Here is a 115,343-nt window from a genome sequence, read left to right on the forward strand (position 1 = left end):
ACAACCGACGCAACCTTGTTAGCCCTCGGCGGCGGCAGTTGGTCGCGCCTCGGTTCGGACGGCGCCTGGATGCTGCCACTTGAACAGCACGGCGTAGGACTGGCGCCGTTGCAACCGAGCAATTGCGGCTTCGAGGTGCAGGCCTGGAGCGAATTGATGGTCAGCAAATTCGCCGGCGCGCCGCTGAAAAATATCGCCATCGGCCTCAATGACGACATCCCGCGCCTCGGCGAGTGCGTGATCACCGCCACGGGCATTGAGGGCAGTTTGATCTACGCCCTGTCGGCACCGATCCGTGAAGCCATCAATCTGCATGGCTCGGCGACTGTTCATATCGACCTATTGCCGGGCCGACCTGTGGATAAAGTTGAGGCTGCGCTGAGCAAACCGCGCGGTTCACGCTCGATGTCCAAACACTTGCACAGTCAGTTGGGTCTTGATGGCGTCAAAGCGGCGCTGTTGCGCGAACTGACCGGCGCAGAATCCTTTGCCGATCCGGCATTGCTGGCAAAAGCGATCAAGGCATTGCCACTGACGCTGGTGAAAACCCGTCCATTGGACGAAGCCATCAGCAGTGCGGGCGGCGTGAAGTTCGAGTCGATGGATGAGCGCTTGATGCTCAAGCAGCTGCCTGGGGTGTTCTGCGCGGGCGAAATGCTGGACTGGGAAGCGCCGACGGGCGGCTATTTGCTGACGGGGTGTTTTGCCAGTGGGCGGGCGGCGGGGTTGGGGATGGTGGAGTGGTTGAAGCGTGAGGGTTGAGGACCGCAGCGCACCCTTCGCGAGCAAGCCCGCTCCCACATGGGATCTCGAGTGTTCACAAATAATGTGTTCACAGCAGATCCCATGTGGGAGCGAGCTTGCTCGCGATGGCGGCCTAACAGACGCCGCGTGTAATCAAGGCTTCTTCTTACGCGGCCCAGTGTTAAACACCGGCACTTTTCGCACAGGCTTGAGCGAAGGTTCCACCGCCGAAGCATCCCCGCTCTCAACCCATTTACCGAGGTTGCGCTTGCTGCCACCGGAGGTCTTTGGCTTCTTCGGTTTTTTCGGTTTCTTCACCACCTGACCACTGGAATCAGTATCCGGCACCCGATGTTCAGGCTCGAAATCCTGCTCCATCTGGCGCGTCAGGGTCTGACGGGTCAGCATCTCAATGGCGGACAGCTGATTCACTTCATCCGCGCACACCAGGGAAATTGCCTCACCGGTGGCACCCGCACGACCGGTGCGGCCGATACGGTGGATGTAGTCCTCAGCCACGATCGGCAGGTCGAAGTTGACCACCATCGGCAGATCTTCGATATCCAGACCACGGGCCGCAACGTCGGTCGCCACCAGAATCTGTATTTCACTGGCCTTGAAACGATCCAGCGCGCGCTGACGGGTCGCCTGGGGTTTGTCGCCGTGAATGCCGTCGGCATTGATGCCCAGGCCCTGAAGTTTTTCCACCAGCGCGTCCACGCCATTGCGGGTTTTGGCGAACACCAGCACCTGTTTCCACTTGCCCTTGCGCAGCAAGTGAATGAACAGCTCCGGCTTACGCTTCTTGTCCACCACCACAACCCATTGCTTGACGGTGTTGGCCGCCACGTTGCGCGGGCTGACTTCGATGCTCAGCGGGTCGTTGAGCATTTGCCCGGCCAGCAAGCGGATCGCGTCGGAGAAGGTCGCGGAGAACAACAGCGTTTGACGTTGCTTCGGCAGCACGCGGTAAATGTTCCCCAGCTCTTCGGAGAAGCCCAGATCGAGCATGCGATCGGCTTCGTCCAGGATCAGCGTTTGCAGCTGATTGAACTTGAGGGCCTTCTGGCGATACAGGTCGAGCAAACGACCCGGAGTCGCCACCAGCACATCAACCCCTTTGCGCAGCTTCATCATCTGCGGGTTGATGCTGACGCCGCCGTACACCGCGTAAGTACTCAACGGCAGGTTCTCGGCGTACTGGCGCACGGCTTCGTGAACCTGTTCGGCCAGTTCGCGGGTCGGCACCAGGATCAGTGCACGCACCGAGTTGGAGGCCACTTTCGGCCCTTCCATGGCCAGCAACTGCAGCAGCGGCAGCGCGAAACCGAGCGGTCTTGCCGGTGCCGGTCTTGGCCGCAGCCATCAGGTCGCGACCGGCCAGCACCGCCGGAATGGCTTGCGCCTGGACCGGCGTAGGTGTCTGGTAGCCGAGCGTCTCGAGAGAGCGCAGCAAGGGTTCGATCAGGCCAAGGGAGGCGAAAGTCATGGGATTACCGTAGGAAAATTCAGCGCGGTTGTGCAAAACGAGTGTGCAATGGCGCGCAGTTTACCCTAATTCACACGGGATTCTGTCGGTGCCACCACCGCAGGTCGTTCCGGGCGCCGACGCCATTGTGGCAAGCCGATCAAGACTACGGCGCTGATGATCACCGCCATGGCAATCGCTTCCTCGATACCGATGGTCTCGCCAACAAACACGATGCCCAGCAACACCGCCACCGCCGGGTTGACGTAGGCATAACTGGTGGCCGCCGCTGGACGTACGTGCTTCAACAAATACATGTAGGCGTTGAAGGCAATGATCGAACCGAAACCGATCAAGTAGGCCAGCGCCAACCAGCCTTCGACCGGCGGCACACTGTCCAGACGCTCACCACTCAGCGCACTGCCGATCAACAACACCACGCCACCCACCAGCATTTCCGCAGCACTGGCCATCGCGCCCTGGGGCAACGGCAAGTGTTTGCTCCACACCGAGCCGAAAGCCCAGGCTGCGGCGGCGAACACCGCAACATCGCGCCCAACGGGCTCGATTGCAGGTTGGAGCCGAGGTTGAGCATGGCGATGCCGACCAACCCGAGCACAATCCCGGCCCATTCGAGACGGGTATTACGTGCGCCCCAGAAATAGCCGCACAGCAGCGTAAACAAAGGCACCGTCGCCACCGCCAGCGCGGCAACACCGGAGGCCACCCCGCTATGCTCGGCCATGCTCACCGCACCGTTACCGAAACTGAGCAGCAAAATGCCGATCATGCCCGCCGCTTTCCACTGCGCCCAGGTCGGTGCCGGGGCCCCGCGCCAGCGCAGGAACGCATACATCAACGATCCGGCAATCACAAAGCGAATACCGCCAAGCATCAACGGCGGCCAGTACTGCACGCCGATGCGAATGACCAGATAGGTCGAGCCCCAAATCACGTACAACGCGAAAAACGCAGCGATCAACGGTAAGGGGAAGCGACGTAAGCCAGGCATTGGGCAGCTCTCAGGCAAGAGAAGGAGAGCAGATATTCTAGAAAGGCCAACGGCTAAAAATAAGCTACAAAACCTGTTTATCGCGCCGGTACACTTTTCAAAACACGGAGATCACCGCTATAAACCGTGTATTCGAAAGTCATGTCATTTTCAGGAATTCCCACGATGGACAAGTACGACCGCATGCTCCTCAGCGCCCTGTTGGAAAACGGTCGGGCGTCCTACGCCGAACTGGCGCGCAAGGTGAACCTCTCAGCCCCGGCTGTGGCCGAGCGCGTGGCCAAACTTGAGTCCTGCGGGGTGATCACCGGTTATCAGGCCAAGGTCGACCTGTCGAAAATCGGCCTGCCGATCCAGTGCGTCATCGAATTGCGGCTAAACCAGCACGGCAATCAGAAAACCTACGACGAACTGATCAAAATCCCGCAACTGACCGAGTGTCACCGGGTGACGGGGGATCCGTGCGTGATCATGCAAGCGGCGGTGGGGTCGATGCCGGAGTTGGAGGCGTTGATTAATCGGGTGGCGAAATTTGGGTTTAGCAAGACGTCGATTGTGTTGTCGAGCGCGATAGAGCGGCGGGTGCCGTTGGGGCAGTTGGACGGAAAGCAGGCCTGAAGTTGCAGGAGACCCAATGTGGGAGCGGGCTTGCTCGCGAAAGCGTCGGCACATCCAACCTCGATGTGACTGACAGGCCGCTTTCGCGAGCAAGCCCGCTCCCACAGGGGATTTGCGGTGTCGTCAGAACCCGCGATGGCGCTTGAGATGTTCGTTGATCTTCGCCGCCGGCACTTTCTGCAAGCTGACCAGCAAATCATGGGACAACTCCCGCAACCCGTGCTGCTGCCGCAGTTGCTCAGCCAAGTGCGTCGTCAGGTTCGCCGCCATCTCGGCATCCGCCATCGCCCGGTGAGCCTTGCCGGTATTAGGCAGGCTGGCGAAAGTGGTGAGCGTCCCGAGTTTGTGATTCGGCGCCGCCGGCATCAGACGCCGGGCCAGTAACAGTGAGCAGGCAAAGTTCTGCAACCGTGTGCGTTTGATCCGCCCCAGTTCAAAGTCCCAGAACTTCTGGTCGAACGCGGCGTTGTGCGCCAGCAGCGGCGTAATGCCGACGAACTCGTTCACCTCGTTCATCACCTGCTCGGCCGACGGTGCGGTGCGCAGCATGGCGTTGCTGATGCCAGTGAGTTGTTCGATGAACGCCGGTACGCGCACGCCGGCGTTCATCAGGCTCTGGTAACGCTCGACGATGCGCCCCTGTTCAAGGATCACCACGGCGATTTCCGTGGCCCGGCAGCTACTGCTTGGGGAGATCCCGGTGGTTTCAAAGTCGATGACTGCTATGCGTTCCAAACCTGTTTCAACTCCGTAAAAATCAATTCTTGAGCAGCAACGCGCCTTCGATTGGCACGTAGCGGCTGGCGGCGCGGATCAGCGAGTTCGCGGTCAGGCCCGGCACGCCGTAAGCCACGGCTTGTACGCCGTGCTTGCTGATGATGCGATCCAGCAGCATGTCGAAATCACCATCGCCGGAAGCCAGCACCACTTCGTCGACATGATCGGCGGCGTCCATGATGTCGAGGGTAATACCTACGTCCCAGTCGCCCTTGGCCGAGCCGTCGCTGCGCTGGATGTAAGGCTTGAGCTTCACGATGAAGCCCAGGTTGCGCAGGATCTGCTGGAACTGCTGCTGCTTGCTGTCACCACGATCGATGGCGTAGGCATACGCCTCGACAATCTCGCCCTGTTTACTGATATCTGCCCACAGCGCGGCATAGTTGAAGTGGCAACCATAAGCCTGACGCACGGTGTAATAGAGGTTTTGGACATCGGCAAACACTGCGATTTTTTTCACCGTGCATCCTCATGAGCGCACAAGCGCGCGGGCAGGATCAGGCCCCAGGCCCGAAAAGTTGCCCAGTATGCCAGCCTGAAGGATTGTTCCGCGAATAATCGGCCCGGGGCGTTTGCGCGCCCCGGACGAATGGTGGGTCAGACGAAGGAGTCGTCGTCATCGCCGCCGAAGAACGATGAGTCGTCATCGTTGTTGTAGTCGGTGTCGCTAAGGTCGCCCTGATCGTTGGAGTCGTTGCCGGCCATGCGCTGGTCATTGCCCCGGTCATTACCGCTTTGATCATTGACCTGGGCCGGTTCTTCCTTGATGACTTCGACGATTTGCTGCGGCTGCTGATTGCTGTGGAACATACTGCTGATGCCTTCTGCCAGCATCACACCACCGGCCACGCCAGCCGCGGTTTTCAGCGCGCCACCGAGGAAGCCGCTACCTACCGGTGCCTGTTGTTGCGGCGCGTAGTTTTGCTGTGGCGCGCCGTAGTTCTGTTGCGGTGCACCGAAGTTCTGCTGTGGCGGCTGCGAATTGAACGATGGCCGCGCCGGTTCACGCCAGCCGCCGGTCGACGGGGGTGCGCTTTGGGTTGGCGCAGGCTGCGGATCGCGGGAGCCGCCGCCGAAGATGCTCGACAGGAAGCCACCACTGGCCGGTGCCGGAGCGCTCGCCTGGGCCTTGGCCTGTTGCAGTTCGTCCTGCAATTGCTGGATTTGCTGGGTCTGTTGCTTGTTCTGTTCGTCGAGGCTCTTGATGGCAGCCTCTTGCACCAGAATCGCCTGGGTCATGAAATAGCCCGCGGCGGGCTGGCGAGTCAGGTGTTCCTTGATCCGCGCCTCGGCTTGAGCGTCGCGCGGGGCTGAATCCGTTTCGGCCTGTTGCAGCCGGGAAAACAGTCCATCGATCAGGGTTTGTTCTTCGCTGTTCATGGCGACCTCGTAGATTGCCGGGAATATCGTCTTCCTCATCCACGATGGACAAGGTGCCTACCAGTTATGGGGCTGATACAGGATGTTTCAATAGCCTTTACCTAACGTTTACGTTTGCGCCCCCCGACGCTTCATCGGTTAAAGTGTGGAACTGCTTTTAACCTGCGATACCGACTGATGAATCCGTTCGATGTGCTGCGTGACTCCTTTTACTTCTTCAAGCGCAATCTGGGCCAGATCGTGCAGCTGTGCCTGCCGCTGGTGATTCTTGAGGCGTTCTTGCAACAATTGGTGGACAACACCGCCAGCCCGGACGGTTTCCCCGGTTACAGCGTGGTCGTCGGTTTACTGGTGTATCCACTGTATACCGCCGCGCTGATCCTGTTTCTCGACGCCCGCAGCCGTGGCGAATCGCCGCGCATCCGCGACCTGCTGGCGATGTCCGCCACGTTGTGGCCACGCTTTGCCCTGCTCACCGCGCTCAACACCTTGTTGATCCTGATCGGCCTGTCGCTGTATTTCCTGCCGGGCCTGTGGCTGATGGTGACGCTGGCCTTCGCCGAATACTTGCTGGTGCTGCGCGGTATGGCGCCGCTGGCGGCGATGAAAGAAAGCCTGCGCCTGACCCGCGGCCATTTCCTGCGCATTCTGGTGTGCATCCTCTGTGTAATGGGGCCGTTGTGGGTGCTCAAGGGCGCCAGCTACGCGGTCTATCCCGAACCACAGAACCCGGCAATCGCCCTGCTGATCGACAGCGTCCACAGCTTCCTGCAACTGTTCACCAGCGTGGTGCTGTTCCGCCTGTTTATGCTGATTGGCGAAGTGCCTGACAAAAACGACAGACCTGCCTGACCGCTCTACCCTTGGGCGCGGCCCTCGCTCTCGGGTATGCTCGGGTCATCTTTGTAACGCTATAAGCCGAGCCATGACCCGTCTACTGCGCTACACCCTGCTGGGCCTGTTTGCTTTCGTTGGCCTGATCGGCCTGCTGATCTACAGCGTGACCTGGCGACCCGACGCCAAGGAAGTGCTGCCGGTCAGTTGCAACGCCAAGGCGCCGACCCTGGTGCCCGGTCAAGCCTTGAAGGTGATGACCTGGAACGTTCAGTACCTGGCGGGTAAACGCTACGTGTTCTGGAACGACCTGGCCCAGGGTGACGACGAAAGCCCCACGCTCGAAGACATGGCCTTCAGCCTCGATGAAGTGGCGCGGGTGATTCGTGACGAGCAACCGGACGTCGTGCTGCTGCAAGAACTCGATGACGGCGCCAAGGCCAGCGACTATCAGAATCAGGTCAAACTCTTGCAGGAACGGGTCGCCGACCTGTACCCCTGCAACGCCCACGCCTTCGACTGGAAGGCCGACTTTGTGCCAGATCCGCATATCTTCGGCAGCGTCGGCCGGCAACTCGCCACCCTGAGCCGCTTCCAGATCGGACATGCCGAGCGCCTGCAATTGCCGGTGGCACCCGCCAACGTCATCAGCCGTCAGTTCAAACCGAAAAACGCTTTGCTGGTGGCGTATCTGCCGTTGAGCGATGGCGGGCAGATCGCGGTGCTCAATACCCACCTGGACCGCGTCCGCCAGCCCGACGACACCTTGCAAGCCCAAGTGACAGCGGTGGCCAAGGTCCTCGACAAATACGAAAGCCGCGGCACACCGTGGCTGATTGGCGGCGACTTCAATCTGTTGCCGCTGGGCCAATACCGACGCCTGCCCGCCGAGCAACGTACGCCCTACTCCGCCGACAGCGCATTGCATGTGCTGTGGGACAAATACCCGATGATCCCGACCAACAACGAAGCCAGCGGTGCTGATCGGGCGCAATGGCTGACCCATTACCCGAACGATCCCGGCTTGAACGGCCCGGACCGGACGGTCGACTACCTGTTTTACAGCCCGCGGATCAAACGGGTCGAGGCAACGGTGCGCCAGGACGATACATTGCGGATCTCCGATCATTTGCCGGTGATCGCAAAGTTCCTGTTGCCGGCCGCCCCGTAGCAGCCAAGGTTGCTTGCGATGGATGCCTGCCCGGCAACATTCATGTCGACTGAACAAGCTCGGTGCCTACAGACTCAATGCTCCTCCAACTCGTCATGCAGCAATCCGAAGATCCTGCGTTTCATGTCGATGAACGAGCGTTCCATCACCATGTCGAGGGTCCGTGGCCGCTCAATCGGCACGTCCAGAATCTGCTTGATCCGCCCGGGCCTGGCGCCCATGACGTAGACCCGGTCGCCGAGCAGAATCGCCTCGTCGATATCATGGGTCACAAACAATACCGTCTTCTTGCTGTTGCCCCACACTCGCAGCAGCAGTTGCTGCATTTGCAGGCGCGTCTGGCTGTCGAGGGCACCGAAAGGTTCGTCCATCAGCAGGATTTGCGGATCGTTGGCCAAGGCCCGGGCAATCGCGACCCGCTGCATCATGCCGCCGGAGAGTTGCTTGGCGTAGTTGTCGGCGAACCCGGCGAGCCCGACTTCATTGACGTAGTAGTCGACAATTTCCTTGCGCTGCGCCGCCGCCATGCCGCGACGCTTGAGGCCGAACTCGACGTTCTGGCGCACGGTCAACCACGGGAACAGCGTATAGCTCTGGAACACCATGCCGCGATCGGCGCCCGGCCCCTCTACTTGCTGGCCACCCACGTAGATTTCGCCCGAGGTCGGTTCGGCGAGGCCGGCGGTGAGGTACAAAAGGCTCGACTTGCCGCAGCCCGACGGCCCCACCAGCACGGCGAATTGTTGGTCCGGAACTTCGAAGGACACCTGCTCCAACGCGGTAAAGACACCGCCATCAGGCTTTTTATAGCGCAGGCTGACCTTGTCCACCTGCAGCCGTGGGGCGCCTTGCGCCGGGGCAGCCTGGGGCGCGACGAAACGTGGGTTGACGGCGGTTACTGAGCCCATGCGGCGATCCTCAGACGTAGGAAGCGGAACAATTGATCGGTGACCAGGCCCAGCAGGCCGATGATCGCGATTGCCAGAAAGATCACATCCACCTGAAAGCCGCGCATGGCCTTGAGGCTCAGATAGCCCAGGCCACTGGAAGCGGCGACCAGTTCGGCGACCACCAGGTAAGTCCAGGCCCAGCCCATGGTGACGCGCAAGGTGTCGAGCACACCCGGCAGCGAGGCCGGGGCGATCACATGCAGCACCGCATCGCGCCGATTTGAACCCAGTGTGTAGGACGCGTTGATCAGGTCCTTGGAGATGCCTTTGGACACGTCCGCAATCATCACCAATTGCTGGAAGAACACACCGAAGATAATCACCGAGACCCGCTGCTCCAGACCGATGCCGATCCACAGGATGAAGAGCGGCACAAACGAGGTCACCGGCAGGTAGCGAATGAAATTGACCATCGGTTCGAGGAACGCCTGGACGATACGAAAGCTGCCCATCAGCAACCCCAGCGGCACGGCCACCAGCGATGACACGATAAAACCGACCATCACCACCTCGACACTGGCCCAAACGTGCACCCCGAGGGTACCGTCGCGGCCCAGGCGCACGGCGGCCTCGACCACCGCGCCTGGTGTCGGCAGAAACATGCCCGGCACTACGCCGCCGTAGGACAACCCGGCCCACAGGCCGACCAACAACACCCAGGCCAGGCCGTTGGCGCTCCAGACCAACTGCACCGGCAAGCTGGTCTTGGGCGTGATGCAGCGGCTCAGCCATGAATTGCGCTTGAACATGCGGACCTCCTAGAGCGGGCTGACGAAGCGGTTGTCGATCAGGTCGTCATTGCTGACGTTGTAGGGCTTGCCCTGCAATTCGCTGGCGGTTTCATTAGCCAGTTTGATCAACGGTGCGCTGTCCCCCGGCTTGCCCGGCGCGCCGAACAGTTTTTCGCTCATGGCTTGATCGTAGAAGCGCACGCCTTGAGCGGCCGCCGCCAATTCCTTCGGATCGGCCAGGTAGCCACCGACGCCCTTGGCCATGATTTTGTAGGCTTCTTCCGGATGCTCACGGGTGTACTTGACCGCTTTGTACAGACCGGCCACCAGCGCTTTCACGTCTTCTGGCTGCTTTTCGATGACCGAACAGTTCAGCGCCACCACATCGACAATCACCCCAGGCGTACTGCTGCTGTCGATCAGCACCTTGCCCTGCTGCTTGCTGCGGACCATCGACAGATGCGGCTCCCACGTCACGGCGGCCGGTACGCGACCGGCGATAAATGCAGTGGCGGCGTCATCGGCGGTCATGTTCTGCACGGTGATGTCGCTCATTTTCATGCCGTTCTTTTTCAGCAGGTAAGACAGCCAAAACTGCGAAGTCGAACCTTCGTTCACGGCCACGGCCTGGCCCTTCAGCTCCTGAAGACTCTTGACGTCCTTGCCGACCAGAACACCATCACCACCATGGCTATCATCCAGCGCGGCGACGGCCTTGAAGCAGAACTGCGGACGGTACTTGAGCACTTCGTCGATGGTCGATGCCGAACCTGACAACTCCCCCGAGGCCTGGGCGGCCATGTACATCGAGGCCTCCTCGACGACGGGCAACTCGACGGTCAGACCGTTTTCCTTGAAGTAGCCCAGGTCTTGGGCGAGGTAGAGGGTGCCGTAGCCGACCCACGTGGTATGGCCGATGGAAAGGGTACCGGCCTGGGCGCTGGTGGCGACCGTCGCGGCGATGGCGGTGACCGCCAGTGGGTGAGCGAAGCGGGTAAGCAAGGACTTGATCATGGAGCACTCCCAAAGCTGTTGATTTAGTTTTGTAATGGGCAGTACGGCCAGTGGCCTTGAAGCGTTAACAACGTGTGGTCTCTGATGGACCCTTCGGTGGTCAGCGTTTGGCTGACTGGCGAGGTCGATGTTGGCTCAGTGCGGGGATAAGGAAAATTAGGAAATATGTCGCTGCGAATGATGAAAAAGCTCTGTAGCGCGCACTGCAAAAGGGCGCTGTAGGCGGGGATGCACAGGGAGGGTGCCAACTGTTAGAAAAGGGGTGAATCGGCTATCGCATTCGCGAGCAAGCCCGCTCCCACACAGGACAGATGTCGATCACAGAAATTGCGTTCGACACCGGCCAAATGTGGGAGCGGGCTTGCTCGCGAAGAGGCCCCAAGGCCATGCGATGGTTTTAGAGCCGGCCGTATTCCTGCGCCGTACGATCCAGCGCGCGCAAGGTTTTGCCGACCAATTCATCAACCTCTTCACGGCTGGCAATCAATGCCGGCGCCATGATCATCCGCCCCAGTGTCGAGCGAATAATCACGCCCTCTTCGAAGCCGATGGTGCGGCAGCGCCAAGCCATGTCGTTTTCATTGGCGAAACGCTTGCGGCTGGCCTTGTCCTCGGCCAATTGCAGCGCCGCGACCATGCCCACGCCCTGGATATCGCCCACCAGCGGATGGTTGCCGAACACCTCGCGCAAGCACTGTTGCAGATAAGGTCCGATGTCATCCTTGACCCTCGCGACCACGCCTTCATCGCGCAGCGCCTTGAGGTTGGCAATCGCCACCGCCGCCGCCACCGGGTGCCCGGAATAGGTCAGGCCGTGGGCAAACACCCCGCCCTGCTCCACCAGTACCGAGGCTATTTTCTTCGACAGGATCAACCCGCCCATCGGGATATAGCCAGAGGTCAGCCCCTTGGCAATAGACAAGGTGTCCGGCTCAAAACCAAAGTGCTCATGAGCGAACCATTCTCCGGTGCGGCCAAAGCCTCCGATCACTTCGTCGGCACACAACAGCACATCGTACTTGCGACAAATGCGCTGGATCTCCGGCCAGTAGCTTTCTGGCGGAAAGATCATGCCGCCGGCGCCCTGGAACGGTTCAGCAATGAACCCTGCGACCTTGTCCGCGCCCAGTTCGAGAATCTTCGTTTCCAGCTGCTGCGCCGCCCGCAGGCCAAATTCGCTCGGGGTCAGGTTGCCCTCGTGGGCGAAATAGTACGGCTCATCGATGTGTTCAATGTCCGGAATCATGCCACCCATTTCGTGCATGAATTTCATTCCGCCCAGCGCCGTCGCGGCCAAGGTCGAGCCGTGGTAACCGTTCCAGCGACCAATCATGATTTTCTTTTCGGGCTTGCCGAGCACCTGCCAGTAGCGGCGCACGGTACGGATCAGCACCTCGTTGGCTTCGGAGCCGGAGTTGGTGTAGATCGCGTGGCTGTAGTGCCCCGGCAGCAGGCTGAACAGCAGCTCCGACAGCTCGATCACCTGCGGGTGGGTGGTGTGGAAAAACATGTTGTAGTACGGCAACTGCTCCAGCTGCCGAGTCGCGGCAGCGGCCAGGTCCTTGCGGCCGTAACCGAGGTTGGTGCACCACAGCCCGGACATGCCGTCGAGGTAACGTCGACCGTCGTTGTCCCACAGGTGCAGGCGCTCGCCACGGACCATCACCCGGGGGCCTTCGTCATTGAGTGCCTTCTGATCGACGAATGCGTGGATGTGGTGCGCAGCGTCGGCGGCCTGGTAGTCGCGGGTTTCACGTGGTGTGGTCATCGCCTGTTCTCCATTTTTATTATGAGCGGCTGTTATGAGCGCAGCTGAAACCAGGTGGTCTTCAACTGGGTGTATTTATCGAATGAATGCAGCGACAAGTCACGGCCGAAACCGGACTGTTTGCCACCACCGAAAGGCACCGTCACATCCAGCGCATCGACGCTGTTGACCGACACCGTGCCAGCGCGCAGTCGGCGCGCCACACGGTGGGCGCGATTGAGGTCGTCGGTCCACAGCGACGCGGCCAAGGCATACACGCTATCGTTCGCCAGTTGCAAGGCGTGGGCCTCGTCATCGAATGCAGTGACGGCCAACACCGGGCCGAATACTTCATCGCGATATAACGGCATATCCGGGCGCACGCCGGTAAAAATGGTCGGCTGGATGAAGTTGTCACTGCCGTTGAAGATCGACTGCCGGCCACCACAGACTTTGGTCGCGCCCAAGTGTTCGGCGCTCTGGATGAACCGCATGATGCGTGCAGTCTGACGGCTATCGACAATGGCCCCGGCGCAGCTCGCCGGGTCCAGCGGATCGCCCGGTTGCCAGCGCTCGGCCTGTACCTTGAGGCGTTCGACGAATTCATCGTGAATCGAACGCTCCACCAACAGTCGCGAGTTGGCCGAGCAGACTTCGCCCTGATTGAAAAAGATACCGAACGCGGCTTTTTGCGCGGCCAGGTCCAGATCCTGGCAATCGGCGAACACCAGGTTGGCACTCTTGCCGCCGCACTCCAGCCATACCTGTTTCAGGTTCGATTGCGCCGAGTACTGCATGAAGTACTTGCCGACTTCAGTGGATCCGGTGAAGACCAGGCAATCAACGTCCGGGTGCAAACCGAGCGCTTTGCCGGTCTGCTCGCCAAGCCCCGGCAGTACGTTCAGCACTCCCGGCGGCAGGCCGGCTTCCAGCGCCAGCGCGGCCAGGCGCAGGGCGGAAAACGGTGATTGCTCGGCGGGCTTGAGAATCACCGAATTGCCGGCGGCGAGGGCCGGCGCGAGTTTCCAGGCGGCCATGTCCAGCGGAAAGTTCCACGGCACCACCGCAGCGACCACGCCCAAGGGTTCGCGAGTGATGGTCGCCAACACGTTTTGCGCACTGGGGGCGATCTGGTCGTAGAGTTTGTCGAGGCTTTCGGCGTACCAGCGAAACACCCCGGCGGCGCCCGGCACGTCGATGTTGTAGGCGTCCATCACCGGTTTACCCATGTTCAGCGAGTCGAGCAGCGCCAGTTCTTCGCGGTGGGTCATGATCAGGTCCGCGAGGCGCAGCAGCACTTGCTTGCGCTCGGCCGGCGAACGCGCCGACCAACTGCCGGCCTCGAACACTTGCCGCGCATTGCCGACGGCTGCGTCCACCTCTTCATCGCCGCAAGCGGCCACGTTGGCCAGGCACTGTTCGGTCGCCGGGTTGATCACCGCGAACGTCTGTCCCGACTGCGCCCAACGGGGTTTACCGTCGATCACAGCCTGGTCGGGAAACTGCAGCGCAGCGGCTTTATTTTGCCAATATGCAAGCTCGAACACGTTCAGATGCTCCATGGGCTTTTCTTGTGTCTGGATGGTGGCCCAGGACTGTGTCCAGTAAAAATAGTAAAAATATCTTCGCAGACGATGAAAAAACTAGGCAGCGAATCTCCCCCAGTCGAACCGCATGTGGTTATTGTTCAAGCATAAAAACACCGTCGTCAGAACGGATGCGGGCGGCGCGCAAATTGCCTGGATGTCGAGTTCATCCAACCCCCGAGGTTTGCCGTGGCTGCCTACAACCTGCGTCAATTGAAGTATTTCATCACCACCGTCGAGTGCGGCAGCGTCGCCGAGGCCTCTCGTAAGCTGTATATCGCCCAGCCGGCGATCTCCACGGCGATCAAAGGCCTGGAAGACAGCTTCGGCGTGCAACTGCTGATCCGTCATCACGCCCAGGGCGTGTCCTTGACCCCCAGCGGCGCGCGCTTCTACCGCAAGGCCCAGGAATTGCTGCGCATGGCCAAGGAGTTCGAACAGAACGCCTTGGCCGACAACGACGTGGTGGCCGGGCAAATCGATATCGGCTGCTTTGAAACTGTCGCACCGCTGTACCTGCCACAGTTGATTGCCGGGTTCTCGGCGCTGTATCCGGGGGTGGGCATCCGCATCCGCGACGGCGAGCAACAAGAGTTGGTGCAAGGCCTGACCTCGGGCACCTTTGACCTGGCGATTCTGTATGAACACGACCTCGATGCGACTATCCAAACCGAACCCTTGATGCCGGCGCAGCGGCCTTATGCATTGCTGCCGGCCGACCATCGCTTTGCTCAGCTCAAGCAAGTATCGCTGCGCGATCTATGTCTGGAACCGATGATTCTGCTGGACGTGCAACCGAGCCGGACTTACTTCGTGAGCCTGTTCGAAGAGCTGGGCCTGACGCCACGGATTGCCTTCAGCTCACCGTCGATCGAGATGGTCCGGGGGATGGTCGGGCAAGGGTTCGGCTTCTCGATCCTGGTCACGCGGCCGCATTCGGAGTGCACCTATGACGGCCAGAAAGTGGTGTGCGTGGACATCGTCGAAGACGTCACCGGCTCCGGGCTGGTGGCGGCGTGGTTGAAGCGCGGGCAGTTGACCAAACCCGCGCAATTGTTTGCCGATTATTGCCGGGAGCAGTTGACTGCCAAGGCTGAAGGATCTGCTTCGGCCTCGTGACTCTTAAGATCAAAAGATCGCAGCCTTCGGCAGCTCCTACATTGGAATGCGATCCCCTGTAGGAGCTGCCGAAGGCTGCGATACTTTGATCTTCAGCTTTTACGCGGTTTGATCCTAGCGGTGGCTTCGGCCACCAACGGATCATCCGGCCAGTAATGCTTCGGATAACGCCCCTTCAAATCCTTCTTCACCTCGGCATAGGTGCTGCGCCAGAAGTTGGCCAGGTCCTGGGTGACCTGCACCGGCCGCCGCGCCGGGGATAACAGATGCAGTTTGACCACCTGCCGGCCGCCAGCGATGCGCGGGGTTTCGGCCAGGCCGAACAGTTCCTGCAAACGCACCGCCAGAATCGGTGGATGCTCGCTGTAATCCAGCCGAATCGATGAACCGGACGGTACGCTCAGATGATGCGGCGCCAGCTCATCGAGCCGTTGCGGCAATGGCCACGGCAATTGGTTATGGACGATGCTCGACAGGTCGAGATTGCCGAAGTGACTGAGCCGCGAGACCTTGCCCAGGTACGGCATCAACCAGCGTTCAAGGTTCTTGAGCAACGCGGCGTCGCTGACATCCGGCCATTCGCTCTCACCTTTACTGCCCAGGTCCAACTGCCGCAACAACGCCACCCGCGCCTGCCACTGACGCAGCTCCGGGGTCCACGGCAACAGTTCCAGACCTTTGCGCCGCACCAGATTGACCAACGCCTGGCTGCGGGCGGTTTCGTCGAGGCCGGTCAAGGGCTCGCGACTGAGGATCAACTCGCCGACCTTGCGCTGACGCTCGGCCCGCAACACGCCTTCGCGCTCGTCCCAATCCAGTTGATCGACGCAGCGTACTTGCTCGGCCAGGACTGAATCGAACAACGCCGGATCGAAATCCGCCGCCAGGTATATTCGCTCTTCACGCTGGCCCTGACGGCTGCCCAGATCGGCGATCACCAGCCAAGGCTGTTTCATCAAACTGTCGGCCTCGGCGAACAACGCCGCCCGGCCATTGGCCAGACGATATTCCGCGCCACCGGGCCGCCGCTGTTGCGCGACTCGATCCGGATAAGCCAGCGCCAACAGCGCACCGAGCCAACGCGGGTGATCGGGATCGCTGACCAGCTCCGACGCTTTGCCGCGCAAGTAGCCGCGATACTGCCGTGCGAGTTGCCGGGCTCGTTGCACACCGCCCTGAGCACCGCGTGCGGCTCGTTCTTCGCCGGATAACAGCACCAATCGGCTGTGCAGATCCGCCCCGGCGCCGCGCAAGATATCCCGCTCGCCGAGCAGGGCCGCGACATCGCAAGCCATGTCGGCCAGCCCTAGCGCCTGACCGCGCAACAGCAAATGCCCGATCCGTGGATGCGCCGGCAGTTCGGCCATGGCCTGGCCGTGTCGGGTCAGCGCTTCGCCGTCGAGTGCGCCGAGGCGCTCCAGCAGATCCTGAGCCTGTGCATAAGCCGCTGCCGGCGGCACGTCGAGCCACACCAATTGCCCAGGCTTTACGCCCCAACGCCCCAATTGCAAGGCCAGGCCGGCAAGGTCTGCCGAGAGAATTTCCGCACTGGCGTAGGCCGCCAGTTGTTCATGCTGATCCTGCGACCACAGGCGATAACACACGCCCGGCTCCAACCGCCCGGCCCGGCCGGCGCGCTGAGTGGCGCTGGCGCGGGAGATGCGCTGGGTGTCGAGGCGAGTCATGCCGCTGCCGGGGTCGAAACGCGGTACTCGTGCCAACCCGGCATCGACGACGACGCGCACGCCGTCGATGGTCAGGCTGGTCTCGGCGATGTTGGTGGCCAGCACCACTTTGCGAAAGCCTGCAGGTGCCGGATCAATCGCGGCGCGTTGCGCGGCCAGATCGAGTTCACCGTGCAACGGGCACAGCAAAATCTGCGTGCTCGCACCCAAGGCATCCGCCAACTGTTGATGCACCCGACGGATTTCCGCCTGCCCCGGCAAGAACACCAGCACGCTGCCGGTTTCGTCATTCAAGGCTTCGAGGATGGTTTGCACCAGACGCGGCTCGATGAATTCACCGGGCTGGAACGGCCGGCCCCAGTGCATCGCCACCGGATACATCCGGCCTTCGCTGCGCAGGATCGGCGCGTCATCGAGCAACCCGGCCAGGCGTTCGCCTTCCAGCGTCGCGGACATCAAGAGGATTTTCAGCGGCTGGTCTTCGCGAAACAGCTCCCGGCCATTAAGACTCAGGGCCAGTGCGAGATCGGCATCAAGACTACGCTCGTGGAATTCATCGAAGATCAGCAAACCGACGCCATCCAGCGCCGGATCATCCTGCAAGCGCCGGGTGAGAATGCCTTCGGTGACCACTTCGATCCGGGTATTGGGGCCGACTTTGCTGTCGAGGCGAATGCGATAGCCAACAGTTTCCCCGACCTTCTCGCCCAACTCACTGGCCAGGCGCTCCGCCGCTGCCCGCGCCGCCAGCCGGCGCGGTTCGAGCATCAGAATGGTCTGCCCGGCCAGCCACGGCTCGTGGAGCAAGGCCAACGGCACGCGGGTGGTTTTACCGGCGCCGGGCGGTGCTTCGAGCACGGCTTCATGGCGTGTCGCCAAGGCTTCACGCAGGGCGGGTAAAACTTCATCAATCGGCAAAGAAATCATGCTGGCTCCCCAGGGCGTGCCCACAGTAAATTGCGAGTCGCGTTGAAACTGTGGGCGTGCCAGGCAAGGCGCGGGATGCAGACATGGGTCGTTTCCTTGCCAAGTCCCGCAACGCAGCATGGCGCGTCCACAATTTCAGCCCGGAGGGCCGAACCCCGATAACATCCATTAGCCGTTACGCGTTGTCGATCTGGAAAAAACAACATCAATCCTCAACTATTCCAGTAGGGGTAAGACGCGGCCGTAATTTACTGTGGGCACGCCCTGCCGGGCCGAGTATAACGGCGAACTGCCAGGCGTTTGTCGCGGTCTTAATTCATAACAACGACGCTTCGTTTCTAGATGACTCAGGAGATTTCATATGCGTATCCCCTTTCGCCTGATTGGCGGTGTACTGGTCGCCACCCTGCTGACCCAGGTGACCGCCTGCGGTTCGATTTTCTACCCTGACCGTCGTGGTCAGATCGACGGCAAAGTCGACCCGGCCATCGCCGTCCTCGATGCCGTGGGTTTGCTGTTCTACATCATCCCCGGCCTGGTCGCGTTTGCCGTGGACTTCGCCACTGGCGCGATTTACTTCGAGCCGGGCAAGACCGCTCAAGTGGCGCCGGAAAAACTCAAGGAAGCGATTGGTGCTGACGGCAAGGTCGATAACCACAAGTTGCAGACCATTCTCGAAACTGAACTGGGCCGCAGCTTCCCGCTGGACGATCCACGCCTGATCCAACACAAGGGCAGCACCCAGCAACTGGCCATGTTCGGCCTGCAACCTGCCGCGTAACCCGTGCACTTAAAGGAAAAGCCGTTCCCATGACCACCAGCCTTGAACATGCTCGCCTGCTGCGGTTGGCGACCCGCGCCTCCGTGGCTGTCGCCTGTACGCTGATTGTTGCCAAAGGCATTGCCTGGTGGCTGAGCGGTTCGGTGAGCATGCTCGCCGGGCTGACCGACTCGGCGCTCGACGGCATCACCTCGCTGCTCAACTTGCTGGCGGTGCATTACGCCCTGCGCCCGGCCGATGACGATCATCGTTACGGCCACGGCAAGGCCGAATCGCTGTCGGGCATGGCCCAGGCGCTGTTTATTGGTGGCAGTGCGGTGTTGATTGCATTGCAGGCGATTGATCGGCTCAAGCATCCGGAACCGGTCGGCGCACCGTGGCTCAGCATCGGGGTGATCGTCTTTTCCCTCGCGCTGACCCTGGCGTTGCTGATGCTGCAACATCGGGTAATCAAGGAAACCGGCTCCAACGCTGTGCGCGCTGACTCCCTGCATTACCGGTCGGACATGATGCTCAACGGCAGCATTCTGGTGGCACTGGTGCTGGCCGAGTTCGGCTGGAATCAACTGGATGCCTGGTTTGGCCTGGGGATTGCCGGGTACATCCTCTGGAGTGCGGTGCAGATCGCCCGGGAAAGTTTTGCGGTGCTGATGGATGAAGAGCTGCCGACGGATGTCAGCCAGCACATGCTTGAACTGGCTTGCGGGGTACCGGGTGTTTTGGGAGCGCATGACCTGCGCACGCGGATTTCCGGCAATCACTGGTTTGTGCAACTGCACCTGGAACTGCCGGGAGAGCTGACCCTGTCAGTCGCCCACGGCATCAGCGATCAAGCCGCCGATGCGATTCACGCCGCTTACCCGCGAGCCGAAGTGCTGGTGCACGCCGACCCGCAGGAAGTGGTAATAGCCGCGAAGGCTTAGAAGCTCACCTGATAACCGCGACTGCTCAAGCAGTTGCCCTCAGCCTGGCGGTAGGCTTGCACCACCGCCGGGTCGGGTTGGTAGGTGGCGGTCTGAGGGTTGAAACGACTCTGCTGCACTGCGTACTGAGCGCACTCGTAACCGTCCTGAGCGACCTGTTGCGGCGACTGGCCGTTGGCGGGATAAGCCGTCACGTCAATGCCACTGCTGGCCGGTTGCGGTTGCGGCTCCGGCGCGCCAACGGGCGGTTCGACCACGACATAATCCTGGGTACTTTCTTCGTAGGCATAGTAAGAACCAGCCGCGAGGAACAGCAGCGCCCCGCCGATCCAGACTTCACGGGCGTAATCGGGCATGTAGTGCACACGAATCCCGCGAGGCGGCTGCACCACCACATAACGCGGACCTTGCGGGCGATACCAGTAGCCGCCAGAGAAGAAGTAATCCTGGCCACGGTAAGGCACGCGGAAGTTACGATCCGGGAAGCGGTCGATCATATGACCAGGACGATACTGCGGTCCTGGGCCCCAACCATTACCGTGCCCATCCGGGCGACCTTCCCAACGATGATCATTGGGATGTGAGCCCTGATTGCCGGCCTGCCAGTGCTGGTTGTTATCGTTGCGTCGCGGGATGTCCTGATTGTAACCACGCTGGGGTTCCTGGGTCTGGCGCACGGTGTCTGGCCGGCCCTGGATCGGCAAGTTATTGGCCGGTGGTGGCGCCGGTCGACCCTGTACGTTTTGAGGCTGGCGGTTTTGCCATTGGCCGCCGTTCTGGTTCTGCCCGTTGTGTTCGAACTGTCGGCTGTTCTCACCCCGAATGACTTCGTTGTTCTGCGGCCGCGGCTGATTCTGCTGCGGAACGTTTTGCGGATGCGGCTGATTATTCTGTTGCGGGGTGTTCTGCGGGCGTGGCTGGTTGTTGCCGCCATGGCCCTGGTCATTTCGCTCATGGTCCCGCCCGTGCGGTACGTTATCGGGACCATGATTTTGCGGCTCATCGGCGAGCGATTGCGCAGTGACACTTACACACAGCAAACCAACACCGGCCAAACGCCAGATGTGCGACTTCATGCTTTTCCTCACTGCGGGTTAGGGCCTGTACGTAAGACTGAAAAACCACAGGCCGGTTCTGCGACAGGTTATCAGTCGCGCAACTTATTTCGCAGGCAATAAAAAAGGGAGACCCGTCGGCCTCCCTTTGAGAACTTCGTCCGTGCTCAACGCTTTTGACGTTGGCTCACCTCACGCCGTCTTCTGGACAGTGTGTAGCTCGGAGGCCGGCACATCCCCGGTGGGGGTGGCGGCCGCGGCAGGCCTGATTGGGCGAGCCGTTGTGGACTGTTTGTCCGAGCAGTGATTCTGGTAATAAGAATAGGCTTGGGCCACCGGCAGGGGATTGCGAAGATTGCTCAAACAAACATCACTTGCGCAATTTTTAACCCTGGATAGATAATCTTCCGCAATAGTTATGACAAAGGCCTGATTGATGAGCAAACTCGACCGATACGACCTGAGCATTTTGGCGGAACTGCAGCGTGACGCGCGCATCTCCAACCAGGAACTGGCCGAACGCATCGGCCTGTCGCCTTCACCGTGCTCGCGCCGGGTCAAACAGCTGGAAGACGACGGCTACATCTCCCGCCAGGTCGCCTTGCTGGACCGCAAGATGCTCGGCTTGAGTCTGACGGCCTATGTGTTGATCGGCATGGACCGCCACACGCCCGAGCGTTTTGAAAATTTCGAAGCGGCGATTCGAACGCTGCCGCAGGTGCTGGAATGCAGCCTGGTGACCGGGATGGATGCCGACTATCAGCTTAAGGTGGTGGTGCCGGACATGGACCACTATCAGAAACTGCTGCTGGGGCATTTGACCCGGATTGAAGGCGTGACCAGTGTGCGGTCGAGTTTTGTGTTGAACCAGGTGTTGAACAGTACCGAGTTGCCGTTGACTCATTTGCGCAGCTGAGGACGCCTTCGCGGGCAAGCCTCGCTCCTACAGGATGACTGATCGTTCCCACGCAGAGCATGGGAACGATCACTATGCGGCGACCAATAACCGCGGCACACCGACGCAGGTCAATGCGGCGTCAATCTGCCATGGCGTATACTCGCCCCGCCCTTTTAGCCCGCCCGCGCTGGAGATGTTCGATGGATCCTGCAGTATTCGAAGAGTGGATGATGACCGGACTGGTCACCATTCTGATCATTTTCATGGGTTTCATCGTCTGGGATCTGGCGAAAAAATCCAAGGCCGGCAAATTCGGCACCTTCATTCTGTTCTTCGTGCTGGGCCTGGGGATTCTCGCGTTCATCATCAAAAGCGTGGTCATCGCCTACATCGAAAGCTCGTCATAAACGCGCTGGCACTTCCTTCCACTGGCCCTGATCGAGCCCTTCGATCGTCCAGTCGCCAATTTTGACTCGCACCAGGCGCAATGTCGGTAAGCCGACCGCAGCAGTCATGCGTCGTACCTGACGGTTGCGACCTTCACGAATCACCAACTCCAGCCAACTGGTCGGCACGCTTTTGCGAAAACGCACCGGCGGGTTGCGCGGCCACAGTGCTGGCTCTTCAAGCTGCCGCGCTTCGGCGGGCAAGGTCATGCCGTCGTTCAGCTCGACGCCATCGCGCAAGCGCTGCAACTGCTCGGCGCTCGGCTCGCCTTCCACTTGCACCCAATAGGTCTTGGCCAGTTTGTGTTTCGGGTCGGCGATCCGCGCTTGAAGCTGGCCGTCGTTGGTCAGCAGCAGCAAACCTTCGCTGTCGCGGTCCAGCCGCCCGGCCGGGTAGATCCCCGGAATCTCGATGAAATCCTTGAGCGTCGCCCGCCCCTCGCCGTCGCTGAATTGCGTCAGCACATCGAACGGTTTATTGAACAGAATCAGTTTCGGCTCGGCCGGCGGCGCTTTGGCGACTCGGCGCGGAGCTGAAGTGGTTGGCGCAGGCTTCACGCCAGGACGGCGGGAAACGGGACGTTGAGGACGAGACATGGGGAAAGGAGCATCTAACGGTCAGGGCTCACTATGCTAGTGGCCTGACCGCCAAATGACCATGACAACTCTCTATCAGCGGAACGGCGGCTCGTCGAAGCTGCGCAGTTTGCGCGAGTGCAACGAGTTGAGTTCGGTGCGCAACAAGTCCACCGCCTCGATGCCGATTTTCAAGTGCTGGCTGACCGCGCGCTCATAGAAGGCGTTGGCCGAACCCGGCAGCTTGATTTCGCTGTGCAAAGGTTTGTCCGAGACACAGAGCAACGTGCCATATGGCACCCGCAAACGATAACCTTGCGCGGCGATGGTGCCGCTTTCCATGTCCACCGCCACGGCGCGGGACAGGTTGATCAACGGACGTTCCTGAGCCCAGCGCAGTTCCCAGTTACGGTCGTCGTAGGTCAGCACGGTGCCGGTGCGCAGGCGTTTTTTCAGCTCATCGCCCTTCTCACCAGTGATGTTGGCCGCCGCTTGCTGCAACGCCATCTGCACTTCAGCCAGGGCCGGAATCGGAATGTTCGGCGGCACAACCCGGTCGAGAATCCCATCGCGGCGCATGTAGGCGTGAGCCAGCACGTAGTCACCAATGGTCTGCGACTGACGCAAACCGCCGCAGTGGCCGATCATCAGCCAGCAATGCGGACGCAGCACCGCCAGGTGATCGGTGATGTTCTTGGCGTTGGACGGGCCGACGCCGATGTTCACCAGGGTCACACCGTGGCCATCGCTGGCGATCAGGTGATAGGCCGGCATTTGGTATCGGTGCCAGACCACGCCCGCCGCAATCGCGGAGGCTTCGCCGTGGTCCATGCTCTTTTCAATGATCACGTTGCCCGGCAAGACCATGCGCACAAAACGCGGGTCGCTGCGCAACTGTTCCAGACCATGGACGATGAACTGATCGACGTAGCGGTGGTAGTTGGTCAGCAGAATCCAAGGCTGCACATGGCGCCAGTCGCTACCGGTGTAATGCACCAGTCGGCGTAGGGAGAAGTCCACCCGTGCCGCATCGAACAAGGCCAGCGGCAGCGGATCGGTGTTTTCCCAGTCGTACAAGCCATCGGCGATGCCGTCGGTGGCGGCGGACAGGTCGGTACTCGGGAATACTCGCGCCAGCGTGGCAGCGGTGACGCCGGAACCGGCCAGCTCATCGCCCTGCTCGACCACGTACGGATACGGAATGTTCTGCTGACTGACGCCGACTTCGACCGTGACGGTGAAGTCGTGCATCAACGGCACCAGCTGTTCCAGCAGGTATTTACGGAACGCCGCAGGATGGGTGACGGTGACGCTGTAAGTCCCCGGCAACTGAACCTTGGCGTAGGCGCGAGTGGTCTGAGGGACTTCACCCTGGCAGAGGTAGGTCAAACGCAGTTCGGGATAACGAAACATCGCACGCTGTTCGGCGTCCGGTTCGACACGATCCTTGAGATAACGCTTGAGCGCCTGGCTCAGCGCAGAAGTAGCCTGCTCATGCAGGGCGGCGAGCCGGTCAACGGCTTGTTCGGCGGTTTGAACAACAATAAACGCTTCGGTCACGATCAGCTTCCTGTGTTCTGACTTGCAGACCTTCATCTTGCCTGCATCGTCGCGTCACGGGAACAGTGGCGTGTTGATACACAAATGCCGTGATCACCGAATATCAAATGTGGGAGCGGGCTTGCTCGCGAAAGCGGTGTGTCAGTCGACATTGATATGACTGACACGGCCCCTTCGCGAGCAAGCCCGTTCCCACATGGGTTCATGTGTGTTGATTACTGGTTAGGGGTCGAGCGCGCGACGATCGCCTCCACATCCAGCCCCCTCGGCAACGCGCCATACACCCGCCCGGCCGAACCCAGCCGACTGGCAATAAACCCATCGCTGACCACCGCATTCCCCGCCTCCAGCAACAACTTGGCCTGAAGCCCCAACGCAATATCTTCGGTCAACTGCCGCGCACGGTATTGAATGTCACTGGTGTCCTTGAATGCTGCCTGCAACTGGCTGATGTGCGCAGCCAAACGTTTGTCGCCATGCCCATCGCCCAACTCGCTGAACAGCACATCCAGCACCCCCGGTTCTTTCGACAAGGCCCGCAGCACGTCGAGACACTGCACGTTGCCGGAACCTTCCCACGTCGAATTCACCGGCGCCTCACGGTACAACCGCGGCAGGATGCTTTCTTCGACATAACCGGCGCCGCCCATGCATTCAGCGGCTTCGTTGATCATTCCGGGTGCGCGTTTGCAGATCCAGTACTTGCCCACCGCCGTCACCAGCCGGGCGAATTTTGCTTCATGGCTGTCATCCAGATGATCCAGCGCCTTGCCCATACGCAGGCTGAGCGCGAGGGCGGCTTCGCTTTCCAGGGCCAGATCCGCCAGCACGTTCTGCATCAACGGTTGTTCGCTGAGCAGTTTTCCGCCGACCGTGCGGTGGGCGCAGTGATGGCTGGCCTGGGTCAGCGCCTGGCGCATCAGCGCGCTGGAACCGACCATGCAATCGAAGCGGGTCATGGCAACCATTTCGATAATGGTCGGAACACCCCGGCCTTCTTCGCCGACCATCCACGCCAGCGCGCCACGGAACTCCACTTCGCTGGAGGCATTGGAGCAATTGCCGAGTTTGTTCTTCAGGCGCTGGATGTAGAACTGATTGCGCGTGTCGTCCGGGCGATGGCGCGGCAACAAGAAACAGGTCAAGCCCTTGTCGGTCTGGGCCAGGGTCAGGAAGGCATCGCACATCGGCGCCGAACAGAACCACTTGTGCCCCACCAGCTCATACGCCTGGCCCGGACCGCTGGCACCAACCGGATAGGCCTTGGTGGTGTTGGCCCGCACGTCGGTACCGCCCTGTTTCTCGGTCATGGCCATGCCGATGGTGACGCCGGCCTTGTGGGCCATGCCAACGTTGCGCGGGTCGTATTCGGTGGCGAGGATTTTCGGCAGCCATTGCTTGGCCAGATCCGGTTGCAGGCGCATCGCCGGCACACTGGCGAACGTCATGGTCAGCGGGCAACCACTGCCGGCCTCGGCCTGGCTGTGCAGGTAACTCATGGCGGCGCGAGCGACGTGGGCGCCGGACTGCGGATCGGTCCAAGGCAACGAGGTCAAACCGTGCTCGATCGCCGTGCGCATCAGTTCGTGATAGGCCGGGTGAAACTCCACCAGGTCGATGCGATGACCGTAGCGATCATGGCTGACAAACACCGGTTTGTTCTGATTGGCCAGGAACCCCGCTTCCATCAGCGGACCGCCGGCCAGCGCACCGTACGCATCGATCCGCGACTCGGCCCAACCGGCCCCAAAACGTCGCGACCACTCCTGTAACGGCAGGTCAATGCGGTACAGGTTGGTGCCGTCCAGCGACGGCGGCTGGTTGGTGACTTCGTGGGTTTCGGCGAACTGATGCAGGTTCATGACGGGGCTCCTTTGGTCAGCCAGGATTTCAGTTAAGCACCGCCCCCCGGCCGAACAAAGTGTCATATCTGCCTAAATGTCGGCGCTTTCACCTTGTTTCGGACAGAGTACCCGACGATAGAGCGCTGCCTGCAAATCCTCGAATTTCACCGGTTTGCTCAGGTAATCGATCACGACGCCACTCGGGCAGCGTTCCCGATCAACGCTCAAGGCGACCATGAACACCGGCAATTCGTCGCAGCCCGGCAAGGCACGGATCTGGCAGCAAAGCGATGCGCCGTCCTGAGCCGGCAACTGGCAATCGAGCACCACGGCATCAAAGGTTTCACGCTGCAAATGGTCGAGTGCGGCCATGCTGCTGTCGGCGGATCGCACCCGGAACCCAAGCTTGAGCAACATGCCGCGCATTACCAATTGATTGATGCTGTTGTCATCGACCAGCAGCACCGTGCAATCCTGAGGCAGGCGCAAACGCGGGAAGTCCCGGGGCATCAAAGGCACAGGCGTGCGCTCCACCACCGGCAACTCGACTTCGACGTCCAACTGGAAGCGACTGCCGCGCCCCGGCTCGGAACGGTGAGTCAGGCGTCCGCCGAGCAATTCGATCAGTTGCCGACAGATCGCCAGGCCAACGCCCAGGCCACCGTATTCGCGGGTCATCGAGCCGTCGAGCTGGAAGAAACGCTGATACATCGTCGCCTCCCCAAAATCGGTAAAGCCAATCCCGGTGTCGATCACCGCAAAGGACAGGGCCAGCCGCCCCTGATCCGTCGTCTTGCCCGTCACCCGCAGCGCAACCCCGCCGACCCGAGTGAATTTGATCGCGTTGTCCAGCAGGCATTCCAGGCACTGCGCCAGTTTGCTGCTGTCGCCAAGCAGGCGATCAGGCAGCCCCGGCGACACATCGACCTTGAAGTCCAGCGACTTGCTCGACGTATTGCCCTCGAACTGCGTACGCAAGGTCTCGATCACGCCGCGCAAGCTGAACGTTTGCGGGTAAACCTTGAGTTTGCCGGCCTGCAACTCGGTCAGGGTGAGGATGCCGTTGACCATGCGCATCATGTCCCGCGCCGAACCGGCGGCGGTTTGCTGGTATTGCTCCAGCTCCGGGTCCATCTCGACGGTTTGCATCAGTTCCAGCGAACCGATCACGCCGTTCATGGGCGTGCGCAACTCGTGGGTCAGGGTCGCCAGGAATTCGTCCTTGAGCTTGTTACTGCGGGCCAGTTGCTGGTTAAGCACTTCGAGCTTCTGTCCGGCATCGAACAGCGTTTGCGCTTGTTGCTCGCGCATGGCGTTGATCCGGTCGGCCAGCGCCAGGGACAGCAGCGCCACTTCGATGGCCGAACCGATCTGGCTGGCGTACATGGTCAGGAATGTATTTGGCAGGTAGCCCAGCACCATCAGCGTATTAATGACGCCACCAAGCAAAAACGCCGACCAGGCGATGATGAAATAGCGCGCTACACGCAGGCCACGTACCCAGGCGAAGATCCCTGCGGCAAAAATCACCACGGTAAACAGCAGCGCCAGGGTAGTCGCCAAGCGCAGGGCCAGGGCGTAACTGGTCATCAGCGACAACCCGACCACCACCGCACCAAACGCAATCAAGCCCAACAGCAGCCGATCCAGCCAGCGACTGTGTTGCGCGGTTTGCAGGAAACTGCGGGCGAACTGGCTGCCGAACAACCCGGCACAGCCGATAAAAAACGGCGTGGCGGCGTTGGCCCACCAGGGATTGTTCGGCCAGAAATACTCCACCGCCGCGCCATTCACTGACAGCTGGTAAAAACCAAACGAGGCTATATAGAAGATGTAATACAGGTAACTGGTGTCGCGCACGCTGAGAAAGATAAACAGGTTGTAGACCACCATCCCCAGCAACACACCGTAGATCAGGCCCAACACATACAGGCGCAAGGGCTGCTCTTCGAGGTACGCGGTGCTCGACCACAACGTCACTGGCGCCTGGATCGAGCCTTCGCTTTGCAGGCGCAGATACGCCGTTTGCTCTTGCTCGGGTTTGAAATCCAGACTGAACAGATAGTTGTTTTGACGGATCTCGCGACTGTCGAACGGAAGTTGATCCCCGGTACGGCGAATCAACTGATACACGCCCGTGGCATCCGGCAGGTACAGATCAAGATGATCGAGGGGTGGATAGGCCAGTTCCAGCAGCCAGGTCCGTTGCGCGTCCGGGTTGGTCGGGCGGTACTGCAGGTCGATTTTCAGCCAGAACACCGAACGCGAGTAGCCGGCGTTGAGGGTGGCTTTATCGTGGGTTTTGAAGTTTCCGGCGGCGGCTTGCGCACGGACGTCGGCAATGGTCGCCTGACCGCCCGCGTCTTCGTACACCTGCATGGTTCGACCCAGGGGAAGGCTCTGGGTGAATTCGTCAAATTCAACGGCGCTCGCCAGGAGGGGCAAGCACAACAGCAACATCAGCAAATAGCGCATTTAAGCCCCAGCGTGGCCTGTCCGGTTGTGTCAGGAAGCCCCCATTCCTTTTGAGTAGACGTAAAACCGGTATTACCTGTTATTGGTTTGGATCCACTCTAGCATAGCCGTTGATGGCCATTGAGCACCATTGAAATTTTTACAGTAGAGGCTCTAGAACGGGCGTTTCAGCGCTATGCATTGAGATAGAGCTGTTTGCCTGGTCAGAATGTGACAAAAAGATCGCAGCCTTCGGCAGCTCCTACAGTTTCTGGCCTGCTCACAACTTGTGCAGGAGCGGGCGAAGCCTGCGATCTTTTGAACTTTCGACAACACACGCCGATGTCCGCACGCACCGAAAAAACATGTTTGGTGGTAAGCTCGCGCACCATGAATATCTACAGCTCTCGCCCCGTTGTCCTCTGTCTCTCCGGCCACGACCCAAGTGGTGGCGCCGGCTTGCAGGCAGATATCGAAGCCCTGCTCGCTCAGGGTTGTCATGCGGCCCCGGCCGTCACTGCCCTGACCGTGCAAGACACAGTCAACGTCACGGACTTCCGCGTCCTCGACCGTGAGTGGGTGTTGGCCCAGGCCAATGCCGTGCTCAACGACTCCGAAGTCGCGGCCGTGAAACTGGGCATGCTCGGTTCCCTGGAAATGGTCGACACCGTGGTCGAACTGCTCTCGGCGCACCCGCACTTGCCGGTGGTCTGTGACCCGGTGCTGCGCGCCGGTGGCGGCGGACGCCTGGGCAAGGACGAAGTCGGCTACGCCATGCGCGAACGGCTGCTGCCGCTCTCGATCATCGCCACCCCTAACCTTCCCGAAGCCCGCATCCTCGCCGAACTGCCCGAAGGCACCGCGGACCAATGCGCTGAAAAACTCCTGCCCTTCGTCAAACACCTGCTGATCACCGGCGGTCATGGCGACGAACACGAAATCCACAATCGCCTGTACAGCCGCGACGGTCGCCGCGAAACCTTCACCTGCCAGCGTTTGCCCGGCAGTTATCACGGTTCCGGCTGCACCCTGGCCAGCGCCTTGGCCGGTCGTCTGGCCCTGGGCGAAAACCTCGCCAGCGCCGTGCAGACCGCACTTAACTACACATGGCGCACCCTGCGTGATGCCGAACAACTGGGCAAAGGCCAGTTCGTGCCGCGTCGCCTGCCGCTGGATTTCTGTTCGTAACTTTCGATGCGTAAAGCGCAGAGGCTTGTCCGATGAAACTACGTGGCCTATACGCCATTACCGACAGCCAGTTGCTGGCCGGTAAATTTCTCGAGTACGTGGAGGCGGCGCTGGAAGGCGGCGTCACCCTGCTGCAGTATCGCGACAAGAGCAGCGACGAGGCCCGCCGTCTGCGCGAGGCCGAAGCCCTGCGCGACTTGTGTGATCGCTACAAAACCCAGCTGATCATCAACGACGACGCCGAATTGGCCGCACGCCTGAACGTCGGCGTGCACCTGGGCCAGACCGATGGCCCGCTGACCCCGGCCCGCGCGTTGCTCGGTCGCCAGGCCATCATCGGCTCGACCTGCCACGCGCAACTCGAACTCGCCGAGCAAGCAGCAAAGGAAGGCGCCAGTTACGTTGCCTTCGGCCGCTTCTTCAACTCCAACACCAAACCCGGCGCACCGACCTGCAGCCTCGACCTGCTCGACCAGGCCCGCAGCAAACTGCACCTGCCAATCTGCGCGATTGGCGGCATCACCCTGGAAAACGCCGCGCCGCTGGTGGCCCACGGGGTCGACCTGCTGGCGGTGGTCCACGGCCTGTTCGGCGCCGAGAGCACGGCTGAAGTGACCCGCCGCGCCCGCGCCTTTAACGAACTGCTTTCTATTTAAGTAGCTTAAAATCTGATTTGAGAGCCCGATCATGTCTCGTTCCGAAAGCCTGTTTGCCAATGCCCAGAAACACATTCCCGGTGGCGTGAACTCGCCGGTTCGCGCGTTCAAGAGCGTTGGCGGCACGCCGTTGTTCTTCAAACACGCCGAAGGCGCCTACGTCACCGACGAAGACGACAAGCGTTATGTGGATTACGTCGGTTCCTGGGGGCCGATGATTCTCGGCCACAGCCACCCGGACGTGCTGGACGCGGTGCGTAAACAGCTGGAACACGGTCTGTCCTACGGCGCCCCGACCGCGATGGAAACCGAGATGGCAGACCTGGTCTGCTCGATCGTACCGTCGATGGAAATGGTGCGTATGGTCAGCTCGGGCACCGAAGCGACCATGAGTGCAATTCGCCTGGCCCGTGGTTTCACCGGCCGCGACGACATCATCAAGTTCGAAGGCTGCTACCACGGTCACTCCGACAGCCTGCTGGTCAAGGCTGGTTCCGGCCTGCTGACCCAAGGCGTACCGAGCTCCGCCGGTGTACCGGCAGACTTTGCCAAACACACCCTGACCCTGCCGTTCAACGACATCGACGCCGTCGAAGCCATGCTCGCCGAAGTAGGCCAGAACGTGGCCTGCATCATCGTCGAGCCAGTGGCCGGCAACATGAACTGCGTGCCACCAGCACCGGGTTTCCTCGAAGGCCTGCGCACGTTGTGCGACAAGCACGGCGTGGTGCTGATCTTCGACGAAGTGATGACCGGGTTCCGTGTAGCACTTGGCGGTGCCCAGGCGCACTTCGGCGTGACGCCGGACCTGAGCACCTTCGGCAAGATCATCGGTGGCGGCATGCCGGTTGGCTGCTTCGGCGGCAAGCGCGAAATCATGTCGCACATCGCGCCACTGGGCCCGGTGTATCAGGCAGGCACCTTGTCGGGTAACCCGCTGGCCATGGCCGCCGGCCTGACCACCCTGCGCCTGATCAGCCGTCCGGGTTTCCACGCAGAACTGAGCGACTACACCAGCCGCCTCCTCGACGGCCTGCAGCAGCGTGCCGATGCCGCGGGCATTCCTTTCGTGACCACTCAGGCGGGCGGGATGTTCGGCCTGTACTTCAGCGGCGCTGACGACATCGTGACCTTCGATGACGTGATGTCCAGCGACGCCAATCTGTTCAAACGCTTCTTCCACTTGATGCTGGAAGGCGGCGTGTACCTGGCGCCGAGCGCTTTCGAAGCCGGTTTCACCTCGATCGCCCACGGCGAAACCGAGTTGAAACTGACGCTGGATGCCGCCGAGCGAGCATTCGCCGCACTGAAATAACGCTGTGCCGCTGACGTTGGCGATTGCCAGCGTCAGCTTTTACCTACATCCCTGCGTCTTTTCCTACTCTTGTGCCAATAATCTCCCGCAAAGTGGGCGATATATTCCCCGCGCAGCAGAAAAACGAGTAAAGACTTTGTAAGGTTGGCCCTGCTTATTTCATAATGCGCGCTTATTGGATCCCTCGACGGGTCCGCGCGCCCTTCAGAGGTAAGTCGATTCTCATGAACCGCACCGGCCGCACCCTTGCATTGGGCTGCCTGTTGCTCCTTCAGCCCCTGCTCGCGCTCGCACAAGCAGGCGGCAACTCGTTGTTGATCCCAGCAATGGGTCGCTGCACCCTCAATACTCAGTCGCAAGACCTGACACAAGCGCTCGCCGCCTGCCAGAAAGCGTCGGATGAGGGGATGCTCAAGCGCAATACGAGTTGGGTGAGTTCTACTACAACGGCAAAAGCGCCCCGCGCGACCTCAATAAAGCCTTGGCCTTTTTCGAGAAAGCCTCGCTGCAAGGCCACGCCCAGGCGCAATTCAAACTCGGCACCATGTTTTTCCACGGCGAAGGCGTGCCGGCCAATAATGTTCAGGCGTATATCGTGCTGAAAATGGCCGCGGTTAATGGCGCAGAAGATGCGTTGGACACCGCCGACGAAGTCGCCGAGAAGATGCCGCGCGAAGATCTGGAAGTGGCTACCCAAGTGCTGGGGCAAATCTTCCGTAAATACCTGATGGAATTGCAAAGCGCCGATGGGCGTACGCCGTTCTCGCCGCTGCCCTGAATCAAAGACGGACACCTGTGGCGAGGGGCTTGCCCCGTTCGACTGCGCAGCAGCCGTAAAGTCAGCAGATGCGGTCTGTCAGGAAGGTAGTAGTGGCTGATTTCAGGGCCGCTCCGCAGCCCAACGGGGCAAGCCCCCTCACCACAACAACCTCCTCTAGCCACTCAACCTGCTTCCTACTTCTCAGGCATCGGCATCGGAAACGGCATCACATTGCCGACCGCGCCGCGGGCTTCGCTGATTTTCGGCGTACCGAGGCGCTCGACTTCGTCGATGCGCACGATCGAATGCATCGGCACAAAACTGCGCACCACGCCCTCGAACTGAGCCTTGAGCTTCTCTTCGCTCGGATCGACGACCACTTGCGTGCGCTCGCCAAAGACGAACTCTTCCACTTCCAGGAAGCCCCACAGATCACTTTGATAGATCTGCTTGGCATACATTTCGTACACCTGGCCCTGGTTGAGGAAAATCACCTTGTAGATTGGGGCTTCACGTTTGGTCATGGTGGGCGGGCAACACATTGGGGGATAAAAATGAGGGCGCGAACTATAGCATAGCCACCGGACGCACAGCGGTAGGAACCTTGGGACATGTTCCCTATAATGCGCGGTTCTTTGAATCACGTGATGACTCTTTCCATGGCCAAGAAGCTTTACATCGAAACCCACGGTTGCCAGATGAACGAGTACGACAGCTCGCGCATGGTCGATCTGCTGGGTGAACATCAGGCCCTGGAAGTCACCGCGCGCGCTGAAGACGCCGACGTCATCCTGCTCAACACCTGCTCGATCCGCGAACGCGCCCAGGACCGGGTGTACTCCCAACTGGGTCGCTGGCGCGAACTGAAACTGGCCAACCCGGACATGGTAATCGCCGTCGGCGGTTGCGTGGCCAGCCAGGAAGGCGCGGCGATCCGTGATCGCGCGCCGTATGTTGACGTGGTATTCGGCCCGCAGACCCTGCACCGCCTGCCGGAAATGATCGACGCCGCCCGCGCCACCAAGCTGCCGCAAGTGGACGTCTCGTTCCCGGAAATCGAAAAATTCGACCACTTGCCCGAGCCGCGCGTTGATGGCCCGAGCGCTTATGTGTCGGTCATGGAAGGCTGCAGCAAGTACTGCACGTTCTGCGTGGTGCCGTACACCCGCGGTGAAGAAGTCAGCCGCCCGTTCGACGACGTCATCGCCGAGATCATTTACCTGGCCGAAAACGGCGTGCGTGAAGTGACCCTGCTGGGGCAGAACGTCAACGGCTATCGCGGCACCACTCACGACGGTCGCCTGGCGGATCTCGCCGAGCTGATCCGCGTAGTGGCCGCCGTCGATGGCATCGACCGGATTCGCTATACCACCTCGCACCCGCTGGAATTCTCCGACAGCCTGATCCAGGCCCACGCCGACGTACCTGAGCTGGTCAAACACCTGCACTTGCCGGTGCAGTCGGGCTCGGACCGGATCCTCTCGGCAATGAAGCGCAACCACACCGCGCTGGAATACAAATCCAAACTGCGCAAGCTGCGGGCCGCCGTGCCGGGCATCTGCATCAGCTCGGACTTCATCGTTGGCTTCCCGGGCGAGACCGAGAAAGACTTCGAACAAACCATGAAGCTGATCGAAGACGTCGGTTTCGACTTCTCCTACTCGTTCGTTTACAGCCAGCGCCCGGGCACTCCGGCGGCAGACCTGGCCGACGAGACGCCGGAAGCGCTGAAAAAGAACGTTTGAACGCGTTGCAACATCGCCTGAACCAGCAGGGTTTCGAGATCAGCCGACAAATGGTTGGCTCGACCCAGCGCATTTTGGTCACCGATTATTCGAAAAAAGACCCTGGCGAGCTGCAAGGCCGGACCGAGAATAACCGTATCGTCAACTTCCGCTGCGACAATCCAACCCTGATTGGCCAGTTCGCCGACGTGCACATTGATGCCGCACAGCCGCACTCGTTGCGGGGCTCGCTAATCCAGTAACACCGCATGACCTGTAGGAGCGAAGCTTGCTCGCGAAGGCGGCATGACAGACAACTCATCTGTTGAATGTCAGTCAGCCTTCGCGGGCAAGTCTCGCTCCGACGAGATCGGTGTTTGGGCCTGGGTTATTTAAGAGCTTTCGCACCCAGCCCACTGGCGTTATCCTTGATTTCATCTTAATTGCCCCAGGGCGGCTAAATACGACCTTGAACGCACCCATCGAACCACATCGCTTTATCCTCGAGCCCTTTGAGGCTCGCCGCTTCGCCAATCTGTGCGGGCAATTCGACGAGCATCTGCGCTTGATCGAACAGCGCCTGACCATCGAGATCCGCAATCGCGGAAACCAGTTCGAACTGATCGGCGAACCCAAGCACACCACCTCCGCGGAAAATCTGATCCGCCGCCTGTACCGGGAAACCAAAGGTTCAGAGCTGTCGCCGGATACGGTTCACCTGTTCCTGCAGGAATCCGCCGTCAAGGAAATGGACAACATCTCCCCCGCCGAACCCTCCGTGGCGCTGCGCACCAAAAAAGGCATGATTCGCCCTCGTGGCTTGAATCAGTTGCGCTACGTGAAGGAAATCCTCGGTAACGACATCAATTTCGGCATCGGCCCGGCCGGTACCGGCAAGACCTATCTGGCCGTTGCCTGCGCGGTAGACGCGCTGGAACGCGAACAGATTCGCCGCATCCTGCTGGTGCGCCCGGCAGTTGAAGCGGGCGAAAAGCTCGGCTTCCTGCCCGGCGACCTGTCGCAGAAGATCGACCCGTACCTGCGTCCGCTGTACGACGCACTCTACGAAATGCTCGGCTTCGAATACGTGGCCAAGCTGATCGAACGTCAGGTGATCGAAGTCGCGCCGCTGGCCTACATGCGCGGCCGTACGCTGAACAACAGCTTCATCATCCTCGACGAAAGCCAGAACACCACCGTCGAGCAGATGAAGATGTTCCTGACCCGCATCGGCTTCGGCTCAACCGCGGTCATTACCGGTGACATCACCCAGGTCGACCTGCCGAAAGGCACCAAGTCCGGGCTGCACCATGTGATCGAAGTGCTCAAAGACGTGCCGGGCATCAGCTTCACCCACTTCAAACCCAAAGACGTCGTGCGCCATCCGCTGGTGCAACGCATTGTCGAAGCCTACGAGCGCTTCGAAAATCGCGTCGCCGAAGAAACACCAAAGGACAAACGCCACGATGCTTGAGCTTGATCTGCAACTGGCCACCGAAGCGCCTGCCCCAAGCGAAGCCGAGTTCCGCCAATGGTGCGAACTGGCCCTGCGCCAGCGTACTGCCGACTCCGAAATGACCATCCGCTTGGTCGATGAAGAAGAAGCCCGCGAACTGAACTTCACCTGGCGGCAGAAAGACTACGCCACCAATGTTTTGTCGTTCCCGGCCGATGTTCCCGACGAGTTTCTCGATATTCCACTGCTGGGCGATCTGGTGATCTGCGTGGCGGTGGTCGAGCGCGAAGCCGCGGAGCAAGGCAAGGAACTGAAAGCCCACTGGGCACATCTGGTCATTCACGGCTGCTTGCATCTGCTTGGTTACGACCATATAGATGATGACGAAGCCGAAGAAATGGAAGCACTGGAACGAACGTTGCTTGCAGAGTTGGGCTATCCCGACCCTTATGCGGACGACGAAACCGAAACATCCCCTATCGTTACAACAAAGGATTCAGAGTAATCGCTATGAGCGAAGATCGATCGAGCAACGGGCAGAAGTCATGGCTGGGTAAGCTCACCCAGGCTTTTGCCCACGAGCCGAAGAACCGCCAGGAGCTGCTGGAGCTGCTGCGCGACGCACACCAAAACAAACTGCTGGACAGCGAAGCGCTGGCCATCGTCGAAGGCGCCATTCAGGTAGCTGACTTGCAAGTACGGGACATCATGGTCCCGCGCTCGCAAATGGTCAGCATCAAGGCGACCCAGACACCCCGCGAGTTCCTGCCCGCCGTGGTCGACTCGGCCCACTCCCGCTACCCGGTGATCGGCGAAAGCCACGATGACGTGATGGGCGTGTTGCTGGCCAAGGACTTGCTGCCGTTGATCCTCAAGGAGAACGGCGACAGCTTCAACATCAAGGACCTGCTGCGCCCGGCCACTTTCGTGCCGGAGTCCAAGCGCCTGAATGTGCTGCTGCGTGAGTTCCGCGCCAACCACAACCACATGGCCATCGTCATTGACGAATACGGCGGCGTGGCCGGTCTGGTGACCATCGAAGACGTGCTGGAACAAATCGTCGGCGACATCGAAGACGAGCATGACGTCGAAGAAGACAGCTACATCAAGCCACTGCCAAGCGGTGACTTCCTGATCAAGGCGCTGACGCCGATCGAGAACTTCAACGAGTTCTTCGACAGCGAGTTCTCCGACGACGAGTTCGATACTGTTGGCGGCCTGGTGATGAGCGCGTTCGGGCATTTGCCAAAACGCAATGAAATCACTGAAATCGGCCCGTATCGCTTCCGCATCTTGAACGCTGACAGCCGTCGGATTCATTTGCTGCGCCTGACACCCATTGCCCGGTAACTCTAAGGATTGAAATGCACCGTCTGACCCGTCCCGGCTGGCCCGGTAATCTGCTGGCCGTGTTGGCCGGTGCAATCACCACCCTGGCGTTGGCGCCGTACGATATCTGGCCGCTAGCCTTGGTTGCGGTCGGGCTCTTCTATGCTGGTTTGCGTGAACTGAGCCCGCGTCAGGCCTTGGGTCGTGGCTGGTGTTTCGGTTTCGGCTTGTTTGGCGCCGGCACTAGCTGGATCTACTACAGCATCCACCACTTCGGCGGCGCTTCGGTGTTGCTGGCCGGTTTCCTGATGCTGATCTTCACCGCGGCGATTGCCTGGTTCTTCGCCCTGCCCGCCTGGCTTTGGGCGCGCTGGCTGCGCCGTAACGAAGCACCGCTGGCCGACGCCTTGGCGTTTGCCGCGTTGTGGGTCGGTCAGGAAGCGTTTCGTGGCTGGTTTCTCACCGGTTTCCCGTGGCTCTATTCCGGTTACAGCCAGCTCAACGGCCCACTGGCCGGGCTCGCGCCAGTGGGCGGAATGTGGCTGGTGTCCTTCGTTCTGGCGCTGACTGCCGCACTGATCTGGAACGCTCCACGCCTGGTTCGCTCGGGTCGCAAGGGCTTCATCGCCGCTGGCGTCGTACTGCTGGCGGGTCCATGGGTGGCGGGTATCGCACTCAAGGAACATGCCTGGACCAGTCCGGCCGGCCCGGCGCTGAGTGTCGCGGCAATCCAGGGCAACATCGAACAAAGCATGAAGTGGGACCCGGCGCAGGTTAATTCGCAATTGGCGCTGTACCGCGACATGAGCTTCAGCTCCAAACGCGTCGACCTGCTGATCTGGCCGGAAACCGCGGTACCGATGCTCAAGGAGTCCGCCGAGGGCTACTTGAACATGATGGGGAATTTCGCCGCCGAGCGTAAAACCGCACTGATTACCGGCGTACCGATCCGCCAGGAAGTCCGTCATGAGAAGCGCTTCTTCAACGGTATCACCGTGGTCGGCGAAGGCGATGGCACTTACCTCAAGCAAAAACTCGTGCCGTTTGGAGAATACGTTCCGCTGCAGGACTTGCTGCGCGGGCTGATCGCGTTCTTCGACCTGCCGATGTCGGACTTTGCCCGTGGCCCGGCCGACCAGCCGCTGCTGCAAGCCAAGGGTTATCAGATCGCGCCGTTCATTTGCTATGAAGTGGTCTATCCAGAATTCGCCGCCAGCCTCGCCGCTCGCAGCGATTTGCTGCTGACCATCAGCAACGACACCTGGTTCGGCACCTCCATCGGCCCGCTGCAACACTTGCAGATGGCGCAGATGCGCGCGCTTGAGGCTGGCCGCTGGATGATCCGGGCCACCAACAACGGCGTGACCGGTTTGATTAACCCTTACGGGCAGATCACCGCACAGATTCCTCAGTTCGAACGCGGGATTCTGTATGGCGAAGTGGTGCCGATGCACAACCTGACGCCCTACCTGGAATGGCGTTCGTGGCCGCTGATTATTCTGTGTGTGTTGTTGTTTGGCTGGGCGCTGTTGGCTAGCCGGATTGCCAAGACTGTCTGAACTGTGGCGAGGGGGCTTGCCCCGTTGGGCTGCGGAGCGGCCCCCGGCATTCGTTCAGTCAGACCGCGCTAGCAGGTTTTACGACTGCTTCGCAGCCGAACGGGGGCAAGCCCCCTCGCCACAGTGGTTTAGCGGTAGAAAATCGAATACCCGATCTGCCCCACCGCCTCATTCAACAACTGCCCGGATTGCCAAATCGACTTGAACTCCGGCATCCAGCCACCCAACGGCCGGGCATTGTCCACGCCTAGAAACCCCACCGGCGCCGGCACCACTTCAAATCCCGCCTGCTTGAAACTCCAGACTGCCCGCGGCATGTGCCAGGCCTGAGTCACCACGACCACGCGTTTGACGCCCTGCGGCAACAGCACCTCGGCACTGAACTGCGCATTTTCCCAAGTCGTGCGACTACGCCCTTCCTGCCAACGCACCGTCACGCCGAAATCATCGAGCAACGAATCGGCCATCAATTTGGCTTCCGTCGGTGGCGTGCCGTAGTGCAATCCGCCGCTGGTCAGGATCGGCAGGCCGGAGGCCTTGGCCAGTCGCGCGGCATACCGCTGACGTTCCAGGCCAACGCCGGTCGGCTGATCGGCGCCCCAGGCCAAATCGCCCCGCTCACGCCCCGAGCCCAGCACCACGATCGCATCGGCGCGCTGAGCCAGGGTTGCCCATTCATTGAGCGCCAGCGCCGGCTCCCGCTCCAAAGCCTTGGCGCTCCATTGCACCACCACCGGCAAGCTCATCAGCCAGAACCCGCCGAGCCCCAGCGCAAAGCACAACCCGGCCAGTCGCGGCCGTGAGCGGCGCAACCACCAGGCAAGCGCCAGCAGCAGCAAAAGAATGCCGGGAGGCAACAGAAGTTGTTTCACGAAATAACGAAAAGGCATCGAGCATCTCCAGAGATGCCCGAAGCCTAAGTGGGTTGACGCAATGCGACAACTAATGCGGAAGGACTATGCTTCAAAAACCATAGGTCATGGCTTCAAGTGCCCTTACTTGAACTGCAGAGACCGAACCTTTACCGCGTCCCTGCCGGGTGTTTTGTCCTTGAGCCAGATGATCTTGGCCGAACGTGGTGCGTCGAGTTGCTTCACTGCTTCTGACAAGCATCCGTGTGTTTCACGTTCACTGCGATCCAGATACGCCTTGACCAATGCAAACTCTGCGGGACTCAGGCCTCGCAACTCCAGCTCCAGGGGACGTTCATCACGCAACCGACCGGCGGTTTTCGCCGCGTCCAGGGCCATTCCCAGACGATCGATCAGTCGTTCATACAGCTCCGGTTTTGTAACTTTACGTTGTGACTCAACCATCCCTCACCTCATTGAAGATAAGACTCACTCCCCAATTAGGAGCTTAGCTTCCATGAACAAACCGGCTGAACCCTGCGACCAACGGCCCTCGCAGCAGGTTTGGAGCCAACTTTTGCATGTAATCAGGGTTTCCCTCGATAGAGTGCGGTCATGTATGCTACGGCGCTTCCTGTAACTCCACTTCCAGCTCGTCTGGACACCGAACCGCCGATTTGGCGAGATCACCGTCCAGCGTTGCATTGAAGAGGATTAGGCCACCCCTATTCAGTTCAAAAGTAGCCATGCACGAACAATATCAGCCCCGTGAAATCGAAGCCGCCGCCCAGTCGTTCTGGGACGAGCAAAAGTCCTTTGAAGTCAGTGAACAGCCAGGCAAGGAGACTTTCTACTGCCTGTCGATGTTCCCTTACCCCAGCGGCAAGCTACACATGGGGCACGTGCGCAACTACACCATCGGCGACGTGATCTCCCGCTACCAGCGCATGCAAGGCAAGAACGTCCTGCAACCCATGGGTTGGGACGCCTTCGGCATGCCGGCAGAAAACGCCGCGATGAAGAACAACGTAGCGCCCGCCAAGTGGACCTACGAAAACATCGCCTACATGAAAACCCAGCTGCGCAGCCTGGGCCTGGCGGTGGACTGGTCCCGCGAGGTGACTACCTGCAAGCCTGATTACTACCGCTGGGAACAATGGCTGTTCACTCGCCTGTTCGAAAAAGGCGTGATCTATCGCAAAAACGGCACCGTGAACTGGGACCCGGTCGATCAGACCGTCCTGGCTAACGAACAGGTGATCGACGGTCGCGGCTGGCGCTCCGGCGCGCTGATCGAAAAGCGCGAAATCCCGATGTACTACTTCAAGATCACCGCTTATGCGGATGAGTTGCTGTCGAGCCTCGACGACTTGCCGGGCTGGCCTGAACAGGTCAAGACCATGCAGCGCAACTGGATCGGCAAATCCCGCGGTATGGAAGTGCAGTTCCCGTACAACGTCGATTCCATCGGCGAAAGCGGCGTACTGAAAGTCTTCACCACCCGTCCGGACACCCTGATGGGCGCGACCTACGTTGCCGTGGCCGCCGAACACCACTTGGCCGCCTTGGCCGCGCAGAACAACCCTGAGCTGCAAGCGTTCATCGCTGAATGCAAGGGCGGCAGCGTTGCTGAAGCCGACGTCGCCACCCAAGAGAAAAAGGCCTGCCGACCTCGCTGTTCGTCGAGCACCCGCTGACCGGTGAGAAGCTCCCGGTGTGGGTCGCCAACTACGTACTCATGCATTACGGCGATGGCGCGGTAATGGCGGTTCCGGCGCACGATGAGCGCGATTTCGAATTCGCCACCAAGTACAACCTGCCGATCAAATCCGTGGTGCGCACCAGCTCCGGCGACACCAACCCGTCGCCATGGCAAGACGCTTACGGCGAACACGGCACGCTGATCAACTCCGGCGAGTTCGACGGCCTCGACTTCGAAGGCGCCTTCGATGCCATGGAAGTCGCGCTGATCAAGAAAGAACTCGGTGCCTCGCGCACCCAGTTCCGGCTGCGCGACTGGCTCATCTCCCGCCAGCGTTACTGGGGCACCCCGATCCCGATCATCCACTGCGACACCTGCGGTGATGTGCCGGTCCCGGAAGATCAACTGCCCGTCGTACTGCCGGAAGACGTCGTTCCGGATGGCGCGGGTTCGCCACTGGCACGCATGCCTGAGTTTTACGAGTGCACTTGCCCGAAATGCGGCCAGCCTGCCAAGCGTGAAACCGACACCATGGACACCTTCGTCGAGTCCTCGTGGTACTACGCCCGTTACGCCTCGCCGCACTATGAAGGCGGTTTGGTCGAGAAATCGGCGGCCGACCACTGGTTGCCGGTGGATCAGTACATCGGCGGTATCGAACACGCGATTCTTCACCTGCTTTATGCGCGCTTCTTCCACAAGCTGATGCGCGACGAAGGCCTGGTGAGCTCCAACGAGCCGTTCAAGAACTTGCTGACCCAAGGCATGGTGATCGCCGAGACTTACTATCGTCGCGAAGCCAATGGTGCCTACACCTGGTTCAACCCGGCGGACGTAGAACTTGAGCGTGACAGCAAGGCCAAGGTCATTAGCGCCAAACTGATCTCCGACGGCCTGCCGGTGGAAATCGGTGGCACCGAGAAGATGGCCAAGTCGAAGAACAACGGCGTCGACCCACAGTCGATGATTGACCAGTTCGGTGCAGACACCTGCCGCCTGTTCATGATGTTCGCTTCGCCACCAGACATGAGCGCGGAATGGTCCGACTCCGGCGTCGAGGGTTCGCACCGCTTCCTCAAGCGCGTCTGGCGTCTGGCTCAAGCGCACGTCACTCAGGGTCTGCCGGGCAAACTTGACGTCGCCAGCCTGAACGACGAGCAGAAAGCCGTTCGCCGCTCGATCCACCTGGCCATCAAACAAGCCAGCCAGGACGTCGGCCAGCACCACAAATTCAACACCGCCATCGCCCAAGTGATGACGCTGATGAACGTGCTGGAAAAAGCCCCGCAAGGCACCGAACAGGATCGCGCGCTGCTTCAAGAAGGCCTGGAAACCGTGACCTTGCTGCTGGCTCCAATCACGCCGCACATCAGCCATGAGTTGTGGAATCAGCTGGGTCACGCCGATCCTGTGATCGACGCCGGCTGGCCGGTGCAAGATGACAGCGCTTTGGTACAGGACAGCCTGATACTGGTCATCCAGGTCAACGGCAAACTGCGCGGCCAGATCGAAATGCCGGCCAGCGCCACCCGCGAAGAAGTCGAAGCCGCCGCACGGGCCAATGAAAACGTGCTGCGCTTCGTCGATGGCCTGACTATTCGTAAAGTGATTGTAGTGCCCGGGAAACTGGTCAATATCGTCGCCAGCTAATTGGATCAGGCGCCAGGTGAGCCTGGCGCCGCGTAAAACCTTTCGGGCCGCACGGTCGGCCCACATGGTTTCAAGGGGAGCAACAAGATGATCAAACGCAACTTGCTGGTGATGGGCCTCGCAGTCCTGTTGAGCGCCTGCGGTTTCCAGCTGCGCGGCACCGGCACTACCGAACTGGCGATCAAGGAACTCGACGTGAGCGCCCGCAACGCTTACGGCGAAACCGTGACGCAACTGCGCCAAGTGCTGCAGAGCAGCGGCGTCAAGGTCTACACCGGAGCACCGTATAAGCTGATTCTGACGGATGAGCAGGAAAACCAGCGCATCCTCAGTTATGCCGGTGCCGGCCGTACAGGTGAGTACCAGGTGACCACGGTGCTGAACTACGAAATCCGTGGTGAGCACGATCTGACACTGAAGAGCGACAAGCTCGAAGTTGAGAAGATCTTCATTCACGACGGCAACAACCTGGTGGGTTCCGACCAGGAAGCCAACACTGCCCGCGTAGAAACCCGTCGCGAACTGGTTCAGCGCATGATCCTGCGCCTGCAACAGATCACCCCGGCTCAGCTGGATCAGTTGCAAGCGACCGCGAATGCACGTGCCAAGGCTGACGCCGATGCACTGCAAGCCGCGCAGAAGGCTGAAGCGGAAACCCCGCGTCAGTCGCCCGTCGAAATCCCGCAGCAGTAAGACTTACGGGGCGCTCAGGCGCCCCGTTTGCCCTCTCTTATGAAACTCGCCCCCGCCCAACTCGCCAAACACCTGCAAGGCGCCCTTGCGCCGGTCTACGTCATCAGTGGCGATGACCCACTGTTGTGCCAGGAGGCAGCCGACGCCATCCGCGCGGCTGCTCGTCAGCAGGGTTTTGATGAACGCCAGGTCTTCGCCGCCGTCGCCAGTTTCGACTGGGGTACGTTGTTGCAGGCCGGTGCCAGCATGTCGTTGTTCGCTGAAAAGCGTCTTCTGGAACTTCGCCTGCCGTCAGGCAAGCCGGGTGACAAAGGCGCCGCCGCGTTTATCGAATACTGTGGGCGCCCGGCCGAAGACACCGTACTGCTGATCAGCTTGCCCAAGCTCGATGGCGCCGCCCAGAAAACCAAGTGGGGCAAGGCGCTGGTTGAAGGTTCACAGACCCAGTTCTTGCAGATTTGGCCGGTGGATGCCAACCAGTTGCCGAGCTGGATTCGCCAGCGGTTGTCCCAGGCCGGGTTGTCTGCCAGCCAGGACGCTGTCGAACTGATCGCCGCACGGGTCGAGGGCAACCTGTTGGCCGCGGCCCAGGAAATCGAAAAGCTCAAGCTGATGGCCGAGGGTGGCCAGATCACCGTCGAAACCGTGCAGGCTGCCGTCGCCGACAGTGCACGCTTTGACGTGTTCGGCCTGACCGACGCGATTCTCAACGGCGAAGCCGCCCACGCCTTGCGCATGCTCGAAGGGCTGCGTGGTGAAGGCGTCGAACCCCCGGTCATTCTCTGGGCCCTGGCCCGTGAACTGCGCTTGCTGGCCAGCCTGGCGCTGCAATACAGCCAGGGCGTGCCGCTGGACAAAGCGTTCAGTTCGGCCCGACCACCGGTCTGGGACAAACGCAAACCACTGATGAGCAAAGCCCTGCAACGCTACTCCGCGCAACGCTGGGCGCAGTTGTTGCTGGAAGCGCAGCGCATTGATGCGCAAATCAAAGGCCAGGCCGCCGGTTCGCCGTGGATGAGTTTGAGTCGGTTGTCGTTGTTGATGGCCGGGCAGAGATTGTCGTTGCCGGCCGAGTAAGATCAAAAGCAAGATCAAGAGATCGCAGCCTTCGGCAGCGCCCACAGGCGCGTAGGAGCTGCCGAAGGCTGCGATCTTTTGATCTTTCTTCCTACAAAACTCACATCCATCTGCCCTATAGACAGAACCCAAACTTCGGCAGATTATTTCCCCCGCAAAACCCACCTACCTGTGAGATTTCATCATGAGCAAAAAGCCATCCAAGCATGGCCCCAACAAGGCCAAATCCATCATCGCCCAGCCACTGTTCCGCAGCCGTCAGGAACCCGCCGGCAAGGGCAAAGGCAGCTACCGCCGCGAAGCCTTCCAGTCTAATAGCTGGGAGGCTTCTTACTTTCTGGCCGCTTAAAGCAGAACACCCCTTCTACATGTTAAGGTCTGCATCTGATTCGTATTCCCTGGACCTGTGCATGCCCCTTCGTCTTTCCCGTCGTTGGCACCTTCGCCAATTGATTGCTGCCTCCAGCCTCATACTGCTTGTCGCCTGCGCGGAAAAACCGACCGCCGCCGACGCCCAACCGCTTCAGACTCTCCCCGTCACAACGGCTCCTGCGGTCATACCGCCAGTCGTGCCGACAGGCGACGACCTCGACATCCAGCCGACGCAGACCTTCGCTGAATGGCAGGCCGGTTTCCGCAAGGACGCCCCTGGCCGCCGGCATCCGCGCCGATCTGTTCGACCGCGTGTTCGCCAATGTCAGCTTCGACGAAAGCGTCATCCGCGCCGACCGCAGCCAACCGGAATTCTCCCGCCCGGTGTGGGAATACCTCGACGGTGCGCTGTCGCCGTTGCGGGTTCGCAAAGGTCAGGCCTTGGTCGGCCAGTACGCCGATATCCTGCAAAGCATCGAACAGCGTTATGGCGTTGATCGCCAGGCACTCGTTGCGGTCTGGGGCATGGAGAGTAACTTCGGGCAGTTCCAGGGCACCAAGTCGGTGATCAACTCCCTGGCGACCCTGGCCTATGAAGGACGACGCCCGGGCTTTGCTCATGCGCAGTTGATTGCGGCCCTGCAAATCCTGCAACAGGGCGATATCACGCCGGAGAAAATGCTTGGTTCCTGGGCCGGCGCCATGGGCCAGACCCAATTCATTCCGACTACTTACAACACCCACGCCGTGGATTTCGATGGCGACGGTCGCCGCGACATCTGGGGCAGCCCGGCCGATGCCCTGGCCTCGACCGCGCACTACCTGCAAAGCTCCGGCTGGCAGAAAGGCCAGCCGTGGGGCTTCGAAGTGCAACTGGCTGGCGGCTTCAACTATGCCTTGGCCGACGGCGCCATCCGCAAAAGCGTCGCCGAATGGCTGCAAATGGGCGTGACCCTGCCCAATGGCGAACAGGTCCCGGCCGGCGCTGAACACCTGTCTGCCGCTCTGTTGTTGCCGGCGGGCTATCGCGGCCCGGCGTTCCTGATCCTCGACAACTTCCGGGCGATCCTGAAGTACAACAACTCGTCGTCGTACGCCTTGGCGGTGAGCCTGTTGTCGGAGCGTTTCCACGGCGCCGGCCTGATCAGCGGCACCTGGCCGAAAGATGATTTGCCGCTGAGTCGAAGCGAGCGGATCGAACTGCAAAACCTGCTGAGCGCCCAGAACTACGAGGCCGGCAACGCCGATGGCATCATTGGCGCCAACACCCGCAAGGCGATCCGTAGCGCCCAACAGTCGTTTGGCTGGCCGGCGGATGGGTATCCGACGCACAAGTTGCTGGAAGGTTTGCGCAGCCGCTAAAAGCTTCGCGGGCAAGCCTCGCTCCTACAGGGTTATGTAACTCCTGTAGGAGCGAGGCTTGCCCGCGAAGACTGACTAACTGGCAACCGCGTTCTAACGCCTGACCACCACATCCTGCTCCAACACCAACACCTTATTCCCCGCATCCAGCCGCACCAACGCCCCCATCGGCAACGTCAGGTTCGGCTCACAATGCCCGCTACGCCAACCGGCCAGTACCGGAATCCGCAGCGGCTCGAAGGTTTGCTTGAGCAGCAATGCCAGCGCAGCGGCGTCAACCCCGCCACATCCCCGACCAGAACCCCGCGCAATTTGTGCAGCGTGCCCGCCAGGCGCAATTGCGTCAGCAGCCGGTCAATGCGGTACAGCGGCTCGTTGACGTCCTCGATGAACAGAATCACACCCTCTGCATCCATTTCGTATGGCGTGCCCATGATCGAGGCAATCATCGACAGATTGCCGCCCAGCAAGCGCCCATGAGCGATGCCAGGCTCGATAGTGGTCAACGGGTAGGCCACCGGGTGGGACAACACGCTACCCGCCTTCACCTGCCCGCGCAGCGTGCTGAAGAACGACGACTCGGTCGGCTGCTGCTTGTCGCCCAGCAGGTCGGCGTTGAGCAGCGGACCATGAAAGGTCACGAAACCTGCGTAACGACTGATCGCCACGTGCAGCGCGGTGATGTCGCTGTAGCCGATAAAGGGCTTGGCATTGGCACGCAACAAGTCGAAGTCGATGCGATCCAGCAAGCGCGGCGTACCGTAACCGCCGCGCAGGCAAATAATCGCGTCGACCTCGGTGTCGGCGAAGGCACCGTGCAGGTCATTGAGCCGCACATCGTCACTGCCAGCCAGGTAGCCGTCTTTCTCGTAAACGCCGGGGAATACCCGCAGCGAATAGCCTCGGGCGCGCATCCATTGCAGCGCCCTTTCAGTGTCCAGCGGCGCGGGACCAGCGGGCGCAATCACGCCGATCACCCCTTCCGACGGCAAGGCCGGTACAGGTGCGTGAGGAAAAAGGGTATGGGTCGGTCGAACGGTCATCCATGAATCTCCCTGCGTTAAAACTTCTGCACACAGTAGTCAGGAACGGGAACAAACAGAAGAGGGTCAGTTGCGCCGCGCATTGCAGGAAAAGCCTCTGCTGGACGTAGGCAAGGCAAAAAAACGCCCGCAAGGCCTGAAAAGCCATGCGGGCGTTTTTTGTGTCATCGGCAAATCACAAGGACGACATCAGCTCGGCTTTAACCAGCTTCGCCTGCTCGTCGGCATGGTACGAGGAACGTACCAACGGGCCGGAAGCCACGTTCTTGAAGCCCATCTTGTAACCTTCCTCGGCGAACCAGGCGAACACGTCCGGGTGCACGAAACGCTGCACCGGCAAGTGGCTGCGGGACGGTTGCAGGTACTGGCCGAGGGTCAGCATGTCGATGTCGTGTTCGCGCATGCGCTTCATGACTTCGATGACTTCTTCATCGGTCTCGCCCAGGCCCAGCATCAAGCCGGATTTGGTCGGAATGTGCGGCATCATCTGCTTGAAGCGTTGCAGCAGGGTCAGCGACCACTGGTAATCCGAACCCGGACGCGCAGCCTTGTACAGGCGCGGCACGGTTTCCAGGTTGTGGTTGAACACATCTGGTGGCTCGGCGGCAGTGATTTCCAGCGCCACGTCCATGCGCCCACGGTAATCCGGGACCAGGGTTTCGAGCTGCACGTTCGGCGACAGTTTGCGGATCTCGCGGATGCAGTCGGCAAAGTGCTGGGCACCGCCATCGCGCAGGTCGTCGCGGTCCACCGAAGTGATTACGACGTACTTGAGTTTCAGGTCGGCAATGGCGATGGCCAGGCTTTCAGGTTCGTTGACGTCCAATGGTTTCGGACGACCGTGGCCGACGTCGCAGAACGGACAGCGACGGGTGCAGATGTCGCCCATGATCATGAAGGTCGCGGTGCCGCCGGAGAAGCACTCGCCCAGGTTCGGGCAGGACGCTTCTTCGCAGACGCTGTGCAGCTTGTGTTTGCGCAGCAAGGCCTTGATGCGGTCGACTTCCGGGGAGACCGGGATGCGCACGCGAATCCAGTCAGGCTTCTTCGGCAGTTCGGTGGTCGGAATGATCTTTACCGGGATGCGTGCAACCTTCTCGGCGCCGCGCAGCTTGACGCCGGCTTCAACCTTGGCACGCGGGGCCGGGCGCTCGGTAACATCCAGCGTCGGGATCATGGTTTGCACTGCATCAGTAGTCATATCAGTCGATTCCGCCCGTGAGGGTCGTCTGCTCAGCATAGTCGAGGTGTTTGACGAGCTGCGCGCGCAGCCGGGCACTTACCTCGGCAAATTCAATCGATCCTGCGTGATCGCTCAGCTGGGTCATCGCCAGCCCGGCGTAGCCGCAGGGATTAATCCGTCGAAACGGTTCCAGGTTCATGTCCACGTTCAGGGCCAGGCCATGAAAGGAACAACCGTGGCGGATCCGCAGACCCAGAGAAGCGATTTTCGCCCCGTCGACGTAGACGCCCGGCGCGTCTGGCTTGGCTGCAGCAGTAACGCCATAGCTGGCCAGCAACTCGATCAGGCAAAGCTCCATGCGGGTGACCAGGTCACGCACGCCGAAACCCAGTTTGCGCACATCCAGCAACAGGTAAGCCACCAATTGGCCTGGGCCGTGATAAGTCACCTGACCACCGCGATCAACCTGCACCACCGGGATATCTCCCGGCAGCAACAGGTGCTCGGCCTTGCCGGCCTGGCCCTGGGTGAACACCGGCGGGTGTTCCACCAGCCAGATCTCGTCCGCAGCATCAGTGCCGCGTTCGTTGGTAAAGCGTTGCATGGCATGCCAGACCGGCTCGTAAGCCATCTGGCCGAGCTCACGAAAGCCCAGCGTGCCAGACATCACAACACCATGTGTACGAAACCGGTAGCCCGAAGCTCGCTGTTGATGTCGTACAGCTGGTCTTGACCGGTGGCGATGATGTGCAACTGGATGGTGGTGTACTTGCCGTTGCTGCTTTGGCGTTCGTCCACACGCTCATCGTTGACCGTCGCGTGTTTCTTGACGATGTCGATGATCTTTTGCTTGATGTCGACAATGGTGTCGCCGATCACTTTGATCGGGTAGTCATTGGCGGGAAATTCGATCTTTGGCGCCTTTACTTCTGTGTCTGTCATGGCGTAACGGCCTCGTAAGCGTAAGCCGTGGCAACGAACATGGCCCCGCTCCGGATGGGAACGGGGCCATGCTGGTCCACACTAATTCAGTTGAACAAGCCGTAGAAGAATAGACGGATGCTATCCCACATGCGGCGGAAGATACCACCTTCGTCGACCGCGTCCAGAGCGATCAGGTCAGCGCTGTGCACTACCTTGTCGTCCAATTTCACTTCGACTTTACCGATCACGTCGCCCTTGGCGATTGGCGCAACCAGTTGCGGGTTCATGGTCATGCTGGCGGCGAGCTTTTTCAGCTGGCCTTTTGGCAGGGTCATGGTCAGGTCTTCAGCCAGGCCGGCCTTGACTTGATTGGTGGTGCCTTTCCAGACAGGGGCCTGAGCCAGCTCGGCGCCTTTCTGATAGAAGGTCTGGGTTTCGAAGAAGCGGAAACCGTAAGTCAGCAGCTTTTGCGTTTCGGAAGCACGGGCCACTTCGCTGTTGGTGCCGAACACCACGGCGATCAGGCGCATGCCATCACGTACAGCCGAAGACACCATGCAGTAGCCGGCTTCCTCGGTGTGACCGGTTTTCAGACCATCAACGGTCTTGTCGCGCCACAGCAGCAAGTTGCGGTTAGGCTGCTTGATGCCGTTCCAGAAGAACTCTTTCTGCGAGTAGATCGCATAGTGAGCCGGGTCTTCGTGGATGATCGCGCGAGCCAGGATTGCCATGTCATGAGCTGTCGAGTAGTGCTCAGGGTTCGGCAGGCCGGTCGGGTTCATGAAGTGGGTGTTGGACATGCCCAGATCAGCGACCGTTTTGTTCATCAGGTCGGCGAACGCGTCTTCGCTACCGGCGATGTGCTCGGAGAGCGCAACACTGGCGTCGTTACCCGACTGAATGATGATGCCGTGCAGCAGGTCGCTGACAGTGACCTGCGAGCCGACCTTGATGAACATCCGCGAACCGCCGGTACGCCAGGCGTTTTCGCTGACGGTCACCGGATCGTTTTCGCCGATCTGGCCGCGACGGATTTCCAGGGTCGCAATGTACGCGGTCATCAGCTTGGTCAAGCTGGCTGGCGGCAGACGCTGGTCACCGTTGTTCTCAACCAGCACGTTGCCGCTGCTGGCATCCATGAGCACATAGGCTTTAGCGGCCAGTTGTGGTGGCGACGGCATCATCTCGACCGCGAAGGCGGCTGGCGAGATGAGCAGCGGGACTAGAAGGCACAGGCGTTTGGCAAAGGTGGTGATGTTCATCCGTCTCTCGAAATCGCTAATGGAAACTTACCCTAAGGGGCAAAACTAATCAGACAGCTTTCTAACGAGCTGTCGCGTGTTCAGTTGCTCACTCTGTAACCCTTGCCGGGCTTTTGTTCTTCAACGAGCCAACAACCAGGTTCACCCCCAAACCGCAAGCGAACCCTCAATCTAGTACTGCGTGTTACTCGGCGGTGACCAGGCTCGGTGAACCGAGATTGGCCATTCGCACGCTGTTCTGCACTTGCTGGATCTCACCCTGAGAACCGATCGGCCCCATGCGCACCCGATGCAGTGTCTGTTGGTTGCGCACGATCGAGCTGATGAACACCGGAGCGCTCACCATCCCGCTGAGCTTCGATCTCAGGAGTTCTGCAGCGTCCGGGTTGGCGAACGCGCCCACCTGCAGATACTGGCCAGAGGCTGGTACAGAAGCGTTTTTTTGCAGCGATTTGCACAGGCACAGTGTCCGACGCGTGTTGCTGCGGCGGTGGCGTCCACTGCTCGACAGTCCCCGCAGAGGCGGTAATCGTCGGCGCGGCATTTTGCGCTACTTGAGGCTCATTGAGCATCAAAGGCGCCGGACGGCCCTTGGCAGCCCACCACTCTTGCGGATCAATCCCTTCAACCTTGACCCGCGCGGTACCGATTTCGGCATAACCGAGCTTCTTGGCGGCAGCGTAGGACAGGTCGATGATGCGGTCCGAATAGAACGGCCCACGGTCATTGACCCGCAGAATCACGCTCTTGTTGTTGTCCAGGTTGGTCACCCGAACGTAACTTGGCAGCGGTAAGGTCTTGTGGGCGGCGCTCATGCCGTACAGGTCATACACTTCGCCGTTGGCGGTGTTCTGACCGTGGAACTTGGTGCCGTACCAGGAAGCTGTGCCGGAAGCGACGTAGCGCTTGGAATCGCTCAACGGGAAGTAAGTCTTGCCCAGCACCGTGTACGGGTTGGCCTTGTAGGCGCCGGTGTGCAGGGTTGGCGTGGCATCCGGGATGCGCGAAACATCGACATCCCACCATGGCGCGCCATCTTTGTGGGCGCGGTTGACATCCAGCCCCGGCATGGCGCGCACGGCGGTTCCAGAGGACTTCTGAGTCGGCGCGCGGCTCGTCGAACAACTGGCGAGCAGCACCGCCAACGCGGCGAATGCCATCAGCTTCAGGGGTTTTTTAATAGGCAATGCCCGCATTACTTGACGCCCCGTGCTTGGACCAGCTGTTCAGACAGTTGATGTACGGCCATGGCGTACATCACGCTGCGGTTATAACGCGTGATCGCGTAAAAATTCTTCAGGCCCATCCAGTATTCAGGGCCATTGTCACCTTCCAGGCGGAAAGCGGTGACCGGCATATCGTCGCGCAGCGCATCATGACTCGACCACCCCAGCGCCCGCAACTCCCCGACGGTTTTTGTCGGCTCGATGCCGGTGGTCAAACCGTCGTCGACCTGATCGCCACGCACGTCGGCGCGGCTGACCACAGGCTCACCGGCCACCCAGCCGTGGCGCTTGAAGTAACTGGCGACGCTGCCAATGGCATCGTCCGGGTTGGTCCAGATATTAATGTGGCCGTCACCGTCAAAGTCCACCGCATAAGCGCGAAAACTGCTTGGCATGAACTGCGGCAAGCCCATGGCACCGGCGTAGGAGCCTTTGAGGGTCAACGGATCAACCTGCTCTTCCCGGGCCAGTAGCAGGAATTCACGCAACTCCTTGCGGAAAAACTCGGCACGGGGAGGATAGTCGAAACCCAGGGTCGACAACGCGTCGATCACCCGGTAATTGCCGGTATTGCGGCCGAAAAAGGTTTCAACGCCGATGATCGAGACAATCACCTGGGCTGGCACACCGTATTCCTGTTCGGCACGGGCCAGTACCGCCTCGTGCTGACGCCAGAAGTCCACACCACGGGCGATGCGCGCGTCGGTGATGAACATCGGGCGATATTCTTTCCACTGTTTAACCCGTTCGGCGGGTTTGGAGATGGCGTCCAGGATTGCCTGCTTGCGTTCGGCTTCACGGAACACAGCCATCAGCTGTTCACCGGCAAAGCCGTAGTCGCGGGTCATTTCACCGACGAATTCGGCCACCTGGGGTGAGCCTTCGTAATCGCCGGCCCGCGTTTGTTCCGCGGTACCAAGGATGCCTACCAGGCCGACCCACGGCGCGTATCGAGTCGCCCAGCCACGCATTGCTTGCATTGAAATCTTCACCTTATTCAAACCTGTGCGATCCACTTACGATGGGTATGGATCGACATCAAAACCCCAAACGCTGACAGCAACGTCACCAGCGAAGTTCCTCCGTAGCTAATGAACGGCAACGGCACCCCCACAACCGGCAACAGGCCACTGACCATACCGATGTTGACGAAAACGTAAACAAAAAACGTCATGGTCAGGCTACCGGCCAGCAATTTGCCGAATAAAGTCTGGGCCTGGGCGGTAATCACCAGGCCGCGACCGATCAACAACAGGTAAATCAGCAACAGCGCACAAATGCCCACCAGGCCGAATTCCTCACCCAGTACCGCAATAATGAAGTCCGTGTGGCTTTCCGGCAGGAAGTCCAGGTGCGACTGAGTACCCAGCAGCCAGCCCTTGCCGAATACGCCGCCGGAACCAATGGCGGCCTTGGACTGAATGATGTTCCAGCCAGTGCCCAGCGGATCGCTTTCCGGGTCGAGGAAGGTCAGGATTCGCTGCTTCTGGTAGTCGTGCATGATGAAGAACCACATCGCCACCGCCACCGGCACCGCCGCGGCGATCACGCTGAGAATCCAGCGCCAGCGCAGACCACCCATGAACAGGACGAATGCGCCGCCAGCAAGGATCAGCAGCGAAGTGCCGAGGTCTGGCTGACGCACGATCAGGATGAACGGCAACCCGATCAGAAACAGACTGACGCCCACATGCTTGAGTTGTGGCGGCAAAGTACGCTTGGAGAGATACCAGGCGATAGTTGCCGGCATCAGGATCTTCATGAATTCCGACGGCTGGAAGCGAATCACCCCGGGAATGTTGATCCAGCGCGTGGCGCCCATGGCGTTGTGGCCCATGACGTCCACCACCACCAGCAACAGCACGCCCAGTACATAACCGATCGGCACCCAACGGGCCATGAACCGCGGTTCGAACTGGGCAATCACGACCATCGACACCAAACCAATGCCGAACGAAGTGGCTTGCTTGGCCAGCAGGTCCCAGCTCTTGCCACTGGCCGAATACAGCACGAACAGGCTGCCGGCGGCGAGGGTCAGCAGCAGGATCAGCAACGGGCCGTCAATGTGCATGCGTTGCAGCAGCGTCGCACGGCGACGCATCACGTCCTCGCTGGAGAGGATGCGATCGAAATTACTCTTCACGGGCCGTAGCCTCCGCGCTGATAGGGCCGGCGTATTCCGGTTTGAGTCGGCCATCCTGGTCCAGGAGCCAGGCATCCATCACTTGTCGCACCACGGGCGCCGCGACGCCAGAACCGGACTCGCCGTTCTCGACCATCACCGACACCACGATTTTCGGGTTATCTGCCGGCGCAAAACCGACGAACAAGGCGTGGTCGCGGTGACGCTCCTGAACCTTGGAGCGGTCGTACTTCTCGCCCTGCTTGATTGCGACCACCTGGGCCGTACCGCTTTTGCCGGCGATCCGGTATTGCGAACCAATGGCCGCTTTACGGGCGGTACCGCGAGCACCGTGCATCACTTGCTGCATGCCGTGGTTGACCTTGGTCCAGTCGGACGGGTCGCGCAGGACGATGTCCGGCATCGGGTTCTCATCCTTCGGCCGCTCGCCCTCGACAGTCTTGGCCAGGTGCGGACGGTTCCAGATACCTTTGTTGGCGACCAGCGCCGTGGCCTGGGCCAGTTGCAGCGGCGTGGATTGCATGTAGCCCTGGCCGATCCCCAGAATCAGGGTTTCGCCCGGGAACCAGGCCTGGCGTCGGGTCGCCCGCTTCCACTCGCGGGACGGCATCAGCCCCGGGGACTCTTCGAACATGTCCAGCGAGACCTTTTGGCCAATGCCGAACTTACCCAGGTAGGAGGACAACCGGTCGATGCCGAGCTTGTGGGCCAGGTCATAGAAGTAGGTGTCGTTGGAACGCATGATCGCCGTGTCCAGATCCACGTAGCCGTCGCCGGTACGGTTCCAGTTGCGGTATTTGTGATCGTAGTTGGGCAGCATGTAGTAGCCGGGGTCGAAGACCCGGGTCGAGGCCGTGACCACCCCCGAATCCAGACCGGCAATCGCCACTGCGGGCTTGATCGTCGAGCCCGGTGGGTACAGGCCGCGCAGCACGCGGTTGAACAGCGGCCGGTCGATGGAATCGCGCAACTCGGCGTAAGCCTTGAAACTGATGCCGGTCACGAACAGGTTCGGGTCGAAACTCGGCTGACTGACCATGGCCAGGACTTCGCCGGTATTGGGGTCCAACGCCACCACGGCACCACGGCGACCACCGAGCGCCGTTTCAGCGGCTTCCTGCAATTTGATGTCCAGGCTCAGGACGATGTCCTTGCCGGGAATCGGATCGGTACGCTTGAGTACGCGCAATACGCGGCCCCGAGCGTTGGTCTCGACTTCTTCGTAACCCACCTGGCCATGCAGTTCGGGCTCGTAAAAGCGCTCGATGCCGGTTTTGCCAATTTGATGAGTACCGCTGTAACCCACCGGGTCCAGAGTTTTGAGCTCTTTCTCGTTGATCCGCCCCATGTAGCCCACGGAGTGCGCAAAGTGCGCGCCCTGCGGGTAATGCCGCACCAACTGCGCGACCACTTCCACACCCGGCAGCCGGAACTGGTTCACCGCGATCCGGGCGATCTGCTCTTCGGTCAGCTCAAACAGAATTGGCACCGGCTCGAACGGCCGGCGCCCCTGCTTCATGCGCTTCTCGAAGATCACCCGATCCTCGGGGGTCAGTTCCAGCACCTGGACGATCACGTCGAGCACTTGCTGCCAGTCGCCGGAGCGCTCGCGGGTCATGCTCAGGCTGAAGCTGGGCCGGTTATCGGCCACCACCACGCCATTACGGTCGTAGATCAACCCGCGAGTCGGCGGAATCGGCTGCACGTGGACGCGGTTGTTTTCCGACAGGGTCGAGTGGTACTCATATTGGATGACCTGCAGGAAATACAGCCGCGCGATCAACACACAGATCAGCGCCACCACCGCAATTGCCCCGAACACGACGCGGCCACGCACCAGACGGGCGTCTTTTTCGTGGTCCTTGATGCGGATCGGCTGGGGCATGAGGGCAGAGCTACTTGTGGTAAGGGTGGCCGGACAGCACTGTCCAGGCACGATACAACTGTTCGCCGATCAGAATCCGCACCAGCGGGTGCGGCAACGTCAACGGCGACAACGACCAGCGCTGATCCGCCCGGGCACAGACTTCCGGCGCCAGCCCTTCGGGGCCACCGACCATGAAGTTCACCGTGCGAGAGTCCAGCCGCCAGCGATCGAGTTCGACCGCCAGTTGCTCGGTACTCCAGGGCTTGCCGTGGACTTCGAGGGTGACAATCCGCTCGTTCGGCCCGACCTTGGCCAGCATGGCTTCGCCTTCCTGACGGATGAAGCGCGCCACGTCGGCGTTCTTGCCACGGGTGTTGAGCGGTATTTCCACCAGTTCCAGCGCCAGCTCGGACGGAAGACGCTTGGCATATTCATGCCAGCCTTCTTCCACCCACTTGGGCATGCGTGAACCGACGGCGATCAGTCGCAGTCGCACAGCGGTCCCTTACTGCTGGTCTTTGTTGAGCTTGATGAAATGCTCGTGGGTGTTTTCCGGGCTGTGGTGAGCCGCGTTCAGAGCACGGCTCTGTTCGGCGCCGGACCACAGACGCTCCAGGTCGTAAAACTGGCGAGCCGAAGCGGTCATCATGTGCACGATGACGTCGTCCATATCCAGCAGAACCCAGTCGCTGTCGCCCTTGCCTTCTTCACCCAGTGGCTTGACGCCCAGGGCTTTGACCGCTTCGCGGACCTTGTCCAGCATCGCGCCGATCTGGCGGTTGGAGGTACCGGTGGCGATGATCATGTAGTCAGTGATGCTCTGCTTTTCACGAACGTCGATGACCTGGATGTCCTGGCCTTTAACGTCTTCCAGGGCTGCTACGGCAACCTTGACCAGCTCATCACCCTTCAGGGGCTCGGTGGTGAGAACCGGCTCAGGCAGCGGGGCGCTCTTGAACGTGCCTTTGCGCTTTACTTTAGTTACGTCTTTGTTCGTCATATAAAACTCGTTTTGCTCGTATGTTCGGGCGTTTCAATACACGTCATTTCGTGCCTTGAAACATGCCCTTTTTTCAGTTCGACGCACGGTAGAGACCGTGCGCATCGATGTAGGCCAGGACCGCGTCGGGCACCAGGAAACGTACCGACTTACCGCTGGCCAGCAGTTGACGGATCTGGGTGGCGGATACCGCGAGCGGTGTCTGCCAGACGAATGCAATCTGTCCGCTCGGCCCTTTTAGGGCCAGCGGGTCGCTCACCGAGCGTGCCGCCAACAGATTGCGCAAGGCATCCGGCGGTTCGCTGTCGGCATCCGGGCGTTGCAGCACCAGGATGTGGCAATGCTGGAGCAACTCTTCCCAGCGGTGCCAAGTGGGCAGGCCGCAAAATGCGTCCCAGCCCAAAAGTAGAAAAACCTGGGTCTCAGCGGCCATTTCGGCGCGCATCAATTCCAGGGTATCGATAGTGTAGGACGGTTTGTCCCGCTGCAATTCACGGGCGTCCACCACCAACGGTGCCACACCGGCCACCGCGCACTCGACCATCGCCAGACGGTCCTGCGCCGACACCTGTGGCGTGTCCCGATGCGGCGGTCTGGCACTGGGTGTCAGACGCAGTTCATCGAGGCCCAACGATTCGGCGACTTCCAGTGCACCGCGCAAATGGCCGATGTGCACCGGGTCGAAGGTTCCGCCCAGCACGCCAATGCGTCGAGGCTCAGCCTCGCCGGCAGTGACCGGGGCTGACGGGTCGAGATCGCCCAAGTCAGACCGACTCCTGTCCGCGCAACTGGCCGTCGCCGACCACGATGTACTTCTCGCAGGTCAGACCTTCGAGGCCCACCGGGCCGCGGGCGTGCAGCTTATCAGTAGAAATGCCAATCTCGGCACCCAATCCGTATTCAAAGCCATCGGCGAAGCAGGTCGGCGTGTTGATCATCACCGACGACGAGTCGACTTCAGCCACGAAACGCCGGGTGTCAGCGAGGTTTTCACTGACGATCGAATCGGTGTGGTGAGAGCCGTACTTGTTGATGTGCTCGATGGCCTGATCCAAACCGTCGACCACGCGGATCGACAGAATCGGCGCCAGGTACTCGGTGTTCCAGTCGTCTTCAGTCGCGGCAACGGCCTCGATGATCGACCGGGTGCGTTCGCAACCGCGCAGTTCAACGCCTTTTTCGCGGAACTGTGCAGCCATCGACGGCAGGAAATCTTTGGCAACGCTTTGATCAACCAGCAAGGTTTCCATCGCGCCGCAGATGCCATAGCGGTAAGTCTTGGCATTGAAGGCGATGCGCTGGGCTTTCGGCAGGTCGGCGTGGGCACTGACGTAGACGTGGCAGATGCCGTCCAGATGTTTGATCACCGGCACACGAGCATCGCGGCTAACCCGTTCGATCAAGCCTTTGCCGCCGCGCGGCACGATCACGTCAACGTATTCAGGCATGGTGATCAGTGCGCCAACGGCTGCACGGTCAGTGGTTTCGACCACTTGCACCACGGCGGCTGGCAGATCGGCCTCGGCCAGGCCGCGCTGGATGCAGGCGGCAATGGCACGGTTGGAATGAATCGCTTCGGAACCGCCACGCAGGATGGTCGCGTTGCCGGACTTCAGGCACAGGCTGGCGGCATCGATGGTCACGTTCGGGCGGGACTCGTAGATGATCCCGATCACGCCCAGCGGCACACGCATCTTGCCGACCTGGATACCGGACGGGCGAAAGCTCATGTCGCGGATCGCGCCGACCGGGTCCGGCAGCGCCGCGACCTGGCGCAGGCCAATGATCATGCCGTCGATCCGTGCCGGGGTCAGCGCCAGGCGTTCCAGCAAGGCAGGCTCAAGACCGTTGGCGCGACCTGCGGCCAAATCCAGCTCATTGGCCGCCGTCAGCTCGCCGCGTGCAGCATCCAGCGCATTGGCAGCAGCCTGCAAGGCGCGGTTTTTCTGCGCAGTGCTGGCACGGCCGATGATGCGCGACGCTTCACGGGCAGCGCGACCCAGGCGGGTCATGTAGTCGAGGACGGACTCAGTCATGGTCGGGAGTGGTCTTTGCTGGATTTTGGAAAAGAGTAAAGCGGCAGATTATAGCTGTCGCGTCTCTGGACTAACAGCGGTGACGGGCGGATGGTCGAAATGGAGGGCAATTTGCCGACGTTCAGCCGTGATTAAGCTGCAAATTGTTATCATCGCGACTCAATCAGCCCTGATAAACGCCGTTCATCATGTCCAACCTGACTGTTCGCGCCGCCCTTTCAGCCCTGCCTACGGCGCTCCCGGACGGGTTTTTCGACCGTGACGCGCAAACTCTGGCCCGGGATTTACTCGGTAAAGTCATCCGTCATCGTGTCGGCGACCTGTGGCTCAGCGCCCGAGACATCGAGACTGAAGCGTATTACTGCGAAGAAAAAGGCAGTCACGCCTCCCTTGGCTACACAGAAAAGCGTAAGGCTTTGTTTCTGGATGGCGGCCACATCTATATGTATTACGCCCGGGGCGGCGATTCGCTGAACTTCAGCGCCCAAGGGCCGGGCAATGCGGTGCTGATCAAATCCGCTTATCCGTGGGTCGATGAATTGAGCGGGCCAGCGAGTCTGGCGCAGATGCTGGTGAACAATCCCGACGCTCAAGGCCGCCCTCGCCCCTCGCAAAAACTCTGCGCCGGGCAAACATTGCTGTGCAAGTCCCTGGGTTTGAAGGTGCCGGTCTGGGACGCCAAGCGCTTTGATCATGAAGTGCTGCTGGTGCAAGACGTCGGCCCGGCCCCCGCCCATATCATTCAAACCACTCGCCTGGGCATTCCCCACGGACGTGACGAACATCTGATGTACCGCTTCGTTGATGCGGCTTATGCGCCGTATTGCACGCGGAACCCGCTGCGACGGGGACAGGTCGAAGGTCGCGATTATTTTTTGTTGTGAACACAATCTCCCTGTAGGAGCTGCCGAAGGCTGCGATCTTTTGATTTTGATCTTTTCAATACCGCAGAAAATCAAGATCAAAAGATCGCAGCCTTCGGCAGTTCCTACGCAGGGGTCAATTTGTAAAGTGGAGTTGTAGGTATGGGCCCATGGCTCGATAGCATCACCGGTTGGTTGACGGTCAATCCGCAGTGGCTGGCCGCCGCGGTGTTCATAGTGGCCTGCGTGGAATGCCTGGCGATTGCCGGGCTGATCGTGCCCGGTACCGTTTTGCTGTTTGCCATCGCGGTGCTGGCCGGCAGCGGCGCGCTGCCGCTCGGCGAAACACTATTGCTGGGTTTTCTCGGTGGTTTGTTCGGTGACATGGTTTCGTACTTTCTTGGGCGACATTTCCACCAGAACATTCGCCGCCTGCCGGGCTTGCGTCATCACCCGGAATGGATCGCCGGGGCCGAGTCTTATTTCCAGCGGTATGGCATCGCCAGCTTGTTAGTCGGGCGCTTCATCGGGCCGTTGCGGCCAATGCTGCCGATGGTCGCCGGGATGTTCGACATGCCCTTCCCGCGCTTTATCGCCGTCGAGCCTGCTGGCCGCTGCGGGATGGAGCGTTGCCTACCTGCTGCCCGGCTGGGCCACAGGCGCGGCGATTCGCCTGCCATTACCGGAAGGCTTCTGGCCAGAAGCGGGGATCGTCGCCGGCAGCATTGCGGTCATGATCGGCTTGAGTGTCACCAGTAGCCTGCGTCGCCATCGCCACGCCAGCGCCTTCATTGCCAGCCTGGGCCTGGTGATTCTGCTCGGGCTGTTTTTCGGCTACCCGCACCTGAGCGCGCTCGATCAAGGCTTGATGACTCTGGTGCAAGAACACCGCAGCCCGATGATGGATGAGGTGGCCGTCATCTTCACGCTGCTCGGCGAGTTCCGAAATATGCTGGTGTTCAGCGCCCTGCTGACCGGCCTGCTGTTGCTGACACGGCAATGGCGTCAGGCGATTTTCGTTGGCGGCGCACTGTTGTGTACGGCGATTGGCAACACTGTGACCAAGCACTTTTTCGCCCGCCTGCGCCCGGAAGTGCTGACCGATCCACTGACCAGTTACAGCATGCCCAGCGGCCACGCCTCCGGCTCCTTCGCGTTGTTTCTGGCGCTCGGAGTTCTGGCTGGACGCGGACAACCACCACGAATGCGCCTGACCTGGCTGTTGCTGGGCTGCATGCCGGCGCTGGCAATTGCTATGTCGCGGGTGTACCTGGGCGCGCATTGGCCGACCGATGTACTGGCCGGCGCAATGCTGGCGGCGTGTGTCTGTGCGGCGAGCCTGTGGCTGAGTCAACGCCAGACACCACTCAACCCAATGCCACCTAAAGTCTGGTGGCTGGTGTTGCCGTCGATGCTGGCGTTGTTTGCGTTCTTTGCTTTACGGCATTTGCCGCATGCGATGTTGCGGTATGCGTATTAAGGCGAGCCCTCAAAAGATCAAAAGATCGCAGCCTTCGGCAGCTCCTACAGGGTGAACACATATCCCGTGTAGGAGCTGCCGCAGGCTGCGATCTTTTAGGGTTCAAGCAAACAGTTCGCCCTGCAACTCATCCAGCAACGCCTGAATCGCATCCAGCCGTTGCTGCGGGTCATCGAGTTGCAGCAGGTCAATCTTATCCACTTCCGCAAACGGCAGCAGATACGCCAATTGATTGGCCAGTGACTGTTGCCCGGTTGCTTCAGCGCCCATGTTCAGCGCCTCGACCATCGGGTGTTCGGCCAAGGCCTTGAGCAGCGCAACCAGGTCAGCGTCTTCATCCTGCAACGGTTGTTCAGGTTCGTCTTCCAGCCACTCGACGTCGGCGACAGTCAGGTGATCGCGCTGGATCTCGGTGTGCAGGACATTGAAACGCCGGCCACCCTGCACCCGAATCCCCAACAGGCCGTTGTCCTGCTGTTTGAAGTCGGTGATCAATGCTTCACAGCCCACCAGCGCATAACCCGCCGGGGCGATACCGACTTCTTCGCCGTCCAGGATGCACACCACACCGAAGCCGCCGCCTTGTTTCATGCAGCGGCTGATCATGTCCAGGTAGCGCGCCTCGAAGATCTGCAAATCGAGGATGCAACCTGGGAACAGCACCGTGTTCAGCGGGAAAAGCGGCAGACTCATAGACATTTCCTTACACCACCATCGACACCGCCAACGGCAGGAACACCGCCGTGGCCACGCCCATCAGACTCATCGCCAGCGCCGCGAAGGCACCGCATTCTTCACTTTCCTGCAAGGCCACCGAAGTGCCGACCGCGTGGGCGGTCATGCCCAGGGCCATGCCGCGAGCCTCAGGGCTATGGACACCGAGCCGGGTCAAAAGACTCGGGCCGAAAATCGCACCGATCACGCCGGTAATCAACACGAACACCGCTGCCAGTGCCGCGACACCACCAATCTGCTCGGCCACCAGCATCGCAATCGGCGAGGTCACGGATTTCGGTGCCATGGTCATCAGGATCATATGTTCGGCACCAAACCACCAGCCCAGCAACACACCCATGCCCGTGGCGACCACGCCACCTATCACCAGCGTAGTAAAAATCGGCCAGAACAACTGCCGAATCCGTCGCAGGTTCAAGTACAGCGGCACCGCCAACGCAACCGTGGCAGGGCCGAGCAGGATGCTGAGAATCTCGGTGCTCTTGCGGTACTCGGCATAGGTCAGGCCGCAGCCCACCAACACGCCGATCACCAGCACCATCGAGACCAGCACCGGTTGCAGGAAGACCCAGCGGGTTTTCTCGAACGCCGCGAGCACCAGTTGATAAGCGCCCAGCGTAATGCCGATGCCAAACAGCGGATGGTGAATCACCGAATCCAGGGCACCTTGCCAATCGAGGATCATTGGCCGTCTCCGCGATGGGCGTGGCGTTTGATCAGGCGCTGCATCAGCACCCCGACGAAGGCCATGGATAGCACCAACGACAACACCAGTGCGCCGGCGATGGCCCAGAAGTCTGCGGCAATGTCCTTGGCATAAACCATCACGCCCACCGCCGGCGGCACCAGCAGCAACGGCAGGTAACGCAGCAAACTGCCCGCGGCCAGGTTCAGCGGCTCGCCGACTTCGCCACGAATAATCAGGAACACCAGCAACAGCAGCAGGCCGATAATAGGTCCCGGCAGCACCGGCAAAAACAGGTGGTTGATGGCTGTGCCCAGCAATTGGAACAGCACCAGCCAGGTCAGGCCACGTAACAACATCCAGCATCTCCCGCAACGCTCGCCCCACCAAAAAGGGGCCGGGCATTATAAGCACGCCGACGCTATAGACCGGCATTCGCCAAAAGCATGGTCAGTTGACCGGAGCAATTTGTCATGTTGATCTAAAGTAGTAAGCCGGGAGGTCAAATCCCCCCACCTCAAAACTATAAAACCGATGAAACCAAGGAGAGTCTCAATGCCCTATGTTCCTGTTGCAGAGCTCAAAGATTATGTCGGCAAGGAACTTGGACGTTCCGAATGGCTCACCATCGATCAGGAGCGCATCAACCTGTTCGCCGAAGCCACAGGGGATTATCAGTTCATTCACGTCGACCCGGTCAAAGCCGCGAAAACCCCATTCGGCAGCACCATTGCCCACGGTTTCCTGTCGCTGTCGCTGATGCCCAAACTGATGGAAGACATCCTGATCCTGCCGGAAGGCGTGAAAATGGTGGTCAACTATGGCCTGGACAGCGTGCGCTTCATCCAGCCGGTGAAAGTCAATTCACGGGTACGGCTCAAGGTCGACATGAACGAAGTCACCGAGAAGAAACCCGGACAATGGCTGCTCAAGGCCACCGCAACACTGGAAATAGAAGGCTCGGACAAACCGGCGTACATCGCCGAACCGCTGTCCCTCTGTTTCGTGTAAAGCCTCTGGATGCGAAGCAGCTCATGCTGTTTCGCGACTCTATTTATTCCCTCGCTATATAAGGTCGCATAGCTGCGGCATACTCGGTCGCCTAACTGCCCGGATCCCGCTATGCGCTCACTTGCACCCCTCGCTTTGACCCTGTTGCTCACCGCTTGCGGCGATGGCGAATCGCTGCTATCCCCTGACGCCCGACTGCCGGATGGCGGACGCTATCGCGGAGACTTGGTCAATGGGTTGCTGCAAGGCCAGGGCCGCATCGACTACCCGAACGGCAGTTGGTACGCCGGCCAGTTCGACAAGGGCCAATGGCATGGCCAAGGCGAGTGGCACGGCAGCAACGGCGAGGTGTATCGCGGGCAGTTCCAGCAAGGGCTCTTCGACGGCCAGGGCACGCTGACCACCAATGGCAGCAGCTACAGCGGCGGCTTCAAACTCGGCCGGCGCGACGGCGAAGGCACCCTCAAAGAAAACGGCATGACTTACCGCGGTGAGTTCAAGGCCGATCAGTATTCAGGGCTCGGCCGTCTCGAACTCGAGGACGGCAGCTCGTATCAAGGCCAGTTCGCCCATGGCAAGCCCAACGGCGAAGGCCAGCGTGGAGATGCCAGCGGCAATCAGTTCAGCGGGCATTTTGTCGACGGCCAGCTGGAAGGCAACGGCACCTTCAACAGCGCCGACGGTGATATCTACGTCGGTGCCTTCAAAGACAACCAGCTCAACGGTAAGGGGCGCTACGAGAACGCCGATGGCGATGTCTGGATCGGTCAGTTCAAGGAAGGCGTGCTCAACGGCAAAGGCGAGCTGATCGGCACCGACGGCAGCCATTACATCGGCCAGTTCAGCGATTGGCGCTTCACCGGCCCGGGCCGCTTGAACCTGGCCGACGGCAGTTTCTACGTCGGTGGATTCGACGCTGACAGCTATCAAGGTCGCGGCACCCTGGTGCTGACCGACGGTACCGTCATCAGCGGCACCTGGATCAACGGCCAACGCGTCCGTGACGCCGACGGCAAGTTGTTGCCCGACACCCTTGAGCTCGGCTTGCTGGCCCAGGGCCGCTTGCTCGACGAAGCGCTGGCCAACGTGCCCGCCTCGACCCCGGCGGTTGAGCTGTACAGCCTGACGCTCGGCGGCGACGGCAAGCAGAGCGTATTCCTGCGCGAATCCGACTACGTCGCCAACATGCTCGCCAGCCGCTTCGGCGCCTACGGCCAGATCCGCCTGGTCAATCATCGCGATCACCTCACCGACCGGCCGATGGCCACCCGGGAAAACCTGCGCCGCGCTGCCCTGACCCTGGCCGAACGCAGTGGCCCGGAAGACCTGATATTCATCTACCTGACCAGCCACGGCACCAGCGAACACGAACTGGTACTCGACCAGCCACGAATGGAGCTGGCCGACCTGCCGGCCGACGAACTGGCTGCGGTCCTCGCGCCCCTGAAGAATCGCGACAAGATCATCGTGATTTCATCCTGCTATTCCGGCGGCTTCATTCCGGCGTTGAAAGACGAACGAACCCTGATCATGACGGCCTCGCGGGCTGACCGGGTGTCCTTCGGTTGCTCGGAAGAAGCCAACTTCACCTACTTCGGCGACGCGCTGTTCGCTCAGGCGCTGAACCAGACCGACGACCTGGAGCAAGCCTTCAAACTGGCCAAGGCCACCGTTGCCGAGCGCGAGCTGGCGGACAATTTCGAAGCCTCTGAACCGCAGATCTGGGCGCCGAAAACCGTGCTCGCACACTGGCAATTGCTGCGCAAACAACAAGCGCGAAAAGCATTACAAAGTGCTGCTATCAGCAGCAAGGACGCCAAGAGCAACTAAGCTGAATAGTATCAAGGGGGAAACACTATGTACTTGACGCCTCAGCATGTCTTGCTTGCCGGAGCTACTGGCCTAACCGGCGAACGTTTGCTCGATCGCCTGCTCAATGAGCCAACGATTACGCGGGTCCTGGCACCGTCACGCCGGCCACTGGCCGAGCACCCTCACCTGGAAAACCCGGTCGGCGACCCGGCGGTGTTTCTGCCGCAACTGAACGGTCGCGTCGACATCGCCTACTGCTGCCTCGGCACCACAATCAAACAGGCCGGCACCGAGCAGGCGTTTCGCGCGGTGGACCTGGACATGGTGGTGGCGTTCGCCAAGCGCGCACGGGAAATGGGCGCCCGACACCTGATCGTGATCAGCGCCTTGGGTGCTGATCCAAAATCCTCGGTTTTCTACAATCGGGTCAAAGGCGAAATGGAACAAGCCTTGCGCGCGCAAGACTGGCCGCAGTTGACCATTTGCCGCCCTTCCCTACTGCTGGGTGAGCGCCTCGAACCGCGGCTGGCCGAGCAATTCGCCGGGCCGTTGTCGCGATTGATTCCCGGCAAATACCGCGGCATCGAAGCCTGCCAACTGGCCCGCGCCATGTGGCGACTGGCGCTGGAAGAGCAGGATGGCGTGCGGGTGGTTGAGTCGGATGAGCTGCGTAAATTAGGTAAATAAGATCAAAAGATCGCAGCCTTCGGCAGCTCCTACAGGGTGAACACATATCCCATGTAGGAGCTGTCGAAGGCTGCGATCTTTTGCTTTGGCTTTTACAACCCGCCCGTCGCCTGGAACCCAACCCCAATCACCGTCAACACCGACAACCGGCAACAGCAAGGTGTCGAGCAACGCGCTGGCCGGCAGGTCGACATTGGGATAACTCGGGGCTTCGGCACCGAAACGATCCTTGGCGCAACAACCGCCGTTCATCGCATACAAATCCAGCCGCGTCCCCGAATACACCACCGGCGCACCCGGCTGCGCGGCATTCAGGGTACGAGCGGTGGCGCAACCGGTCAGTTGCAACGCCAGCAACACCATCAGCAGCTTATTCATCGCTGCTCAAATGATGCTCGCCCCAACGCGGCAGCATGTCCTGAGGAATGTTCAACAGATTGAGAATCCGCGCGCGACGAAGTCGATCAGGTCGTCGATGGTCTGTGGCTGATGATAGAAACCCGGCGACGCCGGCATAATCGTCACGCCCATGTTCGACAACTTGAGCATGTGCTCCAGATGAATGCTCGAGTACGGCGCCTCACGCGGTACCAAAATCAATTGGCGGCGCTCCTTCAAGGTCACGTCGGCGGCCCGCTCGATCAGGTTGTTGCAGGCACCGGTCGCGATAGCCGACAAAGTCCCCGTCGAGCACGGCACCACCACCATCGCCGCTGGCGCACCGGAGCCCGAGGCCACCGGCGACATCCAGTCTTCCTTGCCGTACACCTTGATTTGCCCGGCGGCAGCCCCGGTGTACTCGGTGAGGAAGGCCTGCATGGTCTGCGGCTTGGGCGGCAGCGTCACGTCAGTCTCGGTGGCCATCACCAGTTGCGCAGCCTTGGAGATCAGAAAGTGCACCTCCCGGTCCTCGCGCACCAGGCAATCAAGCAGGCGCAAGCCGTACTGGGCGCCGGAAGCACCGGTCATCGCCAGCGTAATGCGCTCCGGGCCGTTGTTCATTGCAGCGCCTCGGCGAGTTTGCCATGCAGGCCGCCGAAGCCGCCGTTGCTCATGATCACCACGTGGGTGCCGGGCTGGGCCTGGCTTTTCACACGTTCGATGATGCCTTCGAGTGAGTCGCTGACAATCGATGGCACGGTGCACAGTGCCGCCGTCCCCGCCAGGTCCCAACCGAGGTTCGCCGGTGCGTACCAGATCACCTGATCGGCATCGACCACGCTTTCCGGCAAACCGTCACGGTGCGCGCCGAGCTTCATGGAGTTGGAGCGCGGCTCGATGATCGCGATCAACGGCGCATCGCCAATGTGTTTGCGCAGACCATCGAGCGTGGTGGCAATGGCAGTCGGGTGGTGCGCGAAGTCATCGTAAATGGTGATACCACGGACTTCCGCGACTTTCTCCATCCGGCGCTTCACGCTTTTGAACGCACTCAGCGCCGCAATGCCCATGGACGGCACCACGCCGACATGGCGGGCCGCCGCCAAGGTCGCCAAGGCGTTGGCGACGTTGTGCTGGCCGGTCATGTCCCACTCGACCACGCCTTGGGCGACGCCTTCGAACATCACTTCAAACTTGGAACCGTCTTCGCTCAGCAGTTTGACCTGCCACTGACCGCCGGCACCGGTGGTTTGCACCGGGGTCCAGCAGCCCATTTCGATCACGCGCTTCAGCGCCGGCTCGGTGGTCGGATGGATCACCAGGCCTTCGCTCGGGATGGTCCGCACCAAATGGTGGAACTGCCGCTCGATGGCTGGCAGATCGGGGAAGATGTCCGCGTGATCGAACTCAAGATTGTTCAGGATCGCCGTGCGTGGGCGGTAGTGAACGAACTTGGAGCGCTTATCGAAGAACGCGCTGTCGTATTCGTCGGCTTCGATCACAAAGAACGGTGTACCACCCAAACGAGCGGACACCGAGAAATTCTGCGGCACGCCCCCGATCAGGAAACCCGGGCTCATGCCCGCGTGCTCCAGTACCCAGGCAAGCATGCTGCTGGTGGTGGTCTTGCCGTGAGTGCCGGCAACGGCCAGCACCCAGCGACCTTGCAGCACGTGATCCGCCAGCCATTGCGGGCCGGAAACGTAGGGCAGGCCTTTGTTCAGTACGTACTCGACGGCCGGGTTGCCACGAGACATGGCGTTGCCAATCACCACCAGATCCGGTGCCGGATCGAGTTGGGCGGGATCGTAGCCTTGGGTCAACTGAATGCCCTGAGCCTCAAGCTGAGTACTCATCGGCGGATAGACGTTGGCATCGGAGCCGGTCACGTGATGGCCCAGCTCTTTGGCCAGAACCGCCATCGAACCCATGAAAGTGCCGCAGATACCCAGAATATGAATGTGCATAGTCGACCTCGTAAAACATGGCCGCAGGTTAGCGTAGGGTAGGAAAAATCGCACTCTTTAGCTGAGACCGGTATGCACTTCTGTGGCGAGGGAGCTTGCTCCCGCTCGGCTGCGCAGCAGTCGTAAACCTGAGTTCGCGATGTGTCTGATACACCGCAGTTGCAGGTTTTGGGGCCGCTGCGCAGCCCAGCGGGAGCAAGCTCCCTCGCCACAAAAGCCTTTAGCGGGCTATGCCGTGCTTACGCAGTTTGCGATAAAGGGTATTGCGGCTGACACCAAGCTGTTCAGCCGTATGCGTCATATGCCAGCGCGTCTGCTCCAACGCATTGAACAACGCCAGCCGCTCGGCATCCTCCAGCGGATGCTCCGACGACTCTTCAACCACCAACGCAACCGCCGGCCGGGCCTGGCGAATCATCGCCGGCAAATCCTCCAGCCCGACTCGCCCGCCATCACACAATGCCGCCAGCGTGCGCAGTACATTGCGCAACTGCCGCACGTTGCCTGGCCAAGCAAAAGCGAGCAAGGCCTGACGCGCCGGCTGGTCAATCAACACGGTTTCCCCGCCAGCCTCTTCGGCCAGCAAGAAATCCAGCAACTGGGATTTATCGCTGCGCTCACGCAACGCCGGCAACGCCACTTCCAGGCTATTGAGCCGGTAGTACAAATCCTCGCGGAAGCTGCCGTCCTGCACCCGATCCAGCAAATTCCGGTGGGTAGCGCTGATAATTCTGACGTTGACCGACTCCGGTTCACCGCCAATCGGCACCACTTGGCGATCTTCCAGCACCCTTAATAGCCGGGTCTGCAAGGCCAGCGGCATGTCGCCGATTTCATCAAGGAACAACGTGCCGCCATCGGCCTGCTGCAACTTGCCGCGCATGCCTTCCTTGCGTGCACCGGTGAAGCTGCCGCCGCGATAGCCGAACAGCTCGCTTTCGATCAGGCTTTCGGGGATGGCCGCGCAGTTGAGGGCGACAAAGGATTTTTCGGCCCGCTGGCTGGCCTGGTGCACCGCTTTGGCAAAGGCTTCCTTGCCGGAACCGGTTTCGCCGTTGATCAGCAGCGGCACGTCCCGTTCGAACACCCGCAGGGCCTTGCGGAAATCTTCTTGCAACGCGGCATCGCCCAGGCAGATACCGGACAAGCGCGGACGCTCGGCAATCACCGGACGCTGTACCACCGGCACCGGAATACTGCGCGGCTGACCGCGCAACACGGCAAACAGACTGCGTCCGTCACGGGTGCGCAACGGCCAACTGGCGCTGGCATTCACGCTCGCGCGGCCGAGCAACTCATCCAGCGAGCAATCGAAAAACGCTTCCACCGGTTTACCCAGCAATCCGCCGCGTATGTGCCCGAGCAAGTTCAACGCACTCTGGTTGACCGCACTGATCCGCCCTTCGCCATCGAACGCCAACAGCCCTTCACTGAACAGCCCGACGGACTCAGCTTGCAAGTGAAAACGCAGCAACCATTGATTGTCGAAGTAACGCAGGAAATAACAGCTCTCGATCATCTTCGCCGAGAGATTGACCAGCGCCATGGTGTGGAACTGGCTCTGGCGCGAGACTTCATGGCGCGCGGAAGATACGTCGAGCACTGCCAGCAGTTCGCCATGCGGGTCGAACACCGGGCTTGCCGAGCAGGTCAGGCCGGTGTGGCGACCGCGGAAGTGTTCATCCTGGTGAATGGTCAGGGACTGACGCTCCACCAGGCAGGTGCCGATGCCGTTGGTGCCTTCGCAGGCTTCGCTCCAGTCGGCGCCAAGCCAGAGCCCGGCGCGCTCGAAAATCTTCCGTTCGGCGGGGGCAGTGACGCAATTGAGGATCACCCCACGGGCGTCGGTCAGCAGCACCGCGTGGCCGGCGCCCGAAAGTTGCTGATGCAGACTGGTCATTTCGTTGCCGGCAATCTGCAGCACTTGCTGCAAGCGTTCACGGCTTTCCAGCACCCGGCCATGTTCCAGCACCGTCGGCGCAATCGTCAGGGCCGGGTCGAGGTGATAATCCTCAAGACAGCGCAGCCAGGAACGGGCAATCGACGGATCGCTGCCAGGGCCGTACAGGTGCGATTTGCCCTGGGTAACGGTCAGGACTTGCTGGGCATGGCGACTCAAATGGTTGTCGTGCATTTCTTATTATTCCCCGAAAGGTTTGCTGCTTCTGCGTAGCAACTGCCAAACACTGCACCTGTGGCGAGGGGCTTGCCCCGTTCGGCTGCGCAGCAGTCGTAAATCCTGAGCACGCGGTGTAACAGGTAAATCGAGGTGGCTGGTTTTGGGGCCGCTTCGCAGCCCAACGGGGGTAAACCCCCTCGCCACAAGGAAGACCTGCATGGCGATTTGAGGCCCAGCATCCTCCAGCCTCCATTGCTTTGCAATGCTGGCAAGACCACCCAGTCACAGCCTGTGCCACAAGCGGTACAAACTGTCACCCAGGCTGTACCGAAACCGTCACAGACGCCGCCCGCTTGTCCGACATAAACCGCGCAAGGCCTTGATTTGCCTGACCTGCAAGGCAGTGGCCCAACCTTTGCTCTACGCTTATAACAAGCGCACATGCGCTCTCCCTTATAAGCACAAAAGCCAAGGAGAAATCACCATGCGTTACGCTCACCCCGGTACTGAAGGCGCTATCGTTTCGTTCAAGAGCAAATACGGTAACTACATCGGCGGCGAGTTCGTCGCGCCTGTTAAAGGTCAGTACTTCACCAATACCTCGCCAGTGAATGGCCAACCGATTGCCGAATTCCCACGCTCCACGGCCGAAGACATCGATAAAGCCCTGGACGCTGCCCACGCCGCTGCCGATGCCTGGGGCGCCACGTCCGCCCAGGCGCGCTCGCTGGTGCTGCTGAAAATTGCCGACCGCATCGAGCAGAACCTGGAACTGTTGGCGATCACCGAATCCTGGGACAACGGCAAAGCCGTTCGCGAAACCCTCAACGCTGACATCCCGCTGGCGGCGGATCACTTCCGCTACTTCGCCGGTTGCATCCGCGCCCAGGAAGGCAGCGCTGCCGAGATCGACGGCAACACCGTGGCTTATCACATCCATGAACCGCTGGGCGTGGTTGGGCCAGATCATCCCGTGGAACTTCCCCATCCTGATGGCCGTCTGGAAGCTCGCCCCCGCCCTCGCGGCAGGGAACGCGATCGTGATGAAGCCGGCGGAGCAGACCCCGGTGTCGATCATGGTGCTGATCGAACTGATCGGCGACATCCTGCCGCCCGGCGTGCTCAACATCGTCAACGGGTTCGGCAAAGAAGCCGGCGAAGCCCTGGCCACCAGCAAGCGCATCGCCAAGTCGCCTTCACCGGCTCGACCCCGGTTGGCTCGCACATCATGCACGCTGCTGCCGAAAACATTATTCCGTCCACCGTGGAGCTCGGTGGCAAGTCTCCGAACATCTTCTTCGCCGACATCATGCAAGCCGAACCGACCTTCATCGAAAAAGCCGCTGAAGGCCTGGTACTGGCGTTCTTCAACCAGGGCGAAGTCGTGCACCGCCCGTCCCGCGCACTGGTTCAGGAGTCGATCTACGACGACTTCATGAAAGTCGTGATGAAGAAAGTCCTGTCGATCAAACGTGGTGACCCGCTGGACACCGACACCATGGTCGGCGCCCAGGCGTCCGAGCAGCAATTCGACAAAATCCTTTCATACCTGGAAATCGCCAAGGGCGAAGGCGCCGAGCTGCTGACCGGCGGCAAGGTGGAAAAACTCGAGGGCAACCTGGCGACCGGGTATTACATCCAGCCGACCCTGCTCAAGGGCACCAATAAAATGCGTGTGTTCCAGGAAGAAATCTTTGGCCCGGTGGTGAGCATCACCACGTTCAAGGACGAAGCCGAAGCCCTGCGCCATCGCCAACGACACCGAGTTCGGGCTGGTGCCGGCCTCTGGACCCGCGACATCAACCGCGCCTACCGCATGGGCCGCGCCATCAAGGCCGGTCGTGTGTGGACCAACTGCTATCACCTGTACCCGGCGCATGCCGCGTTCGGTGGTTACAAAAAGTCCGGCGTCGGCCGTGAAACCCACAAAATGATGCTCGATCACTATCAGCAGACCAAAAACCTGCTGGTGAGCTACGACATCAATCCGTTGGGCTTCTTCTAAAAACCGAGGGCGACACAGAGGTTTCTGTGTCGCCCTTCAAATAGCTTTCGCGAGCAAGCCCGCTCCCACATTGGATTTGTGATGAATTCACATAGGTGGGCCGGCATAAGTCCCCTGTGGGAGCGGGCTTGCTCGCGAAGGCGTTCCCAGCAACACACCCGAACATCGCCCTGCCGCTCTGGCACGGGCTTTGCGTGCCCGCTCCACAGATAAACCGCTGCGTGAACAGCGTTGATCAACCCAAACTGCCACACCCGAAAGTCCAACAGATCAAACAATAAAAAATAGAGAGGACTTATGACTTCGACGACACAGCTCAAACCCACACTCGGCACCCTGCACTTATGGGGCATTGCCGTCGGCCTGGTGATTTCCGGCGAGTACTTCGGCTGGAGTTACGGCTGGGGCACCGCAGGCACCTTGGGTTTTCTCGTCACCGCGTTGATGGTGGCGACGATGTACACCTGCTTCATCTTCAGCTTCACCGAACTGACCACCGCAATTCCCCACGCTGGCGGGCCGTTTGCCTACAGCCGGCGGGCGTTTGGTGAGAAAGGCGGATTGATCGCCGGCATCGCCACCCTGATCGAGTTCGTCTTTGCGCCGCCGGCGATTGCCATGGCCATCGGCGCTTATCTCAACGTGCAATACCCGGATCTGGACCCGAAAATTGCGGCGGTTGGCGCCTATTTCGTGTTCATGGGCCTGAACATTCTCGGCGTCAGCATTGCCGCGACGTTTGAACTGGTGGTCACCGTGCTCGCGGTTGCCGAACTGCTGGTGTTCATGGGCGTGGTCGCGCCAGGCTTCAGCTTCAGCAATTTCGTGCTCAACGGCTGGTCGGGCTCCAACGAATTCACCATCGCCTCGATCCCCGGCATCTTTGCGGCGATCCCCTTTGCGATCTGGTTTTTCCTCGCCATTGAAGGCGCGGCCATGGCGGCCGAGGAAGCCAAAGACCCGAAACGGACGATTCCCAAGGCCTATGTCAGTGGCATTCTGACCCTGGTGTTCCTGGCCATCGGCGTGATGGTAATGGCGGGCGGCGTAGGCGATTGGCGTCAACTGGCGAACATCAACGACCCACTGCCTCAGGCGATGAAAGCCGTGGTTGGTAACAATTCGAGCTGGATGCACATGCTGGTCTGGATCGGTCTGTTCGGTCTGGTGGCGAGTTTCCACGGGATCATCCTCGGCTACTCGCGGCAGTTCTTCGCCCTGGCCCGGGCCGGTTACCTGCCTAAAGGCCTGGCCAAACTCTCGCGCTTCCAGACTCCGCACCGGGCGATCCTGGCCGGCGGCGTCATCGGCATCGCCGCTATCTACAGCGACGGCCTGGTCAATCTACAAGGCATGACCCTGACGGCAGCGATGATCACCATGTCGGTATTCGGCGCCATCGTGATGTACATCATCAGTATGCTGAGCCTGTTCAAACTGCGTAAAACCGAGCCGAACCTGGAACGCACCTTCCGCGCGCCGGGCTACCCGATCGTGCCGGGGATTGCGCTGTTCCTGGCGGTGGTTTGCTTGGTGGCGATGGCGTGGTTCAACACGGTGATTGGCCTGGTTTTCCTTGGTTTCATGGCCGCCGGTTACCTGTATTTCCAACTGACCGCCAAGCAGCGCTCCGACGCACCGGCGGACGCTATGCTCACAGGTAACTGAGTTGCACCGGCGCCGGGCTTAGTGCCCGGCGCCTGCCACATCGAAGTGCACCGAGATCCAATGTGGGAGCGGGCTTGCTCGCGAAGGCGGTCTGACATGCACCATTGATGTCGACTGAGCCACCGCTTTCGCGAGCAAGTCGAATCGTCGCACCGCCGCTCCCACAGGAGTTCGGTGGTGTTTTTGAGTTATCCACAGATTCAGGAGGACCCCGTCCCATGGCCGCATTTGCCCATTCCGTCGGCGCCCAGACTTATCGCTTCGAGAGCCTCAAGGAAGTCATGGCCAAGGCCAGCCCGGCGCGCTCCGGGGACTTTCTGGCCGGCGTTGCCGCGCTCAATGATGGCGAGCGTGTGGCCGCGCAAATGGCCCTGGCTGACATTCCGCTGAGCCACTTCCTACAGGAAGTACTGATTCCTTACGAGGCCGATGAAGTCACCCGACTGATCATCGACACCCACGATAAACAAGCTTTTGCCGTGGTCAGCCACCTGACCGTCGGTGGCTTTCGCGACTGGCTGCTGAGCGACGCCGCCGACGAGCTGAGCCTGCGCGCCCTGGCTCCCGGCCTGACCCCGGAAATGGCCGCCGCCGTGTCGAAGATCATGCGCGTACAGGACCTGGTGCTGGTGGCGCAAAAAATCCGCGTAATCACCCAGTTCCGCGGCACGATGGGCTTGCGTGGCCGCTTGTCTACACGCCTGCAACCCAATCACCCGACTGACGAACCGGCCGGGATCGCCGCGAGCATTCTCGACGGTTTGCTGTACGGCAACGGCGACGCGATGATCGGCATCAACCCGGCCACCGACAGCATCGCCTCGATCTGCGCCATGCTGGAAATGCTCGACGCGATCATCCAGCGCTACGACATTCCGACTCAGGCTTGCGTGCTGACCCACGTCACTACCTCCATCGAGGCGGTGAACCGTGGGGTGCCGCTGGACCTGGTGTTCCAGTCGATCGCCGGCACCGAAGCGGCCAACGCCAGTTTCGGCATCAACCTGAACGTATTGCAGGAAGGCTACGACGCCGGTTTGAGCCTGAATCGCGGCACCCTCGGGCAAAACCTGATGTATTTCGAAACCGGCCAGGGCAGCGCCCTGTCAGCCAACGCCCACCACGGCATCGATCAACAGACCTGCGAGACTCGAGCCTACGCCGTGGCGCGCCATTTCAAGCCGTTTCTGGTGAACACCGTCGTAGGATTTATCGGCCCGGAATACCTCTACAACGGCAAACAGATCATCCGCGCCGGCCTCGAAGACCACTTCTGCGGCAAGCTATTGGGCGTGCCGATGGGTTGCGACATTTGCTACACCAACCATGCCGAAGCCGACCAGGACGACATGGACACCCTGCTGACCCTGCTGGGCGTGGCCGGGATCAACTTCATCATGGGCATCCCCGGCTCCGACGACATCATGCTCAACTACCAGACCACTTCGTTCCACGACGCCCTTTACGCCCGGCAAACCCTGGGTTTGAAACCGGCGCCAGAGTTTGAACAGTGGCTGGCGAAAATGGGCATCTTCACCCAGGCCGACGGCAAGGTTCACTTCGGTAACAACCTGCCGCCGGCCTTCCGCCAGGCCTTGGCGCAATTGGGATGAGTGTTGATATGGATAAACCACCCGTCGATCCACAGAACCCTTGGCTGGAACTGCGTCGCCTGACCCCGGCGCGCATTGCCCTGGGCCGCACCGGCACCAGCATGCCGACCAGCGCACAGCTGGATTTCCAGTACGCCCACGCCCAGGCGCGGGACGCGGTGCATTTGCCGTTTGACCATGCAGGGCTGGGGGCGCAACTGGCCGAACGCGGCCGGGAGAGTGTGCTGCTGCATAGCGCGGCCACAGACCGGAACAGTTATTTGCAGCGCCCTGACCTGGGGCGCAAGTTGAGCGATGAATCGGCGCAGACCTTACGTGACTATGCCTCGGCGCACCCCGGCGGCGTGGATTTGGTGATTGTGGTCGCCGATGGCTTGTCGGCATTGGCCGTTCATCGCCATACCGTGCCCTTTCTGACGCGCATGGAAGAACAGGCCGCAGCGGATGGTTGGTCCGTGTCACCGGTGATTCTGGTGGAACAGGGCCGAGTGGCCGTGGCTGACGAGGTCGGTGAACTGCTGGGCGCGAAAATGGTGGTGATCCTGATCGGTGAACGTCCGGGACTCAGCTCGCCTGATAGCCTGGGTTTATATTTCACCTACAATCCTAAGGTCGGCCTCACGGATGCCTACCGCAACTGCATCTCCAACGTGCGGCTCGAAGGCCTCAGTTACGGCATGGCGGCACACCGCTTGCTGTATTTGATGCGCGAAGCCTGTCGGCGGCAGTTGTCGGGGGTCAATCTGAAGGACGAAGCCCAGGTTCAGACACTGGAGTCGGACGCAGGTGCGGACATGAAGGGAAATTTCCTACTCAGTCCGCCGGATGCCTGAACCGTTTCCGCATTGCGTTTCTGCAGCACTTTCAGGCAGGATCGAAACACGGCTGCCCGAGTAGCAAATTGCCGTCAGAGCACGTGAAGACAGCCACTTGAAGACGAGACCAATCAATGCGGATTATTCAAGCGACCCTCGAACACCTGGACCTCCTGACTCCGCTGTTCGTCAAATATCGTGAGTTTTATGGCTCCCTTCCGTATCCGGACTCGTCCCGTGCGTTCCTCGAAAAACGCCTGCGTCGCAAGGAATCGGTGATCTACCTGGCCTTGTCCGATGACGACAACGCCAAACTGATGGGTTTCTGTCAGTTGTATCCGAGCTTTTCATCGCTATCGCTCAAACGCGTGTGGATCCTCAACGACATCTACGTCGCCGAAGACGCGCGCCGCCAACTGGTTGCCGACAACCTGATTCGCACCGCGAAGAAAATGGCCAAGGAAACCAATGCCGTGCGGATGCGTGTTTCCACCAGCAGCAATAATGAAGTGGCGCAGAAGACCTACGAGTCGATCGGGTTCAAGGAAGACACCGAATTCAAGAACTACGTGTTGCCGATTAGCGACGAATTATAACGGAGCTATGGCGGCAAGCTCTTGTGGCGAGGGAGCTTGCTCCCGTTCGGCTGCGCAGCAGTCGTGAAATCAGCCACTGTAAATCTCCCTAACTACCGCAAACTCAGGCTTTGGGAGTGCTTCGCCCTCCAGCGGGAGCAAGCTCCCTCGCCACAAGGGTTTGTGCGCAGTCTGTCGGACTCTGATTTATTCGTGACATCCCCCGCTACAATCTCGACGCGCTTTTCACTTTCCCCCCGTATAATCCCGAGCTTCCCGGCTTGTAAGAAAAACTACACCCGCTTGTAGCCTTACACGAAGTCATCCGCACAGGTCTGCTGAGTCGGACCATCACCACAGGTGCCATCCATGGATTTCAACCCGATCGACCTTATCCTGCATCTCGATGTGTACCTCGACATGCTGGTAACCAATTACGGTCCATGGATTTACGCGATTCTGTTCCTGGTGATCTTCTGCGAAACCGGCCTGGTGGTAATGCCATTCCTGCCGGGCGACTCCCTGCTCTTCATCGCTGGCGCCGTGGCGGCCGGCGGCGGCATGGACCCGGTGTTGCTGGGCGGCCTGCTGATGCTGGCGGCGATCCTCGGCGATAGCACCAACTATGTGATCGGACGAACGGCAGGCGAAAAGCTCTTCAGCAACCCGAACTCGAAAATCTTCCGTCGCGACTATCTGCAACAGACTCACGACTTCTACGACAAGCATGGCGGCAAAACCGTGACCCTGGCGCGCTTCCTGCCGATCATTCGCACCTTTGCACCGTTCGTCGCCGGTGTGGCGAAGATGCCTTACCCGCGATTCTTCGGCTTCAGCGTACTGGGCACGATTTTCTGGGTCGGCGGCCTGGTGACCCTCGGTTACTTCTTCGGCAACGTACCGTTCATCAAGAAAAACCTGTCGCTGCTGGTCGTGGGCATCATCCTGCTGTCGCTGGTACCGATGATCATCGGCATCGTGCGCAGCCGCTTCGGCGGTTCGAGCTCCAAAGCCGAAACCCGCTGACCGTCCATGTGGTCCCTGAGCGCCTGGCGGCGCCAGCGCACCCTGGCCAAACACCCGATTGCCGACGACATGTGGCAACGGGTGCGCCATCACTTGAGCTTCCTTGACGGCCTCAGCGCCGCCGAAGACCAGTGGTTGCGTGAAGCCAGCGTGCTGTTCCTCGATGAAAAACACCTGACCACCCTCCCTGGCGTCGAACTTCATCAAGAGCAACGCCTGTTGCTCGCCGCTCAAGCGCAATTGCCCCTGCTAAACCTCGGCGACTTGAACTGGTATCAGGGCTTCCATGAAATCGTCCTCTACCCCGACGACTTCCTCAGCCCCCAGCGCCATCGCGATGCCAGCGGCGTCGAACACGAATGGAATGGCGAACACAGCGGCGAAGCCTGGCAGCAAGGCCCGATCATTCTCGCCTGGCCTGGCGTCATGGCCAGCGGCGGCTGGGAAGGCTATAACCTGGTGATCCACGAACTGGCGCACAAACTCGACATGCTCCACGGTGACGCCAACGGCCTGCCGCCGCTGCACCCGGACATGCGCGTCAGCGACTGGGCCAAGGTCATGCAACACGCCTACGACGACCTGAACCGGCAACTTGACCGCAATCCAGGCATCGAAACCGTCATCGACCCCTACGCCGCCGAGAACCCGGCGGAGTTCTTCGCCGTCACCAGCGAATACTTCTTCAGCGCCCCGGATTTGCTTCACGAGGCTTATCCACAGGTCTACGAGCAGTTGAAGCTTTTCTATCGGCAGGATCCTTTGGACAGGTTGCGGCAACTTCAGGCGCATGACCCGGTCTATCAGGCACACGACTAAGGTCTCTACGACCTCTGGTACATGGCGTCGACGGCAGAATATGCCTATAATCGCCGCCACTTTTTGGTCAATCCGGCCAAGTGTTTTTGGTCAACTAACGGGGGCACCGCCCAATGAGCTACAGCAAGATTCCGGCTGGCAAAGACCTGCCGAACGACATCTACGTCGCGATCGAGATTCCGGCCAACCACGCGCCGATCAAATACGAAATCGACAAAGACAGCGATTGCCTGTTCGTTGACCGTTTCATGGCCACCCCGATGTTCTACCCGGCCAACTACGGTTTCATCCCTAACACCCTGGCTGACGACGGTGATCCCCTCGACGTGCTGGTTGTGACCCCTTACCCGGTTGCTCCAGGTTCGGTCATCCGCGCCCGCCCAATCGGCATCCTGCACATGACCGACGATGGCGGCGGCGATGCCAAAGTCATCGCAGTCCCACACGACAAGCTGTCCCAGCTGTACGTCGACGTGAAAGAGTGCAGCGACCTGCCACCCCTGCTGATCCAGCAGATCGAGCACTTCTTCGCGAACTACAAAGACCTCGAAAAAGGCAAATGGGTGAAGATCGAAGGTTGGGGCGACTCAGAAGCCGCTCGCACCGAGATCATGAAGTCGGTTGCTGCCTATAAAGGCTAAGACGCCATGGGCCTTGCGCCTTTGACGACTTGAAAAAACCCCGGTTGAGCCGGGGTTTTTTGTGGGCGTGGATAAGGTTTTTAAACGCTAGGTTTAACAAATCTGACGTTTGGTTTTTTCTTGTTTAATTCGAGCGTAAGACGTCTTACATCCGGTCGTAAAATTCCCGCGCAATTTGAACAGGTGGTTTATTCAAACCCCCATTCCACGCCAGTAGACTCGCGTTTATGAAAAAGAACACGAGCGGTCCACGATTCAAAGCACTCCTGGAAGAGGCGAAGATCACGACAACGGGATTCGCCGCTTTCTGGGACACAGAACCACAAAACGTCCACAACTGGTACACCCGAGGTGTGCCCGCCTACCGCATGGAAGAGGTGGCGAGAATACTGTCCGTCAACAGCCACTGGCTCAAAACCGGCGAAGGCCCACAAGACCTCTCCCCGCTGCGCGTAGTCGACGAATCCGGCAACACCTTCGACGCCCAGGCCATTCGCGGCATCTACACCGTCATCGAGCCCATGCGACGTCGAACTGCCCTTTTACAAAGAAACCACCAAAGCCCCCGGCTCCAACCAAACCCACGTCATCGAAGACCCTGACCAATCCATCCGCCTGCCCCGCAGCCACCTCGACGCCCTGGAAATCAACCCCAACGACGCCATCTGCACCCGCATGATCGGCAACAGCATGGGCGAGAAAATAGAAGACGGCTCAACCCTGGCGATTGATCGCGGGCTGACGCAGATAATTGATGGGGAGATTTATGCCATCGAGCACGACGGGATGCTGCGGATCAAATACCTGCACCGAATGCCGGGGAATGCGTTGCGGTTGCGCAGTCACAACAAGGCGGAGTATCCGGATGAGATCTTCCGGGCCGAGCAAATCGAAGATCAGAACATCAGGATCATGGGCTGGGTGTTTTGGTGGTCGACGCTGAACAAGCGACGGCCGGCGGTGCCGTTCCTATAACGCATGAGATCCACTGTGGCGAGGGGTTTACCCCCGTTCGGCTGCGCAGCAATCGCAAACCAGGCAAACGCGGTATGCCTGCGAAATGGAGTCGCCTTGTTTGGGGGACGCTCCGCGCCCCAACGGGGGCAAGCCCCCTCTCCACAGGCAAGCCCCCCGCCACAGGGTTGATGCAAGTCACTGACAACGCTCTAATCCGCACACCACACTGGGAATTCCCCAAAAAAATCAGTATGCTGCGCCCCACATTTGCGCATCACCCGCCCCGCGGCTCTGATCGCACCGACAAGGCAGATCACTATCTCGCCAAGTCCCACAGCCGGACGCAAGATCCGGGTGTACGTTTTGAAGGCTGGCGCGGTTTACCAAAAATGAACCAAGCCAGTCCCCGAGAAGCCGGCCACAAGCCGGCTTTTTAATTGTCCAAAATAATCCTACCCCATCCGAGAATCCACCTGATAGCTTAGCTATTCCGGGGGTTTCAGTGTAGTGGTCTAATGAAATCGGACACCCATTTAGGCGAGAATGCTCGCCAGATTACGGTAAACCTAAGAGCAGGCTGAGGTTCTGGAGCACGTTACGCTTCCAAAGATGCACAGACATGAGATCCACAGCACGAACCCGCTGACGCCATTGACCCTTAAGATCAAACGCAGAACCGAGAGATCGATGATACCTCATCGCCATTATGCGCAAGAAGTTGCGCAGTTGTTTCTCAAAAAGCCCTCTGAAAGCGCTACAGCCCTTGTAATCAAAGGCCTCCAGCCAAGTGCGCAAGAAGTTGCGCAGTACTGCGCAACTTCTTGCGCACTTTGTGGGGTGTTTTCCCTTGAAAATCACCCAGGCGATTGAAAAACCTCGGCCATCCCCCCGGTTTATATAGCCCTCAATATTTCTGGCACGGACCTTGATAACAGTCAGGCACCCACCAGGCGATTTCGCCTCCCGGGCACCCTAAATTTTTAGCAAGGAGCACATCCATGGCTACACCAGCGTACATGTCCGTTACTGGCGAAAAACAAGGTCTGATCACTGCCGGCGCATTCACCGCCGACTCGGTTGGCAACACCTACCAAGAAGGTCACGAAGACCAAGTCATGGTTCAGGCTTTCAGCCACGACGTGATCATCCCGCGTGACCCGCAATCCGGCCAACCAACCGGTCAGCGCGTTCACAAGCCAGTGGTGATCACCAAGGTCTACGACAAGGCTTCGCCACTGCTGCAAGCAGCTCTGACTTCCGGCGAGCGAATGAGCGAAATCGTTATCCAGTGGTACCGCACTTCGGCCCAAGGGACCCAAGAGCACTACTACACCACCAAACTGGAAGACGCGATCATCGTCGCCATCAACAACAAAATGCACAACTGCCAGGATCCGTCGAACTCCCACTTCACGCACCTGGAAGAAGTGCAATTCACCTACCGTAAAATCACCTGGACCCACGAAGTATCCGGTACTTCGGGTTCCGATGACTGGCGTCAACCAGTCGCTTAATCGCAGCTGACCGCTTCACGCATCGGCCAGCTCTGCTGGTCGATGCGATTTGTGCCTTGCAGAGTTAATGTGCGGACTCTCTTTCACCTGAACAAGGAAAGTTAAATGCGTCAAAGGGATTTGAAGTTCACGTTTTCCGTGTTGTCAGGGCAGATGGAGTTCGAGGTCGTAGAGTTCACGCTGGAGGAGGCCCTCTGTGAGCCTTTTCGACTCACGATCGAGTTGGCCAGCCGCAACCCGAACATTGATTTCGGCAAGGTGCTCGATCAGCCCTCATTGCTCACGATCTGGCAAGGCGGCACGGCTGTGCGTCATGTCCACGGGCTTGTGTCCAGTTTCACTCAACGTAAAACCGGCTTCCGCCGGACACGTTATCGGGCGGTGGTCGAACCGCAACTCGCCCGACTAGCCTTGAGTTCCAACTGGCGTATTTTTCAGCAGAAAAACGTGCCGGACATCATCAAGTCCGTGTTGAGTGAGCACGGCATCCTCGACTATCAACAACACATCAACAGCGAACATTTGCAGCGCGAATACTGTACGCAGGTCGGCGACACTGACTTGTACCTGTTCGATCGGCTGTCCAGTGAAGAAGGCTTGTTCTATTTCTTCAAATGCAACGAAAGCACTCACACGCTGATCCAGGGCGACAAACTCTATGTGCAGGAGCGTATTCAAGGCGCTCCGGTGCTCTACACCACTGAACCAGCAGCGGATGCCACGCAGCCCGTGCTCTATGCGTTCAGTTACACCGAGAACGTCCGCACGGCCGAGCAGACCCAACGCGATTACACCTTCAAGCGCCCGACCTTCGACCAGCAGCAGAACTTCGCCGGCGATGACTTGCAACATCAGACGCCTAACTACGAACGCTACGACTATCCGGGCCGCTACAAGGCCACCTCTGCCGGTAAACCCTTCACCCAGAATCGCTTACTGGGGCACCGTGGCGACGCGCGAATCGCCGTAGTCGAAGGCGACGATCCGCGCCTGATCCCGGGCTTCTCTTTCCAGCTCACCGGCCACCCCCGGGAAGATTTCAATCGCTGGTGGCGCTCGCTGAGGATCACTCACAAGGGCATCCAGCACGCCAGTCAGGAAGAAGAGTCCGCCGGTGCCGATATCGGCGTGAGTTATGACTTTATCGCCGAGATCGTTTCCGAAGAAACCGAATGGCGTACCCCGCCACGCCCCAAACCAATTGTTGACGGACCACAGATTGCGACGGTGACCGGGCCGGACGGGGAAGAGATTTACACGGATGAATTTGGCCGGGTAAAGGTCCAGTTCCCATGGGACAGGGAGGGTAAGAACAACGAATTCAGTTCCTGCTGGGTGCGCGTGGCGCAGAACTGGGCGGGCGCGGACTGGGGCCATATGGCGATCCCGCGCATTGGCCAGGAGGTCATCGTCGATTACCTCGACGGCGATTGCGATCAGCCGATCATCACCGGCCGCACGTACCGGGCGACGAACATGCCGCCTTACCAACTGCCCAATCACAAAATTCTCAGCACCATCAAAAGCAAGGAATACAAGGGCACTCGGGCCAACGAACTGCGCATTGATGACACCACCAAGCAGATCAGTGCCGCGTTGATGAGTGATCACGGCAGCACCGCATTGCATCTGGGTTACCTGACGCATCCACGGCCGAGCGGCGGTGAACCGCGCGGCGAAGGTTTTGAGTTGCGCACCGATGAACACGGCGCGTTGCGAGCAGCCAAAGGCCTGCTGCTGAGTACCGAGGAGCAAATGAACGCCAGCGGCGGTCACCTCAATCGCGCCTCTGTCGTACAGGTACTGGAAGCGGCGTTGAAGCTAGCCAAGGATTTGGGCGATTACGCCCAGGACAACCAGGGTGTAGGCCATGACAAGGCGCCGCAGAAGACGCTCAGCGATGCGGTTCGCGACCTGGGCAACGGCGCGAATGACGAATCGGGCAAGAGCAATGGTGGCAATCCGGCGATTGCCGTGAGCGGTGAAGCCGGTATTGCTGCGGCGTCGCCCAAGAGCATCACGGTGGCGGCGGGTGAGCACATCGACACCATTGCCCAGCAGAATCAGCAACAGACCTCGGGGCAGAAGTTTGTGCTCAATGCCGGGACCGACCTGGGGATGTTTGCCCACAGCGGCGAAATGCGCCAGATCACCCATCAGGGCCCGATGCTGTTGCAGGCGCAGAAAAACAACATCCGCCTGGAAGCGGATCAGAGTGTGGAAGTCAGCGCGAGCAACCAGCATGTGCTGGTGTCGGCCAAAGAGCACATCACTCTGATGTGTGGCGGGGCCTACATCACCATCAAGGGCGGCAATATCGAACTGGGCATGCCCGGCAACCTGATCGTCAAAGCGGCCAAACACAGCCTGCTCGGCGCCACTAGCCTGGAAGCGGAACTGCCCAAATTCAAAGTCGGCGATACCCAGCGACGCTTTATGCTCAAGCAGATTGACGGGACGTCGGCGATGCCCAACATGCCGTACAAAATCACCCTGTCCAATGGCGAAGTGGTCGAAGGAGTGACCGATGCTCAGGGCGCCACGCAGTTGTTGCAGAAAGATGCGATGAGCATTGCCAATGTGGCCATGCTCAAGCCGCCCTCCCCGCAGCCGCGGGTGCCGCGGCAGGCGGTGCGGGGGCTGCTGCCAGTGTTGCCAGTGCCGATGATGAGGCGGAGGAAATTGTGCAGTTCTTTGAATTCAAGGATGACAAAGGTGGACCCGCGCCGCACCACTTCAAGGTGATGTCCGCCGGGGAAGTCGTGGCCGAGGGTTCCGGTGAGCGCACGCCGGAATTCCCTTCCGACATGGAGCTGGAACTGGAATCGTGGCCGGTGAAGGAGAAACAAAATGCCTGAAGTCCTGACAACGCAGGTGCGCAAGCTCGCGGCCATCGGATACGGCGAAGCTTCGACGGACAACAACCCGCAGGAAGTCCGCGCTATTTGCTTTACGGTGACCAACCGCATGCGCGCGTGGCAGCTTGCCGACGTCGATCAGCCTGCTCAAGGAGGCCGGCGCCGGCTACGTCGTCGCCACGAAGGGCAACAATGTCCGTTACAACCAATTGATGGCGGCTTCGGACGCGGCCATCAATGCCGATCAGAACATGCGCTCGGCGGTAGAGAGTGCACGGGACGCGCTCGCCCAGCGTGGCAATGATCCCTCCAACGGGGCGTATTGGTGGGATGGTGTCGATATCAAGAAGTCGACCAACCCCCGACACTCTTCCGGGTTCCACTACGGCTCCCCCTCGCACAACATCTTTGGTGTTGCGCAAGTCATGTTGCCGGAGAAGATCACCTATTGGACGCAGTTCAACAAAAAGACCAACACAATGGTAAATACCCGCGAGCGGGGTCGTTATACCTACAAATACCAATCCACTGCCGCCATCGGCAAAACGATCTTCTGGACCACCAATCCGGAGTACATCAAGGCATCCGGCGCCAAGGGGCATCGATGAGAAAAGTCACCCGTTGTCTGAGCCTGTTTCTCGGTGCGGGCCTGCCCTTTCTGGCGCAGGCAGCTCCGGTACAGTTCACCGATTACCGTGCTTTCTATCAGTCGTTGGGCGACAACCTGTTTGCAGGGCCCGGCACCGAACTCGCCATGCCCTGCTCGGAATCGCCAAGGCATTGCCTGTGGGTCAACGCCATGCGCCCGGCGTTTGAACGTTTTGAAGATGCGCAATGGAGCGCTCCCGACGGGCTGAATCTCGAACCGCCCAAAGGCACGCCCGAGATTGTCTTCGATGGCGAAGCCCTGACGATTGGCAAACAACGTTGGCCACTGCGCGATGCGGTCAACTTCGCCTCGCCGCAGTGGCCCGTCGGTGACCCGATCGACCCGGAAAACCTCGCGACCGCCACGGCCTGGCGCCAAGGCACCTCAACGTGCCTGGAGATGCAGTACGTCAGCAGTGGCTACGGTGATCGATACACCCAAGTGTTGCTGGTACACGGTCAGCATTTGTACGCCTTACCGCCACTGTTCGCTTCTTGCTCGGCCATTCGCAAGGCGCCCGGCAATCAGTTCAGCTATCCGGATAACGCCTACCTGGGGGCGGAGCTGGAAAACAATCCGACCGGGCTGAAAGTGGATTACCGGGTACCCAATGCTAAAAACCCGGTGGCGCAGTACCTGTTGCACTTCCCGAATCAGGGGGACCCCTTCGTATTTGAGGCGCAGCGCCAATAGGCCTCAGCGAGCGAATCCGTCATGACCTTACCGCGTGCAAGGGTCATCACCTTAGGGAACAAAATGAAGGTCCTAGACTCACTACGTCTGCTCATCACGACACCAGCCGACCGGCGTCGGGTAGCAGGCACCAACCCGGCCAGGCGCTCGACCCCACGCGTCGAGACCAACGGGGTAACACTTCAAGGAGGAAATGCACGATGAATGACGCCGTCCAGACGAAAAAATCTGTTCCGCCCAATCGATCACCATGCCCAGCGGTGGCGACGTACACCTCATCCCGCCGCCACCCAAGCCCTGCGTGACTATCGTCGTACATGGCGTCAACGACATGGCCGGTTGCTACGAACGCGTCGAGCGTGGCCTGTGCCAGGGATTGAACGAGCGCCTGGATATGCCACGCACTCTGCCCAACGGCGCGAACAATCCGGGCTTTCTGATGCCGGCCACGTACAGCCTGCCCGCTGACGATGACGGCAAGGCAACAAACCCTGACGCCGTGTACTACCGGCGCAACTTCGGTGCATCCAGCAACGGCTGCCAACCGCGCAGTGTGGTTATTCCATTTTATTGGGGGTTTCGGGAGGAAGAGGAGAAGATCAATAAAACCAAAGCTCATGGACAGTGGGAAGACCGAAACGGCAACCGTCTGGATAAGACCGGCACCAAGGAAGGCGGTCAGTTCGCCAATGCCACCACCAACTTGCCTGACATGTGGGGCGAGGGTTTCAACGGCTATCCGTTCGGCATCCTTCCCCTCAATTTTATTGGTGGCAACCTGACCCACCCGCTGTACTCAGCCACTAACCGTCGCTATATGGTACTGGCCGCCCTGCGCCTGGCGATGTTGATCAAAATTATTCGCAAGCGTTATCCGAACGATACGGTCAACGTGGTAGGTCACAGTCAGGGCACGCTGCTCACCCTGCTGGCCCATGCTTTCCTCAAGGATGAAGGTGAACGTCCGGTTGACGGGGTCGTCATGATCAACTCACCTTATAGTTTGTACCAGCCGAACAACGAAAAGGCCCAGAAATGGCTGGGGCAACAGACGACAGGAGCGCGTATTGCCACCCTCAACGGCATATTGCAATTCATCTCTGGCAACCCGAACTCCAATCCGGCGCTGTCGAGCGTCACGCTCAAAAACTGCCAGGGTTATGGCGCCATTGGTGGGCTGGGTTGGACCGGTAGCTCGTCGTCTCAAGCCAACATCGGCGGAGAGAAAATCTCGTTCGACGAGCGAGACAATCGCGGCTGCACCTATCTTTATTTCACTCCCCAGGACCAGACCGTGGGCCTTGGCAACGTCCAGGGTATCGGTTGGCAGGGTATTGGGGACGAGATCGAAGGCGTACCTGCACGCAAGGTACTTCCGCATCTTTTCCATCAGCGCATATTCACTGTGCGTAAACGCGGTGGCGAGAAGGAAAAAATCGGCTTACATGTCCCTCCTTATGCCTATCCTTTGCTTCTTGAGGGGAGGAAACCTGGGAAGACACCGGTTTCGGGCTAATGGATCATAGCAGCCGCGCCTCTTTACCACAGGGTGCTAGCGTTATGCTGACAGCCTCCCTGTTGCCAGTGCCGACGGAGGCGGACTTTAGCGCTGACGGCTCCATTACAGCGCCGGGGGAGGATTCAAAGAGTGGGGTTTACCAGATCAAGGACAAACTGGACCCTATCGACGCCTCCATCGGCGTGAGTAATAACGGCTGGCGTCCCAAGGAGGCGAAAAATGCTCGCCAGGAAACCATGGACGAGAAGATAGCTTTCAAATATGGGCGTGATACAGACAGTGTGAAACAGGCGCGCAACGAAGACAAAGACGCATCCCAGAAGACCTCCCATGTGTTTGTGGTTCGAGCACAAGGTAATGGCATGGTCCTGATCACACGCGGAGAGACACCCTACGAGGCACGCCTGCGCCTACAACGCGAGTATCAAGAGGCTCAGTCTTTCCACTCCGCCATTCCGAACAACCCGGAGCACAGCCGGAGGGTGCTGGCTTATGATGTGGCCATTGGTGCGGGCGAAAGTGTCGATGATGCGACCTTCTACGCCTATCTCTGCCGTGTGGCGGACTGGCGGTTGAATTGGAGGAAAACCCGAGGGGGAGCAAATAGTCAGAGTGATGTTGACGCTGACCTCCCAGACGAAGTAGTGGAGACATTTTATCTTCAAGAGGACAGCAAAAATCGCAATTTGATCGATTCCACAGTGACGTATCGTACGGGCGGCACACTGCCAGCCATCGTGGGCTCTACCAACTTGCCCTCCCTGGTTGCCACACAGACATGGGGCGGGAGCAAGCTAGGCAAGTCAATTCGTTTTGGCGGGCCCATTTGATGCGCCACCTCCTTGCGTACTTGTCCATTTCCGGCCTTTTGCTGACCAGCCCTCTGGCTCAGGCGGCTGAACATCCACTGACGGCTAGCCGTTGCTTTGCCAGCCCGGCCACGTCCGTGACTGCCTATACCTCGTCGGCCAAGGAGGCCGCCACCATGCCTGTTGATGCTCGTTACCGCGCCCCAACCACATCGCCCCGTCTGGAAACTCTGGATGTGCTCAGCATCGGAATGAGCCTCGACGTATTCCGCCAAGGGCAGACCTGGCAAACCTTGCAAGAACAGAATGCAAAACAGTCAGAAGCCTTGCACGTTGGCAGCATCCTGCCCATGGACCCGAAGAAGTACCCGATAACTGCGGATGACAAGGACATGGCCTATGAAAAAAGGGAGGAGGACGCCTTGGAGTTGGGATTACGGGACTTCCTGGAAAAGTGGCCGATCCCCACTATCACCGTGGTTCGTGGCTGGAATCCCAAAACACCGAACCTGCGCTTTACGCCTGAAAGAACCCAAGAAAGCTTGTCTGTAATGGTCAACGACATGCGAGGACCTGCGGGGCTGCATTGGCATCGCATTCGTAATTTGCAGGACGGCATCGTTTGTAGTGATACCCCCGAAGATTTACTGGAATCGCTGTTCCAGATATTCGAGCGTAATCCCGACCTTCCTGCGATGTTGGTATACGTAAATGAAGGCATCAATATGGCGGCGGCATTATTGAGCAAGGATGTTTCTTTGAAGTCACTTGGGGCGGGATCGGGCCCTCGACAACCTGGCGAACTTACCGACTCGATGGTTGCCTTGGTCGTCGGCCGCCCCGAACGCGTTGAATGGCTGCGTTACTACGCCCAGTTCGCCAAGGTCAACGAGAACAAGATCGATCCTGCGTTCACCGGTTGGGGCTGGCGCAAACCTGCGGTGGAGTTCCAGCCGTCGGAGTTTCTTCCTCAACCTTGGACCCAACGTGCTTTCGAGCAGTGGGATGCGCTGCCGGTGCTGGCCAAGTTGCACCGGCCGGTGACGGTGTCACTGCAACGACCGGATACTGGCGAGCGCCTGAAGCGCGAGGCTTTGACCGTCAAACTGGCCGAAGGCTGGAAAAACGCCACGGATGGACTCACTCCGAAACCGTCCCGAGTGTTCTTCGATGGCGGCCTGAACACCACGCCGCTGGCCGAACTGTTGCCGGCCCTCAGAGCGGCCAACAGCCCGCTCGACTTGCTGGAGTCGCGGGAAAGCTACGACCTCACACAGCGTCTCGGCGATACCGGCGCGGCCTCGCCCTTTGTCGGAATTGCGTTGGCAACCATGGCCAGCTACCTGAATGCCGACACCAGCGTGGTCATGCCGATGCGCCGCCAGGACCAAGCAACGATCATTACCGTGACCTCACCAACGCCTGGTAAGAAGCCTGCTGGCAATGATCATTTCGGTGTCACGTTGATGCCGCAAACTGCCAGCACTGAGGAGGCGCCTCCCGCACCTCCAGCTCCGTTGGCACCCAAAGTGTCGGTCGTGCAGCAGGATCACACACTGGAAGAGTTCCTGGCCGACTTGAAGCCGAACAGTAACTGGGTGGATGAACTGTAAAAACTCCGCAGACATGTGTGTTTGGCTGTTCCAGGGTGCCACTTGGCCCTCTGGAACTGCGCTTCTTATATCTGAAATACTCATTCCTCAGTAAGCATATGCCGCTGAGAAATGAATGTCTGTCAGTAACACGAAAAGGATCAGATATGGACATCATTCGGCTCGGCGACTCCACCAGTCACGGTGGAACCGTTCTTGAAGCTTTCAACCAGACTGACCTGAACGGCAAACCCATGTCCGGTGTTGGCCATAAGGTGGTTTGCCCGCTGTGCAAAGGTGTTTTCCCTATTACGCAGGGCAGCGCCCTGCTGGATGTCGGCGGCATCGCGGTGGCGCTTCACGGGATGAAAACCGCATGCGGCGCCAGCCTGATTGCCAGCGATCCCAAGGGTGAAGCTGCAAGTTAAAAACGTGGGGCGTTCTTTGCGCCAGCGGTGCTGCCCGGGAAACAGGCTGGATCAACGGTTCTTGTTCATCCCCGACCAGAGCAGCGAGGGCAGCGTCCGTGAGTCCAGCAACGCGTCATCCGCCGTCACCAGACGCGGGAGAACATGCCAGGGATGGTTGGCACTGTGGTGATGATGCAGGTGCAGATTGATGTGATAAGGCCAAATGAAAAACCGCCCTGCGCACCCGACTTTCCAGGCATATGTCCATTCCCGCCAACCGGGGGTGACGTCAGGTCCGCCACTGTGCTCGGCGATGCTGCGGATTTTCTGCAGCAGGGTGCCCAGTGTGGCCAGTGGCACAAACCAGAAAAACACCATCAACAAGAGCGTCTGGGCGGACGTTTGCCAAGCGATGAACGATAAAAGGACGAGCCAGATCACACCGGCAGCCAATGCCGGCCGGGTCATCTTCGGTGATGCTCCGCCCGCCGCCTTGTAGGCGCGCAGGTTGCGCAGCGTGTTGATCAAGAACAGATCCCCGAGCAATTGCCGCAGCAACAACTTCCCGCTCAGCGGGCGGAAATCCCAAGGCTGCCGGTGATACAGAAAACGCCGCTCCGGGTCGTTCGCGGTTCCGGTCTGTTGATGATGTTCGAGGTGCAGGGGCCGATAGAATTCCACCGGGACCATTCCTGGCACCCCGATCGCCAGGTTGATCAGAAAGTCGTTTAGAGTGCGATGACGGGTCAGGTGATAGTGCGTCGCGTCGTGGTACAGAATAAACAGCGCATGTTGGCGCGCGGCAATCACCACGAAGGCCACGCCATACAGTCGCCAGTCCCCCACGTATAGCGCGATGCGCAACGTCACGACAATGCACAGCCATTCCAGCAGGATCGCAGCGATGGTGCGCAGATCCACCTTCAGCCGCTTCAACATGACGGTGATCAGGCCCGCCACCCCGCCAATCGCAGCGCCATACACTACGTCGAGCAACACGTGCTGACCAGTCGTCAACACGGTAATCCCCAGCACCACGCTCCACAGACTGAAGAGCCATGCCACACGAACGCGTAGATAACCGAGGACAACGCTGATGGCCACCGGCAATGCGACATGCCCGCTGGGCGAGGCGGCCAACGGTGAGTCGATCCGGTAGAACCAATTGAGCCACTGCGACGTGCTGTCCGCGCGCTCGATCATGGTCGGCCAGAACAAGTGACTCAGCAGGCAGGTTCCGGAAGCCACGGCCGCCGCAAAAAGGCCGGCAACAGCCATTCGCGGCGCCGCCCCAGCAGCACCAGCGCCGGCATGATCAGTACGTAGCTCAGGTACAGCGACAAGGTGTAAGGCAGTCGAGCAATGTGCGCATCAAACCATGTCGGTTGAATCACCCGTACCGCGCCCATCGGGAAGTGCGTGACGAGAAAGTACAGTGCGCCCGTCACGACGGTGTAGATCACCAGCCAACTGAAGGGCCGCGTCACGATCGAGGTATCAAGGTGATGACTGACAAACGTGGATGACATGAATAAGGCGCCTGATGGGTCAGAACAAACTCAATTTTCCATACCGCCATGAACGGCGATTTCTGCTCTGTTATTCAAGGTTTGCACCGTCTGAAATGGCAGCGACGAAAGGAAGTCTACGTTGCATTGACCCTTTCAACTCGCCAAACTCCAAACATCTTACTTGCGATGCCGAGGATCTCCATGCGTTTGAGCGCAACGTCCGTTGAATGCTGCGATCTGCATCCACATGAAATCGATCGGATGTTCGAGATTTATTCCGCATCCTACTGCGATACCTCCCGCCCGCGATTCGATCAGGATTTGCAGGACAAGACGCACTGCATCGTATTGCGTTGCGCAGATGAAACCATCGTCGGTTTCACCACCCTCAAACGGTATGAGCGCACGTGGTCAGGCCAACCGATCAGGGTGATTTTTTCCGGCGACACCATCATTGACCGCAAACACTGGGGCAGCCAGCAACTGGCATTCGCGTGGATGCGCCTGGCCGGTGAGATCTGGCAGGAGCAGCCCGACGTGCCCCTGTACTGGTTTCTGATCTGCAAGGGTCACCGCACCTACCGTTATCTGGGCGCCATGGCGTTGAATTACGCCCCCGTGCCGGCGTGGTGACGGATCCTACGGTGCAGGCGTTGGCGGATCATCTTGCAGTGGAACGTTTCGGCGAGGCCTATGATTCGGCAACGGGCGTGCTGTCTTTCAAAGTGCCTCAAGGTCGGTTGACGACGGAACTGGCACAAGTCCCTGCCCCTCACCTGCGCCTGGAAAACGTCGCCTATTTTCTCCAGAAAAATCCTCATTACGCGTCGGGCGATGAGCTGGTCTGTCTGTGTGAATTGCACCCCGACAACCTGCGGCCGATGGCGCTGCGTCTGTTTGCCGCCACACAACCATGCTGATCCGCCAGGCCAGCGCTGCGGACAATCGGCAACTGCTCGACTTTCAGGCGCAGCGGGCCATGCAGGGCGGCTTGCCAATGCGTTTTGATCGTGGGCCTGACTATTTTGCGCTGCACCATTGTCATGCCTTGGACCATCGCACCTGGCTCGCCGAGAACGAGGTCGGTGATCTGAAGGGCATTGCCAGCCTGGTGGTGCGCGAGGGTTATCTTCAGGGTGACATTCAGCCCGTGGCCTATCTGGGGGATCTGCGGCTGGTACCTGATAGGCGTCTGTCGGTGTCGTGGATGGCCGAGGTCAAAGTCAGGCTCGAAACGCTGGCCGATGAAACGGGTGTCCAGCACGCCTATTGCTGTGTCATCCGCGACAACCGTCTCGCCACGCAGTCGCTGCTGAGCGGACGGCGTGCCAATCCTCTCAGGCTTGCGCACTGGCGGGGCTACAGCAACGTAGCCGTGTATGCCCAGCGCGGATGGCGAAGCACTCCGCGAACGCTGGACAACGTGCGTATCGTACAAGCGCAGCCGTGCCACGCTGATGCGCTGCGCGCGTTTCTCGACCGCGAATCGGCAGGTCAGCCCTTCGGCAGCGTTTTCAGTGAAGCGCAGTTTGCACGGCGCCTGGACACCTGGCCGGACTTCGGCCTCTCGTCATTTCTGCTGGCACTGGACGCCCAAGACAATCTGCTGGGCTGTGTCGCGCCTTGGGATGCCGGGCGGATCAAACGGGTGGTGCTTGAAACATTGCCCTTGGCGCACCAGACCCTTCGCCTCGCGTTCAACACCTGTGCGCCGCTGTTGGGGCGCCCTGCCATCGCCGCGCCCGGCGAGGCATTGCGCGACGTTTACCTGACCCACTTGCACGTACGACAGCGCGACCCGCAGATCTTTGCGGCACTGCTGGATGCTGCGTGGATGCGCGTTCGCGGTCAGTACGCGTTGATGCAATTGTGTCTGTATGACCATGACCCGCTCTGGATGGCCATGACGCGCTATCGCGCCGTGTCCATTCCAATGGACCTGTACACGGCGCCCTGTGTGGGGAATGCCGCGGCTTTGACGGCGCAGGACGCCGAGCGCATCCCGGGCTTCGAAATCTATCTCGTCTGAGCGCGTCCGTGCACGACAGCCAATAGCGTCAGCCAGAAACGTGTGGCGTCAAAGCCACCGCCGCCCAGCACCGGTTGACCATGATCGAGCCGGGGCAGACAGATCTGCGGCATGCCCTCGATGCGTTGATGCTCGAGGTAAAACTGCCCGTCATGAGCCCAACCGGGTCGCCGGGCATTGAGGCGGGCGTGATGGGTATCGAGGCGCGAACTGGGGACAGCGCTCCAACTGACGACGTGCACGCACTGCACGGCGGCGGGCAGGTGTTTGAGCAGGTGGGTAATGTGCGGGTCGCGCAGACTGCTGATATCCCGCGCGCCATCGGCCACCCAGGGGGTTTTCGCCAGCACGCGGCGAACGCGATCGAACGGGTAGTTGATGCTCGACTGCCCTACGCTGCCAGCCAACACGTCATCCATGACTGTCGACGGACCTGTTGGCGGTTGCACCAGCGCAACGCCATCACATGCCTCGCTCAATGCCTTGTTCTGTGCCAATGCCGCGAGCGCGTCAAGGCCACCCTTGCTGTGCGCCAACACGACAAATCGTTGCCCCTGCCTGAGTTCGGCCGTCAGCACCTTGCTGATATGCCGCCCCTGCGCCATGACGCCCCGAGATGAACGCACGGGCATGCGCAGAACCGGATAGTCCAGGTGCCGCAACGTCCGCGCACAATCCTGAAAACAGCCGCGCAACCATTCGGAAAACAGTCCGGCAACCAGTACCACCAATGTGCCTGGGGGAAGGCTGGGCATGGGCTTGTGCCAAGACGCGATAAATTGTTCCGTCCAGTCCAGACGTGCCTCGGGCGCTGCGAATTCGGTTGCCGGAAAATGCAGTGGCCAGTCGTCAAACCCCTCAGGCATCCAGACTTCTGTTATCGCCGAAAGACGCCTCATGGTGTGCGCCCAGCGTACTCGTCCAGCGTTTGCCGCGCCGCTTCCAGCGCTTCACGGGTATCGAGGTGATTGGGATGAAACCCCGGAATGAACCAGGCCAGCCATCTCGGAAATACACGGGTCAGCGGACCGGGACTTACGAATAACCAGCCGAGCAAACGCAGCCACTCGCGCCCGTTGCGGCGTTGCCCGTCATTGCCGGCAAGTCGATAAATGAAGTACATGACATCGACTGCAAAGTAGCCGGTCATGATCAGCATGACCCCGCATCGCATCAGGTATCGCCAAACCGGATTACGCACCACCGAGCACAGTACGTCGAAGGCGACGGCTTTGTGCTCGGTTTCTTCGATCGCATGCCAGCGCCATATCATGGCCATCTTTCCATCGGCACCTTTGAGGACCGCGGGATTGCGCAGGAGTTGATCGGAGAGAATCGCGGTGAAATGTTCCAGGCTGGCCGTCATGGCCAGACGCATCGCCGGCGAAAACTTGTTGCCCACCTCCTGACGGCGCAACAGCAGTTGTTCGAGGGCATCGATAGGTGCGCCTTGTGCCGCGAGTTGCTGGTTATACGAACGATGTTCGCGAATATGCGACGCTTCCTGATAAACGAACGCGTCAACGGCTTCGGCCAGTGCCGGATCGTTTTCGATCGCTTTTCGAAAGTACACGACACTGTCGATGAAGAGTTTTTCGCCGAGTGGAAACATGATCGACAGGCCATCGAAAAAGCGCGTCACGTGCGGCCAGCCACGATACCAATAGCGAGGAGTCTGCTCATCGAGTGAAAAACGCACATTGCGCCGGGGGATATCTGCGCAAACAGGTTTCGCCGGCGAGCGTCTAGTTAAAAGACGTTTTAAATACGACATAAAGTTTTCTGCGGTTCCTCGTTGCCCCGACGCGTCAGCAATTGATCGTTAGTGAAGCGGTTAGGGCGGTATACTTTTTGACTCGACCTTTCTCAAGGAGCCCATATGCGCAGTTCCAGTGACATTTCGCAAACGCGTCGTTTCGACGTGAGCAATCTGTGTGTTCTGGCGCTGCAGACGCTGTTTTGGGGCGCGACACTGACCTGGCTTTCCCACACTGATGCGGGTTGGCTCAAATGGCTGGTGCTCGTTCCGTTCTGCCTTGTCATGCAAGGTGTCTTCTCGATGATGCACGAGTCCTTTCATGGCTTGGCGCACAGTCGCAAATCACTTAACTACTTCGTCATGTGGTGGGCTTCTACCCTTTTTGGCGCCTCGGCCACGCTGATCCATATCAACCATCTGGGGCATCATGTGCGCAATCGCACACGCGCAGAACTGGCCGACTTCGCGGTCGCGGATGAGTCGCTGTGGCGCAAGCGTATCGAGTACTACTTTGCGGTGCTCGGCGGTATCTGGCTGGCGGCGTTTGTCGGCAGCCTTTTATTGCCGGTGCTGCCGGCCCGCATCACGGACAAGTGGTCGCAAACCGCAGAGGTCAATACTTATGCCGCGGCTTTCAAGGATTTCTCCAGCGCCGACTTCAAACGCATCCGCCGGGAAGTCATTGCCGGCGTCGCCGCGTGGTTATCGATCGGACTCTTGCTGGGATGGACGTGGCACGTTGTGCTCATCGCCTACCTCGCTTTTGCATTTTCCTGGTCGTCGCTGCAGTGGGTGTACCACATGCGCACGCCGCTGGATGTCGTAGAGGGCGCCTATAACATGCGGGCCCCGCATCTCGTGCGCTGGGCGTTTTTGAACTTCAACTACAACCTGACCCATCATCGGCACTCGGCCATGCATTGGCAGCAGATGCATGAAGCCTCCAACCTGAAAGAAACGCGGCCGCTCTGGTATGGCTGGCTGCAGGTTTTTCTGCCGCCCCAGCGGTTACCTGATGACTTGACGCAACTGGACAAGACTTACTTCTGATGAGCGCCCACATGGATGTCAAACGCGCGCTGTGGCAGACCTTCCTGGAACGCGCCAAGCCCACGCTCGATCAATGGCTCGCGCAACTCGAGCAACCGCAATTGACGCAAGAGCGGGCATTGCTGCGACTGCTCGAAGCCAATCGTGATTGCGCATTCGGCCGCGCCCACCACTTTGCTCGGCTGCATGACTCGACGCAGTTTCGCGATAACGTACCGATCCACACTTACTTGCAACTGCAGCCGTGGATCGAGCGCGCGCAAAATGAATCCGAAGCGATTCTGACCTCCTCCCCGCCGCTGTTCTTCGAGCGTACGAGCGGAAACAGCGCGCTGCAGAAAGCGATTCCCTATACGCGCGCCTTCCTCGCAGAAATGCACAGCGCGCTGACCGTGTGGCTCGCCGACATGCATCGTCAGGTGCCCGGAATCAGCCACGGATCAAGCTACTGGTCGATGTCGCCGCCCTTGCAAATGCCAGTGGCGGGCCCCAATGGCATTTGCATCGGTTCGGCCAGTGATCTGGAGTATTTGCACGGCAGTCATCTGGCCGGTCTGGCAGGGACTTTGTTGATTCCCGAGTTCAGAGGTGCGTTGTCGCAATGGCGCCGACAGACCCTCCTCGCATTGTTGGCCGATGCCGATCTGAGCTTTATCAGTGTGTGGAGCCCGACCTTCCTGACCAGCCTGTTGCAGCCACTGTTCGACGGCGAAACGCCCGAACATGTGCAGACGTTTGCATGGCTGGAGGCCGCGCTTCCCGCGTCGCGCCAGTCAGCATTGCGCCGAGCGAGATCCCAAGGAGTGTGCACTGAATTATGGCCACGACTGGCCGCCGTCAGTTGCTGGATGGAGGGCCCCAGCCGCCACTACTTCACGCAACTGGCCGTGCGTTTTCCGCAAACGCAGTGGCTGCCGAAAAGTCTTTTTGCCACCGAAGGCGTCGTGAGCGTTCCATTCGGCGACGGGCCTGGATGCCCGTTGGCGATCGGCAGCCATTATCTGGAATTTCTCTGCGAAGACGGCGCCCTGCGCCATGCTCATTCGTTACGCCTGGGAGAAACGGCGCAGGTCCTGCTGACCACCGGTGGCGGCTTGTACCGCTATGCATTGGGCGATCGGGTCCGCGTCGTCGGCATGTCGGGGGCCACGCCACGGGTCGAGTTCGTGGGACGTGCCACGGAAACCAGTGATCTGGTTGGAGAAAAACTCGATGAGCAAACCGTGCAGAACCTGTTCGACCGTTGCCTGGCCACAAAAGGCGCCGCCTGCCTGATCCCCAATGCCTACGCGTCGCCACCGCATTACACGGCGCTGGTTGCGACATCCCACAACCTTGATGCCAGTGCCTTGGCGCTGACGATTGAGGCGGCACTGTCTGACGCCTTTCATTACTGCCAGGCACGCCGACTCGGGCAACTGGGACCTGTGCAGGTGCGCCTGCTCGACGGCGGTGCTGATCAGCTCGCGCATGTATTGCAGCAGGCGGCGGAGTTGAGCTGCATCCGTGCGGGCGACTTCAAACCGCGTTCACTTATCAATCGGCTGGAGACAGCCGAAGCCCTTCTCGCTCTTACGGAAAGCTCATGTCGGCACCTTTGAACAATCTTCTTGAGACGCCGGACGATGGCACCCTCGAACAATGGTATGTGGCGTGCGCACAGAAAGAACTGCGCAAAAACAAACCTTACCGGGCGAAGATTCTGGGCCTGAACCTGGTGCTATTTCGCCAGCGTGACGGACGGGCAGCAGCGTTGCTCGACCAGTGCGTGCACCGCGGAACGCGCTTATCGGCGGGCAAGATTGCCGACGATTGCCTGGTGTGCCCTTACCACGGCTGGCGCTACGACGCTCAGGGGCAGGTGGTGCATATCCCCAGCGTCGGCGATATGCCGTGTACATCGACTTCGCCCGCGTATCGATACCGCCAGCGTCACTTTGCGGTGCAAGAACAGGACGGACTCGTCTGGGTCTACACCGGCACGGGCAACCCGCAGGAAAAACCTGTGTTCAAGCTACCGGTCTACGGCGAAAAACCCTGGCAGTCCTATTTCATGATCAACACGTTCGAGGCAGATGTCGGCAGCCTCGTGCAGAACTTCATGGACGTACCCCACACTGTGTTTGTGCACGAAGGCATCTTCAGATCCAGCACGGGGCTAACAATGGAGGCCACGCTCGCGTGTAAAGCGCAGAGCGTTGAAGTGACATATCACGATGACGGAGACAAGATCGGTTTCCTGAACTGGCTCAGTAACCCCGACGGCGAGCCATTGGTGCACACGGATCGTTTTTTGCGCCCAACGTCACGCGCTGCGACTACCGCTGGGGCGACTGTTCGGCGTTCTTCATCATCAGCCAGATCACACCCATCGATTCACGACAGTCGCGCGTCTATACCTACATCGCCTACCGCTTCCGGCTACCCCGCTGGGTACTACGCCTGTTGCGTCCGTTCATTCATCTGTACACCCGTATCGTTATTCGTCAGGACGTGAAAATCATTCAATCGCACCGGCAAGGTCTCGATAATGTAACGAATTTCAAGCCGTCCAACGTGCAAGCCGATGCCGTGCACATCGGGGTCGATCAGCTACTGGCCGCCGTGAGACGGGGAGAAGCGTTACCTCCGGCACAACGCCGTGAATCCCGGATACGATTTGCGCTCTGAGGGAACCTGGTCTGCTGGCGCTGATGAGGAATTGACCCAGCTTCCGAGAAGTCGTTGACCCAGGTAGCCTTCAAGGTTGTGGCCCTCTGTGCTGGGTATTTACTTATTTAAGTTGGGGCAGTCTTGCCCCAGCAGGTGGGGCAATTCCACATCAGCGCCTACAGACCCAGCGTTTCGAAAGAATATGTATCGCCGAAACCCCGAGCTCAAAACTTGGGTCGATGATCCAAAGCGAAACATGAGCGCCAGCCCTACAGGTTACGCTTGGCACCACAACGAAAAACCCGGACTGTTGCAGCTTGTCCATAGAGGCGGACCATGCAGGCGAACACTCTGTATACCACCCAACTGGAAAAGGTGGACGAGATATATGGGGTGGGGCAGAGAAGGGCGAGAGGGAAAATCAAAACAGAATAATTGGAGTATTAACGGTGCAATACAACGAAACTATCAAAATAACTGATTTAATCGATTTTTTAAAAACACAGAAAAAACCCTGACCTATTGTGTTTATGGGAAAGGATCATCGGACCAAGCGACGCTGGAAACCGACTGCGTGCTTGATGAATCCTCGGAGATCACCGATGACGACGAAGAAATTTTCCCAAAGTACATCATTCAAAACAATCTAGAGTTTTGGTTTACCGATGAACTCTTGGAAGATGTTACATTCAACGCACTGAAGCAAAAAATATCTGCTACAAATGAGGAAATACTAATAGCCATCAAACATTATAATGAGCGTGACAGCTTCATGAAATTATAAACAAATAGCATGAATAATGTACCACCTCTGAAAAAATCTCAGCGGACAATTTAGAAGTCACAAGCCCAAACAATCCAGCTAAAAAAGGACAAGCTAGTTTTATACAATCGAAAAAATCCACCTACTTCTAGCAAAGTAAATGATGATACCCAAAGACTTAGTTAGGCTGATAGAAAACCAGCCTGGCAATATACATAGAACTGACAAGGGCATGGCTATAGTCGCCCTTGAAACGCTTGGAGTCTCTCCAGGCTGCGAATTCGATAGTATTTATATTAATTATCTACCTGCTAATTTTCAGAGCTCTGTGTCTGACGAATACATCTGCGACGTATCCGAGCCAACAGAGCAGATCCTGATAGGGACCGAATTCATTCACGGCATGTGGGAGCTACCAAAAAATTACATAGATTTTACCTCCTCGCAAAGTGAGGGAGGTTACTTGCTCGACAAGATTAGCGGTGGCGTTTTGGACTTCGGCTTAGAACAACAGAAAGACTTTGTATCCGGTTTAATTTCGCCTAAATGGAACAGCTTCTTTGAGATTATCAGATGGTATCTTCCGCCTGCCGAATAAAAAATAATAGTAAAGGGACCTCTGCACATGTCCAGGTGGAGTACGCCCACAGCCGCCTAGCGATTTATCAGCGTCAGCCCAGGTGTTGGATCTGCCATCCCTATTCTCTCAGCAGTTCCTGAGTAAGCGTCCGGCCAAGTCATCTTCCGAACCTCCACGGCGCTCTCGCATTCAAGCTAATCAAGTGATAAACACCATATATATCCAATGCTACGGCAAGCACTAGGCGATCAGATGGCGCGATTTTCGATTTATAGCGGATTGATTTTGGTTGGCTACTCGTCGCTGGAGAGTGGAGATCCTCCCATGGGCGTTGCATTCGGCCAGTTCGAGCCAACCACTGGGTATCCCGCTATTCAAAACGAGTGCCGCACAAATCACTTCGACCAGTCCGGTTTGGCCCTTTCAGTAAAAACCGAAGCAGGCTTGGTTATTCCATCTATGGGAGTCGCCATTCTGGATTACGCTGAAGAGCTTCTGCCCGATTGCATCGAGATAAGTATCCTCGGCATTCCCACTGCTTTTTATGAAGAGTTGTTTCCTGACCATGTGATCAAGTACACGCACCAATTCGCTAGGTGAGCCGCTCTATGGCGAGCAAGATGGGCCGTCTTTAGCAGGGAGGTGTGATCCCCAATTCAATTGTGCAAGAGCTACTTGCACAATCCCCCTCACGGATAACTAAACGCCCTAACCAACGTCAACTCCCCCACCGCCCGCATCGGCACCACAAACGTCTCCATCTTCTCGTTCGGCGTCCCTTCCTCCGTAATCACCGTCACCTGCGCCGTAGTCAGCGGCTGAACCGCGTCCGCCTGACCTTCGTCATCGCTGCGATACCCGCCGCCAAAGTAGTTCACATAGATCAAATATTGACCTTTGATCGGCGCCGGCATGGAGAAGATTTCAGGGCCATACCCCGTGGTGACATCGACGTCGAGCGCCGCGCCGTTAGGTGCCACGCGATCGCCGTACCAGATGTGCGCACCATCCGGCGTCACAAGGTGCAAATCCAAATCCGTGTTGTCGCTGTCCCACGACAACAACACCCGCAACTTGGCCGGTGTCGCCCCGCCACTGGCGCGTAGAAACTGCGTGCGATGCCGCTGCTGGCCATCCGGGCTACGAACTTCAACACTGTTGCTGCCATTCGGAAACGAGTACGGCCGATCAAAGCGTCCAGAGGCGTCGATTTTCAACGGCATGCTGATGCCGTTAACGATCAATCGGCCAGGCTCACCCGTCTTGGGTGTGGCTTTTATCTGGCCGCTGATGCGCGCGGTATTGGCCTGGCCGACCGGTGTGTTTACCGAGGAAGCGGGATAGTTAACCGTCTGGCGGTAGTTTTCGCCTTCGCCTTCAACTGCGCCAGTGCGCCAGCCGCCGACGGGGGTGTCGAGTGTGACGGCGGCGTCGGCGGCGAAGGTCGTCGGCAGTACGCAGAAGGAGCAGAGGAACAGGAAGACCTGTGGATAACTGAGTTTCATGGCCTATTCCAGCAAGAGGTGACGGGCGAGCCCTTCGATGTAGGTTTCATCCTGGCCGTTCGGGTGTGCTTCGAAGGCCAGGTGCAGGTATTCGTGGGTCAGGTCGAGGCGGTCTTGCAGTGACTGCACGCCGCGCACGTAGATGCGTTGGCGTTCGCGGTCGACAAAAGGCCGGCCAAAGGCGAGGCGGCAGACGGCGAAGGTGCTGATTTCGTTGTAGCCGACTTCGTTTTCGAGGCGTTGGCGCCAGCCGCGGCGCTGGTTGAGCAGCCAGTCTTGCGCGGCGGGCAACGCTTCGCAGGAAGCAACCGGGTTGTCCCAGCGGCTGAGGCTGGCGCGCGGGTAGGCGTGCAGCAGGATGGCGTCGTAGCGTTGGCCGGCGTTGGCTTGTTCGACGGCTTGCTGCCAGGAGAGTTTGTCCGGGCCCGGCTGGTCGGAGTGATACGTGACGGTGCTGCCGGCCAGGACGAGGTCGCTGGTCCACGCCGCGATGTTGCGCGATTCTGAGGTGGCCGGGCGTGGGGCGACGCGTTGGCGGCTACTGCTGTCGTCGATGCTCAGGCAGTCGCCGTTGCGGGTGGCGTTTTGCAGCAGGTAGGTTCTGATTGCGATGGCCAGTGCTTTGGCGGCCTCAACAGGTTCGGACTTGGCTTCTCGTTGCAGGACGCGGGCGACGTATTCTTCGCGATCAAGGCGCGCAACAAGCTTGTCTTTCAGCAGAAAGAGTTCGCCGTCGCTGTGGATATCCAGTTGATTGCCGCTGGCGAATTCGACGCGATAGTTGCCTTGCAACGGCCCGGAGTCAGCAACCCGATCCCCCGCCAAAACGCGGCTGATCGGATAGCGAGAAAACAGCCCCACCTCAACACAACGCCCCGCATCCAATGGCCAATCCACCGGTAACACCGAAGCCAACGCCCCACCGTAATTACGCAAAACCATCTGACTGGTCCCACGCCCACCGGCCCAGATCGGCGTGCCATCCACCGTCCAACCGGCGAACCCGCCCTGACGCGACGAAGGGTCCTGATCGCCCAACCAGCTCCAGGTTTTCACCCGCAACCGGCCGCCGAGTTCACCCACGACGTTGCCGTCAGCGGCGTTCAACACCACGTCCAGCAACACCCGCCGCGCTTGATCCTGCGCCGGCAGCACGGCCAGCACCTTGAGCAATTCAGCGACTGAAACTCGGGTGGAAGGCTGCAACGATGGCAAGTTCAGCAACCACTCCGGTGCCTGCCTTAACTGCCAATATGCCCGCCACTCAGCACCAGCAATGCCCAATCGCGCAGGTTCAAAGTACAACCCGCAAGACTTCACCAACGCCTGATCACGGCCAATCTTGCCGCCAGCCGTGCAGCAATAAACTTCTTCCTTCGACTGCCCGCGACATTCATAGGGCGATTCATGGGCGCCGGTATCCACCAGCCAGCCATAAACAAACAACTTCCACAGACTACCCAGTGGCGTTTGCAAAGAGTCAGGCAACGGTTCGCGGGAAATCAATTGAGTCCGGCTCAACGACAGCAATTCCCCCTTGAAGCCCAGCCGCAGCGGTTCGTCCTGCGCCGTCGCCAGCGCAGGGATCACACACAGCAGCAGCCAGACCAGAGGCCTAGTCATGTCAGTTGACCGTGACCTGGCCAAGCGCCGGATTCTGTTCCTGAGCCTGATGCTGTGGCGCGTAGATCTGAGTGAAACGCACCGGCGGCAAGTTGAACTGGCCTTTCTGCGAGAAGCGCACCAAGTGACGTACGCGCAATTCGCCGCTCAAGGCGTCCACGGGAATCGCGTAAGCCATCTGACCTGGCTCGAAACGCGCCTTCTCCAGCGCTGTCGGTTCGGTGCCGGCCTTGCCCATCAACTTGATGCCCCAGGTGGTGCGTTCAACGTCAGCGCCCGGCGGCAGCGGCACTTCGATCATGCCGTAGCGCAGTGGCTTCGGCGCTTTGCTGGTGATGATCACTTCGTCCAGGTACAGGCTGTCGCTGGACAACGGCTTGGTGCCGACCGCTTCAAGTTTGAATTCGAACGCTTCGTCACCCGGCACCAAACGCGACAGACGACGGGTGATGGTCACAGCCATCGGGTCGATTGCCGGTTGTTTGGTCTGGTAGCTCAGCGCGGCGCGTAGCGGACGTTCCTGGGTCCCGGTCAGCGACAACGCTGCCGGCACCGGCGTAGCGCCCTGCCATGTCCAGTACATCTCACCGGTATCACCGTAGCGTTTCTTCCAGCCTTCACCCGGCGCCAGGGCGATGGTCGGCGAAGCTTGCTCGATACTGCGTTGCAACCAGCTCAACGCCAACGCGCGTTCGAGGGTCGATTGCTGTGGCAGCAGACGTTGCAACAACGCTTGCGCGTGAGCCTGATCGAAAGCTTGCAGCGACAGGTTCAGCGCTTCGGCAAACGGCTGCGAACTGACCGCCAACCGTTGCTGCGCATCCGTCAGTTGACGATTAAACGCGTCCGGCAGAGTGACCTTGGACTGGCGCGCCAGCGATGCAGTCAATGCCCGCGCCGCCGCCAACCCCAGCGCCGAATCCGGATCGCTCATGACGATGCTGTCTTCGCCATCGTCCATCAGGTTTGCGGCATTGCCGTCGCCGGCCTTCGCCAGGTCATCCATCAAACCGCTGAGCAGGGTGTTCACCGGCAATTGCATCTGTTTGGCGAACGACAGGATCAGTGCCCGCTGCAACAGCGGTGTGTTTTTGGCCTGCTTCGAATAAACCTCCAACACCCGCTGCCAGTGCTCCGGCGGCAAGCTCAGTTCCAGCGCTTTGCTGGCGTACCAGTCGGCGTAATAGGCGTAAGCGGTGAGGAATGCATCCGGCTCACCGTCCTGTCCCCACCAAGTGAAACTCGCCGAAGGCCCGGCCATTTGCACCAGCCGCAGACGGCTGTTTTGCATGATCAGGCGCAAGCGATCGCGAACCTGTGGATTCGACGAAAGCGATGGATAGGCAATGCTCAGTGGCAACAAACGGCTGGCGGTTTGCTCGACGCCGCCGTACGGATAGCTCAGCAAATCATCAAGTGCCGAACGGAACAGCGCTTGCGCACTGTCATCCAGGCGCAGGCGAATATCCGTCGCATCCGCCGGCAAGGTCAGCGCTGTGTCACCGCTGAGCGCGTCTACAACCTGGCTCTGAGTCACCTGCCAACCTTCACCAGTCGCGGTCAGGCGCACAGCCAGGGCATCGGCGGTTTTACCGTCCTGCACCAGTTCTGCGGTCCAGTCGCCGCTCGCCAATGCAAACGCTGGCAACGCGATGTAGTTGATGCCGTTGTTTAGGGTTACCGGCACACGCTGATCGGCGCCGCCGTAATGGATCACCAGCTCAGCCTTGACCGGTTTCTCGGCCTGACTGAACGCGAACACACCGAGATCCGGTTTGTCGCCAGTGCGGAATTTGGTCGGGCCGCTCCACTTCAGGTACAGCGGCTTTTCCGAACGAACGAATTGCTTCTTCTGCCCGACCTGGCCGTCATCGGCGATCGCCCGGGCAGTGATGCGCCAGCGAGTCAGCGAGTCCGGCATTTTGAAGGTGAAGCGGGTTTTGCCGTTGGCGTCGGTAATCAATTCTGGCTGCCACGCGGCGGTGTCGACGTCTTCACGACGCGGGCGCTCCAGCACTTTCACGCCCCGTTCGCTGCGGTTGGCTTTGCCCGGTGCGCCCGGGCTGCCCGGCAACGCAACGTCATAGCTGATGAACGACAGGCTGGCGCTGGTGCGCACGTTGTTGCGGCGCGGGTGATAGAAGAACTGGTCGATGGTCGGCGCGACTTCCGGTTGCAGCGCGTAGATCATTTCGTCCACGACACTGACCGTCAGGTGCGCCGGAATTGGCTTGCCGGCGAACTGAGTGGTCAGGTCAACCGACACCGTATCGCCCGGCTGATAGGTCTCTTTATCGGTAGCAATCGCCACGTCAATCTGCGGCGTAATCACCTTGATGCCGGCGTTCTGGAAGCTGTACTGACCGCCCTTGGTGTAGAGCACGGAGAAGGTCAGGTTCGGTGCGAAGTTATCCTTCACCGGAATCCGCGCGCGGTATTGAGTCTCGCTGAGTTTTTCCATCTTCAGCCAGTCGCCGCCCTTGGACAGCAGCGCCGTGGCCTCGACCTTGTCCCGCTCCAGCGACAGCAGTGCATCGCTGACCGGTTCCGGGAACGTGATCAACGCCAGGGCTTCGTCGCCAGCCTTGTACTCGGGTTTGTCGAGGACAATTTCCACTGTGCCCGGCACGGCTTTGACGCCATCGCCGGTGACCGAATGACCGGTGGCGCCAACCACGCGGCCATGGTCATCCTTCAAGGTCAGGTTGTAAGTACCCGCACGGTCGAAAGCGATACTGAACCCTTTGTCTTTCGCAGCGAGTTTGCCGTCGCCAGTGGTCTGGTCTTCCAGACGAACCCAGCTGTAGCTGCTCGGGGTGACGGCTTTGCTCTGCTCGCTGCCACCTTCATTGGCGTAGCTGAAAGCAACCTTGTCGCCCACCGCACTGAACCGTTGCGGTGCGCTCAAGCGGAAGCTGGCGGCGCCACGGTCGATGAGAATTTCCTTGGTGGTCTTGACCCGATACGCCGCGCCATCGCTGGCGAACACGGTGAGCATGTAGCGGCTCGGTTTGTCGGCGGCCGGCAGGTCAAGGGTCGCGTTGCCCTTGGAATCGGTGGTCAGTTCGGTGCTGGTCAGCTCGATCGGGAATTGCCCGAGGTATTGCAGCTCGTTGTCGACCATCGACAGTTGCTGGGCGCGCAGGCTCAGGGTCAACTTGGCGTCGGCCACCGGTTTGCCATCCGGGTACAGCAGCACCAGACTGCCCTTCACCGGTTCGCCGGTGCGGTAGTCCTGTTTGGCCAGATTCAGCGAGATTTCGAAGTGCGGCTTGATGTATTCGGCGACTCGGAAGGCACTGCTGTAGGCCTGATCCTTGTAGCTGAAACGCAGCTCATAACCACCCGCCACCGCGTTGTCCGGCAACTGGAAACGACCTTGAGTACCAGACTTGGAATCGAGCTTCAGCGCCAATGACTGCAGCGCCGTACCGGTGGCATCGAGCACGGTTACGTTGACGTCGGCAGCGGTCGGTGCCACGGAATCCCGGGCGTTCTTGAACTCGCGACCGACGATTTTCAGCGACACCCAATCCCCCGGCCGGTACAGCGGTCGGTCGGTGAAGGCATAGAGTTTGGTGTCGTAGATTTCGCTGTCGTAATAGAAGTTCTCGGAGACGAAAACACCGCCCTCTTCGTCTTCACCGATCACGAACGAACGCTCGGGGCTGACGTGTTTCAACCGCAGCAAACCGTCGGTGTCGGTGGCGCCGCTGCTCATCACACCCAGGCCATCGGTCCACAGCACGTTGACCTTCGGCACCGAACTGCCTTCGTGTTTGCGCGCAGCCCACACCACCAATTCATCACCGGCAATCTTGCTTACGGCCACGGTGTTGGAGACAAAGACCATGGTCGTCGCGCGGTACTTGCCGATCAGCGCTTCCACCAGATACAGACCCGGTTTCAGATGACCCAACGGGATGTACACGTTACCCGGTGCAACGCTGACGAATTCACTGGAAGAACCGGCCAGGTTCACGCCGGCGGGCGGCTGGATCGGTTTGGCTTCCCACAGCGGATAACGGAATTGACTGACAACTGGCAAGCCCGGAATCAGTGCGAATTGTGGCTGAGCGTCGTAAGGCGTTGGCGCGGCAATCGCGGTGCCCATCTTCAGCTCAGGCACTTCTTCGGTGACTTGTTGACGGGACTCGTAGGAAAACGCTCGTTGCATCACGCGACGAGATTTGCGGTACCAGTTGTCCCACAGGTACGCGAGGGTGTTCGACAGGCCTTCGCCCTTGAACTGGCCGTCACTGACCACGCGGTGCAGGTTCTTCTGACGCTTGAGGAAATCCAGCGGCTTGTCGATGCGATAGACGCGAATGTCGGCGCCGCCATAAGGCTCCATGCGGAACCGGCGATAGTCGCGGCCCGGCGCTTCGAGGCGAACCATCGCCTGTTCGTCGCTGGCGAAGCTGCTGTCGGCCAGCAAGAAAAAGCTTTCACCGGCCACCGGCGTGTAGCCGCTTGGCTCGACGGTGTCTTCGGCGTTGACCACCGACAAGGGCAGCACCAGAGCCAATAACAATGGCAGTTTTGAGCAGAAGCGCAGCATGCGGGCACCGATCATTGGGAGAGAAAGTTCAGTCGATAGACGCCGATGAAGTTGGGGTTGGCTGCGTCGGGTATCCATCGGGTGTCCTTCCATGTCATGAGTTGCTGCAGGCTCGCGGATCGCATGCCGTTGTCAGTAGGGGTGGTGGTACCGGTGTGATAGGCAATGTAACGGCCCATCCAGATCATCAGGTGCTGGTCGTCGCCCTGATCGAAAAACATCAGGTCGCCGGGCCGGGCCAGCGCCACGTCTCGACCGACCAGATGGCTGTTGAACTGAATCAGTTTGATCGCGTTGACGTACGGCCCGACCTTGCCGCCGCCCTGCTGCCATTGCTGGGCGAGACCGCGCTGGGCCTCGCTCAATTGCAGTTCCGGCGGCAGGTAGCGGTTGGACAGGCCATTGCTGCGCAGCCATTTGTCGTCATGGACTTTCAGCGCTTCGTTGGCGGCGAAACGCACCAGGCCCGCGCAGTCCTGCTGAAACCAGCGCGGGCTCGGGCCTTGGGTCAGTTGTTCCTGGGCGATGCGCACGAACCAGGCGCGAAACACCTGGGATTGCTGCACGTCGAGCGGCGGCGCCTCATTGGCAAATGCCCGACTGCCGAGCAGCATCGCCAGCAGGCCGAGGCCTCGGATAAGTGCTGTCACAGGGCTTTCCATTCCAGCGGCAGCCACTGCCAGTGGCCGTCCGGCTCACTGCCTTTGGGCAAGGTCAGCGCGTATTTGCCGTAACCGCCGAGCTTGCGCAGTTTCGGGATCAGGTAGGTTTGCGCGGCGTTGTAGAACACCGGCTCCATGTCCTGCGGCAGGCTGTCGAGGGTTTCCTGTTGCATCAGCTGCGCCATGGAATCCGGGCCGAAGTAGACCGGCATCAGCAGGTCTTTGGGCAACACATCGGCCAGCGGCGGGAAGCGTTTGTCGAGGGTGCCGAGGGCCTTATCGACCAGTTTGTCGTCGAGCGAGAACAGCAGCGTCGAACTGTGGCGGGCCAGGCTGACTTTCATGAACGCCTTGCCGGTGATCGCGTCCGGGTTCTCGGCATCCTTGGCCGCGTACGGGCCGAAGTTGGAACTGACCTGACGCTGCCACTGATGGGTTTCGCCTTCCTGCTTCTCGACCACCGGGAACGCGTGCTCGTCGACCTTGCCTTCGTAGGCGCCAACCATCGAGCCGAACAGGTTGCCCAGATCGCCGTCGAGTTTGGCGCTGTCCTTGTCGTTCAGGCTGACCACCAGCAGTGGCGTGTACAGCCGCGAATCGGCGTACCAGCACAGGCCCGCCGCGCCGGCCACGTGTTCGGTCAGGGCCTCGGCGACTTTTTCTTCGGCACCGAGTTTTACCAGCAGCGGTTTCTGTTGTTCAGCCGCCAGCGGCAAGGCTACGCAGGCGCTGGCGCCCATCGGCATGGCTTGCCAGATCGGTTTGAAATCGAAGTCTGGCTGGTTATCCAGTTCGTCCATGGCGAGGAAGCTGTGCCAGCCCTTGTCGTCCATGTCGAAACGCAGGCCGGCGAAGTTCGGGATAAAGCGCTGATAACCCATGGCCAGAACGCTGGAATTGACCGACAGGCGTTGCTTCACCTCAGGCAAGCGCGGTTGCAGGCCGAAGGCTTCGGGGAACAGTTTTTGGCCCCCGAGCAGTGCTTCTAGCGCCTGAGTCGAGACCATGCCCGGTTCATCGACCGGACCATGGCCGCCTTCGTACAGCTTGGCCGGGTTCGACAGCACCACCAGTTTGTCGCCATGGGAGGCGAACAGCAGTGCCTTGGTGGCGTTGTAGGTCAGTTGATAGAGCGCGACGTCGTCGGCGCCGACTTTCACATCGCCGACTTTGGTCAGTTGCGTATCGTCCAATGCCACTTTTGCCAGCGGCTCCAGCACCTTGGCCAGGCCACCGCGATCCATCACCAACAAGAAGTCTTTCAGGCGACCATCCGCCCCACGCCACAGCGCCACATCGGCCGGCTGATCGAAGAGCTGCACGATCAGGCTGTCCTGCAACTTCAGGTCATGTTCGTAAATGATCCGCCGCAAGCTGCCGATCAAACCGAGACGATCCACATGGGCTTCGTAATAGAAGACGAAATCTTCGGTCAGGGTTTCCTTGAGGAACGGCACCGCCAGCAAGTCCTTGGGCAATTGGCTCAGGGAACTGGTTTCCAGCAGGCCGTCCGGGCGGCTCATGCCCAGTTTGTCACTGGCCAACGCCGCCAGCGGCACTTTGGGTTTGTGCATGAACCAGCCCAACCCGCCCGCGACACCCGCCACCAGGCACAGCCCGACCAGCACGGCCGGCCAACGACGTGGAGGTTTGGCAACCGGTGCGTCAGCGGCCGGGGGAACGGCAGGGGAAATCGTCTTATCGCTCATGTTCACGCTCATGTTCCCAAAGCTCAGCAATTCATCCGTGGAGCGGGATGCTTAATAGTTGAAAGTCTTGACCAGCAACAGGTCACCGATGGCCCGCAGGGGCACGATGAATGTCTCGCGTTTTTCGTCGACGGTGTTTTCGTTGAGCACCAGGTTGATCTGCGAGGTAATCACCTCGTTCTGGTTACTGTGCTCATCGAAGTTATAGCCTTCACTGCCGAAGTTGCCCCAATAGTTCACATAAACCAGATAGGTGCCATGCAGCGGCGCGGTCATGGTGAACATTTCCGGGCCGGGGCCATCGACGCCGTCCGGGTCCAGGCCACCGCCGTTGGTCAACGCCGTGTGGGCGAAGAACGCGTGCTGGCCGTCGGGAGTAATGATGTGCAGGTCGAGTTCGGCTTTTGGATCATCCCAGCCCAACACCACGCGAATCCGCGCCGGAGTGCGCAGGTTGTTGGCTTCATAGAATTGAACGCGCTTGAGGGACTTACCCTCGGCACTGCGCACTTCGACGCTGTTGGAACCGGCGCCAAACGCATACGGCCGGGCGAAACGCCCTTCGTCGTCGGTATACAGATTCAGCGGATTGCCGTTGACCGCCGAGAGTGTGCGGCCCGCGCTGGGTGCCGATGGCCTTGAGCTGGCCTTCGATCATCGTGCGATTGCGCTGCACGCCCCGGTCGATGGGCGGTGTGGGATAGGCGACTTGAGGGTTTTCACTGCGATCGAGCAAGCCGTTATAACGCCAGCCGCCCACCGGTTCCGATAACTCGGCCGTTGGCTCGGCCCAGGCAGCGCAGGCCCAGACCAGCGTTATCAGCAGTGAAAGAAACCAACGCATGTGACGCCTCCTGCCATGCATAACGAAACCTTGCGCCTGATCCTCGGCGCGTTACAGATCAAAAAACTGCGTTTCGTCAGAAAGACCCGTGACTAATGGGTCGTAGAAGGCGCGAAGGTTAGCCATTTGGCGGTTTTTTAACAATCAGATACATCTTAATTTGTGGTGAGATTCACGGTGATTGTTGGGTGTGAGCCGAATAGAGCGGCTATTCGGCTCACGAAATGAGCCGAATAATTCCTCTCCCCTCCAGAAGCGACATCACTTTGTGGCGAGGGGCTCGCCCCCGTTCGGCTGCGAAGCAGTCGCAAATCGCTGAAAGCGGTATGCCTGAAGAGTCGCGGTGTCTGGATTTGGGGTCGCTTCGCAACCCAACGGGGGCTAGCCCCCTCGCCACAGGTAAGCGCTCCATCCACAGAGGCGCGTTCACTCCCACAAGTCAGTGGCCGAAACACCCCCGCTCATTTGCCCATAACCCCCATGTCTGCTAGTGTCGCGCCGGTTTAACGTCAACCGGAAATAGCCGCCATGGCCCGCAAAAAAGCTGCACTGGATTTCGAACAATCCCTCGCTGACCTGCAAACACTGGTCGAGCGACTGGAGAACGGCGAGTTGTCGCTGGAAGACTCGCTGACGGCTTTCGAGCAAGGCATCGGTCTGACCCGCGATTGCCAGGCAGCGCTGGCCCAGGCCGAGCAAAAGGTTCAAGTGCTGCTCGAGCGTGATGGCGAGCTGGCCGAGGAACCCTTCGAAGCGGATCAGCCAGAATGATTGAAGCGTATTCGGCGACCAGCCAGGCCCGAGTCAATGCGGCGCTGGACACCCTGTTCACCGCGCCAGGCCCGGAACTCGCACGCCTCTATGAAGCCATGCGCTACAGCGTGATGAATGGCGGCAAGCGTGTGCGTCCATTGCTGGCTTACGCCGCGTGCGAAGCGCTGGGTGGCAAGGCGGAGCAAGCCAACGGCGCAGCCTGTGCGGTGGAGCTGATCCATGCGTATTCGCTGGTGCACGACGATTTGCCGGCCATGGACGACGACGATTTGCGTCGCGGCCAGCCGACCACTCACAAGAAATTCGATGAAGCCTGCGCGATCCTCGCCGGCGATGGTTTGCAGAGCCTGGCCTTCAGCGCCCTGCTGGACCCGCGCCTGAGCACCCTGGATGCGCAAATCAGCTTGCAGATGGTCAGCGCCCTGGCGTTGGCGGCAGGCCCGGCGGGCATGGTCGGCGGTCAAGCCATCGACCTCGGCTCGGTCGGCCTCAAGCTTGATCAAAAAGCCCTCGAATACATGCACCGGCACAAGACCGGCGCGCTGATCGAGGTCAGCGTCAAACTTGGCGCCCTGGCCAGTGGTCGAGCCGAAAAAGACGAACTCAAGTCCTTGCAGACTTATGCACAGGCGATTGGCCTGGCGTTCCAGGTCCAGGACGACATTCTCGACGTCGAAAGCGATACCGAAACCCTCGGCAAACGCCAGGGCGCCGACATTGCCCGGGATAAGCCGACTTACCCGGCGCTGCTCGGTCTCGACGCCGCCAAGGCCTACGCCCTGGAACTGCGTGATCAAGCCCTGCATGCGCTGCGACCGTTTGACGCGGCCGCCGAGCCGCTGCGCGACCTGGCCCGCTATATCGTCGAACGCCGCAGCTGACAGCGTATCCGCCAAAAAATAGCAACGCGTGGGCAGGGGGCGATGCATCAGGTAAACTGCCGCCTCTTCTATACCTATAACGATTCGCCTGATGCCCACGACGTTTCATGAGATTCCCCGCAAGCGCCCGACCACGCCCTTGCTCGACCGCGCCAACACGCCGGACGGCCTGCGCCGGTTAGGCGAAGCCGAGCTGGAAACCCTGGCTGATGAGTTGCGCCTGGAATTGCTCTACACGGTCGGTCAGACCGGCGGGCATTTCGGTGCCGGCCTGGGCGTTATCGAGCTGACTATCGCGTTGCATTACGTCTTCGACACCCCGGACGACCGGCTGGTGTGGGACGTGGGTCATCAGGCCTATCCGCACAAAATCCTCACCGGCCGTCGCGAGCGCATGGGCACCCTGCGCCAAAAGGACGGCATCGCTGCCTTCCCGCGTCGTTCCGAGAGCGAGTACGACACCTTTGGCGTCGGCCACTCCAGCACCTCGATCAGTGCAGCGCTGGGCATGGCAATTGCCGCCCGCCTGCAAAACAGTGATCGCAAGGCGATTGCCGTGATCGGCGACGGCGCACTAACCGCCGGCATGGCGTTCGAGGCGTTGAACCACGCGCCCGAAGTCAATGCCAACATGCTGGTGATCCTGAACGACAACGACATGTCGATTTCGCGCAACGTCGGTGGCTTGTCAAATTACCTGGCGAAAATCCTTTCCAGCCGCACCTACGCAAGCATGCGTGAAGGCAGCAAAAAGGTTCTGTCGCGCCTGCCCGGCGCCTGGGAAATCGCCCGTCGTACTGAAGAATACGCCAAAGGCATGCTGGTTCCGGGCACCCTGTTTGAAGAGCTGGGCTGGAACTACATTGGCCCCATCGATGGCCACGACTTGCCGACCCTGATCGCCACCCTGCGCAACATGCGCGATCTGAAAGGCCCGCAGTTCCTGCACGTCGTCACCAAGAAAGGCAAAGGCTTCGCCCCGGCGGAAGTCGACCCGATCGGTTACCACGCCATCACCAAACTCGAACCGCTGAACGCGCCGGCCGCTGCGCCGAAGAAAGCCAGCGGGCCGAAGTATTCCGGTGTGTTCGGCGAGTGGCTGTGCGACATGGCCGCCGCTGATCCGCGCCTGGTCGGGATCACCCCGGCGATGAAGGAAGGCTCCGACTTGGTGGCGTTCAGCGAACGCTTCCCGCTGCGCTATTTCGACGTGGCGATTGCCGAGCAGCACGCCGTCACCTTCGCCGCCGGCATGGCCTGCGAAGGCGCGAAACCGGTCGTGGCGATCTATTCGACATTCCTGCAACGCGGCTACGACCAACTGATCCATGACGTCGCGGTGCAAAACCTCGACGTGTTGTTCGCCATCGACCGCGCCGGTCTGGTGGGCGAAGACGGCCCGACCCACGCCGGCAGTTTCGACCTGTCGTTCCTGCGCTGCATCCCCGGCATGCTGGTGATGACCCCGAGCGACGAAAACGAACTGCGCAAAATGCTCACCACCGGTCACCTGTACAACGGCCCGGCGGCGGTGCGTTACCCACGTGGCAACGGCCCGAACGCGACCATCGAGAAAGACCTGCAACCGATCGAAATCGGCAAGGGCGTGGTTCGCCGTCAGGGCAGCAAAGTCGCCCTGCTGGTGTTCGGCGTGCAACTGGCCGAAGCACTGAAAGTCGCCGAAACGCTGGATGCGACCGTGGTCGATATGCGTTTCGTCAAACCGCTCGACGAAGCACTGGTTCGTGAAATTGCCGGTAGCCATGAGTTGCTGGTGACCATCGAAGAGAACGCGATCATGGGCGGCGCCGGTGGCGCGGTCAGTGAGTTCCTCGCCCGGGAAAACATCCTCAAGTCGA

General features: G+C 59.8%; 84 protein-coding genes and 20 pseudogenes (2 of these 104 cut by a window edge). 56 read left to right on the forward strand and 48 right to left on the reverse strand.

Annotated features, from left to right (window positions below; all coding sequences use genetic code 11):
* Positions 1 to 762, forward strand: a pseudogene (locus tag RHM58_RS04065) (TIGR03862 family flavoprotein); it begins 479 nt to the left of the window's first position.
* A 135-nt stretch (positions 763 to 897) separates the two neighbouring features.
* Here the strand turns inward: RHM58_RS04065 and RHM58_RS04070 are convergent.
* A pseudogene (locus tag RHM58_RS04070) lies at positions 898 to 2,233 on the reverse strand (DEAD/DEAH box helicase).
* A gap of 65 nt (positions 2,234 to 2,298) precedes the next feature.
* Positions 2,299 to 3,224, reverse strand: a pseudogene (gene yedA / locus RHM58_RS04075) (drug/metabolite exporter YedA).
* 165 nt (positions 3,225 to 3,389) lie between these two features.
* On the opposite strand from yedA, the gene RHM58_RS04080 reads away from it, so the two are divergent.
* Positions 3,390 to 3,842 carry an Lrp/AsnC family transcriptional regulator gene (locus RHM58_RS04080; RefSeq protein ID WP_201256605.1) on the forward strand — a complete coding sequence of 151 codons (453 nt, stop codon included), beginning with the start codon at positions 3,390 to 3,392 and terminating at the stop codon, positions 3,840 to 3,842.
* A 123-nt stretch (positions 3,843 to 3,965) separates the two neighbouring features.
* Here the strand turns inward: RHM58_RS04080 and RHM58_RS04085 are convergent, their stop codons facing one another.
* The 3 genes from RHM58_RS04085 to RHM58_RS04095 form a co-directional block, all read right to left on the reverse strand.
* Entirely contained in the window at positions 3,966 to 4,577 is a 612-nt protein-coding gene (locus tag RHM58_RS04085) for a PolC-type DNA polymerase III (protein ID WP_054052626.1), read from the reverse strand.
* Positions 4,578 to 4,599: 22 nt separating this feature from the next.
* Positions 4,600 to 5,079, reverse strand: a complete 480-nt coding sequence (locus tag RHM58_RS04090) for an NYN domain-containing protein (RefSeq protein WP_201198127.1) — start codon at positions 5,077 to 5,079, stop codon at positions 4,600 to 4,602.
* A 137-nt stretch (positions 5,080 to 5,216) separates the two neighbouring features.
* The gene (locus RHM58_RS04095; RefSeq protein WP_201256604.1) at positions 5,217 to 5,999 is read right to left on the reverse strand and encodes a DUF2076 domain-containing protein; all 783 of its coding nucleotides are present in this window, start codon (positions 5,997 to 5,999) and stop codon (positions 5,217 to 5,219) included.
* 177 nt (positions 6,000 to 6,176) lie between these two features.
* Here RHM58_RS04095 and RHM58_RS04100 point away from each other — a divergent pair, with 177 nt between their 5' ends.
* Together RHM58_RS04100 and RHM58_RS04105 are read left to right on the forward strand one after the other, a co-directional pair.
* Complete coding sequence (locus RHM58_RS04100) at positions 6,177 to 6,851, forward strand: YciC family protein (protein WP_322269724.1); 675 nt, start codon at positions 6,177 to 6,179, stop codon at positions 6,849 to 6,851.
* A 73-nt stretch (positions 6,852 to 6,924) separates the two neighbouring features.
* The gene (locus RHM58_RS04105) at positions 6,925 to 8,004 is read left to right on the forward strand and encodes an endonuclease/exonuclease/phosphatase family protein (RefSeq protein ID WP_201256603.1); all 1,080 of its coding nucleotides are present in this window, start codon (positions 6,925 to 6,927) and stop codon (positions 8,002 to 8,004) included.
* 74 nt (positions 8,005 to 8,078) lie between these two features.
* Here RHM58_RS04105 and RHM58_RS04110 read toward each other — a convergent pair whose 3' ends face one another.
* The 5 genes from RHM58_RS04110 to RHM58_RS04130 form a co-directional block, all read right to left on the reverse strand.
* Complete coding sequence (locus RHM58_RS04110; RefSeq protein WP_201191964.1) at positions 8,079 to 8,912, reverse strand: ABC transporter ATP-binding protein; 834 nt, start codon at positions 8,910 to 8,912, stop codon at positions 8,079 to 8,081.
* A complete protein-coding gene (locus tag RHM58_RS04115) occupies positions 8,900 to 9,703 on the reverse strand; it encodes an ABC transporter permease (protein WP_322269726.1) in 804 nt (267 codons plus the stop codon). Before RHM58_RS04115 ends, RHM58_RS04110 begins: the two co-directional genes overlap by 13 nt.
* Positions 9,704 to 9,712: 9 nt before the next feature.
* A complete protein-coding gene (locus RHM58_RS04120; RefSeq protein WP_322269728.1) occupies positions 9,713 to 10,699 on the reverse strand; it encodes an ABC transporter substrate-binding protein in 987 nt (328 codons plus the stop codon).
* Positions 10,700 to 11,096: 397 nt separating this feature from the next.
* Positions 11,097 to 12,467 carry an aspartate aminotransferase family protein gene (locus tag RHM58_RS04125; protein ID WP_201256601.1) on the reverse strand — a complete coding sequence of 457 codons (1,371 nt, stop codon included), beginning with the start codon at positions 12,465 to 12,467 and terminating at the stop codon, positions 11,097 to 11,099.
* Between the two features lie 32 nt (positions 12,468 to 12,499).
* Positions 12,500 to 13,993 (reverse strand): aldehyde dehydrogenase, encoded by a 1,494-nt coding sequence (locus tag RHM58_RS04130; protein ID WP_322270810.1) that lies wholly within the window; start codon positions 13,991 to 13,993, stop codon positions 12,500 to 12,502.
* A 228-nt stretch (positions 13,994 to 14,221) separates the two neighbouring features.
* On the opposite strand from RHM58_RS04130, the gene RHM58_RS04135 reads away from it, so the two are divergent.
* Complete coding sequence (locus RHM58_RS04135; protein ID WP_322269729.1) at positions 14,222 to 15,151, forward strand: LysR family transcriptional regulator; 930 nt, start codon at positions 14,222 to 14,224, stop codon at positions 15,149 to 15,151.
* 92 nt (positions 15,152 to 15,243) lie between these two features.
* Here the strand turns inward: RHM58_RS04135 and hrpB are convergent, their stop codons facing one another.
* Positions 15,244 to 17,763, reverse strand: coding sequence for an ATP-dependent helicase HrpB (gene hrpB / locus RHM58_RS04140; RefSeq protein ID WP_322269730.1), 2,520 nt, complete (start codon positions 17,761 to 17,763; stop codon positions 15,244 to 15,246).
* A 361-nt stretch (positions 17,764 to 18,124) separates the two neighbouring features.
* Here hrpB and RHM58_RS04145 point away from each other — a divergent pair, with 361 nt between their 5' ends.
* Together RHM58_RS04145 and RHM58_RS04150 are read left to right on the forward strand one after the other, a co-directional pair.
* Positions 18,125 to 18,544 (forward strand): polyribonucleotide nucleotidyltransferase, encoded by a 420-nt coding sequence (locus RHM58_RS04145; RefSeq protein ID WP_201198132.1) that lies wholly within the window; start codon positions 18,125 to 18,127, stop codon positions 18,542 to 18,544.
* Positions 18,545 to 18,573: 29 nt separating this feature from the next.
* Positions 18,574 to 19,467 (forward strand): cation diffusion facilitator family transporter, encoded by an 894-nt coding sequence (locus RHM58_RS04150; RefSeq protein WP_322269731.1) that lies wholly within the window; start codon positions 18,574 to 18,576, stop codon positions 19,465 to 19,467.
* Here RHM58_RS04150 and RHM58_RS04155 read toward each other — a convergent pair.
* Positions 19,464 to 20,543, reverse strand: a complete 1,080-nt coding sequence (locus RHM58_RS04155) for a DUF6515 family protein (protein WP_322269732.1) — start codon at positions 20,541 to 20,543, stop codon at positions 19,464 to 19,466. The genes RHM58_RS04150 and RHM58_RS04155 overlap by 4 nt on opposite strands.
* Before the next feature lie 415 nt (positions 20,544 to 20,958).
* Here RHM58_RS04155 and RHM58_RS04160 point away from each other — a divergent pair, with 415 nt between their 5' ends.
* Together RHM58_RS04160 and RHM58_RS04165 are read left to right on the forward strand one after the other, a co-directional pair.
* Positions 20,959 to 21,438 (forward strand): Lrp/AsnC family transcriptional regulator, encoded by a 480-nt coding sequence (locus tag RHM58_RS04160; RefSeq protein ID WP_007937367.1) that lies wholly within the window; start codon positions 20,959 to 20,961, stop codon positions 21,436 to 21,438.
* A gap of 182 nt (positions 21,439 to 21,620) precedes the next feature.
* A complete protein-coding gene (locus RHM58_RS04165) occupies positions 21,621 to 21,827 on the forward strand; it encodes a DUF2788 domain-containing protein (protein WP_201191946.1) in 207 nt (68 codons plus the stop codon).
* Here the strand turns inward: RHM58_RS04165 and RHM58_RS04170 are convergent.
* The 4 genes from RHM58_RS04170 to RHM58_RS04185 all read right to left on the reverse strand — a co-directional run bounded on the left by RHM58_RS04170 (position 21,822) and on the right by RHM58_RS04185 (position 28,321).
* Entirely contained in the window at positions 21,822 to 22,463 is a 642-nt protein-coding gene (locus RHM58_RS04170; RefSeq protein ID WP_242486353.1) for a pseudouridine synthase, read from the reverse strand. The genes RHM58_RS04165 and RHM58_RS04170 overlap by 6 nt on opposite strands.
* A 75-nt stretch (positions 22,464 to 22,538) precedes the next feature.
* Complete coding sequence (amn, locus tag RHM58_RS04175) at positions 22,539 to 24,038, reverse strand: AMP nucleosidase (RefSeq protein ID WP_201191944.1); 1,500 nt, start codon at positions 24,036 to 24,038, stop codon at positions 22,539 to 22,541.
* Positions 24,039 to 24,217: 179 nt separating this feature from the next.
* Complete coding sequence (locus RHM58_RS04180) at positions 24,218 to 25,864, reverse strand: acyl-CoA dehydrogenase family protein (RefSeq protein ID WP_201256678.1); 1,647 nt, start codon at positions 25,862 to 25,864, stop codon at positions 24,218 to 24,220.
* Positions 25,865 to 25,936: 72 nt separating this feature from the next.
* Positions 25,937 to 28,321, reverse strand: a complete 2,385-nt coding sequence (locus tag RHM58_RS04185; RefSeq protein WP_322269733.1) for a 7TM diverse intracellular signaling domain-containing protein — start codon at positions 28,319 to 28,321, stop codon at positions 25,937 to 25,939.
* Between the two features lie 369 nt (positions 28,322 to 28,690).
* Between RHM58_RS04185 and RHM58_RS04190 the strand changes: the two genes are divergently transcribed.
* The 4 genes and pseudogenes from RHM58_RS04190 to RHM58_RS04205 all read left to right on the forward strand — a co-directional run bounded on the left by RHM58_RS04190 (position 28,691) and on the right by RHM58_RS04205 (position 32,237).
* Positions 28,691 to 29,488, forward strand: coding sequence for a hydroxymethylpyrimidine/phosphomethylpyrimidine kinase (locus RHM58_RS04190; RefSeq protein WP_322269734.1), 798 nt, complete (start codon positions 28,691 to 28,693; stop codon positions 29,486 to 29,488).
* Between the two features lie 32 nt (positions 29,489 to 29,520).
* Positions 29,521 to 30,144, forward strand: coding sequence for a thiamine phosphate synthase (gene thiE, locus RHM58_RS04195; RefSeq protein WP_201198138.1), 624 nt, complete (start codon positions 29,521 to 29,523; stop codon positions 30,142 to 30,144).
* A 31-nt stretch (positions 30,145 to 30,175) separates the two neighbouring features.
* A complete protein-coding gene (hemL, locus tag RHM58_RS04200; protein ID WP_322269735.1) occupies positions 30,176 to 31,459 on the forward strand; it encodes a glutamate-1-semialdehyde 2,1-aminomutase in 1,284 nt (427 codons plus the stop codon).
* A 224-nt stretch (positions 31,460 to 31,683) separates the two neighbouring features.
* A pseudogene (locus RHM58_RS04205) lies at positions 31,684 to 32,237 on the forward strand (tetratricopeptide repeat protein).
* Between the two features lie 176 nt (positions 32,238 to 32,413).
* On the opposite strand, the gene RHM58_RS04210 reads toward RHM58_RS04205, so the two are convergent.
* Complete coding sequence (locus RHM58_RS04210; protein ID WP_007894425.1) at positions 32,414 to 32,743, reverse strand: DUF1820 family protein; 330 nt, start codon at positions 32,741 to 32,743, stop codon at positions 32,414 to 32,416.
* Positions 32,744 to 32,878: 135 nt separating this feature from the next.
* Between RHM58_RS04210 and miaB the strand changes: the two are divergent.
* The 5 genes and pseudogenes from miaB (at position 32,879) to lnt (ending at position 38,287) form a co-directional block, all read left to right on the forward strand.
* A pseudogene (gene miaB / locus RHM58_RS04215) lies at positions 32,879 to 34,206 on the forward strand (tRNA (N6-isopentenyl adenosine(37)-C2)-methylthiotransferase MiaB).
* Between the two features lie 206 nt (positions 34,207 to 34,412).
* Positions 34,413 to 35,417, forward strand: a complete 1,005-nt coding sequence (locus RHM58_RS04220) for a PhoH family protein (RefSeq protein WP_322269737.1) — start codon at positions 34,413 to 34,415, stop codon at positions 35,415 to 35,417.
* Positions 35,410 to 35,904, forward strand: coding sequence for an rRNA maturation RNase YbeY (ybeY, locus tag RHM58_RS04225; protein ID WP_201198143.1), 495 nt, complete (start codon positions 35,410 to 35,412; stop codon positions 35,902 to 35,904). The genes RHM58_RS04220 and ybeY overlap by 8 nt, the downstream gene beginning before the upstream one ends.
* Before the next feature lie 5 nt (positions 35,905 to 35,909).
* Positions 35,910 to 36,749: an HlyC/CorC family transporter gene (locus tag RHM58_RS04230; RefSeq protein ID WP_027924283.1), complete on the forward strand. Its 840-nt coding sequence runs from the start codon at positions 35,910 to 35,912 to the stop codon at positions 36,747 to 36,749.
* A gap of 14 nt (positions 36,750 to 36,763) precedes the next feature.
* The gene (gene lnt, locus RHM58_RS04235; RefSeq protein WP_322269739.1) at positions 36,764 to 38,287 is read left to right on the forward strand and encodes an apolipoprotein N-acyltransferase; all 1,524 of its coding nucleotides are present in this window, start codon (positions 36,764 to 36,766) and stop codon (positions 38,285 to 38,287) included.
* 128 nt (positions 38,288 to 38,415) lie between these two features.
* Here lnt and RHM58_RS04240 read toward each other — a convergent pair whose 3' ends face one another.
* Together RHM58_RS04240 and RHM58_RS04245 are read right to left on the reverse strand one after the other, a co-directional pair.
* The gene (locus tag RHM58_RS04240; RefSeq protein ID WP_201198145.1) at positions 38,416 to 39,177 is read right to left on the reverse strand and encodes a YdcF family protein; all 762 of its coding nucleotides are present in this window, start codon (positions 39,175 to 39,177) and stop codon (positions 38,416 to 38,418) included.
* Positions 39,178 to 39,282: 105 nt separating this feature from the next.
* The gene (locus tag RHM58_RS04245) at positions 39,283 to 39,603 is read right to left on the reverse strand and encodes a hypothetical protein (RefSeq protein ID WP_201198146.1); all 321 of its coding nucleotides are present in this window, start codon (positions 39,601 to 39,603) and stop codon (positions 39,283 to 39,285) included.
* Positions 39,604 to 39,884: 281 nt separating this feature from the next.
* Here RHM58_RS04245 and leuS point away from each other — a divergent pair.
* The 5 genes and pseudogenes from leuS to RHM58_RS04270 all read left to right on the forward strand — a co-directional run bounded on the left by leuS (position 39,885) and on the right by RHM58_RS04270 (position 45,994).
* A pseudogene (gene leuS, locus RHM58_RS04250) lies at positions 39,885 to 42,490 on the forward strand (leucine--tRNA ligase).
* A gap of 87 nt (positions 42,491 to 42,577) precedes the next feature.
* The gene (gene lptE / locus RHM58_RS04255) at positions 42,578 to 43,183 is read left to right on the forward strand and encodes an LPS assembly lipoprotein LptE (protein WP_201198148.1); all 606 of its coding nucleotides are present in this window, start codon (positions 42,578 to 42,580) and stop codon (positions 43,181 to 43,183) included.
* A 39-nt stretch (positions 43,184 to 43,222) separates the two neighbouring features.
* The gene (holA, locus tag RHM58_RS04260) at positions 43,223 to 44,260 is read left to right on the forward strand and encodes a DNA polymerase III subunit delta (protein ID WP_322270811.1); all 1,038 of its coding nucleotides are present in this window, start codon (positions 43,223 to 43,225) and stop codon (positions 44,258 to 44,260) included.
* A 184-nt stretch (positions 44,261 to 44,444) separates the two neighbouring features.
* Positions 44,445 to 44,609, forward strand: coding sequence for an alternative ribosome rescue factor ArfA (gene arfA, locus RHM58_RS04265; RefSeq protein WP_056744572.1), 165 nt, complete (start codon positions 44,445 to 44,447; stop codon positions 44,607 to 44,609).
* A 61-nt stretch (positions 44,610 to 44,670) separates the two neighbouring features.
* Positions 44,671 to 45,994 (forward strand): annotated as a pseudogene (locus RHM58_RS04270) (lytic murein transglycosylase).
* Between the two features lie 93 nt (positions 45,995 to 46,087).
* On the opposite strand, the pseudogene RHM58_RS04275 reads toward RHM58_RS04270, so the two are convergent.
* The 13 genes and pseudogenes from RHM58_RS04275 to RHM58_RS04335 all read right to left on the reverse strand — a co-directional run bounded on the left by RHM58_RS04275 (position 46,088) and on the right by RHM58_RS04335 (position 58,678).
* Positions 46,088 to 47,037, reverse strand: a pseudogene (locus RHM58_RS04275) (S66 peptidase family protein).
* A 175-nt stretch (positions 47,038 to 47,212) separates the two neighbouring features.
* A complete protein-coding gene (gene lipA / locus RHM58_RS04280) occupies positions 47,213 to 48,238 on the reverse strand; it encodes a lipoyl synthase (RefSeq protein WP_131063091.1) in 1,026 nt (341 codons plus the stop codon).
* 1 nt (position 48,239) lies between these two features.
* Positions 48,240 to 48,887 carry a lipoyl(octanoyl) transferase LipB gene (gene lipB / locus RHM58_RS04285; RefSeq protein ID WP_201198151.1) on the reverse strand — a complete coding sequence of 216 codons (648 nt, stop codon included), beginning with the start codon at positions 48,885 to 48,887 and terminating at the stop codon, positions 48,240 to 48,242.
* On the reverse strand, positions 48,887 to 49,162 hold the full coding sequence (locus RHM58_RS04290) for a DUF493 domain-containing protein (protein WP_201191917.1): 276 nt from the start codon (positions 49,160 to 49,162) through the stop codon (positions 48,887 to 48,889). Before RHM58_RS04290 ends, lipB begins: the two co-directional genes overlap by 1 nt.
* Positions 49,163 to 49,248: 86 nt before the next feature.
* The gene (locus RHM58_RS04295) at positions 49,249 to 50,406 is read right to left on the reverse strand and encodes a D-alanyl-D-alanine carboxypeptidase family protein (protein WP_201198153.1); all 1,158 of its coding nucleotides are present in this window, start codon (positions 50,404 to 50,406) and stop codon (positions 49,249 to 49,251) included.
* Between the two features lie 184 nt (positions 50,407 to 50,590).
* Positions 50,591 to 51,602: pseudogene (locus RHM58_RS04300) on the reverse strand (septal ring lytic transglycosylase RlpA family protein).
* On the reverse strand, positions 51,602 to 52,612 hold the full coding sequence (mltB, locus tag RHM58_RS04305; protein WP_201191913.1) for a lytic murein transglycosylase B: 1,011 nt from the start codon (positions 52,610 to 52,612) through the stop codon (positions 51,602 to 51,604). Before mltB ends, RHM58_RS04300 begins: the two are co-directional and overlap by 1 nt.
* Before the next feature lie 17 nt (positions 52,613 to 52,629).
* A complete protein-coding gene (rodA, locus tag RHM58_RS04310) occupies positions 52,630 to 53,733 on the reverse strand; it encodes a rod shape-determining protein RodA (RefSeq protein ID WP_201205042.1) in 1,104 nt (367 codons plus the stop codon).
* Between the two features lie 31 nt (positions 53,734 to 53,764).
* Positions 53,765 to 55,660 (reverse strand): penicillin-binding protein 2, encoded by a 1,896-nt coding sequence (mrdA, locus tag RHM58_RS04315; RefSeq protein WP_322269741.1) that lies wholly within the window; start codon positions 55,658 to 55,660, stop codon positions 53,765 to 53,767.
* A gap of 10 nt (positions 55,661 to 55,670) precedes the next feature.
* The gene (gene rlmH / locus RHM58_RS04320) at positions 55,671 to 56,138 is read right to left on the reverse strand and encodes a 23S rRNA (pseudouridine(1915)-N(3))-methyltransferase RlmH (RefSeq protein WP_003185785.1); all 468 of its coding nucleotides are present in this window, start codon (positions 56,136 to 56,138) and stop codon (positions 55,671 to 55,673) included.
* A 9-nt stretch (positions 56,139 to 56,147) separates the two neighbouring features.
* The gene (gene rsfS, locus RHM58_RS04325) at positions 56,148 to 56,642 is read right to left on the reverse strand and encodes a ribosome silencing factor (protein WP_131063098.1); all 495 of its coding nucleotides are present in this window, start codon (positions 56,640 to 56,642) and stop codon (positions 56,148 to 56,150) included.
* Positions 56,643 to 56,715: 73 nt separating this feature from the next.
* The gene (gene nadD, locus RHM58_RS04330; RefSeq protein WP_201198156.1) at positions 56,716 to 57,405 is read right to left on the reverse strand and encodes a nicotinate-nucleotide adenylyltransferase; all 690 of its coding nucleotides are present in this window, start codon (positions 57,403 to 57,405) and stop codon (positions 56,716 to 56,718) included.
* Between the two features lies 1 nt (position 57,406).
* Complete coding sequence (locus tag RHM58_RS04335) at positions 57,407 to 58,678, reverse strand: glutamate-5-semialdehyde dehydrogenase (protein WP_201198157.1); 1,272 nt, start codon at positions 58,676 to 58,678, stop codon at positions 57,407 to 57,409.
* 188 nt (positions 58,679 to 58,866) lie between these two features.
* Between RHM58_RS04335 and RHM58_RS04340 the strand changes: the two genes are divergently transcribed.
* Both RHM58_RS04340 and RHM58_RS04345 read left to right on the forward strand, forming a co-directional pair.
* Positions 58,867 to 59,562, forward strand: coding sequence for a DNA-3-methyladenine glycosylase (locus RHM58_RS04340; RefSeq protein WP_322269744.1), 696 nt, complete (start codon positions 58,867 to 58,869; stop codon positions 59,560 to 59,562).
* A 141-nt stretch (positions 59,563 to 59,703) separates the two neighbouring features.
* A pseudogene (locus RHM58_RS04345) lies at positions 59,704 to 61,021 on the forward strand (bifunctional DedA family/phosphatase PAP2 family protein).
* A gap of 102 nt (positions 61,022 to 61,123) precedes the next feature.
* Here the strand turns inward: RHM58_RS04345 and RHM58_RS04350 are convergent.
* From RHM58_RS04350 to RHM58_RS04360, 3 genes are read right to left on the reverse strand one after another with little or no spacing between them, the layout of a single operon-like run.
* A complete protein-coding gene (locus tag RHM58_RS04350; protein ID WP_322269745.1) occupies positions 61,124 to 61,714 on the reverse strand; it encodes an LON peptidase substrate-binding domain-containing protein in 591 nt (196 codons plus the stop codon).
* A gap of 10 nt (positions 61,715 to 61,724) precedes the next feature.
* A complete protein-coding gene (locus RHM58_RS04355; protein ID WP_322269746.1) occupies positions 61,725 to 62,441 on the reverse strand; it encodes an LrgB family protein in 717 nt (238 codons plus the stop codon).
* Entirely contained in the window at positions 62,438 to 62,800 is a 363-nt protein-coding gene (locus RHM58_RS04360; protein ID WP_201191898.1) for a CidA/LrgA family protein, read from the reverse strand. Before RHM58_RS04360 ends, RHM58_RS04355 begins: the two co-directional genes overlap by 4 nt.
* 196 nt (positions 62,801 to 62,996) lie before the next feature.
* Between RHM58_RS04360 and RHM58_RS04365 the strand changes: the two genes are divergently transcribed.
* From RHM58_RS04365 to RHM58_RS04375, 3 genes are all read left to right on the forward strand, one after another.
* A complete protein-coding gene (locus tag RHM58_RS04365) occupies positions 62,997 to 63,452 on the forward strand; it encodes a MaoC family dehydratase (RefSeq protein ID WP_201198161.1) in 456 nt (151 codons plus the stop codon).
* 111 nt (positions 63,453 to 63,563) lie between these two features.
* The gene (locus tag RHM58_RS04370) at positions 63,564 to 65,282 is read left to right on the forward strand and encodes a C13 family peptidase (RefSeq protein ID WP_201255362.1); all 1,719 of its coding nucleotides are present in this window, start codon (positions 63,564 to 63,566) and stop codon (positions 65,280 to 65,282) included.
* A 27-nt stretch (positions 65,283 to 65,309) separates the two neighbouring features.
* Entirely contained in the window at positions 65,310 to 65,951 is a 642-nt protein-coding gene (locus tag RHM58_RS04375) for an oxidoreductase (protein ID WP_201198163.1), read from the forward strand.
* 92 nt (positions 65,952 to 66,043) lie between these two features.
* Here the strand turns inward: RHM58_RS04375 and RHM58_RS04380 are convergent.
* From RHM58_RS04380 to RHM58_RS04395, 4 genes and pseudogenes are all read right to left on the reverse strand, one after another.
* Positions 66,044 to 66,329, reverse strand: a pseudogene (locus RHM58_RS04380) (YceK/YidQ family lipoprotein).
* A pseudogene (gene ubiX, locus RHM58_RS04385) lies at positions 66,322 to 66,953 on the reverse strand (flavin prenyltransferase UbiX). Before ubiX ends, RHM58_RS04380 begins: the two co-directional pseudogenes overlap by 8 nt.
* Complete coding sequence (mpl, locus tag RHM58_RS04390) at positions 66,950 to 68,299, reverse strand: UDP-N-acetylmuramate:L-alanyl-gamma-D-glutamyl-meso-diaminopimelate ligase (RefSeq protein WP_201198166.1); 1,350 nt, start codon at positions 68,297 to 68,299, stop codon at positions 66,950 to 66,952. Before mpl ends, ubiX begins: the two are co-directional and overlap by 4 nt.
* A 220-nt stretch (positions 68,300 to 68,519) precedes the next feature.
* Complete coding sequence (locus RHM58_RS04395) at positions 68,520 to 70,433, reverse strand: sigma-54-dependent Fis family transcriptional regulator (RefSeq protein WP_322269748.1); 1,914 nt, start codon at positions 70,431 to 70,433, stop codon at positions 68,520 to 68,522.
* Between the two features lie 469 nt (positions 70,434 to 70,902).
* Here RHM58_RS04395 and RHM58_RS33920 point away from each other — a divergent pair.
* The 17 genes and pseudogenes from RHM58_RS33920 to RHM58_RS04475 all read left to right on the forward strand — a co-directional run.
* Positions 70,903 to 71,310 (forward strand): annotated as a pseudogene (locus tag RHM58_RS33920) (aldehyde dehydrogenase family protein); the annotation flags it as partial.
* A gap of 100 nt (positions 71,311 to 71,410) precedes the next feature.
* Positions 71,411 to 72,423: pseudogene (locus RHM58_RS04400) on the forward strand (aldehyde dehydrogenase family protein).
* Between the two features lie 297 nt (positions 72,424 to 72,720).
* Positions 72,721 to 74,091 (forward strand): ethanolamine permease, encoded by a 1,371-nt coding sequence (gene eat, locus RHM58_RS04405; protein WP_201198169.1) that lies wholly within the window; start codon positions 72,721 to 72,723, stop codon positions 74,089 to 74,091.
* Positions 74,092 to 74,309: 218 nt separating this feature from the next.
* On the forward strand, positions 74,310 to 75,704 hold the full coding sequence (locus RHM58_RS04410) for an ethanolamine ammonia-lyase subunit EutB (RefSeq protein ID WP_322269749.1): 1,395 nt from the start codon (positions 74,310 to 74,312) through the stop codon (positions 75,702 to 75,704).
* A gap of 8 nt (positions 75,705 to 75,712) precedes the next feature.
* On the forward strand, positions 75,713 to 76,537 hold the full coding sequence (gene eutC, locus RHM58_RS04415) for an ethanolamine ammonia-lyase subunit EutC (RefSeq protein ID WP_201198171.1): 825 nt from the start codon (positions 75,713 to 75,715) through the stop codon (positions 76,535 to 76,537).
* A gap of 116 nt (positions 76,538 to 76,653) precedes the next feature.
* On the forward strand, positions 76,654 to 77,115 hold the full coding sequence (locus RHM58_RS04420; RefSeq protein ID WP_201198172.1) for a GNAT family N-acetyltransferase: 462 nt from the start codon (positions 76,654 to 76,656) through the stop codon (positions 77,113 to 77,115).
* A gap of 348 nt (positions 77,116 to 77,463) precedes the next feature.
* Complete coding sequence (locus RHM58_RS04425; protein WP_201198173.1) at positions 77,464 to 78,120, forward strand: DedA family protein; 657 nt, start codon at positions 77,464 to 77,466, stop codon at positions 78,118 to 78,120.
* A 6-nt stretch (positions 78,121 to 78,126) separates the two neighbouring features.
* Positions 78,127 to 78,939 (forward strand): zinc-dependent peptidase, encoded by an 813-nt coding sequence (locus RHM58_RS04430; protein ID WP_201198174.1) that lies wholly within the window; start codon positions 78,127 to 78,129, stop codon positions 78,937 to 78,939.
* A 113-nt stretch (positions 78,940 to 79,052) separates the two neighbouring features.
* Positions 79,053 to 79,580, forward strand: coding sequence for an inorganic diphosphatase (gene ppa / locus RHM58_RS04435; RefSeq protein ID WP_008153565.1), 528 nt, complete (start codon positions 79,053 to 79,055; stop codon positions 79,578 to 79,580).
* A 227-nt stretch (positions 79,581 to 79,807) separates the two neighbouring features.
* Positions 79,808 to 80,555: pseudogene (locus RHM58_RS04440) on the forward strand (S24 family peptidase).
* Between the two features lie 980 nt (positions 80,556 to 81,535).
* Positions 81,536 to 82,051, forward strand: coding sequence for an Hcp family type VI secretion system effector (locus RHM58_RS04445; RefSeq protein ID WP_054051032.1), 516 nt, complete (start codon positions 81,536 to 81,538; stop codon positions 82,049 to 82,051).
* A 105-nt stretch (positions 82,052 to 82,156) separates the two neighbouring features.
* Positions 82,157 to 84,796: a type VI secretion system Vgr family protein gene (locus tag RHM58_RS04450; RefSeq protein ID WP_322269750.1), complete on the forward strand. Its 2,640-nt coding sequence runs from the start codon at positions 82,157 to 82,159 to the stop codon at positions 84,794 to 84,796.
* A gap of 238 nt (positions 84,797 to 85,034) precedes the next feature.
* Positions 85,035 to 85,517, forward strand: a complete 483-nt coding sequence (locus RHM58_RS04455; protein ID WP_322269752.1) for a hypothetical protein — start codon at positions 85,035 to 85,037, stop codon at positions 85,515 to 85,517.
* Positions 85,514 to 86,251: a hypothetical protein gene (locus tag RHM58_RS04460; protein WP_322269753.1), complete on the forward strand. Its 738-nt coding sequence runs from the start codon at positions 85,514 to 85,516 to the stop codon at positions 86,249 to 86,251. Before RHM58_RS04455 ends, RHM58_RS04460 begins: the two co-directional genes overlap by 4 nt.
* Positions 86,252 to 86,451: 200 nt before the next feature.
* Positions 86,452 to 88,600: pseudogene (locus tag RHM58_RS04465) on the forward strand (effector protein Tle3 domain-containing protein).
* Positions 88,600 to 90,192, forward strand: coding sequence for a type VI lipase adapter Tla3 domain-containing protein (locus RHM58_RS04470; protein WP_322270812.1), 1,593 nt, complete (start codon positions 88,600 to 88,602; stop codon positions 90,190 to 90,192). The pseudogene RHM58_RS04465 and the gene RHM58_RS04470 overlap by 1 nt, the downstream one beginning before the upstream one ends.
* A 146-nt stretch (positions 90,193 to 90,338) precedes the next feature.
* A complete protein-coding gene (locus RHM58_RS04475) occupies positions 90,339 to 90,599 on the forward strand; it encodes a PAAR domain-containing protein (protein ID WP_322269754.1) in 261 nt (86 codons plus the stop codon).
* Between the two features lie 51 nt (positions 90,600 to 90,650).
* Here the strand turns inward: RHM58_RS04475 and RHM58_RS04480 are convergent.
* Positions 90,651 to 92,110: pseudogene (locus tag RHM58_RS04480) on the reverse strand (fatty acid desaturase).
* A 243-nt stretch (positions 92,111 to 92,353) separates the two neighbouring features.
* On the opposite strand from RHM58_RS04480, the pseudogene RHM58_RS04485 reads away from it, so the two are divergent.
* Together RHM58_RS04485 and RHM58_RS04490 are read left to right on the forward strand one after the other, a co-directional pair.
* Positions 92,354 to 93,012, forward strand: a pseudogene (locus RHM58_RS04485) (hypothetical protein).
* On the forward strand, positions 93,006 to 94,121 hold the full coding sequence (locus tag RHM58_RS04490; protein ID WP_201200624.1) for a hypothetical protein: 1,116 nt from the start codon (positions 93,006 to 93,008) through the stop codon (positions 94,119 to 94,121). The pseudogene RHM58_RS04485 and the gene RHM58_RS04490 overlap by 7 nt, the downstream one beginning before the upstream one ends.
* Here the strand turns inward: RHM58_RS04490 and RHM58_RS04495 are convergent.
* Together RHM58_RS04495 and RHM58_RS04500 are read right to left on the reverse strand one after the other, a co-directional pair.
* Positions 94,109 to 95,002, reverse strand: coding sequence for a hypothetical protein (locus RHM58_RS04495; RefSeq protein WP_201205132.1), 894 nt, complete (start codon positions 95,000 to 95,002; stop codon positions 94,109 to 94,111). The two genes, RHM58_RS04490 and RHM58_RS04495, sit on opposite strands and share 13 nt — an antisense overlap.
* A 14-nt stretch (positions 95,003 to 95,016) precedes the next feature.
* Positions 95,017 to 95,895, reverse strand: coding sequence for a metal-dependent hydrolase (locus tag RHM58_RS04500; protein ID WP_201200622.1), 879 nt, complete (start codon positions 95,893 to 95,895; stop codon positions 95,017 to 95,019).
* Between the two features lie 105 nt (positions 95,896 to 96,000).
* Between RHM58_RS04500 and RHM58_RS04505 the strand changes: the two genes are divergently transcribed.
* The 6 genes and pseudogenes from RHM58_RS04505 (at position 96,001) to RHM58_RS04530 (ending at position 101,525) form a co-directional block, all read left to right on the forward strand.
* Positions 96,001 to 96,930 carry a fatty acid desaturase family protein gene (locus tag RHM58_RS04505; RefSeq protein ID WP_054617154.1) on the forward strand — a complete coding sequence of 310 codons (930 nt, stop codon included), beginning with the start codon at positions 96,001 to 96,003 and terminating at the stop codon, positions 96,928 to 96,930.
* Positions 96,930 to 98,531, forward strand: a complete 1,602-nt coding sequence (locus RHM58_RS04510) for a GH3 family domain-containing protein (RefSeq protein ID WP_322269755.1) — start codon at positions 96,930 to 96,932, stop codon at positions 98,529 to 98,531. The genes RHM58_RS04505 and RHM58_RS04510 overlap by 1 nt, the downstream gene beginning before the upstream one ends.
* Positions 98,516 to 99,600, forward strand: a pseudogene (locus RHM58_RS04515) (Rieske 2Fe-2S domain-containing protein). The gene RHM58_RS04510 and the pseudogene RHM58_RS04515 overlap by 16 nt, the downstream one beginning before the upstream one ends.
* Positions 99,601 to 100,156: 556 nt before the next feature.
* Positions 100,157 to 100,366, forward strand: coding sequence for a hypothetical protein (locus RHM58_RS04520; protein WP_242486305.1), 210 nt, complete (start codon positions 100,157 to 100,159; stop codon positions 100,364 to 100,366).
* A 139-nt stretch (positions 100,367 to 100,505) separates the two neighbouring features.
* Positions 100,506 to 100,943, forward strand: coding sequence for an SMI1/KNR4 family protein (locus tag RHM58_RS04525; protein ID WP_322269756.1), 438 nt, complete (start codon positions 100,506 to 100,508; stop codon positions 100,941 to 100,943).
* 306 nt (positions 100,944 to 101,249) lie between these two features.
* Positions 101,250 to 101,525, forward strand: coding sequence for a hypothetical protein (locus tag RHM58_RS04530; protein ID WP_322269757.1), 276 nt, complete (start codon positions 101,250 to 101,252; stop codon positions 101,523 to 101,525).
* A gap of 89 nt (positions 101,526 to 101,614) precedes the next feature.
* Here RHM58_RS04530 and RHM58_RS04535 read toward each other — a convergent pair whose 3' ends face one another.
* The 6 genes and pseudogenes from RHM58_RS04535 to RHM58_RS04560 all read right to left on the reverse strand — a co-directional run bounded on the left by RHM58_RS04535 (position 101,615) and on the right by RHM58_RS04560 (position 111,829).
* The gene (locus tag RHM58_RS04535) at positions 101,615 to 102,430 is read right to left on the reverse strand and encodes a YfaP family protein (RefSeq protein ID WP_201198184.1); all 816 of its coding nucleotides are present in this window, start codon (positions 102,428 to 102,430) and stop codon (positions 101,615 to 101,617) included.
* Positions 102,431 to 102,433: 3 nt separating this feature from the next.
* Positions 102,434 to 104,053, reverse strand: coding sequence for a DUF2300 domain-containing protein (locus tag RHM58_RS04540; protein ID WP_322269758.1), 1,620 nt, complete (start codon positions 104,051 to 104,053; stop codon positions 102,434 to 102,436).
* A gap of 1 nt (position 104,054) precedes the next feature.
* Complete coding sequence (locus RHM58_RS04545; RefSeq protein ID WP_322269759.1) at positions 104,055 to 108,629, reverse strand: alpha-2-macroglobulin family protein; 4,575 nt, start codon at positions 108,627 to 108,629, stop codon at positions 104,055 to 104,057.
* Complete coding sequence (locus RHM58_RS04550; RefSeq protein WP_201198186.1) at positions 108,626 to 109,276, reverse strand: DUF1175 family protein; 651 nt, start codon at positions 109,274 to 109,276, stop codon at positions 108,626 to 108,628. Before RHM58_RS04550 ends, RHM58_RS04545 begins: the two co-directional genes overlap by 4 nt.
* Positions 109,261 to 110,985 carry a DUF2138 domain-containing protein gene (locus tag RHM58_RS04555; protein ID WP_322269760.1) on the reverse strand — a complete coding sequence of 575 codons (1,725 nt, stop codon included), beginning with the start codon at positions 110,983 to 110,985 and terminating at the stop codon, positions 109,261 to 109,263. The genes RHM58_RS04550 and RHM58_RS04555 overlap by 16 nt, the downstream gene beginning before the upstream one ends.
* A gap of 51 nt (positions 110,986 to 111,036) precedes the next feature.
* Positions 111,037 to 111,829, reverse strand: a pseudogene (locus RHM58_RS04560) (YfaP family protein).
* A gap of 528 nt (positions 111,830 to 112,357) precedes the next feature.
* On the opposite strand from RHM58_RS04560, the gene RHM58_RS04565 reads away from it, so the two are divergent.
* From RHM58_RS04565 to dxs, 3 genes are all read left to right on the forward strand, one after another.
* Complete coding sequence (locus RHM58_RS04565; protein ID WP_056743654.1) at positions 112,358 to 112,600, forward strand: exodeoxyribonuclease VII small subunit; 243 nt, start codon at positions 112,358 to 112,360, stop codon at positions 112,598 to 112,600.
* Complete coding sequence (locus tag RHM58_RS04570; protein ID WP_201198190.1) at positions 112,597 to 113,484, forward strand: polyprenyl synthetase family protein; 888 nt, start codon at positions 112,597 to 112,599, stop codon at positions 113,482 to 113,484. The genes RHM58_RS04565 and RHM58_RS04570 overlap by 4 nt, the downstream gene beginning before the upstream one ends.
* A gap of 91 nt (positions 113,485 to 113,575) precedes the next feature.
* A protein-coding gene (dxs, locus tag RHM58_RS04575) for a 1-deoxy-D-xylulose-5-phosphate synthase (RefSeq protein ID WP_201198191.1) crosses the window boundary here: on the forward strand, positions 113,576 to 115,343 show its 5' portion. Its footprint extends 131 nt past the window's final position; 1,768 of the gene's 1,899 nt are visible here — the first part of the coding sequence; it begins with the start codon at positions 113,576 to 113,578; its stop codon lies off the right edge, out of view.

Source organism: Pseudomonas sp. 10S4, assembly GCF_034344865.1.
Taxonomy (GTDB): domain Bacteria; phylum Pseudomonadota; class Gammaproteobacteria; order Pseudomonadales; family Pseudomonadaceae; genus Aquipseudomonas.

Excerpts from the sequence above, each read along its gene's own strand:
- RHM58_RS04080 (WP_201256605.1), top strand. The coding sequence starts at position 3,390 with ATGGACAAGTACGACCGCATGCTCCTCAGCGCCCTGTTGGAAAACGGT.
- RHM58_RS04095 (WP_201256604.1), bottom strand. The coding sequence starts at position 5,999 with ATGAACAGCGAAGAACAAACCCTGATCGATGGACTGTTTTCCCGGCTG.
- RHM58_RS04100 (WP_322269724.1), top strand. The coding sequence starts at position 6,177 with ATGAATCCGTTCGATGTGCTGCGTGACTCCTTTTACTTCTTCAAGCGC.
- RHM58_RS04105 (WP_201256603.1), top strand. The coding sequence starts at position 6,925 with ATGACCCGTCTACTGCGCTACACCCTGCTGGGCCTGTTTGCTTTCGTT.
- RHM58_RS04110 (WP_201191964.1), bottom strand. The coding sequence starts at position 8,912 with ATGGGCTCAGTAACCGCCGTCAACCCACGTTTCGTCGCGCCCCAGGCT.
- RHM58_RS04115 (WP_322269726.1), bottom strand. The coding sequence starts at position 9,703 with ATGTTCAAGCGCAATTCATGGCTGAGCCGCTGCATCACGCCCAAGACC.
- RHM58_RS04120 (WP_322269728.1), bottom strand. The coding sequence starts at position 10,699 with ATGATCAAGTCCTTGCTTACCCGCTTCGCTCACCCACTGGCGGTCACC.
- RHM58_RS04125 (WP_201256601.1), bottom strand. The coding sequence starts at position 12,467 with ATGACCACACCACGTGAAACCCGCGACTACCAGGCCGCCGACGCTGCG.
- hrpB (WP_322269730.1), bottom strand. The coding sequence starts at position 17,763 with ATGATTTCTTTGCCGATTGATGAAGTTTTACCCGCCCTGCGTGAAGCC.
- RHM58_RS04145 (WP_201198132.1), top strand. The coding sequence starts at position 18,125 with ATGCGTATCCCCTTTCGCCTGATTGGCGGTGTACTGGTCGCCACCCTG.
- RHM58_RS04150 (WP_322269731.1), top strand. The coding sequence starts at position 18,574 with ATGACCACCAGCCTTGAACATGCTCGCCTGCTGCGGTTGGCGACCCGC.
- RHM58_RS04155 (WP_322269732.1), bottom strand. The coding sequence starts at position 20,543 with ATGAAGTCGCACATCTGGCGTTTGGCCGGTGTTGGTTTGCTGTGTGTA.
- RHM58_RS04160 (WP_007937367.1), top strand. The coding sequence starts at position 20,959 with ATGAGCAAACTCGACCGATACGACCTGAGCATTTTGGCGGAACTGCAG.
- RHM58_RS04165 (WP_201191946.1), top strand. The coding sequence starts at position 21,621 with ATGGATCCTGCAGTATTCGAAGAGTGGATGATGACCGGACTGGTCACC.
- RHM58_RS04170 (WP_242486353.1), bottom strand. The coding sequence starts at position 22,463 with ATGTCTCGTCCTCAACGTCCCGTTTCCCGCCGTCCTGGCGTGAAGCCT.
- amn (WP_201191944.1), bottom strand. The coding sequence starts at position 24,038 with ATGAAGGTCTGCAAGTCAGAACACAGGAAGCTGATCGTGACCGAAGCG.
- RHM58_RS04180 (WP_201256678.1), bottom strand. The coding sequence starts at position 25,864 with ATGAACCTGCATCAGTTCGCCGAAACCCACGAAGTCACCAACCAGCCG.
- RHM58_RS04185 (WP_322269733.1), bottom strand. The coding sequence starts at position 28,321 with ATGCGCTATTTGCTGATGTTGCTGTTGTGCTTGCCCCTCCTGGCGAGC.
- RHM58_RS04190 (WP_322269734.1), top strand. The coding sequence starts at position 28,691 with ATGAATATCTACAGCTCTCGCCCCGTTGTCCTCTGTCTCTCCGGCCAC.
- thiE (WP_201198138.1), top strand. The coding sequence starts at position 29,521 with ATGAAACTACGTGGCCTATACGCCATTACCGACAGCCAGTTGCTGGCC.
- hemL (WP_322269735.1), top strand. The coding sequence starts at position 30,176 with ATGTCTCGTTCCGAAAGCCTGTTTGCCAATGCCCAGAAACACATTCCC.
- RHM58_RS04210 (WP_007894425.1), bottom strand. The coding sequence starts at position 32,743 with ATGACCAAACGTGAAGCCCCAATCTACAAGGTGATTTTCCTCAACCAG.
- ybeY (WP_201198143.1), top strand. The coding sequence starts at position 35,410 with ATGCTTGAGCTTGATCTGCAACTGGCCACCGAAGCGCCTGCCCCAAGC.
- RHM58_RS04230 (WP_027924283.1), top strand. The coding sequence starts at position 35,910 with ATGAGCGAAGATCGATCGAGCAACGGGCAGAAGTCATGGCTGGGTAAG.
- lnt (WP_322269739.1), top strand. The coding sequence starts at position 36,764 with ATGCACCGTCTGACCCGTCCCGGCTGGCCCGGTAATCTGCTGGCCGTG.
- RHM58_RS04240 (WP_201198145.1), bottom strand. The coding sequence starts at position 39,177 with ATGCCTTTTCGTTATTTCGTGAAACAACTTCTGTTGCCTCCCGGCATT.
- RHM58_RS04245 (WP_201198146.1), bottom strand. The coding sequence starts at position 39,603 with ATGGTTGAGTCACAACGTAAAGTTACAAAACCGGAGCTGTATGAACGA.
- lptE (WP_201198148.1), top strand. The coding sequence starts at position 42,578 with ATGATCAAACGCAACTTGCTGGTGATGGGCCTCGCAGTCCTGTTGAGC.
- holA (WP_322270811.1), top strand. The coding sequence starts at position 43,223 with ATGAAACTCGCCCCCGCCCAACTCGCCAAACACCTGCAAGGCGCCCTT.
- arfA (WP_056744572.1), top strand. The coding sequence starts at position 44,445 with ATGAGCAAAAAGCCATCCAAGCATGGCCCCAACAAGGCCAAATCCATC.
- lipA (WP_131063091.1), bottom strand. The coding sequence starts at position 48,238 with ATGACTACTGATGCAGTGCAAACCATGATCCCGACGCTGGATGTTACC.
- lipB (WP_201198151.1), bottom strand. The coding sequence starts at position 48,887 with ATGTCTGGCACGCTGGGCTTTCGTGAGCTCGGCCAGATGGCTTACGAG.
- RHM58_RS04290 (WP_201191917.1), bottom strand. The coding sequence starts at position 49,162 with ATGACAGACACAGAAGTAAAGGCGCCAAAGATCGAATTTCCCGCCAAT.
- RHM58_RS04295 (WP_201198153.1), bottom strand. The coding sequence starts at position 50,406 with ATGAACATCACCACCTTTGCCAAACGCCTGTGCCTTCTAGTCCCGCTG.
- mltB (WP_201191913.1), bottom strand. The coding sequence starts at position 52,612 with ATGCAAGCAATGCGTGGCTGGGCGACTCGATACGCGCCGTGGGTCGGC.
- rodA (WP_201205042.1), bottom strand. The coding sequence starts at position 53,733 with ATGCGTCGCCGTGCGACGCTGCTGCAACGCATGCACATTGACGGCCCG.
- mrdA (WP_322269741.1), bottom strand. The coding sequence starts at position 55,660 with ATGCCCCAGCCGATCCGCATCAAGGACCACGAAAAAGACGCCCGTCTG.
- rsfS (WP_131063098.1), bottom strand. The coding sequence starts at position 56,642 with ATGACGAACAAAGACGTAACTAAAGTAAAGCGCAAAGGCACGTTCAAG.
- RHM58_RS04335 (WP_201198157.1), bottom strand. The coding sequence starts at position 58,678 with ATGACTGAGTCCGTCCTCGACTACATGACCCGCCTGGGTCGCGCTGCC.
- RHM58_RS04340 (WP_322269744.1), top strand. The coding sequence starts at position 58,867 with ATGTCCAACCTGACTGTTCGCGCCGCCCTTTCAGCCCTGCCTACGGCG.
- RHM58_RS04350 (WP_322269745.1), bottom strand. The coding sequence starts at position 61,714 with ATGAGTCTGCCGCTTTTCCCGCTGAACACGGTGCTGTTCCCAGGTTGC.
- RHM58_RS04355 (WP_322269746.1), bottom strand. The coding sequence starts at position 62,441 with ATGATCCTCGATTGGCAAGGTGCCCTGGATTCGGTGATTCACCATCCG.
- RHM58_RS04360 (WP_201191898.1), bottom strand. The coding sequence starts at position 62,800 with ATGTTGTTACGTGGCCTGACCTGGCTGGTGCTGTTCCAATTGCTGGGC.
- RHM58_RS04365 (WP_201198161.1), top strand. The coding sequence starts at position 62,997 with ATGCCCTATGTTCCTGTTGCAGAGCTCAAAGATTATGTCGGCAAGGAA.
- RHM58_RS04370 (WP_201255362.1), top strand. The coding sequence starts at position 63,564 with ATGCGCTCACTTGCACCCCTCGCTTTGACCCTGTTGCTCACCGCTTGC.
- RHM58_RS04375 (WP_201198163.1), top strand. The coding sequence starts at position 65,310 with ATGTACTTGACGCCTCAGCATGTCTTGCTTGCCGGAGCTACTGGCCTA.
- mpl (WP_201198166.1), bottom strand. The coding sequence starts at position 68,299 with ATGCACATTCATATTCTGGGTATCTGCGGCACTTTCATGGGTTCGATG.
- RHM58_RS04395 (WP_322269748.1), bottom strand. The coding sequence starts at position 70,433 with ATGCACGACAACCATTTGAGTCGCCATGCCCAGCAAGTCCTGACCGTT.
- eat (WP_201198169.1), top strand. The coding sequence starts at position 72,721 with ATGACTTCGACGACACAGCTCAAACCCACACTCGGCACCCTGCACTTA.
- RHM58_RS04410 (WP_322269749.1), top strand. The coding sequence starts at position 74,310 with ATGGCCGCATTTGCCCATTCCGTCGGCGCCCAGACTTATCGCTTCGAG.
- eutC (WP_201198171.1), top strand. The coding sequence starts at position 75,713 with ATGGATAAACCACCCGTCGATCCACAGAACCCTTGGCTGGAACTGCGT.
- RHM58_RS04420 (WP_201198172.1), top strand. The coding sequence starts at position 76,654 with ATGCGGATTATTCAAGCGACCCTCGAACACCTGGACCTCCTGACTCCG.
- RHM58_RS04425 (WP_201198173.1), top strand. The coding sequence starts at position 77,464 with ATGGATTTCAACCCGATCGACCTTATCCTGCATCTCGATGTGTACCTC.
- RHM58_RS04430 (WP_201198174.1), top strand. The coding sequence starts at position 78,127 with ATGTGGTCCCTGAGCGCCTGGCGGCGCCAGCGCACCCTGGCCAAACAC.
- ppa (WP_008153565.1), top strand. The coding sequence starts at position 79,053 with ATGAGCTACAGCAAGATTCCGGCTGGCAAAGACCTGCCGAACGACATC.
- RHM58_RS04445 (WP_054051032.1), top strand. The coding sequence starts at position 81,536 with ATGGCTACACCAGCGTACATGTCCGTTACTGGCGAAAAACAAGGTCTG.
- RHM58_RS04450 (WP_322269750.1), top strand. The coding sequence starts at position 82,157 with ATGCGTCAAAGGGATTTGAAGTTCACGTTTTCCGTGTTGTCAGGGCAG.
- RHM58_RS04460 (WP_322269753.1), top strand. The coding sequence starts at position 85,514 with ATGAGAAAAGTCACCCGTTGTCTGAGCCTGTTTCTCGGTGCGGGCCTG.
- RHM58_RS04470 (WP_322270812.1), top strand. The coding sequence starts at position 88,600 with ATGCGCCACCTCCTTGCGTACTTGTCCATTTCCGGCCTTTTGCTGACC.
- RHM58_RS04475 (WP_322269754.1), top strand. The coding sequence starts at position 90,339 with ATGGACATCATTCGGCTCGGCGACTCCACCAGTCACGGTGGAACCGTT.
- RHM58_RS04490 (WP_201200624.1), top strand. The coding sequence starts at position 93,006 with ATGCTGATCCGCCAGGCCAGCGCTGCGGACAATCGGCAACTGCTCGAC.
- RHM58_RS04500 (WP_201200622.1), bottom strand. The coding sequence starts at position 95,895 with ATGTCGTATTTAAAACGTCTTTTAACTAGACGCTCGCCGGCGAAACCT.
- RHM58_RS04505 (WP_054617154.1), top strand. The coding sequence starts at position 96,001 with ATGCGCAGTTCCAGTGACATTTCGCAAACGCGTCGTTTCGACGTGAGC.
- RHM58_RS04510 (WP_322269755.1), top strand. The coding sequence starts at position 96,930 with ATGAGCGCCCACATGGATGTCAAACGCGCGCTGTGGCAGACCTTCCTG.
- RHM58_RS04525 (WP_322269756.1), top strand. The coding sequence starts at position 100,506 with ATGATGATACCCAAAGACTTAGTTAGGCTGATAGAAAACCAGCCTGGC.
- RHM58_RS04530 (WP_322269757.1), top strand. The coding sequence starts at position 101,250 with ATGGGCGTTGCATTCGGCCAGTTCGAGCCAACCACTGGGTATCCCGCT.
- RHM58_RS04535 (WP_201198184.1), bottom strand. The coding sequence starts at position 102,430 with ATGAAACTCAGTTATCCACAGGTCTTCCTGTTCCTCTGCTCCTTCTGC.
- RHM58_RS04540 (WP_322269758.1), bottom strand. The coding sequence starts at position 104,053 with ATGACTAGGCCTCTGGTCTGGCTGCTGCTGTGTGTGATCCCTGCGCTG.
- RHM58_RS04545 (WP_322269759.1), bottom strand. The coding sequence starts at position 108,629 with ATGATCGGTGCCCGCATGCTGCGCTTCTGCTCAAAACTGCCATTGTTA.
- RHM58_RS04550 (WP_201198186.1), bottom strand. The coding sequence starts at position 109,276 with ATGGAAAGCCCTGTGACAGCACTTATCCGAGGCCTCGGCCTGCTGGCG.
- RHM58_RS04555 (WP_322269760.1), bottom strand. The coding sequence starts at position 110,985 with ATGAGCGATAAGACGATTTCCCCTGCCGTTCCCCCGGCCGCTGACGCA.
- RHM58_RS04565 (WP_056743654.1), top strand. The coding sequence starts at position 112,358 with ATGGCCCGCAAAAAAGCTGCACTGGATTTCGAACAATCCCTCGCTGAC.
- RHM58_RS04570 (WP_201198190.1), top strand. The coding sequence starts at position 112,597 with ATGATTGAAGCGTATTCGGCGACCAGCCAGGCCCGAGTCAATGCGGCG.